At 65.3% G+C, this 115,343-nt stretch carries 74 protein-coding genes (2 of these 74 only partly in view); 34 read left to right on the top strand and 40 right to left on the bottom strand.

The window, feature by feature from the left end:
• Positions 1–17,061 carry the 3' end of an alpha/beta hydrolase gene (locus OG203_RS38050; RefSeq protein ID WP_405162039.1) on the top strand. 36,783 nt of this gene lie to the left of the window's left edge, so 17,061 of the gene's 53,844 nt are visible here — the last part of the coding sequence; the start codon falls outside the window, past its left edge; the stop codon is at positions 17,059–17,061.
• Positions 17,062–17,249: 188 nt separating this feature from the next.
• On the opposite strand, the gene OG203_RS38045 is transcribed toward OG203_RS38050, so the two are convergent.
• The gene (locus OG203_RS38045) at positions 17,250–20,201 is read right to left on the bottom strand and encodes a BTAD domain-containing putative transcriptional regulator (RefSeq protein WP_405162038.1); all 2,952 of its coding nucleotides are present in this window, start codon (positions 20,199–20,201) and stop codon (positions 17,250–17,252) included.
• Between the two features lie 469 nt (positions 20,202–20,670).
• Here OG203_RS38045 and OG203_RS38040 point away from each other — a divergent pair, with 469 nt between their 5' ends.
• Positions 20,671–21,606, top strand: coding sequence for a helix-turn-helix domain-containing protein (locus OG203_RS38040; protein ID WP_405162037.1), 936 nt, complete (start codon positions 20,671–20,673; stop codon positions 21,604–21,606).
• Between the two features lie 9 nt (positions 21,607–21,615).
• Here the strand turns inward: OG203_RS38040 and OG203_RS38035 are convergent, their stop codons facing one another.
• The 10 genes from OG203_RS38035 to OG203_RS37990 form a co-directional block, all read right to left on the bottom strand.
• Entirely contained in the window at positions 21,616–22,425 is an 810-nt protein-coding gene (locus tag OG203_RS38035) for a hypothetical protein (RefSeq protein WP_405162036.1), read from the bottom strand.
• A 785-nt stretch (positions 22,426–23,210) separates the two neighbouring features.
• Positions 23,211–23,579 carry a MerR family transcriptional regulator gene (locus tag OG203_RS38030; protein ID WP_405162035.1) on the bottom strand — a complete coding sequence of 123 codons (369 nt, stop codon included), beginning with the start codon at positions 23,577–23,579 and terminating at the stop codon, positions 23,211–23,213.
• Between the two features lie 11 nt (positions 23,580–23,590).
• Entirely contained in the window at positions 23,591–24,340 is a 750-nt protein-coding gene (locus OG203_RS38025; protein ID WP_405162034.1) for an SDR family NAD(P)-dependent oxidoreductase, read from the bottom strand.
• 116 nt (positions 24,341–24,456) lie between these two features.
• Positions 24,457–27,387 carry an AfsR/SARP family transcriptional regulator gene (locus tag OG203_RS38020; RefSeq protein ID WP_405162033.1) on the bottom strand — a complete coding sequence of 977 codons (2,931 nt, stop codon included), beginning with the start codon at positions 27,385–27,387 and terminating at the stop codon, positions 24,457–24,459.
• A 144-nt stretch (positions 27,388–27,531) separates the two neighbouring features.
• Positions 27,532–28,845 (bottom strand): hypothetical protein, encoded by a 1,314-nt coding sequence (locus OG203_RS38015; protein WP_405162032.1) that lies wholly within the window; start codon positions 28,843–28,845, stop codon positions 27,532–27,534.
• A gap of 77 nt (positions 28,846–28,922) precedes the next feature.
• Positions 28,923–29,231, bottom strand: a complete 309-nt coding sequence (locus tag OG203_RS38010) for a hypothetical protein (RefSeq protein ID WP_405162031.1) — start codon at positions 29,229–29,231, stop codon at positions 28,923–28,925.
• Positions 29,232–29,262: 31 nt separating this feature from the next.
• Complete coding sequence (locus OG203_RS38005; protein WP_405162030.1) at positions 29,263–30,069, bottom strand: ESX secretion-associated protein EspG; 807 nt, start codon at positions 30,067–30,069, stop codon at positions 29,263–29,265.
• Entirely contained in the window at positions 30,066–32,759 is a 2,694-nt protein-coding gene (locus tag OG203_RS38000) for a hypothetical protein (protein WP_405162029.1), read from the bottom strand. Before OG203_RS38000 ends, OG203_RS38005 begins: the two co-directional genes overlap by 4 nt.
• The gene (locus OG203_RS37995; protein ID WP_405162028.1) at positions 32,752–38,877 is read right to left on the bottom strand and encodes a hypothetical protein; all 6,126 of its coding nucleotides are present in this window, start codon (positions 38,875–38,877) and stop codon (positions 32,752–32,754) included. Before OG203_RS37995 ends, OG203_RS38000 begins: the two co-directional genes overlap by 8 nt.
• Before the next feature lie 12 nt (positions 38,878–38,889).
• Positions 38,890–39,387 carry a YbaB/EbfC family nucleoid-associated protein gene (locus tag OG203_RS37990; protein ID WP_405162027.1) on the bottom strand — a complete coding sequence of 166 codons (498 nt, stop codon included), beginning with the start codon at positions 39,385–39,387 and terminating at the stop codon, positions 38,890–38,892.
• A gap of 238 nt (positions 39,388–39,625) precedes the next feature.
• Between OG203_RS37990 and OG203_RS37985 the strand changes: the two genes are divergently transcribed.
• Genes OG203_RS37985 through OG203_RS37975 form a run of 3 tightly spaced genes read left to right on the top strand, consistent with a single transcriptional unit; the run spans position 39,626 to position 56,787 of the window.
• A complete protein-coding gene (locus OG203_RS37985) occupies positions 39,626–40,051 on the top strand; it encodes a YbaB/EbfC family nucleoid-associated protein (RefSeq protein ID WP_405162026.1) in 426 nt (141 codons plus the stop codon).
• Positions 40,052–40,069: 18 nt separating this feature from the next.
• Positions 40,070–55,717 (top strand): hypothetical protein, encoded by a 15,648-nt coding sequence (locus tag OG203_RS37980; RefSeq protein WP_405162025.1) that lies wholly within the window; start codon positions 40,070–40,072, stop codon positions 55,715–55,717.
• A 44-nt stretch (positions 55,718–55,761) separates the two neighbouring features.
• A complete protein-coding gene (locus OG203_RS37975; RefSeq protein ID WP_405162024.1) occupies positions 55,762–56,787 on the top strand; it encodes a WD40 repeat domain-containing protein in 1,026 nt (341 codons plus the stop codon).
• A gap of 20 nt (positions 56,788–56,807) precedes the next feature.
• Here the strand turns inward: OG203_RS37975 and OG203_RS37970 are convergent, their stop codons facing one another.
• Positions 56,808–57,347: a hypothetical protein gene (locus tag OG203_RS37970; protein ID WP_405162023.1), complete on the bottom strand. Its 540-nt coding sequence runs from the start codon at positions 57,345–57,347 to the stop codon at positions 56,808–56,810.
• Between the two features lie 65 nt (positions 57,348–57,412).
• On the opposite strand from OG203_RS37970, the gene OG203_RS37965 reads away from it, so the two are divergent.
• The 5 genes from OG203_RS37965 to OG203_RS37945 all read left to right on the top strand — a co-directional run bounded on the left by OG203_RS37965 (position 57,413) and on the right by OG203_RS37945 (position 63,602).
• Positions 57,413–58,060: a WXG100 family type VII secretion target gene (locus OG203_RS37965; protein WP_405162022.1), complete on the top strand. Its 648-nt coding sequence runs from the start codon at positions 57,413–57,415 to the stop codon at positions 58,058–58,060.
• A gap of 70 nt (positions 58,061–58,130) precedes the next feature.
• Positions 58,131–59,528, top strand: coding sequence for a class I adenylate-forming enzyme family protein (locus OG203_RS37960; protein WP_405162021.1), 1,398 nt, complete (start codon positions 58,131–58,133; stop codon positions 59,526–59,528).
• Positions 59,529–59,551: 23 nt separating this feature from the next.
• Positions 59,552–61,120 carry an NAD(P)-binding domain-containing protein gene (locus OG203_RS37955; protein ID WP_405162020.1) on the top strand — a complete coding sequence of 523 codons (1,569 nt, stop codon included), beginning with the start codon at positions 59,552–59,554 and terminating at the stop codon, positions 61,118–61,120.
• On the top strand, positions 61,117–62,196 hold the full coding sequence (locus OG203_RS37950; protein WP_405162019.1) for an alpha-hydroxy acid oxidase: 1,080 nt from the start codon (positions 61,117–61,119) through the stop codon (positions 62,194–62,196). Before OG203_RS37955 ends, OG203_RS37950 begins: the two co-directional genes overlap by 4 nt.
• Entirely contained in the window at positions 62,190–63,602 is a 1,413-nt protein-coding gene (locus OG203_RS37945; RefSeq protein WP_405162018.1) for a cytochrome P450, read from the top strand. Before OG203_RS37950 ends, OG203_RS37945 begins: the two co-directional genes overlap by 7 nt.
• A gap of 34 nt (positions 63,603–63,636) precedes the next feature.
• Here OG203_RS37945 and OG203_RS37940 read toward each other — a convergent pair whose 3' ends face one another.
• From OG203_RS37940 to OG203_RS37930, 3 genes are read right to left on the bottom strand one after another with little or no spacing between them, the layout of a single operon-like run.
• Positions 63,637–64,020: a type II toxin-antitoxin system VapC family toxin gene (locus tag OG203_RS37940; RefSeq protein WP_405162017.1), complete on the bottom strand. Its 384-nt coding sequence runs from the start codon at positions 64,018–64,020 to the stop codon at positions 63,637–63,639.
• Complete coding sequence (locus tag OG203_RS37935; protein WP_405162016.1) at positions 64,007–64,252, bottom strand: type II toxin-antitoxin system Phd/YefM family antitoxin; 246 nt, start codon at positions 64,250–64,252, stop codon at positions 64,007–64,009. The genes OG203_RS37940 and OG203_RS37935 overlap by 14 nt, the downstream gene beginning before the upstream one ends.
• A gap of 37 nt (positions 64,253–64,289) precedes the next feature.
• Entirely contained in the window at positions 64,290–67,319 is a 3,030-nt protein-coding gene (locus OG203_RS37930) for an alpha-mannosidase (protein ID WP_405162015.1), read from the bottom strand.
• Between the two features lie 190 nt (positions 67,320–67,509).
• On the opposite strand from OG203_RS37930, the gene OG203_RS37925 reads away from it, so the two are divergent.
• From OG203_RS37925 to OG203_RS37910, 4 genes are read left to right on the top strand one after another with little or no spacing between them, the layout of a single operon-like run.
• Positions 67,510–68,892 carry an extracellular solute-binding protein gene (locus OG203_RS37925; protein WP_405162014.1) on the top strand — a complete coding sequence of 461 codons (1,383 nt, stop codon included), beginning with the start codon at positions 67,510–67,512 and terminating at the stop codon, positions 68,890–68,892.
• Positions 68,885–69,796 (top strand): carbohydrate ABC transporter permease, encoded by a 912-nt coding sequence (locus tag OG203_RS37920; protein ID WP_405162013.1) that lies wholly within the window; start codon positions 68,885–68,887, stop codon positions 69,794–69,796. The genes OG203_RS37925 and OG203_RS37920 overlap by 8 nt, the downstream gene beginning before the upstream one ends.
• The gene (locus tag OG203_RS37915) at positions 69,796–70,620 is read left to right on the top strand and encodes a carbohydrate ABC transporter permease (protein WP_405162012.1); all 825 of its coding nucleotides are present in this window, start codon (positions 69,796–69,798) and stop codon (positions 70,618–70,620) included. Before OG203_RS37920 ends, OG203_RS37915 begins: the two co-directional genes overlap by 1 nt.
• Positions 70,621–71,631 carry an ABC transporter ATP-binding protein gene (locus OG203_RS37910; RefSeq protein WP_405162011.1) on the top strand — a complete coding sequence of 337 codons (1,011 nt, stop codon included), beginning with the start codon at positions 70,621–70,623 and terminating at the stop codon, positions 71,629–71,631.
• A gap of 20 nt (positions 71,632–71,651) precedes the next feature.
• Here OG203_RS37910 and OG203_RS37905 read toward each other — a convergent pair whose 3' ends face one another.
• Positions 71,652–72,602, bottom strand: a complete 951-nt coding sequence (locus tag OG203_RS37905) for a hypothetical protein (protein WP_405162010.1) — start codon at positions 72,600–72,602, stop codon at positions 71,652–71,654.
• A gap of 334 nt (positions 72,603–72,936) precedes the next feature.
• Here OG203_RS37905 and OG203_RS37900 point away from each other — a divergent pair, with 334 nt between their 5' ends.
• Positions 72,937–73,557, top strand: a complete 621-nt coding sequence (locus OG203_RS37900; protein WP_405162009.1) for a TetR/AcrR family transcriptional regulator — start codon at positions 72,937–72,939, stop codon at positions 73,555–73,557.
• A 56-nt stretch (positions 73,558–73,613) separates the two neighbouring features.
• On the opposite strand, the gene OG203_RS37895 is transcribed toward OG203_RS37900, so the two are convergent.
• The gene (locus OG203_RS37895; protein ID WP_405162008.1) at positions 73,614–73,994 is read right to left on the bottom strand and encodes a winged helix-turn-helix transcriptional regulator; all 381 of its coding nucleotides are present in this window, start codon (positions 73,992–73,994) and stop codon (positions 73,614–73,616) included.
• A 100-nt stretch (positions 73,995–74,094) separates the two neighbouring features.
• On the opposite strand from OG203_RS37895, the gene OG203_RS37890 reads away from it, so the two are divergent.
• Positions 74,095–74,502 (top strand): RidA family protein, encoded by a 408-nt coding sequence (locus tag OG203_RS37890; protein WP_405162007.1) that lies wholly within the window; start codon positions 74,095–74,097, stop codon positions 74,500–74,502.
• A 54-nt stretch (positions 74,503–74,556) separates the two neighbouring features.
• Positions 74,557–75,066 (top strand): HAD domain-containing protein, encoded by a 510-nt coding sequence (locus tag OG203_RS37885; protein WP_405162006.1) that lies wholly within the window; start codon positions 74,557–74,559, stop codon positions 75,064–75,066.
• On the opposite strand, the gene OG203_RS37880 is transcribed toward OG203_RS37885, so the two are convergent.
• The 4 genes from OG203_RS37880 to OG203_RS37865 form a co-directional block, all read right to left on the bottom strand.
• On the bottom strand, positions 75,063–75,809 hold the full coding sequence (locus tag OG203_RS37880; RefSeq protein WP_405162005.1) for a fumarylacetoacetate hydrolase family protein: 747 nt from the start codon (positions 75,807–75,809) through the stop codon (positions 75,063–75,065). The genes OG203_RS37885 and OG203_RS37880 overlap by 4 nt on opposite strands.
• A gap of 8 nt (positions 75,810–75,817) precedes the next feature.
• A complete protein-coding gene (locus OG203_RS37875) occupies positions 75,818–78,751 on the bottom strand; it encodes an FAD-binding and (Fe-S)-binding domain-containing protein (protein WP_405162004.1) in 2,934 nt (977 codons plus the stop codon).
• Between the two features lie 81 nt (positions 78,752–78,832).
• On the bottom strand, positions 78,833–80,167 hold the full coding sequence (locus OG203_RS37870) for an MFS transporter (RefSeq protein WP_405162003.1): 1,335 nt from the start codon (positions 80,165–80,167) through the stop codon (positions 78,833–78,835).
• A 259-nt stretch (positions 80,168–80,426) separates the two neighbouring features.
• Positions 80,427–81,593 (bottom strand): pyridoxal-phosphate-dependent aminotransferase family protein, encoded by a 1,167-nt coding sequence (locus tag OG203_RS37865; RefSeq protein WP_405162002.1) that lies wholly within the window; start codon positions 81,591–81,593, stop codon positions 80,427–80,429.
• Between the two features lie 91 nt (positions 81,594–81,684).
• Between OG203_RS37865 and OG203_RS37860 the strand changes: the two genes are divergently transcribed.
• Positions 81,685–82,422 carry an IclR family transcriptional regulator gene (locus OG203_RS37860; RefSeq protein WP_405162001.1) on the top strand — a complete coding sequence of 246 codons (738 nt, stop codon included), beginning with the start codon at positions 81,685–81,687 and terminating at the stop codon, positions 82,420–82,422.
• A 391-nt stretch (positions 82,423–82,813) separates the two neighbouring features.
• On the opposite strand, the gene OG203_RS37855 is transcribed toward OG203_RS37860, so the two are convergent.
• From OG203_RS37855 to OG203_RS37840, 4 genes are read right to left on the bottom strand one after another with little or no spacing between them, the layout of a single operon-like run.
• Positions 82,814–83,989, bottom strand: a complete 1,176-nt coding sequence (locus tag OG203_RS37855; protein ID WP_405162000.1) for a glycerate kinase — start codon at positions 83,987–83,989, stop codon at positions 82,814–82,816.
• A 7-nt stretch (positions 83,990–83,996) separates the two neighbouring features.
• Positions 83,997–85,772: a glyoxylate carboligase gene (gene gcl, locus OG203_RS37850; RefSeq protein ID WP_405161999.1), complete on the bottom strand. Its 1,776-nt coding sequence runs from the start codon at positions 85,770–85,772 to the stop codon at positions 83,997–83,999.
• A 2-nt stretch (positions 85,773–85,774) separates the two neighbouring features.
• Positions 85,775–86,665: a 2-hydroxy-3-oxopropionate reductase gene (locus OG203_RS37845; protein ID WP_405161998.1), complete on the bottom strand. Its 891-nt coding sequence runs from the start codon at positions 86,663–86,665 to the stop codon at positions 85,775–85,777.
• Positions 86,666–86,698: 33 nt separating this feature from the next.
• Positions 86,699–87,523: a hydroxypyruvate isomerase family protein gene (locus OG203_RS37840; protein ID WP_405161997.1), complete on the bottom strand. Its 825-nt coding sequence runs from the start codon at positions 87,521–87,523 to the stop codon at positions 86,699–86,701.
• Between the two features lie 159 nt (positions 87,524–87,682).
• Between OG203_RS37840 and OG203_RS37835 the strand changes: the two genes are divergently transcribed.
• From OG203_RS37835 to OG203_RS37820, 4 genes are all read left to right on the top strand, one after another.
• The gene (locus tag OG203_RS37835; protein WP_405161996.1) at positions 87,683–88,447 is read left to right on the top strand and encodes an IclR family transcriptional regulator; all 765 of its coding nucleotides are present in this window, start codon (positions 87,683–87,685) and stop codon (positions 88,445–88,447) included.
• Between the two features lie 417 nt (positions 88,448–88,864).
• Positions 88,865–88,990 carry a DUF6879 family protein gene (locus OG203_RS37830; protein WP_405161995.1) on the top strand — a complete coding sequence of 42 codons (126 nt, stop codon included), beginning with the start codon at positions 88,865–88,867 and terminating at the stop codon, positions 88,988–88,990.
• A complete protein-coding gene (locus OG203_RS37825) occupies positions 88,948–89,454 on the top strand; it encodes a helix-turn-helix domain-containing protein (protein WP_405161994.1) in 507 nt (168 codons plus the stop codon). Before OG203_RS37830 ends, OG203_RS37825 begins: the two co-directional genes overlap by 43 nt.
• 112 nt (positions 89,455–89,566) lie before the next feature.
• Positions 89,567–90,007 carry a hypothetical protein gene (locus OG203_RS37820; RefSeq protein ID WP_405161993.1) on the top strand — a complete coding sequence of 147 codons (441 nt, stop codon included), beginning with the start codon at positions 89,567–89,569 and terminating at the stop codon, positions 90,005–90,007.
• A gap of 3 nt (positions 90,008–90,010) precedes the next feature.
• Here OG203_RS37820 and OG203_RS37815 read toward each other — a convergent pair whose 3' ends face one another.
• Positions 90,011–90,544: a DUF3145 domain-containing protein gene (locus OG203_RS37815; RefSeq protein ID WP_405161992.1), complete on the bottom strand. Its 534-nt coding sequence runs from the start codon at positions 90,542–90,544 to the stop codon at positions 90,011–90,013.
• 95 nt (positions 90,545–90,639) lie between these two features.
• The gene (locus OG203_RS37810; RefSeq protein ID WP_405161991.1) at positions 90,640–91,473 is read right to left on the bottom strand and encodes a serine hydrolase domain-containing protein; all 834 of its coding nucleotides are present in this window, start codon (positions 91,471–91,473) and stop codon (positions 90,640–90,642) included.
• A 42-nt stretch (positions 91,474–91,515) separates the two neighbouring features.
• Between OG203_RS37810 and OG203_RS37805 the strand changes: the two genes are divergently transcribed.
• Positions 91,516–92,709 carry a serine hydrolase domain-containing protein gene (locus OG203_RS37805; RefSeq protein WP_405161990.1) on the top strand — a complete coding sequence of 398 codons (1,194 nt, stop codon included), beginning with the start codon at positions 91,516–91,518 and terminating at the stop codon, positions 92,707–92,709.
• Between the two features lie 7 nt (positions 92,710–92,716).
• Here OG203_RS37805 and OG203_RS37800 read toward each other — a convergent pair whose 3' ends face one another.
• Positions 92,717–93,253: a hypothetical protein gene (locus OG203_RS37800; RefSeq protein ID WP_405161989.1), complete on the bottom strand. Its 537-nt coding sequence runs from the start codon at positions 93,251–93,253 to the stop codon at positions 92,717–92,719.
• A 100-nt stretch (positions 93,254–93,353) separates the two neighbouring features.
• On the opposite strand from OG203_RS37800, the gene OG203_RS37795 reads away from it, so the two are divergent.
• From OG203_RS37795 to OG203_RS37785, 3 genes are all read left to right on the top strand, one after another.
• The gene (locus OG203_RS37795; RefSeq protein ID WP_405161988.1) at positions 93,354–93,854 is read left to right on the top strand and encodes a GNAT family N-acetyltransferase; all 501 of its coding nucleotides are present in this window, start codon (positions 93,354–93,356) and stop codon (positions 93,852–93,854) included.
• A gap of 86 nt (positions 93,855–93,940) precedes the next feature.
• Positions 93,941–94,288 carry an iron chaperone gene (locus tag OG203_RS37790; protein WP_405161987.1) on the top strand — a complete coding sequence of 116 codons (348 nt, stop codon included), beginning with the start codon at positions 93,941–93,943 and terminating at the stop codon, positions 94,286–94,288.
• Positions 94,289–94,421: 133 nt separating this feature from the next.
• On the top strand, positions 94,422–95,027 hold the full coding sequence (locus OG203_RS37785; RefSeq protein WP_405161986.1) for a peroxiredoxin-like family protein: 606 nt from the start codon (positions 94,422–94,424) through the stop codon (positions 95,025–95,027).
• Positions 95,028–95,045: 18 nt separating this feature from the next.
• Here OG203_RS37785 and OG203_RS37780 read toward each other — a convergent pair whose 3' ends face one another.
• From OG203_RS37780 to OG203_RS37770, 3 genes are all read right to left on the bottom strand, one after another.
• Positions 95,046–96,176, bottom strand: coding sequence for an NDMA-dependent alcohol dehydrogenase (locus tag OG203_RS37780; protein WP_405161985.1), 1,131 nt, complete (start codon positions 96,174–96,176; stop codon positions 95,046–95,048).
• A gap of 145 nt (positions 96,177–96,321) precedes the next feature.
• The gene (locus OG203_RS37775) at positions 96,322–96,852 is read right to left on the bottom strand and encodes a DinB family protein (protein ID WP_405161984.1); all 531 of its coding nucleotides are present in this window, start codon (positions 96,850–96,852) and stop codon (positions 96,322–96,324) included.
• A 71-nt stretch (positions 96,853–96,923) separates the two neighbouring features.
• The gene (locus OG203_RS37770; protein WP_405161983.1) at positions 96,924–97,988 is read right to left on the bottom strand and encodes a phosphotransferase family protein; all 1,065 of its coding nucleotides are present in this window, start codon (positions 97,986–97,988) and stop codon (positions 96,924–96,926) included.
• A gap of 80 nt (positions 97,989–98,068) precedes the next feature.
• Here OG203_RS37770 and pabB point away from each other — a divergent pair, with 80 nt between their 5' ends.
• Together pabB and OG203_RS37760 are read left to right on the top strand one after the other, a co-directional pair.
• Positions 98,069–100,336, top strand: coding sequence for an aminodeoxychorismate synthase component I (pabB, locus tag OG203_RS37765; protein WP_405161982.1), 2,268 nt, complete (start codon positions 98,069–98,071; stop codon positions 100,334–100,336).
• Between the two features lie 102 nt (positions 100,337–100,438).
• Positions 100,439–102,238, top strand: a complete 1,800-nt coding sequence (locus tag OG203_RS37760) for a TerD family protein (protein WP_405161981.1) — start codon at positions 100,439–100,441, stop codon at positions 102,236–102,238.
• A gap of 2 nt (positions 102,239–102,240) precedes the next feature.
• Here the strand turns inward: OG203_RS37760 and OG203_RS37755 are convergent, their stop codons facing one another.
• The 4 genes from OG203_RS37755 to OG203_RS37740 all read right to left on the bottom strand — a co-directional run bounded on the left by OG203_RS37755 (position 102,241) and on the right by OG203_RS37740 (position 106,808).
• The gene (locus tag OG203_RS37755) at positions 102,241–102,966 is read right to left on the bottom strand and encodes a TetR/AcrR family transcriptional regulator (RefSeq protein WP_405161980.1); all 726 of its coding nucleotides are present in this window, start codon (positions 102,964–102,966) and stop codon (positions 102,241–102,243) included.
• An 8-nt stretch (positions 102,967–102,974) separates the two neighbouring features.
• On the bottom strand, positions 102,975–104,204 hold the full coding sequence (locus tag OG203_RS37750; RefSeq protein ID WP_405168131.1) for a cytochrome P450: 1,230 nt from the start codon (positions 104,202–104,204) through the stop codon (positions 102,975–102,977).
• A gap of 817 nt (positions 104,205–105,021) precedes the next feature.
• Positions 105,022–106,431: a DUF1254 domain-containing protein gene (locus OG203_RS37745; RefSeq protein WP_405161979.1), complete on the bottom strand. Its 1,410-nt coding sequence runs from the start codon at positions 106,429–106,431 to the stop codon at positions 105,022–105,024.
• Positions 106,432–106,514: 83 nt separating this feature from the next.
• Positions 106,515–106,808: a hypothetical protein gene (locus OG203_RS37740; RefSeq protein WP_405161978.1), complete on the bottom strand. Its 294-nt coding sequence runs from the start codon at positions 106,806–106,808 to the stop codon at positions 106,515–106,517.
• A gap of 432 nt (positions 106,809–107,240) precedes the next feature.
• On the opposite strand from OG203_RS37740, the gene OG203_RS37735 reads away from it, so the two are divergent.
• On the top strand, positions 107,241–107,522 hold the full coding sequence (locus OG203_RS37735; RefSeq protein ID WP_405168130.1) for a hypothetical protein: 282 nt from the start codon (positions 107,241–107,243) through the stop codon (positions 107,520–107,522).
• 130 nt (positions 107,523–107,652) lie between these two features.
• Here the strand turns inward: OG203_RS37735 and OG203_RS37730 are convergent, their stop codons facing one another.
• Positions 107,653–108,957: a carotenoid oxygenase family protein gene (locus OG203_RS37730; protein WP_405161977.1), complete on the bottom strand. Its 1,305-nt coding sequence runs from the start codon at positions 108,955–108,957 to the stop codon at positions 107,653–107,655.
• A gap of 27 nt (positions 108,958–108,984) precedes the next feature.
• Complete coding sequence (locus OG203_RS37725) at positions 108,985–109,539, bottom strand: hypothetical protein (protein WP_405161976.1); 555 nt, start codon at positions 109,537–109,539, stop codon at positions 108,985–108,987.
• A 105-nt stretch (positions 109,540–109,644) separates the two neighbouring features.
• Here OG203_RS37725 and OG203_RS37720 point away from each other — a divergent pair, with 105 nt between their 5' ends.
• A complete protein-coding gene (locus OG203_RS37720) occupies positions 109,645–110,163 on the top strand; it encodes a PadR family transcriptional regulator (protein WP_405161975.1) in 519 nt (172 codons plus the stop codon).
• Between the two features lie 12 nt (positions 110,164–110,175).
• Here the strand turns inward: OG203_RS37720 and OG203_RS37715 are convergent, their stop codons facing one another.
• Positions 110,176–111,462, bottom strand: coding sequence for a vWA domain-containing protein (locus OG203_RS37715; RefSeq protein WP_405161974.1), 1,287 nt, complete (start codon positions 111,460–111,462; stop codon positions 110,176–110,178).
• A 139-nt stretch (positions 111,463–111,601) separates the two neighbouring features.
• Here OG203_RS37715 and OG203_RS37710 point away from each other — a divergent pair, with 139 nt between their 5' ends.
• Positions 111,602–112,978 (top strand): MFS transporter, encoded by a 1,377-nt coding sequence (locus OG203_RS37710; protein ID WP_405161973.1) that lies wholly within the window; start codon positions 111,602–111,604, stop codon positions 112,976–112,978.
• The gene (locus tag OG203_RS37705; RefSeq protein WP_405161972.1) at positions 112,968–113,387 is read left to right on the top strand and encodes a MarR family winged helix-turn-helix transcriptional regulator; all 420 of its coding nucleotides are present in this window, start codon (positions 112,968–112,970) and stop codon (positions 113,385–113,387) included. The genes OG203_RS37710 and OG203_RS37705 overlap by 11 nt, the downstream gene beginning before the upstream one ends.
• A gap of 12 nt (positions 113,388–113,399) precedes the next feature.
• On the opposite strand, the gene OG203_RS37700 is transcribed toward OG203_RS37705, so the two are convergent.
• Positions 113,400–114,083, bottom strand: a complete 684-nt coding sequence (locus tag OG203_RS37700) for a hypothetical protein (RefSeq protein ID WP_405161971.1) — start codon at positions 114,081–114,083, stop codon at positions 113,400–113,402.
• 169 nt (positions 114,084–114,252) lie between these two features.
• A complete protein-coding gene (locus OG203_RS37695) occupies positions 114,253–114,426 on the bottom strand; it encodes a CsbD family protein (protein WP_405161970.1) in 174 nt (57 codons plus the stop codon).
• A gap of 222 nt (positions 114,427–114,648) precedes the next feature.
• On the opposite strand from OG203_RS37695, the gene OG203_RS37690 reads away from it, so the two are divergent.
• Both OG203_RS37690 and OG203_RS37685 read left to right on the top strand, forming a co-directional pair.
• Entirely contained in the window at positions 114,649–114,981 is a 333-nt protein-coding gene (locus tag OG203_RS37690; protein ID WP_405161969.1) for a hypothetical protein, read from the top strand.
• A 99-nt stretch (positions 114,982–115,080) separates the two neighbouring features.
• Positions 115,081–115,343, top strand: partial view of a chemotaxis protein CheB gene (locus OG203_RS37685; RefSeq protein ID WP_405161968.1) — the 5' end (the start) only. The gene runs 325 nt beyond the window's last position; the window shows 263 of its 588 coding nt (coding positions 1–263); the start codon lies at positions 115,081–115,083; its stop codon lies off the right edge, out of view.

Genomic DNA, 115,343 nt, shown 5'->3' with positions numbered 1-115,343 from the left:
GGCACAACAACTCCCGCGATTCCCGGCCACAGTGACGGCACGGCCGCGCACACGGTCGTCACCGTTCGACCCAGTGCCGCCGCGTCCGGTCCCTACGATTGCTTCGACCACGCGGTCACCGACATCCAGCGCGACACCGGCAGCACCGCAATCCGACCGCGGTACCAGTCCCGCACCGAAATGCTGCTCGGCCGCTGGAAGCACAATCTGCCCGGCGTCTCACGGCGAACAGCCGAGAAGCGGGCCGGCGGCAAATTCCGCCCACACGCCGACGAGTACAGCATCGCCGAGCATCTGGAACGTCTCGGCCCCGGAGCGCAGACCTTGATCGTCGGCATACACCCCGACGTGAACACGAACGGAATCGGCGCACACGCCTACCGAATGGTCAACGACCGCGGCGTCATGGTCATCCACGACATCGACACCAGCGACCCCAACACCCCGAAACACACACGCCGAGGTCCCGGGCCCACCAAGTCGGCCGGTCTCTTCGCTATCCACTACACCGCCACCGGCGAAGTGAGCCCGATGCGCCTGCACGGCCGAGGACTCCCGCATTTCCCACGCAACATCCGCATCGGCGCGCCGTCCGGTCCATCGGCCAAGCGCCGGCGGGTGGTTCCCGAAGCGGGCGGTTCGGCGCAGGCGGCTGCCGGTCCATCGGAACGCTCGTCCATGCCGCATGCCACCCGGCACTCGGCCGAATCGTCGTCGGCCACGATCGGCACCACACTCGGTTCGACCGATCCGACTCAGCCGGTGGTGATGCCTGGTCCCGTTTCGGACGGGGATCGGGTCGACGAGTTCGGCTGGCGGGTGTTCACGGACAAATTCTCCGGGGCTGCCTTCCCGGTGGGTACCCGGTTCGAGTTCAGCGCCGGAAAGCGTGTCCTGCTGATGGCAACCGTCGAGCTCGAGGGAATCCGGACGGTTCGAGCCCGCGATAGGGGTGAGGAGACGACGAGTTCGGATGACTTCTGGCAGGATGCGCGGCGCGGGTCCTCGACGCTGAGTGATGGGGGTGTGGTCAGGATCGTGCAGCCCACTGCGGACGGCACGGTCACGAACCGCGTGTGGGAAACGGGCCGGTTCCTTTACCATTCCAGCCACGTCGGATTCGGTCCCGGTACACAGGTGGATTGGATCGATCCCAAAACTCGAACCGGGATGACCGTGGAATTGCGCAGCGCAGGGTGGTTCACTATTTCTCGCGCCGATCCGGCACTTCCGGCAATTCTGGTCGCGGACATGCAGCAACGCTTGCAGCAGGTGACGGCGGTTCAGGTGAACGCCGTCGCACGGACGTTGACTCCCGTCGGTCGGCCGACGGAAAGATTGCAGCAAGTGCTCGAACTTGCCATGCAGGGCAAAACCAATAAAGAAATCGATCAGGAACCCGGCATGCGCGGCAGTGTGGCCACCGACGAGTTGACGGGCGTCTTCGCCAAGATAGGGTTCAAAGGCGATTCGAGTAAGCGACTGCCATGGCTGCCAGTGATCCGGGAGCTGGGCTGGCTGCGACGAGACCCGTTGCCCGGCGACGCGGATTATCAGCATTTCGGTCGGAACCCGGACACGGGCGAGCCGGTGCCGTTCACAACCGCCCAGGTGGATCTGCTGTTCCGGATATCGCGTCGCAAATCCAACAAGGAGGCCAATACGGTTTCTGGAATAGTTAAAGAAGTTAGCATGACGAGCACCGTGACCCGGGACATGATTTCTGCTATATCCGTACAATTGGGATTGAGCGATAAGGTCGACCATCTGACTCTTGTGCGAACGGCTCGCGAGTGGGGGGTTTTGGCTCAAGAATCCGAGCCGGGTGATCTGGATTACGAACTCCACTCCGAATACAAGGGTACTCGGGTGTCGTTCATGGAAGACGAGTGGACGGTGCTCCAACAGTTTCTGAAAGGTGATTCAAACAACAAGATAGGCCAGACTGTCGGAATTGACCCGCTAACTGTCGCTAAGCGGCTGGATCGCATTGCTGCGGAGAAATTCGGGTTGGATGATCGAAAAAATCTGGTAAATGTGCGGGAGTCGCTGATTCCGGTAGCGAGCGCGGATGCCGAGGTGAGTGCAGGTTCGGGCGTGTTCGCCGATATCGACATCAGCGCACCCGACGTTCATGCAACCGGTACTCGAACACTAGATGATCCCTCGGCTGGTCCCAGCCGGGCCGGGTCGACTTTGCTCGGTCCCGTTTCGGAGGGCGATCGGGTCGACGAATTCGGCTGGCGGGTATTCACGGATAAATTCTCGGGGATCACCTTCCCGGTGGGGACTCGGTTCGAGTTCAGCACCGAGAAGCGAGTTGTGCTGACGGCCTCGGTGGTGCCGCAGGGCGTGCAGATGATCAGCGCACGTCGCGAACTGGTCGGCTGGGATGCATTCTGGCGGGCGGCACGGAGCAGATCCACGAAGCTGCGCAACAACGGGGTGGTCAGAATCGTACAGCCCGCCGTGGGTGAGACGGTGCCGGGGCATGTGTGGGAAACGGGCCGGTTCCTCCACCACTCCAGTCGCATTGGATTCGGCCCCGGTACGCGGGTGCGTTGGAAAGATCCCGAATCCGGAACTCCGGTGCTGGCGGAGTTGCGCGACGAAGGCTGGTTCCCTGTTCCGCACGCCGGTGCGGTGCTGCCGGTCGCACCGGTCATGGACATGCAGCAACGCATGGGGCAGGTGCCGACGGTTCAAGTGAAAGCCGTCCCACGGAAGCTGACTCTGACCGATTCAACTCCGGCCGATCCACCGAAGGCGCAGTGGCAGCGAGTGCTCGAACTGGCCATGCAGGGCAAAACCGATGCAGAAATCGGTAGGGCACCTGGTATGTACCGCAATGTGGCCGCCGAAATTTTGCCGCGCATATTAACCAAGGCAGGGTTCCACGGCGATTCGAGTGAACGACTCGCCTGGCTGCCGCTGATCCGGGAGCTGGGCTGGCTGCGGCGGGACCCGTTGCCCGGTGACATGGACTATCTGCATTTCGGTCGAAATCCGGCCACGGGCGCGCCGGTGCCGTTCACGACCACCCACGTCGACCTACTTTTCCAGATATCGCGACGCAAACCCGACCTGGAGATGAAGAACAACACGTACATGTCAAAAGAACTTGGCGTCGATGTAAAGCGCGTCAAGAAGTATCTTTCCGAGATATCCACACAGTTGGGTTTGAAGGGTAATATCGACTATTCGACTCTAGTGCGAACGGCTCGCGAGTGGGGGGTTTCGGCTCAGGAATCCGAGCCGGGGGATGTGGATTACGAGCTCCACTTCGATTATCAACATAATCGAGTATCATTCACGGAAAACGAGTGGAGTATGCTTGAACAGTTCATGGAAGGCACAGCCGTCAGTTCGATAGTTGCCGGAGTTGGCAAACATGTTATCGAAAATCGGTTGAACAGCATTTCCGCCGAGCTGGGGTTGGATGATCGTCAAGCACTGGTAGGTATGCAGCAGCAGCTGGTTCGCGTGACCACTGGTGCGGTTACCGGGGGCGATGTAAGGACGGACGGTTCGAGTACCTTCGCCGGCGGTGACTCGACCAGTGAATTGTCGGGAAATATGTGCGGACCGCATACTGTGGCGAGATTGAGCGCGCGCACGGGTAATCAGAATATCGGCTTGCTGGAACAGATTGTCGGTCTCGCTGGAACACCGGAAGAGGACTTTATAGCAGCGATACCAGGAGAATTCCGACGTTATTCGCAACATCTGAGTATCTGCATCGAACTCACTGCGATGGCAGAGGGCTCGACGGCCTTGGTCGTGGACGAGCACGCGGTGAACAAGGGCGTCGGCGCGCACACGTATCTGATAACGCACGACGCGGACGGAATCTGGGTCGTCGACGAGGTTGTCGGTCCTGACGGCGTTCTGGTGGTGACTCGTGAACAATTCCGGCCAGGGCTGCTGCCAGAGTCGGCGGGTACTTCCGCCGTCCTCTTCTCACCCAGGTCACCGTCGGGCGAGCCGGGCGTGGCGGTCGCACCGCAGTTCGGTTTCGACTCACCGCTGGAAGGGCGCTTGGTCCGCAGCGGCGGAACCATCGGACTCACACCAGGCAGTCACAACGCACCGACACCAATCAGTGCACCGCAGCAGACGGACGACGGACACAGCGCGGCTGATCCGCTGCGACCACCTGCGACTGCCGCGGTGCCGCCCACGCTCACCCACGATCAGCGACCGCAATTCCGGCCGACAAGACTGCCAACTATCCCCGAAACCGAGGAGGAATCCCGCAGTGTTTCCCCGACCGGGGTCACGCCGGATTCCGGGACGCGCGAGCAGCACGGCGAAACATCGCAGGCGGGTCCTCATTTGGGCCCGCTCGAGATGACGCGTCCACCCGGCATACCCCTGGAACCCGGGCAGTTCGAGGACGTCCCCGACCACGTCTACGACACACCCGGCACCGAACCCGCGACCCGCGACGACCACATCAGCGATACCCCGCACGTCGACAGCAGCCACCAAAACACCGACAGCACAACAACTCCCACGATTCCCGGCCACAGTGACGGCACGGCCGCGCACACGGTCGTCACCGTTCGACCCAGTGCCGCCGCGTCCGGTCCCTACGATTGCTTCGACCACGCGGTCACCGACATCCAGCGCGACACCGGCAGCACCGCAATCCGACCGCGGTACCAGTCCCGCACCGAAATGCTGCTCGGCCGCTGGAAGCACAATCTGCCCGGCGTCTCACGGCGAACAGCCGAGAAGCGGGCCGGCGGCAAATTCCGCCCACACGCCGACGAGTACAGCATCGCCGAGCATCTGGAACGTCTCGGCCCCGGAGCGCAGACCTTGATCGTCGGCATACACCCCGACGTGAACACGAACGGAATCGGCGCACACGCCTACCGAATGGTCAACGACCGCGGCGTCATGGTCATCCACGACATCGACACCAGCGACCCCAACACCCCGAAACACACACGCCGAGGTCCCGGGCCCACCAAGTCGGCCGGTCTCTTCGCTATCCACTACACCGCCACCGGCGAAGTGAGCCCGATGCGCCTGAGCGGCGAAAGGTTCTCGAGACTCCCGCGCAACATCCGAATCGGCGCACCTGACGACCGTGCGACCGACGACCGTGCGACCGCCGCTGGCCGCACGCCCACTCGAACGAACAACCGAGCCGATAACGCGATACGCCCGTTCGAGCCCGAAGGTGACGACACTTACGCCGGCAACCACCTCCTCGAGACCATTAGGAAAACGACAAGAAGATTCGAACGAAAGGGCACAAGACACTTCCCACGCACCCAATTCGACCGCACCAATCTCCAACCACCCACACTCGCCGAACATCGCCAACGCTTCAATAGCCCCGCGCAGCTGGCCAAGCTATACCGACCGATCTCACTTCCGGTCGAAACAGTTCACTTCACTTTCTTCGATGGCAGCGAGGCTCTCACCCTCGTCAACGACCGAGGCGAAGTTATCCGACTACCGGTCGGCGGTCTCGCGTACGCGAACTTGGTCACCCCGCAATCCGGTCGTCCCTTCTACGACATCGTGCACCCGGACGGATACCACCTCTACATTCCTGAGCAGATGGTGGAGGATTTCGATTACCAGCCCGCTAAGGGTCACGGCTACGGCACGCTGACCTGGGACGTGGCGAGCGGAATCCGCATCCTCAGCCACAACGTCGCCAACGGCCAGGAAAAAGTCTTCACAACGGCGTACGAAGACATAGTAATCGTCCTGCCTTACGCAGGGCAGTCGCGAATGATCAAAACCCCTGGGGAGCCGGGCTGGTTCGTCGCTACGGTCCCTTACGATGTCCTGCCCGAAATACCCATACTGACCGCCCGACCGCACGCGAAACTGTACGGTTCGACCGGACGAGCACAACCCCAAGACGTGCGACAAACGGAATACGGCAATTGCCCCTTGCTCGCCCCGCTCAAGGCGATGGCTCACCGTGAGCCGCGGCTGATCGAGGAAATGCTGTGCATGCTGCACGACAACGGAGTCGACATCGTCTACGTCCGCCTCTGCATCGACAAAAAAATCGAATGGGTACCCGTCACGACGGCCATCCACGTAACACCCCGGACCGGCGATGGGCACTACATAGGTCACAAGCCCGGAGAACCGCTGTGGCCGGCCATGATCGTCAAGGCCATCGCACAACGCCTCAGCGAGGAAGACGGCTACTACGGCAGCGAAGAGGCAGCTATAGACGCGCTGGACATCTTCCGTTACCTGGATGTGGGCTTCTACCATCCCGACAACGGAGTACTGACCCAACCGTCCCGGGTCCTCCAGGACGTTAGCTACCTGCACCCACTCCACCTCGCCGCCGATCCCCTCCAGCGACTCGTCGGCGGCGACCCCGACTTCAGCCACGCGGTCGCCGACAAGTTCAACGACCCCCGGCAACAAATCTATGACCTGCGCGAGGCCAGGTGGCAGGAGTTACGCGCCGCCCATCCCGACGACCCCGACGCCGCTGACAAGGTTCGCGACGCCGCCTACGACGCCCGTATGGTCGCGTGGGACAAGTTCAAGCAGACCGAGGACCTCCTCTCACCCGCAGGCTTCCGTAAGTACCTCGACAAGCAGTTCCCCGGAAAGTGGCCAGCAGAGAAGGCCGCCCTCGAGAACTATCTCGAAGCGATCTACGGCGGAGAGACCGAGGAGCGAATCTTCCCGTCTCGCTACCTATTCGTCGCCGAGTGGATCGGCGAACGCATCGACTGGGCGCTGCGACGTGGCACCACAGTCACCCTGGGGACGTACCGGTTCCGAACCCGGGTGCGGGGGTTGGTCACCAACCATACGTACGCGGTCCTCGGTGTCGAACGCGACAAGACCGGTAAGCCGGTGAAACTCGTACTCGAAAATCCACACAACGAGAGTGGTGACTATGTCGCGCCTGAGCAGGGTATCGAATACGTCTTCGTTCCCGGCCGCGGCGGCATCATCACCGTACGTCTCGAGCACCTGGCGAAGTTCAACGTCATCGCAATGGGCGGCCCCGCCACGCGTGCCCTGTACGGCCCCGAAACACCCGACCCCGAAGCCTCCGACTCCGAAACCTCCGACCGCGAAACCTCCGACCCTGAAACGCCCGACCCCGCGACCCCAACCACCACGACCACCGGCCACCACGCACCACCGGTCCGACCCGACGGCAACCGGCAGCCCCGTCCCATCCATCGCACCGCGCCCGGCCGCTCCGAAACCGGGCGCAACGTCCACGTCCTGAACCTGGCCCGCACCGCCACCGGGCCTGACGCGCACCTCCTATCTGGCACCGGCGACAGCCTCCACCCCCGCGACGGCACAACAACATCCGCAACCGGACGCCGGAACAACACCACTGCGGGAACCGACGGCAGCACGCCCGTCCACCCCGGCGGCACCACCCATTCGCCCGGTCCCCATCCGCAGACGGACTCGATCGGCGCACCACCATCCGAGTTCTCCTCGGAGCCGCCGGCGTATGACGAGATCGGTTCGCGGATCGAGGAATTCACCCGCGCCGAAGTGCCTTGGGACGCGCCGCCGCCCTTCGATGCCGATACTCCCGCCCTGGACGCGAACCAGGACCAGCCTGCTCCTCCCGCGTTCTATTACCAGGCGTTGCGCCGGTCCGGTCTGCTGGTCGATGAGAACTTCTTCGACCGCGCCTCATACCGCGATGCGGGCAATGACCGTACGGAGTTGCGGCGGCAGCGTGCCGAGCTCGAGCGTCAGTCGAGCCGGGTCGCGGTGCTGCGTAGTGCGTTATTGATGCGAAGGCTTGGCAAACGCGGCAACACCAATATGCTGTCGGATCGCACGCAGGCAGAACTTGTCTCGATGGGTTTGAGCCGGTACGAAAGCGGCCTGGCCGAATGGGGTGTTCAACTGCGCGACAACAGGATCCGGCCGTCGTTGTCGGTCTCGGAACCGGAGCCTGGTGACCTCCTCAGCCAAGGGCTGTTGCTGATCCCGCTGCAGCGCCCGCCGGGGCTGGCGGGAACCGGACCAGATCCACGCGTGGCGGCGGTGTGGTGGCAGCAGCACGGCCGCCAGTGGTGGACCACCCTCGACTTCGCGGCGCGGACCGCGGCGCAACAACGGCAGCTGCTCACCGAGTTGCCCGGTCTGCGTAACGGGGAAGGCATACCGCGCGCGGTGCGAGATGAGCTGAACCGCGCCCATCTCCGACTCGAACTCGACCGGCTGAGTCACGCGCCCGCCGGCGAGACCGTGCCACAGCAGCGCCATCGGGACGCCATGGTCGAGGACTACACCAGGTTCGCGAATCTGCTGGTCGCCGCGGACCTGGAGGCAGGGATCACTACAGCGCGCCAAGGGCGTGCGCTGCCGCCGGTGCACCTGCTGTCCTTCACTCAGGACGACCGTGGTCGCGGGGCAGTGGTCATCAGTATCGGACCCGCGGACACCGCCGACTACGTGACGTGGCGGGTAGCACCGCCGGATGCGTCGCTCGAGGCGCTGACCGGCGAACTGGTCGACGCGGCAGAGGCCTGTGCCGCAAGTTCTGGAGCGATCCACGCGGCGGTGGTTTCCGCGGGCCACGACGACCTACACGGGCGCTCCGGCAGCAGCCATGGCGCACAACCGATCTCACCTGGGGCCGGGTTCTCCAGGTTGCGAAACCTCCGCATGCTGTTCACTGCTGTGAGCAGTCCCGCAGCGTTACGGCCGGGCGCGAGTCGACTCGGCGAGGCGATCATGGCGTACGCGACTGCCCGTCGTGCCGGCGGCGCCCGGTTGCGGGGAGTCGAGGTGTTTGCGTCCAGACCGCAGGCAGCGGCAATGATGCGGCACGTCGATCGGTCGATCGTGACGATTCACATGCCAGGGCAGTCTCTCCAGGCCACACAGCCCAACCACCCGGGCAATTGCGCACCACGTGCACTCCGCAAAGGGAAGAACTTCAACCCCAGCCTTCGCTACCGGACCCCCGAAGACGTTGTCGGACTGCCCGGTTGGAACGCCGCGGAATTGGAAACCGCTGCCAACGCGACGCTGCAGCACATCGACCCGAAGGTCCCCGACGCGCACGCCATCGTTGTCGACGCACTGCGCGACGCGGGGCCGAACTCGGTAGCTTTCGTCATCGACATCCTCCTCGCCCCCGACGAGCGTGGTTTCGGCGCGCACACCCTCATGCTGTACAACGCCGACGGGGAAATTCGGGTTTACGACCCCGCTACCAGAGAAGATCGCCGCATCGACAAATTCCGCTTCGCCCCAAGCAGTGGTACCGCCGTCATCGTCTTCGCCGCCACCGGTGAACAGCATTTCATACCGGACCAGTCCAACGACGGGGCTCGTGTCCTCGCCGATACCCTCATCGGCGCACCACCATCACCGACCCACGATGTCGATATCCATATGCCCGACGCTGCAGCGCACCCACGACGCGACAACCCCCGCGCACCCCCGGCCCGCTCGCCGCTCACGGACTGGTACGAAGCCAGCGAAGAAACGCACCTCTCGATACCGGAATTCGCCGAGAAATACTCCGGCACCGTTTACCCGGTCGGCACCGTGCTGCAGTTCGCGTCCTTCGACCCGGACGTCCTCGGATTCATAGCCACATTCGGACACGACGAATTCGGGCACAACTCGGTGACATTGATCAGCGAGACGGGCAACACCCGGACCTTGCCACCCGCCCACTTCTGGCAGTCACTCAGCCGAGGCAACTCGGTCCGCGACCTATCGGTGGTCACCGTCACCCAACCGCGCTTGCGTGACGGATACATCAGCCGCGTCGAGAGCATCGAAGACATCGGTGTCACACCGGGACTGCGGACGAAGATAGCGAACAATGACGTGCTGTCCGGAACCACAATAAGTTGGTGGGAACTCACCGGCGACGGACCAGAAGCCGTCTCCGCGGAAGTCCGCGCCGATGGCAAAGGCCTGGACATCCGCCGCTCCACAATCATCGGTTCCGTCACGATGTCCCGATCCGAGATCGATACCCACCTGCAGAACAATCAAATCCCCCCCGCCGCCATCACACTCCCCGCACCCGCCCGGTGGCACCGTCCGCAGGATAAACACGAGCTGCTCGAAGCCATCGCCCATGTCGGCGACCTATCCCGTCGGCAGGAACGATTGCCGGTACAGGTGGCCGAGCATATCCGCCGGAACCCTGACCAGTATGCCCCGCACATCACCAACGACGTACTCGACGAAATAACCGACTTCATTTCCCCCGAAGAACGGGCCGACCGGCGCGCCCGGCTATTGGAGGAGGAAATCAACGCCCTCGCTGAAAGACAGTTCACCGGCAACCGAATCATCGGCGACACCCGTCTGGACTTCGCGGTGTGGGCCACCGCGAAATTCAAAGGCCTCAACCTGATCCACTTCGACGATGATCGGATCACTCAACACATCACCAACAGCCCTTACGACACCTACGCCTTCCTCCGCCCTATATCCGACAACCCCGGATACGAAATCGGCCGCAACTCGGACCTGACCACATCCACCACTATCCGACCCAATCCACTGAACCGAATCGAACGCCTCTCACTCGAACACGCCGCCGCGGGCAAAACCCTTCCACAAACTGCCGAATTAATTGGAAAAATACACAGCGCAAAGAATATTACCGCGCGCACAATAGAAAATATGCGGCAACAGGCCATCATAAAACTAGAGACGCCTAACTGGCGGGACGCTGTCCGAGTGGCTCGCGAAAAGGGGAGTTACTTGGATGAATCCAACGTGAGCAAAATTTCCAGAGCGGAGTTGAATAAGCTACTCAGCCCAACGCAAAAGAAGTATTTCAGAGCATTCGAACGAGCGGGCTTCAAAGTAGCGCCGGCCGCGAGACAGTCCGGCGTAAATCAGAAATCAATGCACGAGGCCCTGAAGATTGGTACACGAAAAATTCTGGAGCTCGGTCTCACGTATCCTGTCGAGAGCGCACCAAGGCAATTCACCGTGCTCGGGATCAGAGAATACAAAGAGGCTTACGAAATCGCCCAGGCCTATGAATTACTCCGAGACGATGCCGGTGCCGAGGAATCGAATGAGCCCAGTTCGGGTGGAGCATCGGAACGTCCGCGAGCCGGGGGTTGGTACAGGGCAAGGCAGGACGTGTTCTCCTCCGTAACCGAGTTCGTCGAGAAGCTCGCGGGTGCCGAGTATCCGACCGGCACGGTGATACGTCTCGCATCCTTGGACGAACAGGTCCAATTCACGGCCGAGTACACGAACGGATCGGTGACGCTGACCGACGCCGAGGGCGACATCGAGACAATGGATCCTCGTCAACTGTGGGAACGTCTCGGACGCGACTCGATGGAAAACCTGTCGGTCGCAGTGACCCAACCAGAATTGCGGATCGGATCCGTCGTCCGCGTCGAAAGTGTCGAAGACATAGATCTCACCACACCGGGACTGCGGACGCGCATAACGAACAACGACCTGTTGTCCGGAACCATCATCACCTGGCGAGAAAACGTATACGGCCGAATAGTGACCGCACGCGCGAGAGTACGCGCCGACGCCAAGGGCCTCGACATCCACCGCTTCGACGACGACAACAACACAGTGGGCGACCGCGTGACACTGTCACGATCCGAAATGAGTGCCCATCTCGAGACCGAGCAGATCAACACAGCCACGATCACCCTGCCAACACCCACTCGATGGCACCACCCCCGAACCATTGACGAACTGTTCACGGCCCTGGATCGCGCCGGCGGCGTCTACCACGGCCAAGGCCCTTTGCGGGCGCGGCTGGCCGTGCATCTTTTCAGGAATCGCGACAGCTATGTCTCGCGTATCACCAACGACGCACTCGACGAATTGGCCCATGTGATGGCCCCCGACGAGATGAACACACGACGAGCCGAGCTGTTGGACGAAGAGATCGAAGCACTCCGCGAAGGGCGGCTCACCGGCAATCGGCTCGCCGGGGATGACACGCTGAATTTCGCACTGTGGGCAGCCGCGAAATTCAGCGGCGTGAACCTGCTCGCTGTTCAGTACGACCGGATCAACGAACACATCACAAGCCCATACGACACACACGTATTCCTGCGACGAGCACCCGACAGCGACGGATACGAAATCGGCTATACCTCGGCCAAATCCATACTAACTACCCTCCGACCCACTCCGCTCAAGAGAAGAGAACGGCTCGCACTCGAGCACGCTGCCGCAAACCTCAGCGCCGACGAAAGCGTCGAACTACTCAAACACACGGCCGATAGAAGCTCACGCAACGCGGTATACCATTCGCGCCGGCTGGCGCTCGCGACTCTGCAGGTGTCCGAACTGAAGGACGGCATTCGAGTTGCCCTTGAGGGGAAATATTTGGATGAGGAGGCTATCAGCGAAATCCGCACATCGAAGGTACCAGTCAACCCACTGATCGAAAAGCAACAAGAAGCCCTCAGAGCGTACGGGCAAAATAACTACGACCTCCACAAAGCCGCAGCCGCACTTTCGCTGACCGCAGAGTCTTCGCTGACCGCAAAGACACTGCGCAAAAGGCTGGAGAGCGCGGCCTATCACCTGCTGCCGCTCGAATCCGAGGAGTCCTCGGCAACCGCATCGGGGAAACCGACGCTGAATGCTGAGGTGTTCAAAGCCGCTTACAACGTCGCCAGGGACAAGGGTTTCCTGAGACGAGACGACCCAGCCGCAGGATCGGATCCCGGCCCGGTCACCGCGGGCCCCTCCGGAACACGCCAGGGTCGACCGACCGCACCCCCCGCCGACGGCAGTGCGCCACACGCACACTCCACCCGCATCGGTGCCGATAACGACCGCAACAACTGCGGCCAAGCCCTTTTCCGCTACCTGAACTCCCACTACCCCAACACCCGCCGCGACCGCCTCCCCACCGGACCCGCGGGCGTCACTCATGCCGACATAGAACAAGCCCTTCCCCCAGGCGCCCACTTCCACACCGTCGCCAGCAACGACATCATCACCGCCACCCTCCGCCGAGAGGGCCCGGCCTCCCGCGCCATCGTCGTCGTCAACTTCCCCGACGACTACGCCCTCGCCGACGAACACGGCATCAGCGCCCACACCTACCTCATCACCAACAATCACAAACTCCCCGGCAACACCACCACCCACGACCTCACCATCACCGACCCCAGCCCGCACCACACCGCGCAAACCATCACCAGAATCGACGTCATCTACCTCGACCACACCAACCACCCCGTCCCACCACCCACCGAACACCACACCCGCACAAAGCACCCACAACACCGCATCGGACTCGACGACAACCCCACCCACGGCCCAACCACCACGACCCACACAACCATCGACCCCAGCCACACGTGGGTCTTCCACGACCCCAAAACACTGCTGACGCACCCCACCCTCCTGCGTACCCTCGACCCGGACCGCGAGGGCGGCTACCCGCCCAGCACCCGCATCTACATCCGTGACCACCGGGGAACGCTGGAGCTGACCGTCACCGGCAACCGCGGCCTACACGCCCGGTATCGCTTCCTCACCAACCCAAACCGCAACGACGACAACGACTTCGTCGTCACCGGCAACGACGCCGAACAACGTATTCGCGATCACCTCGACAACCCCGACCGCACTGTCATCGGCGCACATATCGAAACGCCGAGCACCCATACCGCCGGTCCGACCATCGACGACCTGACCCACCACATCCGGCACAACACCCTGCCCACCGACACCCGGATCAACCTCCCCGACCACGCCACCGCCACCATTCTCCGCAACGGCAAAATCGAACTCGAGACCCAGACCGGGTCGAAATCCCTTCGCCGCACCAAATTCCTCGAGTACCTCGGCACCCACCCCGCCCCCGACACCACCAGCGTCACCATTCACACAGCGACACCACCAAACTGGAGCCGTGGTCAGCTGCCCGTCGCGACTCTCGCCGCCGCGCTCGAAATACGCGATCTTCAGCAGTTCCGTGACTCGCTCGCCGATGCCCTGAGCACTCACCGCGACGAATACCGCGACTACATCACCAACGACAAGATCGACACCGAACTGGCCAGTGGAAACACAGACCAGGACCGCATCACGCGAGCACGTGACCTAGCACTCGACCAAGAAATCGCCGCACTCCGCGAAGGTCACATCACCGACAACCGCTCCACCAAGTACCCCGGTCTCCCCTTCGCGCTCCACTTCGCCGCCGCCAACACCGTCGGCAATTTCGTCATCTACCACCGTCGCACCACTTACACCCTGACCAATAAAGCAACCATCGGCGCCCCCATCCACCACATCCGAGAAACCCCGGGTACCAACGGCATCTACCAATTCGGACAAAGGTCGAACAGGCGCTACAGCTACACCACAACAATCCCGGGGCCGGACCTGTCACGCCTGCAGACATCTATCCTCGAACACACCTACGCCGGTCATAAAACATACGGAGACATCGAGTATCACATAGTAAAAAGCGGAAAAATTTCTGGTATCGGCAGCCGCACGATCCCAAGCACGATAGCCGGGAAACAGACGAGCATATACAGAAAGCTCGAAGTCGCCAACCTGAACGAAGCGGCGCTCGAAGCCGACTGGTGGCAACTCCTCGACAAGACCGAGGTGGACAATATCCGCCAGCGGCGGCTGCGCGACGAAGCGGCAACACCGTCGACATCGACATCCCGGAAATTCGTAAAGATGGGAATTCGCCAGCGGGAAATACTCCTGTGTTTTCAGCAAGATATCACCGGCACCAGCGATATTGCCCACCACCTTTATGGCGGAATTACCACCGACCTCGAGCCGGTCAAGAACTCCATCAGTAGATCCAAGACCTCACTATTCGGGAAACTCGACATCGAACGACTTCCCAACGAGTCTTACGAGGCCATGTGCAGACGAGCGCTGCGCGAGACCCTCCGGCTGGCCGGCGAGAATCTGCTCGACGACGACACCAAAACCGCACTGACACAACCCCTACCCGGCGGCGGACCGACCGACGGCAGCAGCACGCACCCCACCAGTGATCAAGCACCCACCAGCCCCGCCACCACGGGTACCGCCGCTGTCGGCGAGACGCGGACCGGCGCGTCCCGCTTCGCCGCGCAGACCGACACCGTCGGCCTGCGCGAATTCCAGGCATTCTCCGGCGTCGACTATCCGGTCGGCACGAGGATCGTTATCCAGGCTCCCGGCCTCGAGCGGCACGTCGCGTTCACCGACGAGGGAGTTCGCGTCAGCGGCCCTGGGCTCGATGTGCCGTTCGACATGAGCATCGACGATTTCTGGGATGGCCTCGACAGTGTCGAGTTCCCAGAGGGTGCGGGCGGTGTCACGGTGGTGCAACCGCCGCTCGTCGGCTCGTTCGCCGACCGGGTGTGGAAAACCGGCGCTCTGCTGACCGAACTGGGCAAGTACACGTTCGGCGCGGGAACCACCCTGTCGTTGTCCGACGGATCGACCGTGGTCGTCCGCCACGACGGAAATTTCGAATACCGCACCACCGACGGCGACCTCGAAACCGACGACGCGATTCCGTCGACTCGTCTTCTCGGTATCTCGGAATTGGGCCGTCTGCTCGACCACCTGTCCGAGCGAGCGGTAAAGGTCACCCTCCCGGTACCGACGGCGTGGTATCAGATCCACGCCGGACCGGACTCCCTGTCCCACACCCTCGCCTATGTCCTCGACAACAGCGATCCAGTGCGATGGCGGCAGGACCTCGCCGGCCACCTCTTCGACAACAGGAACCACTACGCGAATTTCATTACCGATGATGCTCTCGATGCCGACCTGCGCGCCCCGGCCAACATCACAAGACCCGATAGGGCACAGTGGTTGGCGTCTCGGCGTATGGCATTGCTGCAACGCGAGATATCCGTACTCCTCGACGGTTCGGGAAGCACCGGCAGCCGGGTGGCAGGATCGCCGCACCTGGAATTCTTGCTGATGGCGGCATTGCGGTATAAGCGTATGAACGGCATCGTGCTCGATCCAGGACAGCTGCGAGCCGAATTCACCACCGTTGCCGGGCAGCCCTATCTCATGCTGCGGCGAACCGGTGACGGCTACGAGGTCGGTGTCAACGCGCAGGGCAGTCTGTTCTCGGCCGCGCGCCCCGCGGATCTGCCCGCACGGGAATCCGATGCGGTGGTAGCCGGTTACCTCGAGAACTTCCCAGAGCTGTCCCACCGGCCATACACACTGGAAGAAGTGCACAACCTGGTGCCACCGGGTACGTCCTTCGACGACCTGATGGCATTGCGGAAATTCTCCTATCGGCGCAACGGAATGCACCCTCCGACGCTGTCGCGGGAAAGCCTGGATACTTTCCTGGCGTCCCTGTGGGCCGCTCGCCGCACTGTGCGCGTGTGGCAGCAGGTGTACGGCGCATACCAGGGTTACGGCACGATAGCGGCGGCCCAGAATCCACGTGCCTATGTCGACGCCATGGCACGGATACTCACGAACCGCGCGCCCGGCCCCGCGCGAGTGTGCCACCTACAGGTGACAGCCGACGGGAGCGAGTGGCGGCGGGTCACCGCACGCGATCTCGGGACCTTGACGCCGGGAGATGTCAAATTCGCGAGGTTCGATCGGGTGAACTCGGCCCGCGACCCCGAGCGGCGCCGCGAGGACACGTTCAAGGTGTACATCAATGCCTTCGCCGAGGCGAGACCTCAGGTAGCCGCCGCGATCGTGCGCCATATCCTCGATGACCCGGACAACTTTCCGGGGGTGTTCTCGATGAAGGTGGCCGGACCAGAGTCGCAGCAGCTCGACAATATCGTGGTCCGCGTCAACGACATGGACGCCGTAGCTCGACTGACCGCATGGTTGCGCGCATACCAGGCCGCACACCCCGGGTCACTCGGCTGGGGCGTGCCTGAATGGTCCGAGCGCGCACTGTCCGGTAGCAGTTACGGCGCCGAAGCACCGAGCGCCGGGATCAGCTACGGCGGCTTCCGGTCCAATCTGGTTTTCCGAGCGCTCGAGCTCAGCCGTGACGGCGAATTCGACGACTTCTATGCCGAGGTACTCAACCAGTTCCGCAGCGGTGGCATCGATCCCGTCCGCATCTATCTGAACCTGCGGTGACGCCCACACCGCCGGGTGTCAACGTCTTGTCGAGGCCGCCGTGCTGCCCCAAGGCGCGTGCTTCGGCACGCGGGCATTCTTGATCGCTGCCGCGATAAGCCACGATCAAGCAAGGCCGATACGTCTGCTCGATCCCACTGAGGGGGACGATCCCCGTCAGCTGGCGATCGGCGCGGCGGCGTCCTCCGTCAGCTGGCGATCGGCGCGTCGGAGTCCGAGACGGTCAGCCCGATGCGGCTGCTCCATTGCGCGACCTTGGTCAGAATCGGTTCCGCCTCTTCACCCCGGCCGGCAGCGGCCAGCGCATGGCTGTATACCTGCATCGCCCGCACACGTCGCACTGCGGCCGAGACCTCGGTGAGGGCACGCACCGCCTCACCGGCAACCGGCACCGCCTCACCGGCAACCGACCCGTCGGCATCCCCGCTGTCCAGCATGACCTCGGCCAGCCGGGCCAGCGCCCACCCTTCCTGATGCCGGCGCCCATCGCGGCGAGCCGCGGCGAGCGCCCGCTCGCACAGCTCCCGAGCGGCCTCGGGATCGCCACCTTGCAGCTTCGCGAATCCCAACTCGTGCAACGCCATCGACTCGACCCGCAGGCTGCCGACCTGGCGTGCGTATGAAAGCGCGTGTTCGGCAGCCTCGATGGCCTCCGCCCAGCGCTCGGCCTCACCGTAGACGCGGGCGATCGTCGCCCACACGATCCCTTGACTCGTCGGCCAGTCCTGGCTGATCAGCTCGATAGCGCGCCGGAAATGTGCCAGCGCCGTATCGGTGTCGCTCTGGTACGCCATGGCCGTGCCGAGCATTATCTCGGTGATGCTCGCACCAGCCCGATCGCCCAGGTCGAGCAGGGCCGCACCCGCGTGACGCAGCGCGCTCACGGTGCTCAGATCTCCCATACCGACCAGCCGGGCCATCGCGGCGGCCAGCTGCGCCCTGGCCACGGTCTGACGTTCGCCGTCGGCTTCGGCCGCCAGGCTCAGCGCCTGCAGCGCCTGCGCCACCTGTGGCTGTTGCTGACCCACATCCCCGCCGACCGCCAGCGACAATGCGAGATCGACTGCGAGCGTACGGCTTCGGGCATCGCCATCCTCGGCAACCTGCCGATAGAGCGCCACCACCGCGGCATGCTCGGCCACAACCCATGCGGCGCACTGCCGCCCCGTGCTGAACCGCTGTCCGGCCGCGCTGGTAGCAGCGTATTGGTTGGTACCGAAACCCGGATCACGCAGTTCCACCATGTTTTTCGCGCTGGCGAGATAGAAATCCACCAGTCGGCCAAGGGCCTGCGGCCACTCCCGCCGTCGTTCGGTATCGGCCATCTTGCGCCCGAACAGCCGCAACAGATCGTGATACCGATAGCGACCCAGCTCCGGTGACTGCAACATGCCGAGGTCGACGAGGGCTTCGCAAAGCCGCTCGGCCTCGGCCGGATCTCGGTCGAGCAGGGCGGCAATCGCGGCGACGGACAACGCGGGTGCGTCGGAGAACGCGATGAGCACGAACGCGTGCGCCAAATCCGGGGCGAGCGTGCGGTAGCTGGCCATAAACGCGAGCTCAACGCTGGTGTTGCCGACGGTGAGTTCGGCAAGCCTGCCGCGCTCGTCGGCCAGCCGCTCGGCAACCCCGGCGAGCGGCCAGGTGGGTCGGCTCGCCAACCGCGCCCCGATGATGCGCAGCGACAGCGGCAAATGACCGCATTCGCGCAGGATCTCGTGTGCCGCATCGGGTTCGGCCGACAGCCTCGGCGTCGGCACCATGTGCTCCAGCAAGGCCAACGCCTCGTCCTTGGTCAGGACATCCAGCGGAATCAGTCGCGCACCGAACAATTCCGCGAGACTGGAACGGCTGGTGACCAGCACCCCCGCCGGACCCGTGCCCGGCAGCAACGGGGTGAGATGCTCGACGTCGCGCGCGTTGTCGAGCACAAGCAGTACGCGCTTGCGCGCGACCATGTTGCGCCACACGTCCGTTCGCTCCGACTGGTCGAGCGGCAGCTCGCTCGGCTCGAAACCGAACGAACGCAGTGCGGCCTCGAGCAGCATGCCGGTCGATCGAGGGTGCTCGTCCATGCCACCGAGATCGAGATACAACACTCCGTCCGGATAGTACTGACGCACGCAATGCGCGAGATGTATTGCGAGCGTGGACTTTCCGACGCCACCCATGCCGGTGATCGCGACAACGAGGCGGCGGTCGGAGTCCGTACTCAGCGTCGCCGTCAGCTGTTCGACGAGATGGTCGCGTCCGACGAAATCGGCGATGTCCGACGGCAGTTGCGCCGGGATACGCGGTGCGTGCAAATCTCGGTCGGGAGAAGGCGATTCACTCGCACCGGCCGGCGGTTTGGCCGACAGGATCTCCTGATGCAGTCGGGTCATCCGCGGACTCGGCTCCAGACCGAGTTCGTCGGCGAGCAGCCGACGCGCGTTCCGATATACCTCTAGCGCCTCGACCCGCCGACCGGCCCGGTACAGCGCGACCATCAGCAGTTCGTGCCACCGCTCGCCCTGCGGTTCGGCCGCGACGAGCGCTTCCAACTCCGCGACAGCCGCCGAATATCGGCCGAGGTCGAGCGTGACGGCTATCGCGGCCTCGTCCAGGGCGGCACGCAGGCCGCCGAGGCGCGCCCGCTCCTTGTCCGCCCACGGCCCCGGCACACCCACCAGCGGATCGCCGCGCCACAGTTGTTTGGCCGCAACCAGTTTCTCGTTCGCCAGGTCGGCCGCGCCCGAAGCCCGGTCGGATTCGGCGGCGATGAGCAGATCCTCGACGGTGGCGACATCGAACTCCACCGGCAGGCCGAGTCGATAGCCACCGATCGTCGAGCCGAGCCACTCCGCTCCGGCACCCGCATGGCCATGGGCATCGAACTGCCGACGCACGTCGTGCACGTGATTACGCAGGACATTGACCGCCGAGGTCGGTGGCCGATCCGCCCACAGGCGCGCGGCCAACTGCGTCGTCGACAGGGTGCGCCCGGACTCGGCCGCGAGAATGGTCAGCATGGCCAGAGTCTGCGGCGCCGAGATCTCCAGGCGGCGCTCCGCCAGTCGCACCTCGACCGGACCCAATACGTTCAGCCGAAGTACCCCGGACGGCGCTACCTTGGTATCTGAGAACTCTCGCGTCGTCAAAGCAATCCTTACACTCAACCCAACCGAGGTCGGGGTCACCCGTGGAAGCGGTGATCTATCGCGTCACCTGGTCGCTGTCTCCGACACGCGGAGAGGTCACGGTCACCAGCTCATCGTTACTGCCATCTGATCGAACGGTTATGTCGAAGCGTAAGTAATGCGTCACCACCCGCGTGTGAACCACAGCGACAGCTGTCGAGGACATTCGCGTCGCGCGACACCGCATCGTGCACGCATGCTCAGCATCGAGCGGACCCGACTGTCCTGTCATTGACTGCCAGCGCAGGGCTTTTGGCATCGCGTGCACACCGGCGGCCGCTGGCGCCCGTGATCATCTCGTCGACCCGTTGGTCTGTCCTTCACAGGACTGTTAGCGTTTTCGCGTTCCACTTATCCATTCATGAGGCGATCCCGGGGTTTGATCATGGTTACGCGGTTACGGTCCGAGGACGAGCCTCCGCGAACGCGCGTGGACTACTGGCAGGATGTGCTGTCCAACAACGTTGCGCCGCACCAGATCCGCGTCCCCGGCAGCAATGTTCGCGGCCGGATCGACCATGCCGACATCGGCCCGGTCTCCGTGATGAACCTGCGGACCTCGGCCATACAGGCAAGGCGGACACCCGATCTCATCGAGAAATCCGATCAGGGCATGTTCAAGATCGACCTCGCGATCGGCGGGGAAGGACTCTTCGAACAGGAGGGCCGGGAGTCCCAGCTGGCGCCGGGTGAGTTCATTCTCATGGATCTGGCCCGACCGAGCAATCTGGTCACCGAGAAATGGCAGGAACTCTCGGTCGTCATGTTCCCCCGGCATCTCCTCCCGGTCGGCCAGAATCAGTTCCGGGAGCTCACCGCGGTCCGCTTCGCCGCCGCAGACCCGTACGCCGCGCTTGTCGCCGCACTGACCAGGGAACTGGTCAAGCACCTCGACTCATACGAAAGCGCAAGGGACGCACGGATCGGCACGGCGTTCCTCGATCTGCTGTCGCTCGCCGTCGCGAACCGGATCGACCGCGTATCCGCCGTGCCCCTCGAGAGCCGCGAGAATGCCATGAAGATCAAGGTTCAGGCGTTCATCCAGGATCATCTCGGCGACCCCCAACTCTCCCCCGCCACGATCGCCGCCGCCCATCACATCTCCACCCGCACACTGCACAAACTCTTCGAGGGACAACAGCACACCGTCGCCGCCTCGATCCGGCGTCAGCGACTGGAGCGCTGCCACCAGGACCTACTCGACCCGCGCCTGCGCGACCACCCGGTCAGCGCCATCGGCGCCCGCTGGGGATTCCACGACGCCGCCGGGTTCAGCCGCACGTTCCGCGCGGTCTACGGCGTACCACCCAGCGAATACCGCACAATTCAAACCACCATCAGCACCCCGACCGACCCGCACCCCTGACGGGCATCGTCAACACGGCCGCACGTACCTGCCATGGCCGTGGTCCGCGAACCACAGGTTCGGCATGCGACCCAGCAGTTTGCCTTCGCCGAGAAGGTCTGTGCAGGCGGCGGTCTGGATCGCGGGGTCCGTAGTGTCGAGATAGACGGCGAAGCCATCTGCACTGTGATTCGTGTTCGCGGCCACCACATGCGAGTACCACACCGTGTGGCCATAGTCAGCGGCGAGCCGTTCATGCAGCGATCGCTCGTCGAATATCGAATGCCGGTCGCTGGCGATATAAACCACCAGCCCAACGGCCACAACCACAACCACCGCAATCCTGGGCAACCACAACCACTTTCGCGCAGGCACAGGCGGAAGCCGTGTACCACGTCGCTCCCGCGCCTTCGCCGCATACAGCAGCGCCGCGGCACACGCGGACAAAGCAACCCCGATACCCGCAAAAGCACGCTCGAACCCAATATCAGAAGCAACACCACGACCGAAAATCGACAACCCCACCTGAGCCATCGCACCGGAGTACACCACCACAAACCCGGTCCGCACCCCGACCGACAACTCCCCCCACAACTCCCGCACCTGATCGCCCGACGCCCGCCCAAACCATCGACCGATAACGGCACGAAGCGCCAACATCCCACTCACAAAGGCAATCGCAAAAGGCACCCAGAAAACCCGCTCGGCGTAGGGAGCCCGCAGCGACACGACCCCACCCGGCAGATAAAGCCCACCCAAAACCCCCACATTCACCACCACCCCAACGCCAGCCAGCCAGACCCACCGCCCCACCGAACCAACGCCGACCATCTTCCCCACCGTTCCCGTCCTAATACGCAAACAAAAGATCCGCGACTCCAAATCCACTGCACGCCAACGGAACAGGGCCGAGTCACCACCACCCAGCCCAACACCACAACCTAACAACCCGAACACCCAACCAACAGCCAACAAGACCAGCGCCCCCACTACTGTGGGTTTGGCACCTGGAGACGCGGGACGATTACGGCGCCGCCGAGGGCGCGAGCTACGACCCGTGGATTCCACTGGTGCAAGCCACCGTGACGCGCGGGGTGCAGATTCAGCGGCAAGTCCAGCTCTGCCGGGATATCTATCTTCGGACGTGGAATCAAGCGATCAGGCACGAGGACTACCTACGAGCTGAACACGCCGGGCGGCAGTAACGTGATTCCGTTCATCGAACCCACCCCTTCGGCCGTCCAATTGATGGCACCCACCGTCGGGGCTATCGATTAGGAGCATCAACCCGGCGGGGGCTGAAAAACACGCTAGGCGTGTGTAGTTCGGATCGATCGGGATACGGTGTTGACAACGTGTTTGCTGGTCAGCCGATGCCGGAGGGCGGATGGAATCGGGCTCGCTGCTACGGACCGCCCGCGAGGCGGCGGGGGTGGGGCTGCGCCCGACGGGAAGTTCGCCGCAGCCGCTGAACTGTCGCGGGCAGCACAGACCATTGCCCCGGCGGGTAGTTCGGTGCACATCCAGGCAACAGCTCAGGAGGGTCGCGCACTGGCTCGCCTCGGGGACAGCATGGGCACGTACGGGGCACTACGCAGCCCGCCCTCACCGACATCGTCATGCAGTCAGCCCACTGCACGCAGTGGGCCCACCGACTCCTCCAGGAGAGCGGCGAGACGATCTCGAGTCTCGGTTAGTTCGTCGAGGGTGGATTGGACGGCGGACAGTTTGCGGGTAAAGGCTTCGATGCTGGCCGGGCAGACCGAGTCGAGGGGCGTCACTGTGTCGAGGCAGGGGACGAAGTGGAGGATTTCTTCGGCGGTGAAACCTATCGAGAGCAGGCGGCGGATGTTTTGGACTCGTTGTACGGCCCACTCGTCGTATTCTCGGTACCCGTTGGGTGTGCGCTTGTCGGGCAGCAGGCCGTGTTCCTCGTAGTAGCGGAGGGCGCGGCGGGTTGCCCCGGTCCGCGCCGCCAAATCACCGATTCGCACGCCGCTTCACCTCATCCTGCGCTCAGACCACCGTCCACCCGGATCACCTGGCCGGTCAGGTAATTGGCTTCGGCGCGGGCCACGGTCACGATCCACCAGGCTATCTCGGCCGGGTCGGCGATTCGAGCGAGCGGGATGCGGCTCACGTATTGCTGAGCCGACTCGAGTTGTTCCGGCGTCAGGCCCGCGTTCGACAGGATCGGCGTTCCGGTGATACCGGGTGCCACCGAAACGACACGGATGCCTCGTTCGGCCAACTCCAGCGCCCAGGTCTTGGTCAGAAAATCCATCGCCACCTTGGTCGCGCCGTACACCGAGGCACCCGGCCAACCCTGGTGCGGCGAGTTCGAGGTGACGTTGACAACGACCCCGCCGGGCCCGACATGTGGCATCGCGGATTGCGTCAGGAAAAGGGGCCCAACGAGATTGGTGGCGAATTGCTGTTCGGCGATGTCCGGATCGATCGCGCCGAGGGGTGCTGGCCGAGTGATCCCCGCATTGTTCACCAGCACATCGATCCGGCCGAACTCGCGGACCGCGGACTCGACAATCGCGTCTCGCCCGTCGGTGGTGGCGACATCGGCAACCTCGATTCGCATGGCGGTGCCCGCAGCGGTCTCCTCGAGCGTCTCCTTGGTCCGCCCGACAACCAACACATCCGCCCCCGCCGCGGCGAACTGACGCGCCACCGCCCGCCCGATTCCACTTCCACCACCGGTAACAACCACCGCGCGCCCCGCGAACAACGTCGACTCACTCATGACGCGACGCTAAACCCTGCCCCCGGGGTGAAGGTCAAGTCTCAACGACCCCATGTCATGAACCCCACAACCGACTTCCACTGCCCGACAACACCTTTGGCAGGAACAGCTACGAATCACTCACACGGCGAGGAAGCGAGGGCGGCCGATGGCGAGACGACGATCGAACGCCGAGACGACGGACTTTCGGGACCGGCGAGTCCGATACGACGACTCAATTGCGCGATTTTGCACTGCATCACTTCGGCCTCCTCGGCACGACCAGCAGCGGTCAACGCACTGTGATACACCCGCATCGCCCGCAGCCGACGCACCGTAGCCGAGACCTCAGTGAGCGCCCGCACCGCTTCCGCGGCGACCGGCACCGCCCCCTCGGCGTCGCCGCTGTAGAGGACCACCTCGGCCAACCGCGCCAGCGCCCACCCCTCCTGATGCCGACGACCATCGCGACGAGCCACATCGACCGCCCGCTCACACAACTCCCTGGCACGCACCGGATCACCACGGTGCAGCGTCGCGAATCCCAACTCGTGCAACGCCATCGACTCCAGCCGCAGACTGCCGACCAGTCGCGCGATGAACAGCGCCTGCTCGGCGGCGGCGACGGCCTCCGACCAGCGCCGCGCGTCACAATAAGCGCGAGCGAGCGTCCCCCAGCCCATCCCCTCGCTCCACTGGTTACCGTGCTGACGTCCCAGCTCGATGGCCCGCCGAAAGTGTTCCACGGCAACGTCCACCTTCTCCTGGTAGGCCATGGCCGTGCCGAGCATCTGCTCGGCGATGATGGCGGCGGGCCGATCGCCCAACTCCCGCAGCACCGCACCGGCGTGCCGCAGGGTGCGCCCCGCGCCGAGATCTGCCATGCCGACCAGCCGGGCAACGGCGGCGGCCAGCTGAGCCCTGGCCATCGTCCGCTGATCGCCGTCGTCCTCGGCGGCGCGGCTCAACGCCTCCAGCACCTGCGCCACTTGAGGCAGGTGCTCGCCCGCGTCACCACCCACCGCGAGGGACAGCGCGAGATCGACTGCGAGCGTTCGGGTTCTGGCATCGGGGAGATCGGCGACCTGCCGATACAGTGCGACGATCCCGAACCGCTCCGTCATCGCCCATACGGCACACTGCCGTTCATCGGTGAACTGCTGCCCTGGCATGCTGGTCGCGGCGTAATAACCGGTGCCGACGCCCGGATCACGCAGCTCCACCATGTTTTTCGCGCTGGCGAGATAGAAATCGATCAGCCTGCGCAGCGCCCTCGGCCATTCCCGCTGTTGCGCCGGATCGGCCACCTCGCGGGCGAACAGCCGCAACAGATCGTGATAGCGGTAGCGACCCCGTTCCGGTGTCAGCAACATGCTCAGGTCGACGAGGGTTTCGCAGAGCCGCTCGGCGTCGGCCGTATCCCGGTCGAGCAGGGCGGCGATGGCGGCGACAGGCAGATCGGGTGCGTCGGAAAACGCGATGAGGACGAACGCGCGCGCCAGCTCGGGGGCGAGTTGACGGTAACTGTGCCGGAATACGAGTTCGACACTGGTGTTGCCGACCGCGAGTTCGGCAAGCCTGCCGCGCTCATCGGCCAGCCGCTCGGCAACCGCGGTGAGCCGCCAGGTGGGTCGGCTCGACAGCCGCGCCCCGACAATGCGCAGCGAGACGGGCAGGTGCCCGCAGGCACGCAGGATCTCGTGTGCCGCATCGGGTTCGGCCGACAGCCGCCGCGCGGGCACCATCCGCTCCAACAACGTCCACGCCTCATCCTGGGTCAGGACATCCAGCGGAACCAGCCGCGCACCGAACAATTCCGCCAAACTCGAACGACTGGTGACAAGCACCCCCGCCGGACCCGTACCGGGCAGCAACGGAGTGAGCTGCTCGACGTCACGCGCGTTGTCGAGCACCAGCAGTACGTGCTTGCTCGCTATGGTGTTGCACCACAGCGCTGTTCGCTCCGCCAGGTCCGCCGGTTGCTCGCCGGGCTCGATACCGAACGCGCGCAACGCGACCGCGAGCAACATATCGGCCGATCGCGGATGCTCGTCCATGCCACCGAGATCGAGATACAACACCCCATCCGGATAGCGCTTCCGCACGCGATGCGCGAGATGCACTGCGAGCGTGGTCTTTCCGACACCGCCGAGCCCGGTGATCGCGATCACCGGGCGCAGCTCGGAGTCCACGTCCAACATCTCGGCCAGCTCGAAGGTCAGGTCTTCTCGTCCGACGAAGTCGGCGATGTCGGGAGGCAGCTGCATCGGAACCCGCGCGGGGCCGAAATCTGTTTCGGCAGGCGGCATTTCGTTCGTGGCACCGGTGACCGGCGACTCGGCCGAGAGGATCTGCTGATGCAATCGAACCAGCTGCGGACCGGGATCGAGACCGAGGTCGTCGGCGAGCACCCGGCGCGCGTTGCGATACACCTCGAGCGCCTCGCCCCGCCGCCCACTGCGATGCAGCGCGACCATCAGGAGTTCGTGCCACCGCTCGGAGTGCGGCTCGGCCGCGACCAGCGCCTCCAACTCCGCGACGGCGGCCGAATGCCGACCGAGATCGAGCGCGACGGCCATCGCGACTTCGTGCAGGGCATAGCGCAACCTGCTAAGGCGCGCCCGCTCCCGTTCCGCCCACGGTCCGGACAGACCGATCAGCGGCTCGCCGCGCCATAGTTGCTGCGCCGCAGCGAGTTTCGCGCTCGCCTCGTCGATCGCACCCGACCGTCGATCGGATTCTGCGCCCGCGATCAGCCCCTCGACGTCGACGACATCGAACTCCACCGGCAAGCCGAGCCGATATCCACCTCGGGTCGAATCGAGCCATTCGGTCCCGGCACCGGCATGGCCGTGCGCCTCGAACTGCCGACGCAGCGCGAGCACATGATTGCGCAGCACACTTGGCGCCGATTTCGGCGGGTGGTCGGCCCACAGACCGGTGGCCAACTGCGTCGTCGACAGGGTGCGCCCCGGCTCCGCGGCCAGCATCGCGAGCATCGCAAGCAACTGTGGCGCGGCGATGTCGAGCTGTTGGCTACCCAGCCACACCTCGACTGTCCCCAACATACGTAATCGAAGAGCTCCAGGCCCCGCCCCATCACCCGAGCACTGTTGCGGTGCCAAACAAATCCCTCACATTCGACCCGGCCAACCCAACGGCGCGCACCGAGCAGCTTACTTCCGATCGGGAACTTTGCGCGAGTCGATCATTCAGACCGAGGAATCCGCGGCAGCTCCCGTCCGCCGCGGCTGTTCCGGGACCGTTGTCGCCAAACCCGCCAGCGACAACTGGTACAGCGCACTGTCGATATCGTCGTTCGGGTCGCTGAACAGGGCGACGAGGGTATCGCGGGTGACCACGCCGGCCTCGGCAGCGGCCACCAGAGTTGCCGCGGCGGTGCGCAGTTCGTCACTCGGATCGTTGCTGAGCACGCCGCACAGCACCTCGATCACGGTCTCGGCGGTCCAGATGCCGGGCACCGCCTGGCTGATCCGGTCCGCGGTCGGTGAGTCACCGCGATACCAGCTATCACCCTCCCACCAATAGCAGAACGACATCAGCCCGCGCTCGGCACGCGGATTGAGAACCTGGTTGGCCACCCACTCCGGCGCACCCGCGTACAGCTCGGGGAACTCGGCGCCGTCGTTGTAGGCCGCGTCCAATTCCGGTGCGTTCCACACACCGCCCGAGAGTGCCGCCCGGCCGCCGGGCAACACATAGAGCGTGGAACCGCTGCGCGAGGATCCCTCGAAGACGCCGAGCGCGGGCAGAATACGCGGACCCCACTCCGAGCCGACGGCAACGAAGGCCGCCGCGATCGTCGCCCAGCGGGCCCACAGCACGGGCAGTGCCGGGAAGTCGTCCATCGACCGCACCGCCGCGATACCGGCCTCCCGGTCGGCACGGGTCCGCACCGCGGCCTGCTCGGGTGAGCGCCACTGCCGATTGTCGTGACCGAGGTAGGCGGCCAGCCACGTCGGCAACCGTTGGCGCGGAAACGTTTCGAGATCGGCCCGATACGCCTCCGGCACCAGCAGGTGCTCGTCGGGGAACGGCTCGTCGCCGTAGTCGTAGTCGATTTCCAGCTGGCCGATGACATCGAACCGGATCAACATCCGCCACCAGGGACCGTCGCCGAGCCGCGCCGAGACCTCGCGCTGCCACCGAACCAGTTCCAGGATCGCCTCCGTCGGCTCGACGTGGGCCGCCCGGTCGGCCTCGTCGTAGTAGCGGGCGGTGCGCACACCGCCCGCGACGGTGAGCACGAAAACCGCCTCCAGCCGACGCCAGCCCTCCGGACCGGCGACCGCCAACTCTTGGGCGATCCGGCGGGCCAGATCGGCGGCCTGATCTTCGATCGTCGGCTCGGCCGCGGCCGAATCCGGTTCCGGCGCAGGCGGATCCGCCACTTCCACCGGCGGTGGCGGCGGGACCGAAGGCGATGGCCCGATGCCACCGAGCCGGAAGGCCACGTCCGGCGCGGGACCGGCTTGCACCGCGGTGTTCTGTTGTGGATCGGTCATCTGGTCAGGTCCTCCTCATCGCTACTGCGACATCCCTTCCAACGCAAGGGTTTTCGAATTGCCCGGCGGGGGCGAGATCACGGTGCCGTTGAATCCATGCCATCGATCTTGTTCGCGGCGTCGTACATGCCGGTGCTGAACTTGATCGCCGAATCCGACATGTTGTCGCCGCCGGTCAGCAGGTTCTCCTTGGACTTGGTGTAGCCCTTGTCTCCCTTGGTGAACTTGTTGCCGTAGTCGTCGTCACCCCACGGATTTCCCTTGTTCTGCAGGTTGTCCCGCAGTGTCGTCATGATGTCCTTCGTTTTGTGGCCGATCTCCTCCATCTTGGCCGCGGCGCCGCGCAATCGCGTGCTGTCCACCTGGACCTTGCGTTCTCCTGACATGTCCACACCTCGTGTTCTCGTGCTCGAACGATCAGTACCGGTCCTCGGGACGCCCTGTCTCCCAGTGCGTTTCGAGGCGTTCGAGCAGGTTGTCGATATCGGCCTGGATCCGCTCGGTCAGCTGCCTGCGACCGATGGCGACGGCCACCGGCGCCCCGTCCAGCGCCATCACGTACCGCCCGTCGTCGGTCACGTCGCGCCACATCAGCTTCGTCTCGTGGATCCCGCGCGGGCCGTACTTCGACCGGCCCTGCACCACGATGATCGATCCGGTGCAATCGGCACGCCGCTGGAAGAACTGCTGCGTGTGATAGACCGGCGTGTCTTCGCGGTAGTCCCGGACGTAGCTGCCCGTGACCGGCGCGGTGTGCTCGGCAGGGTCGATCACCACCGAAACATCCGGCAGTCGACCGGCGTCCACCGGCGGCAGCGAGGCGACCACGGCAGCGGCGAGCCTGCGCGGATCGCATTCGGTGACGGTGTACGCCGGAGCGTCGTAGGTGAGGATGCCCGGCGCCTGCTCGAAGAGGTAGGCCAGCGCGCCGGAGCGCGCGGCGTGCAGGTGGTACATCTTCGCCATGTTGTTCGTGTCCTGCTCGTCCCAACTGCGCACGCGCACAAACAGTTCGGGTGCGCGCAGCACCTCGATCGCGCCGTCGAACGAGCCGCCGAGCCGACGCCGCAGCTGCTCCCACACCACGCGCTTGCGCCGCTCCAGCTCGTCGGCCATCACCACCTCCTCGGTGACGAACAGGAACGGCGTCGGCAGCGAACCTTCGCGATACTGCTCGCACAGGACGATGAATTCCAGTGCGGTGAACTTCCATTGCTGAGTCACGGCTCGATCACCGGCTTCGACCGCTCGACGTCGGGACCGAGGGCACTATCCAGATTGTTCGCCGAGTCCAGATATTTGGGTCGCTTGTACTCCCCGCCTGCGCTCTGCGCGGCCCCACCGGGCCCGGGGCCCGGCCCCATCGGCGCACCCGAAGAACCGGTCACCGCCTGCATCTGGTGACCGTCGAGAGGGGACTGAATTGCCGCCCGCGGGAACAGCTTCGAGGACTCCGCCTGCGAGGTGAGGGTGGTGAGCGGCGGATGTATGTCGCCACCGCCGGGACCGGGGCCCGGACCACCGCCACCATGGGCGAGCCCCGCACCGCTCTTGAGGGCCGCCGCGAAATCGTTCGGGATCGCGCCGTCGCCCGGTATCTGCGTCATGTGCTGCAGCTCGCCGACGCCGGGGATGCCGAGCAGCCCGTTGTTCGCCAGACCGGCCAGCGTCTCGGTGCCGGTCTTGACCACGTCGCTGATGGTCGAGGTGATGCCGCTCAGTCCGTCGGTCAGCGTCTTGAGCAGATCCGAACCGCCCGGCGCCTGCGTCAGGGTCCGCCCTATGTCGCGCAGCGTCTCCGGACTCAGGTTCTTCAGCGTTTCCGGGTCGATGTTCTTCAACCCGTCTGGGCCGAGGCCGGCCATGATGTCGGACCCGAACTTCTTCAGATCCTCCGGGCTCAGATGCTGCAGCAAATCGGCGCCGAGCTTCTGCAAATCCTCCGGGCGCATATTCTTCAGCAGATCCGGACTGAGGCCGCCGAGCAGGTCGGCACCGACCTTCTGCAGCGCCTCCGGGCTCAGATCCTTCAGCGGATTCTCGCCGTGCAGCAGCTTGTTCAGCAGATCCTGTGGCGATCCCGGGGGCGGCGGGGAGCCATTGGGGCCGCCGGTGGGAATCTGCGCTGACGGCTGGGGAATCTTCGGCTGGCTCGGGTTGGTGGCGCCTGGTCCGGGACCGATGGGAATGTTGCCGGGTCCACTGCCGGAACTGCCGCTGCCGGGGCCGCTGGAACCGCTGTTGCCGGGGCCACTGCCGCTCGGGACCGTAGTCTTGCGACTTCCGTCAGCGCCGGGGACGTAGCCGGAGAGGTCGGGTATTTGGGCGTTCGGGCCGGGGCCGGAACCCGATCCGTCGCCGCCACCGCTGCCACTGCCACTGCCGCTGCCGCTGCCGCTGCCGCTGCCGTTGGAACCACCGCCGCCGTTCGAACCACCGCCCTTCGAACCACCGCCGCTCGCCCCGGATTTGCTGTCGCCGAGGCCCTTGTCGTGGCCGTCTTGGTAGCCGCCCTTGTAGTTGGGGTTGTTCTTGTCGATACCGCCGCCGCTACCGCTACCGCCGCTGTTGCCACTGCCCCCGCTGTCGCCACTGCCACTGCCGCCGCCGTTACCGCTGCCTTTGCCGTCACCGCCATTGCCGTCACCGCCATTGCCATTGCCGCCGTTGCCGCTGCCGTCGCCTTTACCGCCGCCGTCTTTCAGGCCCTGGTCGTAACCGTCCTTGTAACCAGCCTTGTACTCAGGGCTGTTCTTATCGATATTGCTGTCGCCGTTGCCATTTCCGTCGCCGTTGCCGTTGCCGTTGCCATTTCCGTTGCCGTTCCCGTTTCCGTTGCCGTTCCCATTGCCATTCCCACCGCCTTTGCCATCCCCGCCGCCTTTGCCATCCCCTGGCGGCGGCGGTGGCGCCACCTTCCCGGTCACGGTCACCGCGGGCATCGCCGCTACCGCGCCCGCGATACCGGGCATATAGGTGTCCTTGTACCGGCCGCGGTAATCGCCGAGCCAACCCCGCTTCTGGCAGGCCGATCCGATCGTGTCGTCCCACGTGTCTTCAGGGGTCTTCGCGAAGGTGTAATTCAGCCACTGCGAGCAGTACAGGAGATCATTGCCGAGATCGGTCAGGCTGGTGCTGAAGGCGAGCGAGCCATCGGTGAAGCGTTGCATCGCCTTGCCCGCCTCGTCCGCGCCTGTGCCGCTCCACATTTCGGACGTCACCCGATTCAACGCGCCATTGAGATCCGTGAGGTCTCCGCTGAGCTGTCCGGCTATCCAGTTGTATCGGGTACCGGCCTCATAGGTCCGCCAGTCGTGCCCGATCAACGAGCGACCGAAGGTGTGGAATCGATCCCAACCCCACCCGCTACCGTCTTCGACGCTGATCACCTGGCCGCTATCCGCGCTGGGCGGCGCCTTCGGCTTATCCGGATTGCTGCTGGTGTTCGACAGATGCGGGTCTTGCGGCGGGTCGTTCTTCGGCGCCTTGGCCTCCACATTCTGCAGGCTGCCGACCTTGTCGAATTCCTCGGTCGACTTGCCCTCGGCCCGAAGGTAGTTCGCACCCGCGCTGAGGAACGTGTCCCCCATGTCCTCCATGATCGTCTTCAGGGTGTCCATCGCGTAAAGGACGTCCTGACCCTTTTGGTTGAAGCGGTGCGTGAGCTGTATGCCGCCCGTCTCGTCCGACCAGTTGTCCATGTCGGCCATTTTGTTGCTGTTGATGAAGTTCTGATACCAGTTCAGTTTTGCGATCATGTCGTGACACAGCTGCGCGGCCTGCACGACGGCCTTAGGATCGAATTTCAGCGGATTGACCGTCAACGAATGGTTATCCGCCTTCGAACGCAGATCCTTCCAGTCGCTGGCCTCACTCTTGGTCGTGTCATCGATCTTCTGCGGTTCGTCAGCCATCTGCGTCACTCCTCGTGGTCTTCGTGGTCGATCGCGCCTTGCTGTCCGGTTCGGATTCCTGGTTCAGCGGTCCCAGCGCGAAGGGGACATCGACGGTGTCGTCGGGTCCGGCTCGCTCGGGTGCTTCTAGTGGCGAAGGCATCAGCATCGGTTTAGGTGTCTTTCGTGGCTTGTCGTTCTTCTTGCGATCCCGGCGTGCCGGTTTCTGTTTCGCTTTGGCGGCGGGCGGCGCCGCGGGCGCCGAGGCCCCGGGCGAGGGCGCCCCACCGGGTGGGGACGACCCGGGCGACTGCTGGCCGTCCTGCATCGGCGACCCGGGCGGACGCCCCGGCATGGACGGATGTTGGGCCCCGGCCGCACCCGGCTGCGCCGAGTTGCCGTGCTGCTCCGGGATTTTCGAGTGGTCGGACCTGGACGGATCGTCCTGGCTTCCCGGCGCACCGTGGCGATCGCCAGCGCCCTGACCACCTGGATGATCTCCGGAGCCCGCAGCACCCGCGTGATCGCCGGAGCCCGACGCGTTCGAGTGGTCGCCGGATCCGGGCGCGCCCGCGTGGTCGCCGGATCCCGGTGTGCCCGACTGATCTCCAGCTCCCGGTGCGCCCGAGTGGTCGCCGGTTTCCGAGGCGCGCGCGTGATCTCCAGCGCCAAGACCATCCGAGCGATCCTCGGAACCTGAACCATCCGAGCGGTTCTCAGAACCCTGACCATCCACGCGCCCCTCGGAACCTGGACCACCCGCGTGACCGTCGGAACCCGGATCACCCACGTGGCCGTCGGCACCAGGACCACCCAAACGGTTCTCGGAACCCGGACCGCCCACGCGACCTTCAGAACCGGGACCATCCACGCGACGTTCGGAACCCGAGCCACCCGAGCGGTTCTCAGAGCCGTGAGCACCCGGATGGCGGCTGTTCTCTGGTGCCCCCGAGTTGTTGTCGGCGCCTGGCAATTGGGGGACGCCCAGCTGATTCGGCGCGCCCGAGCCACCCTGCGAGTACCGATCGTTCGGCGCGACCGGGTTGCCCCCGACGCCGGACTGATCCCCCTGCGCTCCCGAATCACCGGAGCCAGGATCGCCCAATTGATTCAGGATCCCCTGCAGCGCGGACAGATCCGGCGGTGGCGGAAGCTGCGCCGAACGTTCGCCGGAGCCGGACAGACTCGAGAAGTCCGGCGACTGCTCGCCCTGCCCATTCGTTCCGTCGGCCCCGCCGCCCTCGCTCGACGGCACGAACGCCCCGCCCTCACCCAGCGGCGGCACCATCCCATCGGCGGCATGCAGGTTCTGCAGCATATTCGCCAGCACCGCGGGGTCCGGCTGCTGAGGAGTCGGAGACTGCTGGTCTTCCGAAGGAGGCGTCCGGTCGTTCCCCGCCGACCCGCCACCATCACCGGAATCGCCGGAGTGACCACCGGTACTGCCGTTCCACCCACCGACGTCAGCGCTGGAATCGCCATAGTCGTTGCCGCCGAAGCCATCCGGCCCGTCACCATGACTCGAGCCGCCACCACCCTGGCCGCCGGAATCGTTACCCTGCCCGGATCCATCACCATCGCCCGAATAGCGGTGATCGTCACCGTAATGATCGGTGTCGTCGTAGTAGTCCGGTCCGTCCGGGCCCGGGTAGTCCGGATCGTCGTCGAACAGATCGGGAATTGGTGGCTCCCAATGATTCCCGTTGCCATTGCCGCCGTACCCAGGCGGAATCCAGTCCTCGGCCTCCGGCGCCTGCGGCGCGTGGTACTCGCCGGGCATCGGACCGATCTCCGGCACCCGACGCGGCCGCGTCTTCGATGTCTCGTCACTGCCCTCGACCCACGGAACCTTGGGGTCGGCGGGCGGCGGCGGCGCGTCGGCCCCGTCCGGATGGTTGACATGTATCTTGCCGCGGCCGTCGACGGTCCAGGTGGTGCCGTCCGGCCTACTCCCCCAGGCGGTCCCGTCCGGCGCGGTGACCCGCACGGCGCCGTCGGGCCGGATCTCGCGGACGGTCCCGTCCGGGTCGGTGACGATAGCCGTTCCGTCCGAACGTGTCTGGCGGGTCGTCCCGTCCGCATCGGTGAACGTGGCTCCGCGCCGGCTGATTTCGGAGGTCGAGCCGTCCGGGTGGACGACGCGGAAGCCGCCGGAGGTCCGCTCCAGGTGCGCGCCGTTGGACAGCTCGATCGGCTCGGTCACGCGCAGGGATTCGGTGTTGCCGTTCGGCGCGGTGACGCGCACCGAGCCCCGCGAGCCCGACTCGTACGTGGTGCCGTCGGGATCGAGCACCTTGATGCCCTTCGGCGACGACTCGAAGCCGGTCCCGTCGGGGCGGTCCATCTGGATGATGCCGTCCTTGCGCGGACCGTCCTGGCTGAAGCCACCGAGCCGATCGCGCACCCCGAAATCCAAGGTGCCCTTCAGATCACTGTGCACGACGGTGCCGTCGGGATGGCTGGTTCGCCCGCCGCCCTGGTTGTCCGAGGAGTCGAACACCACGTGCCTGCTGCCGTCCGGGTTCTCGACCGTGACGGCGCCGTTGCGCTCGGCGGTCTGCCTGGTCTCATCGACGTGGGTGATGACGATGGGCTTGTTCGGCCCGGACTCGACCACGGTGCCGTTCGGCTTCGAGACCGTCTTCTCGCCGCCTGGCGAGGTGAATTCCGTTGCCCCGTTGGGCTTTACCGTCGTCGTCCAGTCATCCGGGGACTTGGTCCGCACGGAGCCGTCCGGCAGCACCGTGTGCGAGACGCGATCCGGCCGGTTGAAGGTCGGCGATTGCACACCGGTGCCCTTGCCTGCGCCGCCCTCGGAACGCGGTGCCGCGCCGGTCCCGTCGGGACCGACGAACCCGATCGAATGATCGGCATCGATCCGGATGGACTGCGGATCACCGGGACGGCCGACCACCATGGACCCGTCGGAGCCGATCACATGCCTGGTGCCATCCGGCGAGGTGATGACGAAGGTGCCATCGGCATTGCGCTCCCAGCCCGCGCGGTCGTTCGGCACGACATGGGTGGTGCCGTCGGGCGTGGTGACCGTGGTCTGGCCGTTGGCCGGGGTGTGGATGACGGTGCCGTCCGGCTCGTGCTGCGTCCGATCGCCGGACGGCGTGCGGAAATCCGTCGCGCCGTTTCGCTGAATGGTCGTCGTCGACCCGTCCGGGGACCTGGTCTGCACCGAGCCGTCGGGCAGCACCGTGTGCTGGGTGCCGTCGGGCCTGCCGAAACCGAACTCCCGCTCCTGCCCCGGCCCGCTGCTTCGCGAACCAGGTTGTGCTGCAGGGTGATTGGCGGAGTTCGGCACGAATTCGACCGATCCATCGGAACGGATGCGGACGGCCGTCGGATCGCCGGGACGCCCGACAGTGATATTGCCGTCCCGATCCACCAGATGCCGAGTGCCATCGGGTGAGGTGACCAGGACCTCGCCCCGCTCGTTGCGAATCCAATTCGGGTTCCCCCGACGGTCGCCCTCATACGTCCAACCGCCGCGACCGCTCTGCACAGCGTTGTCGTGCCCGTGCTGCCCATTCGGATCCGAATGCTGTTCCTGCGGAACAGAAGCACGCGGCGGCGGCTGATGCCCCTCGGGCGGCGGTAGCAGCCGTTGCCCGGGCCGCGGCCCAGACGCTTCGTGATCTCCTGCGGGCGGCCGCGAACTCGACGCCGGGCCACCGGAATTCGACTCCGACACCGGCGGACGCTGCTGCGACGGCGCCGCGCTCGAACCCGACTCCGGCGGACGCTGCGAAGACGGCTGACCACCAGAATTCGACTCCGACACCGGCGGCCGCTGCGAAGACGGCTGCGCACCCGAGTTCGACTCCGAACCCGGCGGACGCTGCTGCGGCGGCGCCGCGCTCGAACTCGACTCCGGCGGACGCTGTGACGACGGCTGCCCACCCGAGTTCGACTCCGAACCCGGCGGACGCTGCTGCGGCGGCGCCGCGCTCGAACCCGACTCCGGCGACCGCTGCGACGACGACTGCCCACCAGAATTCGACTCCGACACCGGCGGCCGCTGCGAAGACGGCTGCCCACCGGTGTTCGACGCGGTGACTCGCTGCGGCGGCTGCCCCGAGTTCGAACTCGACTCCGGCACCGACGTGCGCGACGGTCGACCTGAGGGGTTCGAACTCGACTCGGTCACCGGCGGACGCTGCGACTGCGACCCGTCAGCCGTGCTCGAACTCGACGCCGACGGCCGGGGCTGCGACTGCGACTGCGACCCAACGGAATTCGACTCCGACCCCGGCACACGCTGCTGCGGCGGCGCCGCGCTCGAACTCGACTCCGGCGGACGCTGCGACGACTGGCCTGCGGCGATATTCGGTTCGGGCGTGGTCGAGCGCGCGGGCGTCTGCACACCGGCTGCGGGCGGTTGCGATGATGGCGAGCGTTGGAACTGCGCCGAACCATCGGCCCCGGGAGCCGGACGCGTATCCCTGCCCCCGGCCGTACTCACGGACCGTTCGTCCGACCCACCAGCCGACGACGAATTGCCGCCTCCGGCAGCCGAATTGGTGGGCGCCGACGATCGCGACGGCCCCCCGGACTGGGTCGTTCCCGAATTCTGCGCCTGTTGCCCACCATTGTTCCCGGCGGGCCCGTCGTTCGTCACTGCCTTGGACTGCGGCGGCGGCGCATTGTCCTGCGAATTACTGCCTCCACCAGCGGTATTCACCGGTGGCGACTTGACGTCTCGGCCTCCCCCACCGCCGGACGACGAACCGTCCTGACTGTTCGTCGTGACCTGGTCGGACTCCTTGCTCCCACCCCCCTTGTTCCCACCGGAACTGTTCCCACCGGACTGTCCGCCGGAGTTGTTCTCGCCAGAGTTTCCCTCGACGTTGTGCGAGGTCCCACGAGGAGGCGGATCGACCGGCATATTCGATCCGGTGGACCGAGCCGGAACAATCGCCTTATCCTGCTCGCCCCCAAACGATCCCGAGCGATCGCGCGACCCATTCTCGTCGAAGGTTATCTCGCGGTTACCGCCCCGCGATCCGTTCGATCCGGCACCTTCGGGCCTGGTCGAACTGTAATCGCCGTCGAATCCGTTTCGGGGACCGTTGGATCCGTTGGACCCATCCCTGCCGGGTTCGAACGAAAACCCGCCCTTCGGTGGGCTTTTCGCCGATCCGTCGCTGCCCGACCCCCAGGAAACCTCGAAGCTCTTCCTGTTGTTGAACCCGTGAATGCCGACGTATCCCTTGGCACCGCCGGCCAACCCGCCGCGCGCCCCACCGCCGACCCAGGTGACCGGGTTGAGGAACGTCCCCTCCCAGTCCCCGGTGACCGCGGCAGCCCCGAGACCGCCGAAGGCGGCGCCGACCGGACTGGAGACGATGCCGACGAACACGCCGTTCCCGGTCCGCACCCACGGGTTGGCGACCTTGTCACCGAGGATCTTCCCGGTGAATTTGCCGACCCCATCGGCGGCTATGCGGCCGAACGGCGAACCGATGGCGGAGGCGAGTACCGAGACCCCGAACTCTTTCCCGTCGAAATGCTTCCGATGCCCGGCGGCCATCTGCCCGAGCTGCACGCTCGCGTCCAGCCCACCGGAGATGAACATCGCCTCGATGATCTTCAGCACGTAACTCTTGGCGAGGTTGGCGAACTTCTCGCCGAATATCGACAGCGCCCGCGCCAGAATCCGTTCCTGGAACTGCAATTCCAGCACGCGCAGAAACGATCGCGTCGCCGCGGTCTCGGCCGCCTCGACGGCCGGTGCGGTCGGCGGAAACGCCCAGGCCCAGGCGATTTCGATAGCCAGCGCGATGAGCGAGACGATCGTCATCAGCTTCGCGGCCTCGATCTGCGTGCCGAAATCAAACGCGGCGTCGGAGATCTGCTCCATGAACTTCGCCAGCGAATCCATCGATTGGTCGCCGGTGATCATCTGATCGAACAGCGCGCCCATCTTCTCGCCGCCGAGCCCGTCGGGATAGGCGGACATCGCCATGCGTTTGACGTCTTCGATCTCCGGGGTCAGTTTGTTCAGCGCCGCGCTGGTGTCCTTGTAGGCGTCCGAGACATGCCAGACGTCGGTCTCGTCACCGGCAGGCCACGCACCACCCGCGACCCAGCCAAGCCAGCGGAGCTCCGGCGGAAGATACAGTCCCATCTCGGCGCGACCTCAGTCGTCACGGTCGCTGACCATCGACCGTCGGCCCTCGAATCTCTCCGCATCGCCGAAGCCCGTGTCCTCGTCGTCGTAACGCCGCTGCGGCGAGTTCGGCGGCGCGACCGACGCGGGCGGTGCCACCGGCATGACCGAACCGAAGTCCGGCGCGTCCTCGATCAGCGCGGACAACTTCGGCAACCGGGACTTACGCTCCCGCAACGGTTCCATGAGCAGCCTGGTCTGCTCGGTCACCTGCCGGGCGGCGGCCTGCACGGCCTCGGTCATCGCCGCGGCGATGACCTGGTAGCTCAGATCGCCGATATCGTCGGCGAACCTGGTGTCGATGAGAATCCCATCGGCGTTGACGGTCACACTGATTCGCTTGTCGCAGGCGGTGGCGGTAGCGGTGAGCCGGGAACGGTCGCGTTGGATTTTCGCGATGCCGAGCATCTGCTCGTTCAGCGCTTCCATCATCATCGCGGCGTCGGCCTTGAGCCGTTCGTTCACCACCAGAGGCCTCCGCATCGTAGGTCGGGCTCGCTTCGCAGCGCCGCGCTGAGCCCAGTTGTCACCCAAGAGGATTCAACACGGCCCAGGTAAGCCCCACATAACCGAAGACGTAAGTACGGCATAACTGTTAGATAATCGAGGATCATTACCGGCGATGAGGTGCGGTAGCGTTCGTCGGGGAATCGATGCGCCAGGCATCGCGGGTTCCGAATGTCGTCGGGCAGCAGGAGAATTCGACGTGGACAACGACCGGACCAAAGGCGATTTGGCAGATCTGCTCGACACCGTCAATCTGCATATTCGCTCGATCGCCGACGCACAGCGGCAGCGGGTCGAGCTCACCGCCACCGCTACCGCGGGCAAGGGCCGGGTGCGCATCACCGTCAACGCCGACGGCGTCGTGATCGAGACCGAGTTCGCCGATGACATCGACGAATTGGACTACGACGAGATCGCCGACGCCGTCACCGAGGCCACCCAGGAGGCCGCATCCGAGGTCGCCCGCCGCGCCAACGAGTTGATCGCGCCCATTCAGCGCTCCCGATCGCGGCTGCCGAGCCTGTCCGAAATCGTCGGGGGCCTACCGGATCTACAGGCCCGGGTGCCGGAACCCCAACGCGCCTCGTTCGATTCGCCATCGGCACGTGACAACGCTGACCGCTGAACCAGCACTGGCTGATCGATGAGCATCGAGATGCCCGAGGGCCTGCAGTGGCTCAGCTACCTCGCAGGCGCGTCCTGGCCGAAGGGCCAGGAAGACCCGCTGTTCGCGCTCGGCGACGATTTCCACACCGCCTCCAGCGCCCTGCACGACATCATCGACGCACTGCACGTCGCGTGCAACACCGCGCTGGTGAGCTATTCCGGCGACGGCGAAGACAAGATGAAAGCCCAGTTCGACCAGTTCTTCACCGGCGATCAGTCCGTCGAGAAGATGGCCGAACAGCTCAAGCAGCTCGGTGATTCGGTGCGCCAGTGCGGCACCCAGATCGAGTACTCCAAGCTGCAGATCATCATCACCCTGGCGATCCTGGCCGCGGAGATCGCCTACGCGCTGGCCACGATGTGGGGTGCGTGGGCGGTGCCTGCGATGGAGGCCGAGGCGGCGGGCGTCTGTCAGCTCATCGGCCAACGGCTGGCTACCTTCCTGGCGAACCGGGCCACTCGCCTGGCGGCGATGCCGCTGTGGAAACTGGCCGCGATCACCGGGCTCGAGCAGGCTGCCATCGGCTTCGGCACCGACTTCCTGGTGCAGGCCATTCAGCAGGGCAAGGGTCATCGCGACGGATTCGATGTCAAACAGCTGTTCATCTCGGGTGCCGTCGGCGGCATCTCGGGCGCGGTGGCCGCGCCGGTCGGCAGTCTCATCGGTAAGGGCCTTGGCAATTGGGTCGGCCGCGACTCGATGACGTGGTGGAAGGCGGGCGGCATCGCGATCGGCGCCGGTATCCCCGCCGGTGTGGTCGGCGCGGGCGCCGGGCTGGTCGCCAACGGTGTCTTCACGGGTCAGTGGGAGTTCGATCCGGCGGCGATTCTCGGCGGCGTCGGCGGTGGTCTGGTCGGTGGCGTGCACGGCGTCGCGGGTCACGCGCAGTCGTCGTCGCTCGCCAAGGGCGGTTATATGGGCGTTTCCGCCCCGCCGCCGATCGGCGCCGACGGCACCCACGAGCGCCCGGAGCCGAAGATCGTCGAGCTCAACGAGGGCGATGGCGGATCCTCGCGCGCCTCTTCGCTGTATGACGGTGAAGGCCTGAATTCCCGTGCGCCGTCGGTGCATTCGACGAGTGACCGTTCCGATACCGGCGCAAATTCCGCTGCCACGCACAATGGTTCGACGACCGAACACAGTCGGCAGACAACTCCGGAGACGAACGTCCGGACCAAAAACGGCTCGCAGGGCACGAGGAACGGACAGACCACACGCAACGACAACCAGACCACCCGGAACGACAACTCGGCGACCCGGAACGACAACTCGACGAACTCCACCACGCGGTCGCAGTCCTCGCCCGAGTCGAGGCCTTCGAGCAGCAACGCGCCCGCGCAGCAGCCTGCCGCGTCGTCGCGTACCGAAGGCCAGTCGACACAGACCTCATCGCGCACCGGGATCGATCCCAATTCGGGTTCGTCGCAGACGCCGACGCACTCGGTGAACGCGACATCCACGAATTCGCCTGTCTCCCAGTCGCACGTCGAGCCGACGTCGAATGTCGAGGGCAGCTCGAATCATTCGACGACGCAGCCCGCACAGACACACGCGCCCGTGGAGCAGCCGCGGTTCGACTCGCCCGTCGAGCAACAGCAGCAGTCGCACGTCGAGAACATCGCGAATTCGGCTACGCCACAGTCGAACGCGGGCTTCCGGCCGGATGCGCCGCCAGCTCAGTCGTCCACCGGAAACACCAACGTGCTGCCGGGCAGTACACCGCCAGCGGTGACATCATCGCGAGCCGACGTACCGCCCCCGCCCGCCTCGGTCACCGACAAGGCATCGGTCTCCCCGTCACCGACCCCGCCGCCGTCGCCACGCCCGAGCCTCTCGTCGGTGGGCGACGGCTCCCGCACACCCATCACCGCTGGCGTCCGAACCGACCCGATCACGACCAACCAGCGCGCGGTGACCTCGTCGCCGACCGGGTCGCAGAATCACCCTGTCGAATCGGTGCGGGCGGTCCAGGACCACCCGTCGACCCAGAAGCAACCCGGTGCGGTCGAAACTCCAAGGGAGCCCGTCACTTCCAACGAAACACCCCGTGACTCGGACACGTCCCGAGATCCAAACGCTTCGCTCGGACCGGCCAAGAACTCGGGAGATTTCCCGAAAGGTCCACCGGAGGAACCGGTCTCGCATCCGCCGGCGTCGATCTCACACGAGCAGAATCAGCACGAGCACAACCCCGACACGATCAACGAAAGGCCAAGCACCGGACTGGAATTCGTACCGGAGGAGCGCTTCAACCCCACCCAGGAGCAGGTGGCCGCGCTGCCCGGCTATCGCCTGCAGCGCATTACCGCGGACGGCGACTGCCTGTTCCGGGCGGTGGATCACGTCACCGGCGGAAAGCTCGGCCCCGGCCACGAGGCCGTCCGCGAGAAGTTCAGCCGGGTGTTGCAGGACCGCAAGGACCGTCTGATCGACAAGTTCGTCCCCGATACCGCGGACTTCCGGGAGGCGGCGCGGGAAATCACCAGGCTCGACGCGAATCTTCGCGACTACCCCGACCATCCGGCTCGCCCGGCCTGGGTGCGCGAACGAGAGTTCCGCCAGTGGGACTACGAGTGGGAGCGCTCGGAGGAGTTCGATCGACAGCTCGAAGATCTGTCCAAGCCCGGTCGCTACAACAACGAACTCGGCGATTTCCTCATCCCCGAGGGCGCCGACGCCCACAGCCTGAACATCGTGGTGGTGAACCGCGACGGCACGATGATGCGTTTCGGCCCGCAGGACGGTCCCGAGCACGTCCTGGTTCGGGTCGACGAGAGCGGCGGCCACTATCACGTCGCCGAACCGATCAGGGAACAGCCGTCCAACGACCGCCCGGACGTAATACCTGACGGCAGCACATCATCGGCCGCACACGCCGGAACGGTCACTGCCGAAGATCGGCCGTTCGGCCACAACGCTTTCGAGTCACCGGACCCTCAACCCCGGCACAGCACAACAACTCTCGCGATCATCCGCCCCGACGGCACCGTCATCGAAACATCCGACGGCAGCAGCCATCACAGCGCGACCGACGAAGCGTCACTTCAGGATTCGAGTGTTCATGCGGGTTCAGGTGATCGAATCAACCCGATTACCGCTGCGGCCGTGCCAGGTTCGGATTTCCACGGTCACGTCGAAGCCCCGACGACCAGTCACATCGACGAGGTCCGTACTCAGGTCGACGGAGCACTGCGCGATGTGATCGCTGGCCACGGTGGTTTGCAGGTTGCCCCGATCGACGCGGCCAAAGGCCAGTACCGCGTCACCGACACCACCGGCGTCTACGGCCCCGATAAACACAGCTTCGAAGTGCGCGTCGAAACCCAACGCATCGGCGACGACACCGTAGCCCGCTCAATCCTCAACCACGACAAAGCAAAACACGTCATCCAAATCTCAGACCGCATCTCCACCAAACACATACCCCGCGCACTCGCCCACGAAATCGGCGAAATCGTCGCCGACCGCAAGCGCTACCTCATCGACCGACTCGACGCCTTCGGACCCGACGAAGGCGTCCTGCGCCCTGGTGCGATGACTGGCACCCCCCACCTCACACCTCACGACACCGGTCGAATCCAGGAACTACGAGTGCTCGGGGAGAAACTCGACGAGCTGCCCGCTGCCGGCAACCGGACACCTGAGGAACGAAACCAGTACAACGACCTGCATCACGAAGCCATGGCGTTGGTCGAGCACGTCGGCCTGCGCGAAGGCACACCGGGAGCCGAACAACGCCGAAACCTGATACTCGACCACCTCGAATCATCGCCAACCGCAGGTGATCAGGTCCGTCGCGTACTCGACGACGCGGCCACCCGCTCCGACCAACTCACCTCCGATGACCGCCGACTCCTGCGACAGATCAATCGCCAAGCCGGGACAGACCGAGCCACCTTCGAAACCCACCGAGCCGACCTTCAGCCCGCCTTCAAGCCGCCCATCGCAGACGACGGGGCAAGGATCACCCCCGATCGAGCGCGGGAACTCGCCGACGAAAGCACGCAACAACGTGCGCAACGCAGCGAAGAAACCCTCGCCGACCTGCGCGAAAAGGCCGCGGGCGGCCAATATCCCAAACTATCGGTCATCGAGGCAGGCGGCGGCGCCGCACTGGCTGCTCGTGATCCAGCAGCGTTGCTCGTCGATGACCGCGGCCGCTGGCAATCCGATAATGGCGACCGGATAGCTCAGACCGCAGACCAACTCCGTAACCTCCGGCAGACCGGGCTCGGCGACCCGTATCAATTCGTCGGCGCCGGTCGACCCGATGCTCGCGTACCGCTCGACGCGGTACGCTACTGGGAAGACTCGATCGCGGCCCAAGGGCCAGTCGTCGACGGCAAAGCAACCTTCCGCATGGACAACGGAAAACTGCTTGCCGATATCACTCCGATCGATGGCACCCCGCGGGTCACCGTGGAAGTCGACGGAATCCCGGTCATCGCAACAGGTTTCCCACCCGAGATCATCCCTGGCATCGCACGAGGTATCGGTGGGATGCACGGCACCTTCGACACCGCCACACGGGAGTTGGGCAAGCTCAACACGCCCGAGGCCGATACCGCGAAAGCCCAGATCGAAGCACTCTCCTGGCGGGAAACGAAATCCGCTGGCGATGCACTGAAGATATTGTCCGACAACAACATCGACCACTCCACACTGCCCAAGAACGTCACCGACTCACTCAACGCGATCGACAACTGGAAAACGCTGCGGGAAGACTACCCCGGCCGCGTGCTCTCCGGCGACGACGCGAACTTGGCCGGGGTCAAACCCGAACTTGCTAAAGACTGGATCGTCGCTGGCACCGGCGGCACTGGTATCAGCGGCGTCGAAAACATGCTCAAACTCAGCACCGACGCCAAATTCACCATGATCGGCCGCAACGCACCCGACGGCCTTGGCGAAAACCCCCAATGGAAAGAAGTCCGCAGCACACACGACCTCGGCTACGACCCCAAAAACCCCACAGCAGCCAGCGACAAAATCGGTAATGCCTGGCCCAACCCCACCGCCACCGGCCGACTGACCATGGCCTTCAACCCAACCATGAACATCGGCGCCATCACCGAACTCCCCGGCGACCGCTTCTCCGTCGCCGGATTCGAAGGCGACGGCATCATCGCCTCACTCGGCACCCGCAACGCAGTACCACCCGCTGTCGCCGACCTGGTGGACACCGCGATCAAACGCGACCCAGACTCGGTCTCGGCAAAAATGCTGTTCGACAACGACGGCCAGTACCTCGGCTACCGAATCACAGCCGACGACAAGCACATTGACGTGACCGGCGCAGCCTCTCGTTTCTTCCCCGGCGGACAACTGTTCAAGCCCGGAACAGGAACCGCCCCACCGCTACCGGTGTCGAAACCCGGGACCATCTGGACTACCAACGACTCTCGATACGCACTATCGGGTCGCACCACCGGCTTCGCCGCACAAACCGCCTCCAACAGAGACGCCCCACCAGAAGGCGGCAACTTCGACGGCGGCTACGTCTCCTCCGCCACCCAAGCCACCCACTACGCGGCCTGGCGACGCGGCGACACCACGGACGCATCGCACGACGGCTCACAACGACATTCCCAAAATGCCTCCGCCCCTGCGGGTTCGGGTAATCGAACCAACCCGATCACCGCCGCTGCCGTGCCAGGTTCCGATTTCCACGGTCACGTCGAAGCCCCGACGACCAGTCACATCGACGAGGTGCACGCTCAGGTCGACGGAGCACTGCGCAGTGCGGTCGATGGCCACGGTGGGTTGCAGGTCGACCCGATCGATGCGGCCAGGGGCAGGTATCGCATCACCGACAACACCGGCGTCTATGGCCCCGATCAGAAGACCTTCGAAGTGCGCGTGGAAACACAGCGCATCGGCGACGACACTGTGGCGCGCTCGATCCTCAACCACGACAAGGGTCAGCACGTCATCCAGATCTCTGACCGGATCTCGACCAAACACATACCCCGCGCCCTCGCCCACGAGATCGGCGAAATCGTCGCCGACCGCCAGCGTTATGTCATCGACCGACTCGACTCCTTCGGTCCCGACGAAGGTGTCCTGCGGCCCGGTGCGGTGACCGGCACCCCCCGGCTCACACCGCACGACGCCGGGCGAATCCAAGAACTACGAGCGCTCGGCGAGCAACTCGACGGACTGCCCGCTCCCGGCAACCGGACACCTGAAGAACGAAACCAATACAACGACCTGCATCGCGAGGCGATGGCACTGGTCGAACACGTCGGTCTGCGAGACGGCACACCCGGGGCCGAACAACGCCGAAACCTGGTACTCGACCACCTCGACCCCACCCCGGCCAGTCGTGATCAGGTCCGTCATCTACTCGACGACGCCGCTACCCGCCCAGACCAGCTGACCTCTGATGACCGCCGACTCCTGCGAAACATCAATCGCCAAGCCGGGACAGACCGAGCCGCATTCGAAGCCCACCGTGCTGACCTTCAGCCCGCCTTCAAACCGCCCATCGCGGACGACGGGGCAAGGATCACCCCCGATCGAGCGCGGGAACTCGCCGACGAAAGCACCGCGTTGCGTGCGCAACGCAGCGAGCAGACCCTCGCCGACCTGCGCGAGAAGGCGGCAGACGGTGAGTACCCGAAGCTGTCGGTCATCGAAGCGGGTGGCGGTGCCGCGCTAGCGGCTCGCGATCCAGCAGCGTTGCTCGTCGATGACCGCGGCCGCTGGCAGTCCGATAATGGCGACCGCATCGCTCAGACCGCAGACCAACTCCGCAACCTCCGCCAAACCGGACTCGGCGACCCGTATCAATTCGTCGGCACCGGTCGACCCGACGCCCGCGTGCCACTCGACGCGGTCCGCTACTGGGAAGACTCCATCGCCGCCCAAGGACCAGTCGTCAACGGCAAAGCAACCTTCCGCATGGAAAACGGGAAGCTGCTCGCCGACATCACACCGATCGACGGCACCCCACGAGTCACCGTCGAAGTCGACGGAACCCCGGTCATCGCAACAGGATTCCCACCCGAGATCATCCCTGGCATCGCACGAGGCATCGGCGGAATGCACGGCACCTTCGACACCACCGCACGAGAGTTGGGCAAGCTCAACACATCTGGAGCAGACACCGCGAAAACCCAGATCGAGGCCCTCTCCTGGCGAGACACCTCTTCCGCTGGCGAAGCGTTGAAGATCCTGACGGACAACAACATCGACCACTCCACGCTACCCAAGAACGTCACCGACTCACTGCACGCGATCGACAACTGGAAAACGTTGCGGGAGAACTACCCCGGCCGTGTGCTCTCCGGCGACGATGCGAACCTGCGCGGGGTAAAACCCGAACTTGCTAAAGACTGGATCGTCGCCGGTACCGGAGGCACCGGCATCAGCGGCGTCGAAAACATGCTCAAACTCAGCACCGACGCCAAATTCACCATGATCGGCCGCAACGCACCTGACGGACTCGCCGAAAACCCCCAATGGAAAGAAGTCCGCAGCACACACGACCTCGGCTACGACCCCAAAAACCCCACAGCAGCCAGCCAGAAAAACCCCGACGGCACCTGGCCCAACCCCACCGCCACCGGCCGACTGACCATGGCCTTCAACCGAACCATGAACATCGGCGGCATCACCGAACTCCCCGGCGGTCGTTTCTCCGTCGCCGGATTCGAAGGCGACGGCGTCATCGCCTCACTAGGTACCCGCAACGCAGTACCACCCGCCGTTGCCGACCTGGTGGACACGGCGATCAAACGCGATCCGGACTCGGTCTCGGCAAAGATGTTGTTCGACAACGATGGCCAATACCTCGGCTACCGAATCACCGCCGACGGCCGCCACATCGACGTCACCGGAGCGGCTTCCCGTTTCTTCCCCGGCGGACAACTGTTCAAGCCCGGAACAGGAAGCGTCCCACCACTACCCGTGTCAAGACCCGGGACCGTCTGGAGCACCAACGACTCTCGATACGCACTATCGGGCCCCGCCACCGGCTTCGCCGCACAAACCGCCTCGAACAGGGATGCCCCACCCGAGGGCGGAAACTTCGACGGCGGCTACGTCTCCTCCGCCACCCAGGCCACGCACTACGCGGCCTGGCGACGTGGCGATGCGACAGACGCACCGCACGACGGCTCACAACCACATCCCCAAAACGCCTCCGACCCTGCGGGTTCGGGTAATCGAACCAACCCGATCACCGCCGCGGCCGTGCCGGGCTCGGATTTCCGCGGTCACGTCGAAGCACCGACGACCAGTCACATCGATCAGGTCCACACCCAGGTCGACGGAGCACTGCGCGATGTGATCGCTGGCCACGGTGGTTTGCAGGTCGACCCGATCGATGCGGCCAAAGGCCAGTATCGCGTCACCGACACCAGCGGTGTCTACGGCCCCGACCAACACAGCTTCGAAGTCCGCGTCGAAACCCAACGCATCGGCGACGACACCGTCGCACGCTCAATCCTCAACCACGACAAAGCAAAACACGTCATCCAAATCTCCGACCGAATCTCCACCAAACACATACCACGCGCCCTCGCCCACGAAATCGGCGAAATCGTCGCCGACCGCAAGCGCTACATCATCGACCGACTCGACGCTTTCGGTCCTGACGAAGGCGTCCTACACCCTGGCGCGGTAACCGGCGAACTCAAACTCACACCCCACGACACCGGCCGAATCCAGGAACTGCGAGTGCTCGGCGAGCGACTCGACCGGCTGCCCTCCCCCGACGACCGAACCCCCGAACAACGAAACCAATACGACAACCTGCACCACGAAGCAATGGCACTCGTTGAACACGTCGGCCTGCGAGACGGCACACCGGGAGCCGAACAACGCCGAAACCTGGTACTCGACCACCTCGAATCTTCGCCAACCGCTCGTGATCAGGTCCGTCACCTGCTCGATGACGCAGGCACCCGCCCGGACCAGCTGACCTCCGATGACCGGCGACTCCTGCGACAGATCAATCGCCAAGCCGGGGTGGACCGAGCCACCTTCGAGACCCATCGTGCTGACCTTCAGCCTGCCTTCAAGCCGCCCATCGCAGACGACGGAGCAAGGATCACCCCCGATCGAGCGCGGGAACTCGCCGACGAAAGCACGCAACAACGTGCGCAACGCAGCGAAGAAACCCTCGCCGACCTGCGCGAAAAAGCCGCGGGCGGCCAATATCCCAAACTATCGGTCATCGAGGCAGGCGGCGGCGCCGCACTCGCAGCTCGTGATCCAGCAGCCTTGCTCGTCGATGACCGCGGCCGCTGGCAATCCGACAACGGCGACCGCATCGCCCAAACCGCAGACCAACTGCGTAATCTCCGGCAGACGGGCCTCGGTGACCCGTATCAGTTCGTCGGCGAGGGCCGACCCGATGCCCGCGTGCCGCTCGACGCTGTCCGCTACTGGGAAGACTCCATCGCGGCACAGGGACCGGTCGTCGACGGCAAAGCAACCTTCCGCATGGAAAATGGGAAGTTGCTCGCCGACATCACACCGATCGACGACACACCACGAGTCACCGTAGAAGTCGACGGAATCCCCGTTATCGCAACAGGATTCCCACCCGAGATCATCCCCGGTATCGCCCGCGGGATCGGTGGGATGCACGGCACCTTCGACACGACCGCACGGGAGTTGGGCAAGCTCAACGTATCTGGAGCAGATACGGCGAAGGCGCAGATCGAAGCCCTGTCTTGGCGGGACACCGCATCCGCCGGGGAAGCCTTGAAGATCCTGTCGGACAACAACATCAACCACTCGACACTGCCCAAAAACGTCACCGACTCACTCAACGCGATCAACAACTGGAAAACACTCCGGAAGAACTACCCCGGCCGCGTCCTCTCCGGCGACGACGCAAACCTGCGCGGAGTCAAACCCGAACTTGCCAAAGACTGGATCGTGGCAGGCACCGGCGGCACCGGCATCAGCGGCGTCGAAAACATGCTCAAACTCAGCACCGACGCCAAATTCACCATGATCGGCCGCAACGCACCCGACGGCCTTGGCGAAAACCCCCAATGGAAAGAAGTACGAAGCACACACGACCTCGGCTACGACCCCAAAAACCCCACGGCAGCCAGCGACAAGAACCTCGACGGCACCTGGCCCAACCCGAACGCCACCGGCCGACTGACCATGGCCTTCGACCGAACCATGACCATCGGCGGCATCACTGAACTCCGCGGCGGCCGTTTCTCCGTGGCCGGATTCGAAGGCGACGGAGTCATCGCCTCACTCGGCACCCGAAACGCAGTACCACCCGCCGTCGCCGACCTAGTGGATACCGCGATCAAACGCGATCCGAATTCGGTCTCGGCAAAGATGTTGTTCGACAACGACGGCCAGTACCTCGGCTACCGAATCACCGTCGACGACAAACATATTGATGTCACCGGCGCAGCCTCCCGCTTCTTCCCAGGCGGACAACTCTTCAAGCCCGGAACCGGCGACTTCGCCCCACTGCCCGCCTCGAAACCCGGAACCGTCTGGAGCACCGGCGACTCCCGATACGCCCTATCGGGCCGCACCACCGGCTTCGCCGCACAAACCGCCTCCAACAGAGACGCCCCACCCGAAGGCGGAAACTTCGACGGCGGCTACGTCGCCAGCGCCACCCAGGCCACCCACTACGCGGCATGGCGACGCGGCGACACGACAGACGCACCGCAATCACATCCCCAAAATGATTCTGTCCCTGCGGGTTCCGGCGATCCGGTCAATCGCATCACTGCCGCGGCAGTGCCCGGTTCGGACTTCCACGGTCATGTCGAAGACCCGACAACCAGTCACATCGACCAGATCCACACCCAGGTCGACGGAGCACTCCGCACTGTGATCGACGGCCACGGCGGTCTCCACGTCGACCCGATCGACGCGGCCAAAGGCCAGTACCGCGTCACCGACACCACCGGCGTCTACAGCCACGACCAGAAGACCTTCGAAGTCCGCGTCGAAACCCAACGCATCGGCGACGACACCGTCGCACGCTCAATCCTCAACCACGACAAAGCAAAACACGTCATCCAAATCTCCGACCGCATCTCCACCAAACACATACCCCGAGCCCTCGCCCACGAAATCGGCGAAATCGTCGCCGACCGCAAGCGCTACCTCATCGACCGACTCGACGCCTTCGGCCCCGACGAAGGCATCCTGCACCCCGACGGGCCGACCAACCGACAACTCACACCCCACGACGCAGGCCGGATACAGGAACTCCGTGTCCTCGGCGAGCAACTCGACGACCTGCCAGCTCCCCACGAACGCACACCCGAGGAACAAACCCGCTACAACAACCTGCACCGCGAAGCAATGGCACTGGTCGACCACATGGGTCTGCGCGAAGGCACGCCGGGTGCCGACCAACGCAGAGCGTTGGCCCTCGACCAGGGCGGTGTGCAGGTAAGCAATCTGCTCAATGACGCAGGCGGCCATCCGAACAGGCTTACACCGGACGATCGCCAACTCCTGCAAGACATTCGGGACCAAGCCCGGGAAGACCGCGCCGCACTCGACGCGCACCGTAAGGCGCTGCGCCCCACCTTCGAGCGCCCCATCGCGTTCAACGGAAAACGAGCCACCCCCGACCAAACACGGGCGCTCGCCGACGAGAGCACCCGGCAACGTGCGGAACGAAGCGAAGAAACCCTCGCCGACCTACGCGAGAAAGCCGCGGGCGGCCAATATCCGAAGCTATCGCTCATCGAGGCAGGCGGCGGCGCCGCACTCGCAGCCCGCGACCCAGCAGCCTTGCTCGTGGACGACCGTGGGCGCTGGCAGTCCGACAACGGCGACCGGATAGCCCAAACAGCGGACCAACTACGCAATCTTCGACAGACCGGACTGGGTGACCCCTACCAGTTCGTCGGCGCCGGTCGACCGGACGCCCGCGTGCCGCTTGACGCGGTCCGTTACTGGGAAGACTCGATCGCGGCCCAGGGACCGGTCGTCGACGGCAAAGCAACCTTCCGCATGGACAACGGGAAGCTACTCGCCGACATCACCCCGATCGACGGCACCCCACGAGTAACCGTCGAGGTCGACGGAATCCCGGTCATCGCAACAGGTTTCCCACCCGAGATCATCCCCGGCATCGCCCGAGGCATCGGCGGAATGCACGGGACATTCGACACGACCGCACGAGAGTTGGGCAAGCTCAACACACCCGAGGCCGATACCGCGAAGACCCAGATCGAAGCGTTGTCATGGCGAGAGACCGCATCCGCCGGCGAAGCCTTGAAGATCTTGTCGGACAACAACATCGAGCACTCGGCACTGCCCAAGAACGTCACCGACTCGCTCAACGCGATCAACAACTGGAAAACGTTGCGGAAGAACTACCCTGACCGCGTCCTCTCCGGTGACGACGCGAACCTAGCCGGGGTAAATCCCGATACGGCCAAAGACTGGATCGTCGCAGGCACCGGCGGCACCGGCATCAGCGGTGTCGAAAACATGCTGAAACTCAGCACCGACGCCACATTCACCATGATCGGCCGCAACGCACCCGACGGACTCGCCGAAAACCCCCAATGGAAAGAAGTCCGCAGCAAACACGACTTCGGCTACGACCCCAAAAACCCGACAGCCGCCAGCGAGAAAATCAATAACGCCTGGCCCAACCCCACCGCCACGGGCCGACTGACCATGGCCTTCGACCGAACCATGACCATCGGCGGCATCACCGAACACGGTGGCCGCTTCTCCGTCGCCGGATTCGAAGGCGACGGCGTCATCGCTTCACTCGGCACACGAAACTCGGTTCCACCTGCCGTCGCCGACCTCGTCGACACCGCCATCAAACGCGACCCCAACTCGGTCTCAGCAAAGATGTTGTTCGACAACGACGGCCAATACCTCGGCTACCGAATCACCGTCGACAACAAACACATTGATGTCACCGGCGCAGCCTCCCGTTTCTTCCCTGGCGGACAACTCTTCAAGCCCGGAACCGGCGATTTCGGTCCGCTACCGGCGTCGAAGCCCGGAACTGTCTGGAGCACCGGCGACTCCCGATACGCACTATCAGGTCCCACCCGCGGCTTCGCCGCACAAACGGCCTCCACCAGGGACGCCCCACCGGAAGGCGGCAACTTCGACGGCGGCTACGTCGCCTCCGCGGTCCAGGCCACCCATTACGCAGCATGGCGACGCGGCGGCGTCACTGACCCGACCAATCTCATCACTGCCGCTGCCGTGCCAGGCTCAGACTTCCACGGTCACGTCGAGGCACCGGCAACCAGCCACATCGACCAGGTCCGCACTCAGGTCGACGGAGCACTACACAGCGCCGTCGAAGGCCACGGCGGCCTGCAGGTCGCCCCGATCGATGCGGCCAAAGGCCAGTACCGCATCACCGACACCACCGGCGTCTACAGCCACGACCAGAAGACCTTCGAAGTCCGCGTCGAAACCCAACGCATCGGCGACGACACCGTCGCACGCTCAATCCTCAACCACGACAAAGCAAAACACGTCATCCAAATCTCCGACCGCATCTCCACCAAACACATACCCCGAGCCCTCGCCCACGAAATCGGCGAAATCGTCGCCGACCGCAAGCGCTACCTCATCGACCGACTCGATGCTTTCGGCCCCGATGAAGGCATCCTGCGTCCCGGCACGATGACCGGCGAACCCAAGCTCACGCCCCACGACACGGGACGAATCCAAGAACTGCGCACCCTCGGCGAACAACTCGACCGGCTTCCCGCCCCCGGCAACCGGACGCCTGAGGAACAAACCCGCTACGACGACCTGCATCGCGAAGCGATGGCGTTGGTCGAACACGGCGGCCTACGCGAAGGCACGCCCGGCGCTGAGCAACGCCGAAACCTGATACTCGACCACCTCGAATCGTCGCCAACCGCAGGTGATCAGGTCCGTCACCTACTCGACGACGCAGGCACCCGCCCGGACCAGCTGACCTCGGATGACCGGCGACTCCTGCAAAACATCAACCGTCAAGCCGGAACAGACCGAGCCGCCTTCGAAGCCCACCGTGACGCGCTGCGCCCCACCTTCGAGCGCCCGATCGCCTTCAACGGAGAACGAGCCACCCCCGACCAAACACGGGCACTCGCCGATCAGAGCACCCGACAACGCGCGCAACGCAGCCAGCAAACCCTCGCCAACCTGCGCCAACAAGCAGCGACCTCGCCTGACGAATACCCGAAGCTGTCGGTCATCGAGGCAGGCGGCGGCGCCGCACTCGCAGCTCGTGATCCAGCAGCCTTGCTCGTCGATGACCGCGGCCGCTGGCAATCCGACAACGGCGACCGCATCGCCCAAACCGCAGACCAACTGCGCAACCTCCGCCAGACCGGACTCGGTGACCCGTATCAGTTCGTCGGCACGGGCCGACCCGATGCCCGCGTGCCGCTCGACGCGGTACGCTACTGGGAAGACTCCATCGCCGCCCAAGGACCAGTCGTCGACGGCAAAGCAACCTTCCGCATGGAAAACGGCAAGCTACTTGCCGACATCACACCGATCGACGACACACCACGAGTCACCGTAGAAGTCGACGGAATCCCGGTCATCGCAACAGGATTCCCACCCGAGATCATCCCCGGTATCGCCCGCGGCATCGGTGGGATGCACGGAACATTCGACACCACCGCACGAGAACTCGGCAAACTCAACACACCCGAAGCCTCAACAGCGAAAAACCAAATCGAGGCGCTGTCCTGGCGAGACACCGCATCCGCCGGCGAAGCCTTGAAGATCCTGTCGGACAACAACATCAACCACTCGACACTGCCCAAAAACGTCACCGACTCACTCAACGCGATCAACAACTGGAAAACACTCCGGAAGAACTACCCCGGCCGCGTCCTCTCCGGCGACGACGCAAACCTGCGCGGAGTCAAACCCGAACTTGCCAAAGACTGGATCGTGGCAGGCACCGGCGGCACCGGCATCAGCGGCGTCGAAAACATGCTCAAACTCAGCACCGACGCCAAATTCACCATGATCGGCCGCAACGCACCCGACGGCCTTGGCGAAAACCCCCAATGGAAAGAAGTCCGCAGCACACACGACCTCGGCTACGACCCCAAAAACCCCACAGCAGCCAGCGACAAAATCGGTAATGCCTGGCCCAACCCCACCGCCACCGGCCGACTGACCATGGCCTTCAACCCAACCATGAACATCGGCGCCATCACCGAACTCCCCGGCGACCGCTTCTCCGTCGCCGGATTCGAAGGCGACGGCATCATCGCCTCACTCGGCACCCGCAACGCAGTACCACCCGCAGTTGCCGACCTGGTGGACACGGCGATCAAACGCGACCCCAACTCGGTCTCGGCAGAAATGCTGTTCGACAACGACGGCCAATACCTCGGCTACCGAATCACAGTCGACGGCCGCGATATCGATGTCACCGGCGCAGCCTCCCGCTTCTTCCCCGGCGGACAACTCTTCAATCCAGGAACAGGAACGTTCGCCCCGCTGCCCGCCTCGAACCCCGGGAGCGTCTGGACTACCAACGACTCCCGATACGCACGAACCGCCTCCGGCAGAGACGCCCCACCGGAAGGCGGAAACTTCGACGGCGGCTACGTCGCCTCCGCCACCCAGGCCACACACTATGCGGCATGGCGCCGCGGCGACGGTTCCCTCCCGTGAACAACACAACCAATGGCGTAGGAGGACAAAATGGGACAGCGATCATGACCGCGACCTTCACGGAGGTATGGCGGACACCACCGACCGACGCACCGAACGAGACGGTACGAGCAGTCGCCTACGCCGAGATAAACGCGCGACCGGCCGCGATCTCCATCGCGGGGACAACACTCGCGGCCTGCGATCTGGCGTCAGGTGAGCAGTTCGGCCGCACACACATTCCCGACACCCAAGACACCCTTGTGCTTCTGACGATCGCCGATCTCGACGGAACCCCGATCGCGGTAACCAGCGATATCGGCGGCCGTGTCCAGGCGTTGGACTTGACAAGCGGTAAACCACTCGAACAGCCCGTCGCCGAATTGTACGGTCGCACAAAGGCACTCGTTGCCGCGAAGGACCTGCTGCTGATCGGCCGAGGGGCGGGTGCGACCTCGTCGGTGTACGAGGTTCCCGTCGCCTCCGGCTCGGTCGAGGTGTGGGACATCGCGACCCGGCAATGCGAACGCTGGTTGCGGCACGGCGGTTACACCGATTCGATCGCCGTCACCGAACACCGCGGCCGCACGGTGGTAGTCACCGGATCGACCTATGCCGAACGGCCATTGCTGGACCCGGACGACTCCGAATCACATCTCACGGCATGGGATATCCAGACTGGTGAAAGTCTCGGTACCCCAATCATCCTGCCCTACAACGCATCAGCCGCATCGATGGCGACGGGCGTCCTCGATGAACGCCTTCTCGCGGTCGTCGTTGGCGACGAGGGGTTGAGCGTCTGGGATCTCACCGAACAACGCGAGACGACGACGGTCACCTGCCCCGGTCGAATCGAAACGATCACCTGGGCCCAGACCACCACCGGACCGATCGTGCTGGCCGGTGGCGGTGAGCTGCGAGCCGACGGCCAGAACTGGCTGCGCATGTGGGACCCACGCGACTGGCGCCTGATCGCCGAAACAAGCACCGGCTCCGGCAGCATCAGAAACTGCGCCGCCGCCCCCGACGGCAGCGTGATCGTTCCGTGGGGCGACCACGTCCAACTCCTGCGTCCACAGGAAACCCGTTGACGCACAACATAGTCCAGGAACTAGAGGCGGGCAGCCAGCGCATCCCGGTAGGCGGTCGCGGTCGCTTCGAGCCGCGCCCGAGTGAACCGTCCTGGTTCGCGGGCGTAGGCGGCGCGACCGACCGACGAGATGAACGCTTCGGCGGGCACGGCGTCCATAGCGTCCGGGATGAACTTCAAGACTTCTTCCACAGCCGCGACGGCGGTAGCCACGGCGAGCCGGTCGGGATCCAGCTGTTGCGGCGCGGCGTCGGCCGCCGGTACCAGGGCGACCGATGCGGCAGCCTGCTCGGCGACCAGCAGGAATTCACCGGGACAGATGATCCGCGATGCGACGGAACCACCGAATGCGGGCGGCGAGGGCGGAATCGCCTCATCCAGCTCGAACGTGAATTGCCGCGGCAGCCCGCAGCGCGCACAACTACCCCCGTACACGGCGAGCAGACGACCCTCGTCGTCCTCACGCAAAACGTGGTCTGCCTCGAAACTCGTCTCGCCGCAAGAGCAGGCGTGCAGGTCCATGTAGAGCTGGCATTCAACCGACGACCGAGCGATAAGCACGTCGAAATACTACACCGATCACCCGTTCACCTCCCTGGCCGAGGACACCACAACAGAGGATCACAATGAGTAAACCCGTAGAGATCAAGCCGGACGGACTGCGTCGCGCGGCAACCGGATTCGACGAGGTCGCCGACCGCGCCAAGAAGGTGCTCGACAATCTGAAGAGCTCCTCTGAAAGCAAGGGCGAGCCGTGGGGCGACGACCACGCCGGTGAACGTTTCGCCAACGGGGACAAGGGATACAAGAAGAACCGCGACAACACCTTCACCTCGCTATCCACCCTCGTCGACGTCTTCCACTCGAACGCCAAGAACCTCAGGGACTCGGCGACCACGTTCGAGGAGAACGAGAAGGAGATGGCGAATGCTAAAGAACCACTCCACCCCACCAGGCGTGACGCCATCGCGCGCCCCTACAACTACGCCGATCGCAAGTCCACGGACTGGGCACCGACAAGCAGATTCTTGCGCGACGCCACGGTGACAGAGCGGGGTACCGCCCCATTCGACGCGATGCGGCCGACCGAAAGCACGCCACACGAGGCCTTCCGAACCGACGCGATGCGCCCGACCGAAATCACGCCACGCGAAGCCTTGCGAGCCGACATGTACACGCCGGAGGGCACGGTGACGGACACCGAAATCACGCCACGCGAAGCCTTCCGGGCTGACATGTACACGCCGGAGGGCACGGTCACGGACGGCGAATAAGCTTTGGCGGAGCGGCCAAACTTGTTGAATCTCAAAGTATCTCGACGCCGGAATCACTATCATTCCTCCGGTGAGCTTTCCTGGGTCGATCGTGCGGGCATTGCATGCCGCTCCGGAGCAGGTGATGGTCGAGCACGGGAAGCGCTCGACCACCCGGGGACAGCTGCTCACGATGACGAGCACGATCGCCGGTGGATTGCGCAGGTCAGGGCTCGGCCCGGGGTGCGGTGTCGCCATGACCTTGGACGTCAGCGCCGAGTCGTTGGCCGCCTACCTCGCGGCGTACACCCTCGGCTGCCGTGTCATCGGGGTACGACCCGGCCTGAGCCAGCGACAGCAGGCCCATGTGCTGAGCAACGGAGTGGACGCCGTCTTGGACGACCACCAGGTCGCGGCATTGCTGCGTGGCCCAGCGGAGTCGTTGACAATCGAGGCGCGACCGGGTGACATCGCCCGAGTGGCCTACACCAGCGGCACCACCGGCCTGCCCAAGGGCTGCGCGCAGACGTACCGGGCGTTGTCCGCGCATTGGTCCTGGGGCAGGCAGACGTGGAGCCAGGACACCGCGGAGTTGGCCGCCTGCTTCGACCGCTATCTGCTGTTCGGCACGCTGGCCAGCGCGGTGGTGCAGGACTACCTCGCGCTGTGCCTGCTCGGCGGCGGTACCGCAGTGATCCCGGAACCCGATGGCACGCCACTTTTTCCCGGGGTCATCGAGCGGCTACGGATCACCGCCACGATCATGAACGTGCCCCGGCTCTACCAGATGCTGGACGCCTTGCGCGCCACGCCGACGGACACCGGCAGCCTGCTGGCCATGCTGGTCGCCGGATCGCCGCTGCCCGCGCACCGGCTGGCAGCCGCGGTCCACGCGCTGGGGCCGGTGGTGCATCAGGCGTACGGGCAGACCGAGACCGGCGGCCTGGCCGCGCTGACACCCCGCGATATCGGCGCGGGCGTACTCACCTCGGTCGGCCGTCCGCTGCCCGGCGTGCGCGTCGACATCCGGGACGGCGAGATCTACGTGCGCAGCGACTACATGATGTCGGAGTACTTCGGCGACCAGGCAGAGACCGCCGAAGTGCTGATCGACGGCTGGATACGCACCCGCGATCTGGGCTACCTCGCCAACGGGTATCTCCACCTGACCGGCCGCGCACGGGACGTGATCATCGTGGACGCGCTGCCGGTCTACGCGGGCCCGATCGAACGCGTGCTGGCCAGCCACCCGGATGTAGACCAGGCTTATGTCGTCGGCGCGCCTGATGACCGCACCGGCGAGGCGATACACGCCTTCGTAGTCCCCCGAGCCGGACACCCGCCGGACTCGACCGCGTTATCCGCGCTGGTGCGCGCCGAGCTCGGCCAGTCGAGCGTGCCGCAGACCTACACGGTGGTGCTCGACGCCCCGATCGCGGCAAGCGGCAAGCCGGACAAACAGGCCTTACTGGAGCTATATCCGCGGTAAAGCACGACATTTTGGAGGAGACCTTGACCGAGCTCGACTACCTGGTGATCGGCGCGGGGCCCGCCGGCCTCCAAATGGGCCACCACCTACAGCAGGCCGACCGCAGCTACCTGATCGTGGAGGCCGGCGCGGCCCCGGGCACGTTCTTCAGCAGGTTCCCCCGGCACCGCAAGCTGATCTCCATCAACAAGGTGTACACGGGCTGGGACGACGCTGAACTGAACCTGCGGATGGACTGGAACTCGCTGCTGGCGGGTCCACTGTTCAAGGAGTACTCGCAGCGCTACTTCCCCTCCGCCGACGACATGGTCCGCTACCTCGGCGATTTCGCTGCGGGACAAGGATTGTCGGTCCAATACGACACGCGGATCGAGCAGATCACCCGGCCCGACCTGTTCGAGGCCGTCGACCAGCACGGCAATGTGCTGCGCGCACGACGGCTGATCCTGGCCACCGGCGTCTCGAAGCCCTACGTCCCGGAGATTCCCGGTATCGAGACCGCGGAACTGTATGCCGACATGTCGGTAGACCCGGCGGAGTTCATCAACCAGCGGGTGCTGATCATCGGAAAAGGCAACTCGGCCTTCGAAACCGCCGACAACCTGGTCGAGACCGCCGCCGTCATCCACGTCGCCGGACCCCATTCCATCCGGATGTCCTGGCAGTCGCATTTCGTGGGACATCTGCGCGCGGTCAACAACAACTTCCTCGATACCTACCAGCTCAAATCGCAGAACGCGATCCTGGACGGCAACATCCTCGACATCGCCCGGCAGCCCGACTCGTCGTACCTGGTGACGGTGAGTTTCTCCCGGGCCGACGAGGTCACCAAGGACATCCGCTACGACCGGGTGATCGCCGCCACCGGGTTCCGGTTCGACGCCTCGATCTTCGCGCCGGAATGCAGACCGGAGCTGGTGATCAACAACCGATTCCCGGCGCAGACCCCCGCATGGGAATCGACCAACGTGCCCGACGTGTACTTCGCGGGCACCATCACTCAACAACGCGATTTCAAGAAGTCAACCAGTGGCTTCATCCACGGATTCCGTTATGGGACAAGGTCATTGCACCGAATCCTGGAGCAGCGCCACCATGGGCAGGACTGGCCGCACCGTGCGCTGGCGGGAACCTCCGCAGAGGTAGGCGAGGCGATACTCGAGCGGGTGAACCGGACCTCCGCGCTGTGGCAGATGTTCGGCTTCCTCGGCGACGTCGTCACGCTGACCGCGCAGGGGCAAGCGCGGTACTGGGAGGAAGTTCCGGTCGATTTCGTGGCGGAAGCCGTCGCGGCGGGCTTCTTCGGCGAGGTGGACACCTACCTGGTGGTCACGCTGGAGTACGGCAAGGATCACGACCGGCTCGACCCGTTCGACATCAATGCCCGACGCTTCACCCAATCCGACGCCGAACACGCCTTGGACGGCCGCTACCTGCACCCCGTGCTGCGGCAGTATCGCGGCGACCGGCAGATCGCCGAACACCACATCTCGGAGAACCTCGAGAACGAGTGGACGCACGAAACAGTGCACCGCAAGCCACTTTTCGACTTCCTCGAGACCTCGTTGCGCGCGCCGGAGCCGACGCGATGACCAGCCTGGACGAGCTAGAGCAGCGGGCGAAGAAGCTGCTCGATCCGGTGCACTACGACTACTTCGCTGGCGGGGCAGGCGACGAGATCGCCTTGGCCGACAACGAACAGGCTTTCCGTCGGCTCGCGCTGCTACCCAGGGTGTTACGGAATACCAGCGCCCGGTCCATCGCGACGCCGCTGCTCGGCGACCCTGGCTCCATGCCGATGTTCGTGTCCCCCACCGCGTTTCACCGGCTGGCCCACCCGGAGGGCGAGCTGGCCACCGCACGGGGTGTGGCTGCGGCCGGGCTGATCCTGACCGCGAGCATGGCCGCAACGGTGGCCATCGTCGAGGTCACCGCCGCCGCACGGGAAATCGACCGAGACGCGCGCGTGTGGTTCCAGCTGTACCTGCAGCCCCAGCCGGAGGTGACCGAGGAGATCGTCCGGCGAGCCGAGCGAGCAGGGTGCACCGCACTGATGGTGACCGTCGACTCCCCGGCACACGGCCGCCGGACCAGGGACGACCGCCATGCCTTCACCGACCTGCCCGCGGGCCTGTACGCGGAAAACATGCGGGGCCTGCCCGGGGTGACCGAAAGCGAAGTACGGCAGATCGGGATGTCGTCCGATTTCACGTGGGACCACCTCGACCGGCTTCGCGAGGTGACGCGGCTTCCCCTGGTACTCAAAGGAATCCTGCACCCCGAGGACGCGCGGCTGGCCATCGACCACGGTGCCGACGCGATCCTGGTGTCCAATCATGGTGGGCGGCAACTGGATATCGCGCCCGCGGCCCTGGACGCGCTGCCCGCGGTCGTCGCCGCGGTGGCCGGTCGGATCCCGGTATTCGTCGACGGCGGTGTCCGTCGCGGCTCGGATGTCGCGCTGGCGCTCGCGCTCGGCGCCACGGCGGTCGGCGTGGGACGGCCGGTGCTGTGGGGCCTGACCGTCGGCGGCGATAAGGGAGTCACCGGGGTGCTGGACACCCTGCGCAGCGACTTCGAACACACACTGACCCTCTGCGGGATAGCCGAACTGTCCGAACTGAACGCCGGCCTGGTCGTCGCGCGCGGGGCGGCGGCGCGATGCTGAGGAGATCGACACCGGCACTGGCGATCGTGGCCGCGCTATGGGCGGTGTCGCGCTGGCTGCCGCGGGCGGTGGTTGCCCTTCGGGTGTGGATCTTCGCGAAAGTCAACGGCAGCAACGAGATAACCCTGCCCGGCGAGCGCGGCGGACCGGAGCTGTTCCTGCGGCTGTACGCGAACGCGTCGGCCAAGGGGCGCAGCAAAGGAGCGGCGCTGTCGGACCTGTTCTGGTACTGGCTCGCGCCCGGACCCGAAGTGCACCAGGAACATCTGGAGGACGGTCCACGCTACGACGAGGCGGCACGCACCACCCGTGCCGTGCTGTCGCTGCCGACCACCGCGATCGAGCAGCTCGCCGACCGCTGCGCCCGCCGGGTACTCGACGAGCTGCCGACCGGGCCGATGACCCTGGTTCGACTGCGCGACCTGATGATGCCGATCTGGGCAGAGTTCTTCTACGAGTTGGTCTTTCGCGAGCCATGCCCGCGCACCGCGCGGGATCTCATCGTCGGCAACGCCGACGACGTGGTGTCCTCACTGAAATGCACCGGCCTGCGACACATGCGCCGACGCGACCGCCTCACTCGATACCTGCTCGCCAGGATCGACGCCGGTGATGTGCCGCACCAGCTACCCAGCCTGCTCAGCCGACGCGAACGCGCCTACTACCTCCAGGGCGCGTTCTTCAACACCGCCGTCGTGCAGATGTCCGAGGGGATGGCACACCTACTGCTGGCCATCGCCAAGCACCAGGACGTGCAGGCCCGCATCCTCGCCGAGCCCAACACCCACTATCTGGACCACGTGCTCGACGAAACACTGCGCCAATTCCCACTATTCGGTATCGCGCACCGAATCACCACCGGCGACATCGACATAGACGACGGCAGCACGATCCCCGCGGGAACCGTCCTGTGCTTCAACTACCAGGAATTCGAACGCACCGGACACACCGACCCGGACCGCTTCGACCCCGACCGCTGGTCCACCCAGCACCCCAGGGAAACTCACATCCCCTTCGGCGTAGCCGCCAACCGCCCCTGCCCCGCCTGGCGGGTATCGCCGATCGCGATGCGCGTAGTCACCCGAACCGTACTGGACCGATACCGCCTACAGTCCTCCGTCTCGCACACCCGCTCCATCCCCCACCGCGCCCCCTGCCTCCTACTATCCACCGACAACCCACCACCCCCAATCCTGTTGCGCACCAGCCTGACCGCCCTGCGAGCACGAGACCGATTCGAGGACGTCTGGCGCGGCATCACCCAACTAGTCCTCGGCACCTGGATGGTCCTCGACGCCCGCCATCAAAGCCTTTGCGCAACATACTTCGCCGCGCAGGACTCTCAGGAGCCATCGGCCTGCCCGGTAACAGGCTCGCGCCAGCCTACTTCCGCTCCACCGCACTGACTCAGGCGCATCGGCGGCTCACCCGCCGAACGATCTACTGCGTAGAATCGACGATGAAATCCCGTCCCAGTGCTAGCAGGACGTGGTCCGCGGTCAGTAACTGGAGCCGTTCGCACAACGCCTGAGAAGTGATCAACCGATCGAACGGGTCGTGCCGCACCAACTCGGGGAACTCACGCAAGCCCTCCGCATGTTGTCCCGTCACGTCGAGAATCCCGAGGCCTTGATCACCCATGATGTCGGTGAGGTTCGTCGGCACTGTCAATTTGCCCAGCATGGACTTGATGGTCAGCTCCCAGATTGTCGCCGCCGAAACATAGACCTCCGACGTGGACGTGATCGCTTTGCGAGCCGTCACGCCCAGTCGAGGATTGTCATCGAGCAGCCACAGCGCGGTCTGGCTGTCAAGCAGAAGCATCGGCGTCGTCCCCGTAAAACATCCGCTGGATATCGGGATCGATGTCGAAGGCGCTGTCGCTGTATTGCAGTTGCCCCTTCAACCCGCCGATCGTCACCGGAGCCGCGCGGTGGGGCACCAGGTCAGCGATCGGCTTACCTGCCTTGGAGATCACGATGCGCTCCCCCTTCGAGACACGTTCGAGCAATCTGGACAGGTGCGTCTTGGCCTCATGGATGTTTACTGCCGTCATAGGCCTAAACTACCAAATCTAGTCTAGTTTAGTCTAGTCACATGGCCCGAGGAGGCAATCGTGACTTGGAGGAACGGGCGAAACGGAGGGTCACCAGCTGGAAAGGCCGCAGCCGCAGCCGAACTCCCGCGTCCTCCGAGGTCGCGGGGGCGTCTCCTCGCAGCGGTCGTTCCAGCAGGTCACAGACCTCGAATCCGGTGATGTCGAAACCGGGGGTCACCAGTGCTGAGGCTCGGCCACCGTGTGCCTCGTAGACGCGGAGGACGACATCGCCGGTGCCGTCGTCGGCGAGTTTGACGGCGCTGGTGACTACCGCGTCGTTGTCGATGGTGAACAGTGGCTCGACGGGGTCGGCGACGCCTGGGCGTAGCGGGGTGAGGTTGACGCGGTAGCCCGCGCGTACCGCGTCGCCGATCGAGGCTCCCGGGACCAGTGCGTGCCGGAAGTGGTGGGCGCCGTGGTCGGTTTCCGGATCGGGAAAGCGCGGGGCCCGCAACAGCGATGCCCGAACCGTGGTCGTCGTGCCGCCGTCGGACCGGACCGTGCGGGTGACGTCGTGGCCGTAGGTGGAGTCGTTGACGAGCGCCACGCCCCAGCCCGGCTCGGCGACGTGGACGAAGCGGTGGTTGCAGGCTTCGAACTTCGCGTACTCCCAGCTGGTGTTGGTGTGGGTGGGGCGGAACATGTGGCCGAATTGGGTTTCGGCGGCATAGCGATCGGCGTGAATATCAAGGGGGAAGGCAAGTTTGAGAAACTTCTCGGTCTCGTGCCAGTCGACGCTGGTGTCGATGTCCAGGCCGTGGGCGCCTGCCCGCAGCGTCAGGGTCTGCTCGACCTTGGAGGACCCGAACGAGCGGCCGACCCGAACGCAGTCCTGTTCTGCCACAACGAAGTCCGCGTCGGTGAGGTCGACGACGCGGTTGCGGTAGAAGATATCGACATCCCAGGCGTCCCAGGAGTTCGGCAGATCCTGGTGCAACTGCAGCAGATTCGCGGCCGAACCCGGCGGCAGCGTTTCACGCTGATGTTCGAGGTCGAACGCCGAAACGATCAGTCCGCGCGCATCCACCTCGACCCGCAAAAGTCCGTTGTCGAGAACGAATCCGCCACCCGCGCGCTCGGTCACCGAGCATGGATGACCCGACTGCTCCGGACCCGCCGCACCGGCCGGAATCGACCGCCAGGCGTGCGGGGCCGGGTTGAACACGTTCGGCCCCACCCGTTCACCGCCGAGCGCCCACTGAGCCTGCTCGATGAGCGTCGTAAGCTCCTGCGCCACCACCGCGTACGTCTGCTCCGCCTCCCGATGCACCCACGCGATCGACGAACCGGGCAGAATGTCATGAAACTGGTTCAGCAGCACCGTCTTCCAGATCCGGTCCAGTTCCGCGTACGGATACTCGACGTTCTTGCGCACCGCCGCCGTCGCGGCCCACAGTTCGGCTTCCCGCAACAGATGCTCGCTGCGCCGGTTCCCCTGCTTGGTCTTCGCCTGACTGGTCAGCGTGGCGCGATGCAACTCCAGGTACAGCTCCCCCACCCACACCGGCGGGTCCTGATACTCGGCCTCGGCCTTGGCGAAGAACTCCGCGGGCTTGTCCCACACCACTTTCGGCGAACCCTCGAGATTCTTCATCCGAGCGGCCTTCGCGACCATCTCCCGCGTCGTCCCACCACCGCCGTCACCGTATCCGGTCGGCGCCAAGGACATCGACGCCCGCCCCTTCTCCTTGAAATTCCGTGCGGCGTGCGCGATCTCGCGCCCCTGCATCGAGCAGTTGTAGGTGTCGACCGGCGGAAAGTGGGTGAAGATCCGCGTTCCGTCGATGCCCTCCCACAGGAACGTGTGATGCGGAAACTGATTGATCTGACTCCAGGAAATCTTTTGCGTCAGTAGCCATTTCCCCCCGGCGGCCTTGATGATCTGCGGCAGCCCGGCCGCGAACCCGAACGTATCGGGCAGCCACACCTCCTGATCCTCGACACCGAACTCCTCCAGGAAGAACCGCTTACCGTGCACGAACTGCCGCGCCATCGCCTCGGAGCCCGGCATATTCGTGTCCGCCTCGACCCACATGCCGCCGGTCGGCACGAACCGTCCCGCCGCCACCGCCTCCTTGACCTTCTCGTAGACCTCCGGCCGGTGCCGCTTGATGAAGTCGTACTGCGCGGCCTGCGACATCGCGTAGACGAACTCCGGCTCATCGGCCAGCAACGCGGTCATGTTCGCGGTGGTGCGCGCGACCTTGCGCACCGTCTCACGCAACGGCCACAACCACGCCGAGTCGATGTGCGCGTGCCCGACGGCGAAGACCGTGTGCGCCGACGGTATCGCCGGTGTGGCAAGCACATCAACCACACATGCGCGCGCCGCCGCCGCGGTGCCGTTGACGTCGCGCAGATCGATGGCGTCGAGCGCGCGCTCGATCGCACGCACGATGTCGTAGCGGCGCGCCGGATCCTCCGGCATCTCGTGCATCAGCTCGCCGAGCACCTCCAGATCCAGCACCAGCTGCCAGACCTCGTCATCGAAGACCACGAGATCCATTCGGCCGAGCCGATATTGCGGCTCAGTACCGGCAGTGGTCTTGTCGCCGAGCGGCATCGGCGCGAAGAAGGGAATGACCGGGTTCGACGCCGCCTCGACATGCAACAGCACCTGCTCGCCGCCGACCGCCGGTGCCGCCACCCGCACCCACTGACTACGCGGGTGCAGACCCTTGACCGGCGATCCGTCCGGCCGATAGACCAGGCCCTCGCACTGAAAACCGGTCATGTTCGGATCGAAGCCGAGATCGATGATCGCCTCGACGGTCTTGCCCGCCCACGCATCCGGCACCGTTCCCTCGACCGTGAGCCAGCTTGTCCCCCACGGCGCGCCCCACGGTGCACCGGAATGGGTAGGTGTGCGCGGCGCGGCCAAGCCTTCGGCTACCGGCACGGGCTCATCGGGCGCGACCCAGATGGACACCGTCAGCGGCACCGACTCCGGATAGATCGCGGGAACGATCCGCTCGGTGAGAACCCGTCCGAGACGGTCCTCGATCAACCGACGGTCATCGTGCATGGCGGTGGCTCCGATCGGTCGAGGACGTGATCAACCCATTCTGCGACAGGGTGGTGAATTCTCCGGTACACCGCCCACTTTGGGCCTGGCGTGTGCGAACCTTCGGCCTTATTCCGGGGAATGGGCGTCGGCGGACGACGTGTTGTGACAACGTCAGGGGCAGGATGGATTTGCCTTTCAGGAGGACCCCATGGCATCGAACTGGCGGATGTTCGCGGCGGTGGTGAGCGTCAGCTCGCTCTTGGTCGGTGCGGCGGCCTGCGGGTCGGGCGGTGGGGATTCGTTGACGATCACCGCGAACGCGATCAACTCGGCGGGCGGGAAGAACGCGGCCGAGGCGAAGTGGATCGAAGACTGGGTAATCCCGAAATTCGTGGCCGACCAGCAGGCCAAGGGCGTCACCGTAAAGGTGAAGTTCCAGGCGACCGGGGTCGCGGACGAGGACTACAAGAGCCGCATTGCCAAGGACCTGAAGACCGGCACCGGCGCCGATGTGGTGTCGCTCGACGGGATCTGGGTCGGCGAGTTCGCCGAGGGCGAGCAGATCAAACCGCTGGCCGACCTGGTCGGCGCGGACAAGGTCAAGGCGTGGGAGGGCTGGCAGCACATCCCGGCAACGGTGCAGCAGTTGACGTCCTACAACGGCGCCCAATACGGCATACCGCAGAATACCGATGGCCGCGTGCTGTTCTTCAACCGCAAGCTGTTCCAGCAGGCCGGCCTGCCCGCGGACTGGCAACCGACCAGCTGGGACCAGGTGCTGGACGCAGGCCGCAAGTTGAAGGCGGTGCCGGGCGTGCTTCCGGTGCAGCTGAACGCGGGCACCAGCTTCGGCGAAGCGACGACAACGCAGGGCATACTGCCGTTGCTCGCTGGCACCGGCAGCACGTTGTACGAGGGCGGCAAGTGGGTCGGGAACACCGCGAAACTCCGTACGGTGCTTGACTTCTACCGCACGTTGTACGGCGAGAAGCTTGGCGACGCGGAATTGCAGCAGGACGTCAAGGGCCGGGAGAAGAGCTTCGAGAAGTTCGCCGCCGGACAGGTCGGCATCCTGCTGGAGAGCGACTACTTCTGGCACGACGTGCTGAACCCGACCGGGGGCAGCTTCCCGATGGCCGATCGAGACACCCAGGTCGGCTGGGCGAAGATCCCCGCGGCGACACCGGGGGCCGGGGTGAATCACCAGGACTTCGTGAGCGTATCCGGCGGCGGCGGGCGGGTGATAAGCCCGAAGAGCAAACACGTCGAATTGGCTTGGGAACTACTGCAATTCATGAATTCACCGGAGGCGTACCAGGCGCTGATCGCCGGCGGCGGGCCGCGGATCACCGCGCGACAGGATGTGAACGCCGACGCGCTGCGCGGCGACCCGCTGCTGACCTTCGTGTCCGACCAGATCCTGCCGATCACGTCATTACGCCCCGCGCTGCCGGAGTACGACAAGGTCTCCCAAGCCTTGCAGCAGGCGACGCTGGATGTGGTCACCGGTACCAGCACGGCGGATGCCGCCGCGAACTACGGCAAAGCGGTGGCGGCGGCGGTCGGCAAGGACAACGTAGCCAGTGACTGACCCGGCCGCTGCCGCCGTCAAGCGGGACGCACCCGATACCGACGTCGCCGGATTGGGGCGCTGGAAGGCGAGCGCGTTCGTCACCCCGGCGCTGCTGCTTGTCGCGGCGTTCCTGGTGTTTCCGGCACTCTGGCTGCTGTGGATCGGACTGACCGACCTCACCGTGTCCGGGCGCACCTCGGTGGACGTTTCCTTTGTGGGACTTGGCAACTACACCAAGGCGCTCACCGACCCCCTGTTCGGGAACAGCGTGTGGATCACGCTGCTGTTCGTGTTCGGCTCGGCCATCGTCGGGCAGAACTTCCTCGGTTTCACCCTCGCCTGGTCGATGCGCGATGCCGTCCGCTGGGTGCGCGCCGTGGTGGAGAGCCTGGTGCTGCTGGCCTGGATCCTGCCGGCCAGTGTGGTCGCCGTGCTGTGGATCGCCATGCTCGACCGCGATGACGGCTCCGCCAACCGCCTGTTGCACACTCCCGGCTATGCCTGGATGATCCAGCAGCCGCTGGCCGTCATCATCGTGTTCAACATCTGGCGCGGCACCGCCTTTTCCATGCTGCTGTACTCGGCGGCGCTGTCCACCGTGCCGCCGTCGCACCTGGAGACCGCGCGGCTGGCCGGGGCGTCCGGGCCGCAAATGCTGCGCGACGCGGTGTTTCCGCACGTGCGCGGGCACGTCCTGACCAACACCTTGCTGATCAGTCTGTGGACGTTCAACGACTTCACACCGTATCTGCTGACGCGGGGTGAGCCGAACCATCGCAGCGAAACCCTGCCGATCTTCCTGTACCGGCAGGGAATCGATGACGGCGAATTGGGGTACGGCGCCGCCGCGTCGGTACTGATGCTGCTGATCAATCTGGTGCTCGCGCTGTTCTATCTGCGATTGCTGCGGCGGAGGACGTGATGAATGCTCGGCAGATCGTTTCCCGGATCGTTTTCTATACCTTCGTCGCGGTGGTAACCGGATTCTTCGCGCTGCCGATGCTGTGGCTCGCCTCGGCGCCGTTCGACGCCAATCCCGGGTATGCGCCACGAATACCGAAAAAGCCTACTTTGCAGCACTTCTCGGCACTGTTCGACAACGACCTGACGATGGGTTCGCTGTGGAACTCCGTAGTTCTGTCCGTCTCCTGCATGGTGCTGGTGGTCGCCAGCGCGGCACTGGCGGCATACGCGCTGTCGAGGGTGCGGATTCCCGGCCGTGACGCGCTGCTCTACTTGCTGCTGTTGCTGTCCAGCGTGGTCACCGGCACTGCGGCGATGGTGCCGATCTTCCTGATGATCTGGAAGATCGGGCTGTTGGACAAGCAGTTCGGCGTGGTGCTCGTGCTGTCCGGCGGATTGTTGCCCGCGGCGATCTTCATCCTGAAGGACTTCATGGACGGGGTGCCCCGGTCCTATGAGGAATCGGCGCGGGTGTTCGGGGCCGGACCGCTGCGCATCCTGCGCGACATCGTGGTGCCGTTGGCCCGACCGGGGCTGGCCACGATCGCCGTGTGGACCGTGGTGAATGTGTGGGGCAGCTACCTCGTGCCGTTTCTGCTGCTGCGCGACCAGGACAAGCAGCCCGCCGCGGTGGTGGTGCGCACCTTCTACGACGAGGGCGGCGGGGCACAGCTCGGCCCGATCTCGGCGTTCTCGCTGCTGTACTCGATTCCGGTCGTGCTGATGTACCTGTTCGTCAACCGGCGCTACGGGTTTCGGTTCCACGGAGGGATCAAGTCCTAGATGGCTCGGATCGATCTGGTTGACCTGACCAAGGTCTTCCCCGGCGACGTGAAAGCCCTTGACGCCCTGGCCTTCACGATTCACGACGGTGAGTTCTTCGCGCTGCTCGGGCCGTCCGGCTGCGGCAAGACCACGCTGCTGCGCACCATCGCCGGGCTGGAAACCCCGACCAGCGGCCAGATTCGGATCGGTGCGAAGGACGTCACCCGGCTGTCCCCCGGCCGGCGCGACGTGGCGATGGTGTTCCAGGACTACGCGCTCTTCCCGCACATGACGGTGCTCGACAACATCGCCTACCCGCTGAAGGTCCGCGGCACCGATCGCCGTACCCGGGCGGCGAAGGCGACCGAAACCGGAAATCAGTTGTCCCTACAGGGATTAATGGAGCGCCGACCCGCCGAACTCTCCGGCGGGCAGCAGCAGCGGGTAGCGCTGGCACGCGCAATGGCCTGCCACCCCAAGGTTTTTCTGTTCGACGAACCACTGTCCAACCTCGACGCACGCATGCGTTTGGAAGCCCGCACCTTCTTGAAGAAGCTGCAACACGATCTCGGCGTCACCACCGTCTTCGTCACCCACGACCAAGCCGAGGCGCTGGCTCTGGCCGATCGCATCGCGGTGATGTCGAACGGCCGGATCCGCCAACTCGGCACCGCCCGTGCGGTATTCCGCCGCCCCGCCGACACCTTCGTAGCCAACTTCATCGGATCAACGCCGATGAACCTGATCCCAGGCGAGCTGGTCGGGTTGGACCCCTCCGTCATCTGGGGTGCCCGCCCGGAGTACCTCGGCTATTCCGCCACGCCAGTACCGGATGCCTTGCACGGCAAGGTATCCACGGTCGAACACCTAGGCGCAACCTCCTTGGTCACCGTGGCGGCGGACGGGTTCAGCGTAGGTGTGACGGTGCCAGAGGCGGACGAGCCCGCCCTTGGCACCGACGCTTGGGTGATCCCCCAACCCGACAGAGTCCTGCTATACGACGCCGAATCAGGTCTGCTACGCGCGTAACCATCGTTGTCGAATTTCTTTTACCTCCCGTGACTTCGGGTCCATGGGAAGAAGTCACGTTCGGCAGCGGTGATCAGGTCGCGATAGCCCATGCCGTAGGTCCACGCCGCATACCGGAATGCGTCGAGAGCCGCCTCCAGCGGGTCTTCGTTGTCGACAGAGAAGTAGGCGCCCACCGGTGGATATTGCTGAATGTGCGCACTAGAGCCCGGTACACCGGAGACGATCGTCTTCGATATGCGTGTGTCACTGTCGAGGCGGCGGCGCAACCGTGAACTGCTCTGGAAATGCGGCGGGCGTGGCTGATCGTCGTCCATGGCGAGCAGACCTTCGCGGATCCAATCGACGTCGGCGAGACCCGCGTGTTCGAAGGCACGGTGCACACACCACCGCGCGAAGGCCCGCTGCCACTCCGGGGTGAGTGCTTCGACATCCTCGAGCAGGCCGGGGCCGAGCGCCGACAGATAGTACGCGGAGACGATCCCGGCGAGCGCGGGACTCGGCGGGCGGATACCCCATTGCCGAGTGCGTTCGTAGACGGCCTGTGCCAGTGGATGTTCGGGCGTGACACGCCGCACGTCACCGTTGTCGTCGACGACGTAGACAAGGCCGTAGTCGATTCGGACCTGATCGGTCGGCAAGGGGAGCGGCGCGTTATCGGTTCTGCGCGGCTGCCGGACCCGGGTCACCCCACAGGCGGGCGCCGAGTGTCGCGGCTCGTGGTATTCGGCGAATTCCCCGGTGCGGTAATCGGGGAACTCCCCGGTGTGGAAACCGGGGAACTCCCCGGTATCAGTGGCATCGTTGCCACCGGCATAGGCGGGCAGCAAGAAGCGGCCCGACGGGATCGGATCCTCCGGCGGGTACGGGATCGCGTCGTCGGCGACGGACTCCGCCGCATGGTCGGCATTGCTGTCAGTCCCCCGGAACTGGCTGTGGTGGGACTGGACTCGGTGGCGTGGCGTTCGCATAGTCAATTCCTCTGGCGTAGAAGCAATCGTCTTCCAGCAGATAGTGGGGTCATGCCACCCTCGAGTGTCGAAAGCAACCGCTCCGAGAAGCCGCTACTGGTCGGCCGCCCATGAGGAATAATCAGTAAAAACAGGCATGTGTTATCGGATATGCCACACCTCACACCGGGCGCATAAATTACATAAAGCCACGCTAAACACCCTGTCTATCCAGCTAATTAACCGTTCAGCGCACGGTTAACTCTTTCGGAACTGGGGCCACCCGAAGGACACGTAAATGGTATGCGCGTATCATCACACCTCTGCGTATCGGCGGCAACGAAAGGTGGTGCGCGTGCCGAAATTGGTCGACCATGAGGTGCGGCGGCGCGAGATCACCACCGCGGTACGCACCGTGATGGCGCGCGGCGGACTCGAAGCCGCGACGTTCCAGTCGGTGGCGGCGGAAGCCGGTATCTCAGTGCGCCTGGTGCAGTACTACTTCGGCACCAAACGCGAGTTCCTCCTGGCCACCCACCGCGCCGTCCTCGAAGACGCCGCGATCCGATTCGGGCAGCGAGTGGCCGCCCTCGGCGCGGATGCCGCACCACGGGACGCCCTGCGCGTCATCCTGACCGAGCTACTCCCCCTTGACGACGGCCGCCGCCAAGACACCATCGTGCTCGACGCTTTCCACGCCGCGGCCCTCACCGGCGGCGAATCGTTCCGCATGGCCGATGCCACCGGCGGCTTTCGCCCTCTCGTCGACGTCATCGCCCACTATCTCCGCCAAACCCGCGGCCCCACCGCACCCGCCGTCGACCTCGACGCCGAACTGATCGCCTTCGCCACCGTAGGCCTAGTCCAAGCCACCCTCGAACCCGCCACCGCGGCACTAGCTCCCGCCCTCCTCGAGCGCCTCTTCGACCGCATGCTCGCCCCAGCCCCCGAAGACGCCGCCCCACCCAAGAATTGACGCCCTCGTCACCGACAATGCCCGACCGCACCGACTCGTGGCGTTCGACTTACCCGTCAAGCGTCGAAGCTGCGGCGTGATGTCTCTATGTGGCGGAGGTACCGCTGCGTCCAGTCGCACATGACGTGGACTGTTTCGCGGAGGGCTTGGCCGGACTCGAGCAGGGTGTATTCGACTCGGGGCGGGACGGTGGGATAGACCGTTCGCTCGACCAGACCGTTGCGCTCCAACATGCGCAGGTTCTGGGTGAGCATCTTGTGGCTGATCCCCTCGACCTCCACCCGCAATTCGCCGAAACGCAAGGTGCTTTCGCCTAGCGCCTCGATGATCAGCAGCGCCCACTTGTTGGCGACGTCCGAGAAGATCTCGCGCGCCAGCGAGTCCGCGCGCGTCAGGTCCGCGTCCTCGGGCAGTCCGCTGAGCTGCTTAGTAACCATCAGGTTCCCCAGTCACTAGAAAGTGCGTTCTTCCACGTAAACGGCCACTCTCCTACAGTTCATCAGTAACCACAAGAGAGCACACATGGAGGAAAACAGCATGCCCATCACCCTGGTAAATCCCACCGGCCTACCGGAAGTCGGTGCCTATCACCAGATTTCGATCGCCACCGGCACAAAACTGATCTTCCTCGCCGGTCAGGTCTCTTGGGACGCCGAGGGGAACACGATCGGCGAAGGCGACCTCGCAGCACAGGTCGAACAGTGCTACCTCAACATCGCCACCGCCCTCGCCGCCATCGGCGGCTCCTTCACCGACATCGTGAAACTGACCGTCTACGTAGTAGATTGGACCCCCGACAAGATGCCCCTATTCATGGAGGGCGTAACCCGAGCCGCCACAAAGCTCGGCATCACCCCAGCGGCCCCAGGCACCCTGATCGGCGTTGCCGCACTGGACATCCCAGCCCACCTGGTCGAAGTCGAAGCCACCGCAATCCTCGACTGATCAAACTGGTTCGCGCACTCGGTCATTCACCGCACCCCCGCTATCGTGTGGCCGATGACCGCACACGAAGGGCTCCCGCTGCTCTTCCTCGACGTCGACGGGCCACTGCTCCCGTTCGGCGCCGGTCCGCGGCCCGAACCGCCCAGCCTGACCTCGATCGGGCACTTGGCACGGCTACGGCCAGAAGTCGGCCTTTTGTTGGCGGCCCTGCCATGCGAGTTGGTCTGGGCCACCACGTGGGAGAAAGAGGCGAACACAGAGATAGCACCGCGGCTCGGGCTACCTCGACTACCGGTGATTGCCTGGCCGGATCCGTCCGACGAACATCAGCACGAGGACCAGTGGTTCGGACTGTGCTGGAAGACCCGAACCCTGGTGGACTGGGCGGCCGGACGCCCGTTCGCCTGGGTCGACGACGAGATCACCGACTCCGACCGAGACTGGGTAGCCACCCACCATCAGGGCCGAGCCCTCTTGCACCACGTCGAGGCATCCCGGGGCCTTGACGATGCGGACTTCACCGTTCTCGGGGAATGGTTGCGAACAAACCGGACTCGTTACTAACGGCTCCCTCCGACGGTGTTGCGGAGGGTGCCGATGCCGGAGATCTCGACCTCGACTATGTCGCCGGGCACCATTGGGCCGACGCCGGCGGGGCTGCCGGTGAGTAGGACGTCGCCGGGTTCGAGGGTGATCCAGCGGGTGACGTAGGCGAGGAGGTCTGCTATTTCGAACACCATGTCGGAGGTGGGGGCTGATTGGACTACTTTGCCGCCAATGCGGGTGGTGATCTGGAGGGACGAGGGGTCGGGGATGTCGGTTTCGATCCAGGGGCCCAAGGGGCAGAAGGTGTCCGCGCTTTTGGCGCGGGCCCATTGACCGTCGGCTCGCCAGTCGTCCGCGGTGACGTCGTTCGCGCAGGTGTAGCCGAGGATGTAGTCCGTGGCGCGGGCGGCGGGAACGTCGCGGGCGGTGCGGCCGATGACGACGGCCAGTTCGCCCTCGTATTCCAGGCGCCGCACCTCGGCGGGCCGACGGATCGTCGCGTCCGGTCCGGTAATCGCGTTGGGGGACTTGAGGAATAGCGAGGGCTGTTGCGGCCAGGGTCTGGCCTTCTCGATGATCTGCCCGGCGTAGTTGCTGCCCGCGCAGACGATGGTGCGTGGGTCGCACGGCGCGAGCAATGTCAGCTCCGACAGCCTCCCCACCACCGCGCCGAGCTCGACATCGAGAAGGTCGTGCACGACATCCCCGACCAAGGCACCACACCCGGTCCGTCCGTCGATCGAGTAGCGGACGATCTGCATGATGTCTCCTATTCGATTCCGGCCAGCGCCGCGCGCACCAGCTCGACCGGATGCCACGCGGTGCGGCCCGCGCCGTGAAAGATCTGCTGCCTGCACGACACACCAGTCGCGGCGACGATGGTGTCTTCCGGTTCCGCGGCGAGGGCAGGGAAAAGCCGGTCGCCGCCGACGGCCATGGACGTCTCGTAGTGTTCGGACTCGAACCCGAACGAGCCAGCCATCCCGCAGCAACCGGAATCGATCTCCACGACTTCCACGCCCGGAATCCGGCGCAGCAAGGCCATTGTGGCGGCGGTGCCGACTTCGGCCTTCTGATGGCAGTGGCCGTGGAACACGATCCGTCTGCCCGCGAGCGGGGAATCCGCGCGCAGAGCCAACCGGCCCGCGTCGATCGCGTCGACGAGCAGTTCCTCCACCTGTTTGACCCGACCGGCCACCGCGCGCACAGCGTCCGAATCCGGAAGCAGCGCAACATGTTCGTCGCGCAACATGAACAGGCACGACGGCTCGCAACCGACGATCGGCGAGCCCGGTTCGGTGCGCTCGGTCAGCGACTGGACGAGCGTCGAGGCTTTCTTCTTCGCGTCATCGAGCAGCCCCTTCGACATACTCGACCGCCCACAGCAGCCCCCACTCGCGAGCTCGACCCGCCACCCCGCACGCTCCAGCAGTTCGATCGCCGCCGCACCGATGTGCGGCTCGGTGAACGTGGTGAACGAGTCGGCGAGCCAGTTGACGGTGCCGAGCGGGCCCACCGTCACGTCCCTACGCCGGAACCAGCGGAGCAAATTGACCCGCTGGAACACCGGCAACGGCCGGGCAGCCGTGATGCCGAGCGTGCGGTCCATGATCCGGCGCGCGAATCCGTTGCGCCCCGGCAGGTTCGACAGCGGAGCCGTCGCCGAACCAAGCCGGTTGAGGAACCGGATGGACCCGAAAACCCTCGAGCGCAACGGAGTTCCGTGAATCTCGTGGTGATGCGCGAGCGTCTCGGCCTTGAGCGAGGCCATATCCACGCTCATCGGGCACTCGCTCTTGCACGCCTTGCACATCAGGCACAGATCGAGAATCTCGTGCAGCCGCTCGCCACCGAGCGCGGCATGCGGATCCGGTTCGGACAGCGCCTTCACCAGCGCGTTGGCCCGCCCACGGGTGGCATGCTCCTCGTTCTTGGTCGCGATGTAGGACGGGCACATCACCCCCGAGGTGGACTTGCGGCACAGCCCGATATTCATGCAGCGATCCGCCGCACCACGCATACCGCCGACAACCTCGAAGTGCAGCTTCGTCGTCAAGGGCGGCGCGGGCGGCAGCGCGTCGCGATCGCGCAGGTTGTCGGTCATCGGCGGCGCGTCGACGATCTTGCCAGGGTTCATGATGTTGCCAGGATCGAAGAGCCGCTTGACCTTTCGCATCGCCTCATACAGTTCGTCGCCGAAGATCTCCCGATTGAACTCGCTGCGCGCGAGACCGTCGCCGTGTTCGCTGGAGTTCACCCCGCCGTACTCGGCGACGAGATCCTTGACCGCCTCGGCGACCGTGCGCATCTTGATCACCTGGTCCGGATCGGTCAGATCGACGAACGGGCGGATATGCAGGCAGCCGACCGAGCAATGACCGTAGAACCCCGCCGCCATGTGGTGTTCGTCGAGAATCTCCTTGAACCGCTTGGTGTATTCGGCGAGATGCGCCGGATCGACGGCGGTGTCCTCCACGAAGGCGAGCGGGCGGCGGGTGCCCTCGCCCGCGGCCATCAGCAGGCCGAGGCTGGACTTGCGGACCTTGAGCAACGCGGTCTGATCGGCGGCGGTGATCGCCCGCAGCGTGTGGTAGCCGTGCCCGTTCTGCCGCCATAGCCGGTCGAGCCGGTCAAGCTCGGCGATCAGTTGGGCTTCGTCGTCACCGCTGAAGGAGACGAAAAGCAGTGCGCCAGGATCACCGACGAGGATGTTCCCGAGCTCGGCGTACTCGATCTTCTGCCTGGACAGTTCCAGAATGGTGCGGTCCATCAGCTCGACCTGATGGGGTTCGCAGCTGAGCGCGTCCGTGGTGGCCGCGATGGCGCTGACGGTATCGGTGAAATGCCCAACGGCGTACACCGTGCGCGCGGGCTTGGGCACCAGGTCGACCACCGCGTGCGTGGCGACCACCAGCGTGCCCTCCGCGCCGACCACGAACTTGGCCAGATCGAATGGCTTGTCCGCCCCGAAACCCACCAGCCGGTCGAGCCGGTAGCCACACGCGCGCCGCCAGAACGTCGGCATCCCGGCCTTGATGGTCGCCTCCTCGGCAATGACCAGCTCCGGAAGTTCCTGGTAGATACGACCTTCCAGCGTCTGCGCCGCTGCCCGACGTTTCCGTTCGGCCTCGTCGACCGATTCCAATCGGGCGCGCGAACCATCGGAGAGCACCACGTCCAACGCTCGGACGTGATCGATCGTCATGCCGTAGGTCCTGGAACCGCTTCCCGCGGAATTGTTTCCGATCATCCCGCCGATCGTGGCGCGATTGCTCGTCGAGGTGTCCGGGCCGAACATCAGCCCGTGTGCCGCCGCGGCTTGGTTCAGCTGGTCCTGTACCACCCCGACCTCCACCAGCGCGGTGCGCGCTATCGGGTCGATCTCCAGGATCCGGTTCATGTATCGCGACAGGTCGAGTACCAGGCCGGGACCGACGGTCTGTCCGGCCAAACTCGTTCCCGCGCCACGCGGCACGATCGGTACACCGAGCTCACTCGCTGCCCGCACTGCCGCGGCGACATCGTCGGCATGACGCGGAAACACCACGCCCAGTGGAGTTATCGAGTACATGCTCGCGTCGCGGGAGAAGATGTGGCGGCTGTAGTCGTCGAAGGCGACCTCGCCGTCCATCGTCGCGCGGAGCGTGTCCGCCAGACGCGAAGCGACAGCCGATCGATCGGCCGTTGCGGTAGGTAGGTTCATGAGAGTCCTTCTGATCCTTGGTAATTCACAACAGGGACCATGCGGCGGCCGACCCGGCTGCGGATCGGCCGCCGCGTGCGGTTAGCCGAGCGGTGCCGGATCCCCCTGCACTCGAACTGCTTTCGAGATATCCACTGGCCGCGCGTCCACGAGCACGGGCTCCGGCGCCGGCTGGACCGCGTTCGTCGCCTCGCGCATCTTCTTCCGCAACGTCAGGACGAGCAGCGCCGCGACCGCGAAAACCCCGCCGAAGAACGCCTGCGTAAGCGCGTATCCACCACCGCTGAGGTCGCTGAGCCAGCCACCGATGTAGGGCCCGAAGAAGCTGCCGAGATTGCCGACACCATTGATGAGGCCCAACCCCGCCCCGGCGGCCGCGACCGGAACGAGTTTGGTGACCGTCGCCCAGAACGGTCCGTACCAGGCGATCGACGCCGCCGTGCCCAGGATCATCGCCCCGAGTACCAGCCACTTCTGATTCGGCGAGATCAAGCTCGCGCCGCCGAGAATGATTGCCGCGGCACCGAGTACGAAGAACATGTGCGCGATGTGCCCGCCCCGTTTGTCCGCCGACCTGCCGATGAGAATGATCGCGATGCCAGCGGCGATCTGCGGAAGTATCGCCACGAAACCCACCTTCAAGTCGGTGTGGAAGGCCTTCTTCAACACACTGGGCAACCACAATGTGAGGCCGAGCAAACCCATCTGCGTCAATGTGTAGATGAGCGCGAAATGCCACACGATCTTGCTGGTGAAGGCCGCCTTGAAGGTGCCTCGGTGCTGGAGTGGTTCGCCCTCCGCGACCCGCGACTGCTCGATGAAGTCACGTTCGGCCGTCGACAGCCAGCTGGCCTTCGCGGGCGTATCGCGAACGACCGCAAGCCATGCGGCGAGCCCGACGACCAGCGGCGCACCGCCCTGGATGATGAACATCCAGCGCCAGTCCGTATAGGTCAGCAGAATGCCGGAGAACGGTGCGGCCACGATGGCCGCGATCGGGGTGTACAGCTTGAAAATCGCATAGGCCCTTCCCCTTTCGGCGAAGGGGAACCATGACCGGATGGTGGCCATCAGCGCCGGTTGCACGCCGCCCTCGGCCACGCCGAGCAGGAAACGCGCGATCAGCAGTTGGCCGACGGAATTGGTGAAGCCCTGCGATATCGCCGCCAGACTCCACAAAACCATCAGAATCGCGATCCACTGTCTGGCACTCCATCTTTCGGCCATGTACCCGCCGGGAATCTGCAATATCAGATAACCCCAGAAGAAGATGCCGCTTGCCAAACCCTGCTGCGCTTTGCTGAGCCCCATATCGGCTTCGAGATGCGGCAGCGCGAAACTGATATTCGTTCGGTCGATATAACAGATGACGTAGATGAAGACGACGATCGGCAGAATATAAGTCCACCGCTTCATCTCGGAAAGACGCCGGACTGGCGAAGTTCGCTCGGACAACGACCTACCTCCTCGTAGGTGGCCGACGCGAAAAGCGTCGGCGTATAGCGGATCCCGGCTCATGACGGAGCATCGGGAGAGTCACTCGTGGCGGAGCATCGAGGGTCGAGATCAGGAGGTCGGTATCGCGGTGAAGCACCGATCTGGCTTACGACTTGCCCAGCGGGGAGCGATTGAATTCAGTTGAGATGGGCTGTTTCCGGCTGTGCCGGAGCAGATTTCAGTCGGCTCGTAACACCGCGAGTGCGGCTTGCAATCCGGCGGGATCGACGGCCACACCGGCCAATTCGAGACCCATCTGGACACCGGAGAGTGTTCCGGCGAGCGTCAGGTCGTTGAGGTCACCGAGGTGCCCGATCCGGAACACCCGCCCGGACAGCTTGCCGAGACCCGTGCCGAGTGACATATCGAAGCGGTCCAAGATGATTCGGCGCACCTTGTCCGCATCATGTTCCGCGCCAAGCAATATCGCGGTCAGCGAACTGGAGTACTCGCGCTCGTTGACGCACAGGACCTCGAGGCCCCAGCCGCGCACGGCCGCCCTGGTCGCCGCGGCATGCCGGTTGTGCCTGGCGAAAACGTTGCGCAGCCCCTCTTCTTCCAGCATCAGCAGCGCTTCCCGAAGGCCGTAGAGCAGGTTGGTGGCCGGGGTGTACGGGGAGAAACCGTGCTCGTTGGCGTCGAGGATGGGCGCCCAATCCCAGTAGGACTTCGGCAGCCGCGCGTTCGGCGCGGCCGCGAGCGCTTTATCGCTGATCGCGTTGAAGCCGAGGCCCGGTGGCAGCATCAGCCCCTTCTGTGAGCAGCCGACCGTCACGTCGACGCCCCAATCGTCGTGCCGATAGTCGATGGATCCCAGCGAGGAGATCGTGTCGACCAGCAGCAGCGCGGGATGATCGGCCTCATCGATGGCCGCCCTGATCTCCGGTATCCGGCTGGTGACCCCGGTCGAGGTCTCGTTGTGCACGACCATCACCGCGGCGATGCTGTGTCCGGTGTCGGCGGCCAAGCGTTCGGCAACCGCCGAAGCATCGACACCGTGCCGCCAGTCGCCCGGCACGAAGTCGACGACCAGCCCGAGACGCTGCGCCATCTCGCGCCACAGGCTGGCGAAGTGCCCGGTCTCGAAGGCCAGCACGCGATCGCCGGGCGAGAGCGTGTTGACCAGCGCCGCCTCCCACGCACCGGTGCCGGACGAGGGGTAGATGACGACCGGACCAGCGGTGCCGAAGACGGGTTTCACCCGCTGCCGAAGGTCGAGGCCGAGTTCGGCGAAGTCGGGACCGCGGTGGTCGATGGTCGGTTGCGCGATGGCGCGCAGTACCCGGTCCGGGACGTTCGTCGGTCCGGGGATCTGCAGGAAATGCCGTCCACTATGAGCGGTCATCACATCGGTTCCATTCCGTGCCGTGATATGGCACACTGTGCCGTGAAAAGGTGCAGCAAGGGTAGGGATGTGTGATGAAGGAGTCAATACCTTGCGAAACGTTCTGAATACGCTCCGCGTGCTCGAGGAAGTCGCGGCACGCCAGCCGATCGGCGTCGGCGAATTGGCGCGGGTACTGGAGATGCCGAAGAGTTCGGTGCAGCGGGCGCTGGTCACCCTGGACACGGCAGAGTGGATTCGACCCGCGTCGGGCGAGGTGACCCGATGGGTGCTGACCACGAAGGCACTCGCGGTCGGCAGTCGCGCGGGCGGGGATCTCGGCCTGCGCGGCGCCGCCCTGCCGATCATGGAGAACCTGCGGCGGCACACCGAGGAAACCATCCACCTGACCGTGCCGGAGGGCGGCAAAATGGTGCTGATCGAGCGGCTGGAGACCGATAAGCCCGTGCGCACCAATATGGCGCTTGGCCACTCGCTGCCTTTTCACGCGTCCGCGAATGGCAAAGCGGTGCTCGCGCACAGCGATCCGGAGGTCGTCCGGCAACTGCTCAGCGACGAGTTGCCGCGCTACACCGACACGACCGTGGTCGACCCGGAAGAATTACGCGCCGAACTGGCCGTGATCCGGGAACGGGGGTACGCGGTCAACCGTGGCGAGTGGCGTTCCGATGTCGGCGCGGTCGCCGCAGTTGTCCTGGGAGACAACGGAAAACCGGTCGCCAGCCTCAGCGTGAACGTTCCGTTCAGTCGCCTCACGGAGGACACAGAGCCCGGGTGGGGGGCAGCGGTGAGCGCGGCAGCGACCAGCCTCAGCGCCCGGCTCGGCTAGCCTGACGCCTCGGCCACAGCCGCACGCCTTCTGACATCCACGCGCGTGTTATGGCGGCGAGTCGGTGTGCGGGACATCAGAACTCGTGCGGCTGTCGCTACAGCAGGACGCCGACTGGTGCGGTAGCCCGGCGACTCGGCCAGATCCGCTGCCAACGCAGCCGCACAGCTTTTGATACACGCACGCGGGTCAAGGCGGCGAGTCTGCTTGCAGGACATCAGAAGTGGTGCGGCTTTTACTGCCGGATGCCGCCTGGTCTGCTAGCCCGGCGACTCGACCAGATCCGCTGCCAACGCAGCCGCACGCCTCTCGACACACGCACGCCTTTTGGCACACGCACGCGTGTCAGGGCGGCGAGTCGGTGTGCGGGACATCAGGACTGGTGCGGCTATTACTGCGGCACGATGCCCACGTGGTTCACCGCTGGTCCAGTCGCCATAGTTGTCCGGGGCAGGTGGCGCTCGGCGATGTGGGTGCCGAGGCGTTTCAGCAGCTCCTCTCCTTCGGTGAAGCAGCGATGGACGTCGGGCTCGATCGCCACTAGTGAATAGGCAGCCGTGAATCCGGCGGCGTGTAATCGGTCTTCGGACAATGTGTTTCGCCCGCAAACCGCTACCACCGGGACGTCCGCCGCCAGTGCCGCGGCGGCGACGCCCGCGGGTGCTTTGCCGTGCAAGGTCTGCTCGTCGAGGGTGCCCTCGCCGGTGACGACCAGATCCGCATCAGCCAGGTGAACGCCGAAATCAGCCAAGTCCAAGACCAATTCGATGCCCGGTGCCAGCAGGCTGTCGAGAACCGCTACGGCGGCGAAGCCCACTCCCCCGGCGGCGCCCGCTCCGGGGACGTCTCGGCGATCGGCTCCGGTGGTCGCGGCGACGATGTCGGCCCAGTGGGTGAGGGCGGCATCGAGCGCGGTCACCTGGCGGTCGTCCGCACCCTTCTGCGGGCCGTAGACGGCTGCCGCACCGTGTGGGCCGGTAAGTGGGTTGTCCACGTCGCAGGCGACGGTGATCTCGACATCGGCCATTCGTTCGCGCAGCGCGGTCAGGTCCATTGTCGCGACCTGCGCCAAAGCTGCACCGCCACCGCCGATTTCGGTACCTTCGGCATCGAGTAGCCGGGCGCCGAGTGCTTGCAGCAGTCCGGCGCCGCCGTCGGTTCCCGCACTGCCGCCGATGCCGAGTACGACTCGGCGGCAGCCCGCCGCGACGGCCGCGGCGATCACCTCGCCGGTGCCCCGGCTGGTGGCCGACATCGGGGCGAGTTTCCCGTCGGGCAGTCGGAGCAGGCCTGATACGTCCGCCAGTTCCACGACGGCGAGATCATCGCGTCGCGCATACGTGGTGTCGACCGGTTCGCCGGTCGGCCCGGTGGCGACGACCGGAATCGCCGTGAACCCGGCGGCTAGGGCGGCAGCGACGGTTCCGTCGCCGCCGTCGGCGACGGGCACGACCGTCACCGACGCGTCCGGCAGCACCTGCCGGATACCGGCCGCGACGGCGGCACCGACCTGTGCGGCGGTCATCGAACCCTTGAACTTGTCGGGTGCGATGAGAACTCGGGCCATCGAGTCCTCAGTCCAGCAGCGCGGTCGCGGTGGGTGCGTCCGCAGTGGTTGCGGCCAGTTCCTCGAATTCGACGATATTGTCGATTTCCAAGCCCATGGACACGTTGGTGACGCGTTCGAGGATGCATTCGACGACCACCGGCACCCGATGCTCGACGATCAGCTTCTTCGCATCTTCCAAGGCCTGGCCGATGTCTTGGGGATCGAACACGCGGATTGCTTTGCAGCCCAGCCCTTCCACCACCTTGACGTGGTCGACGCCGTAGCCACCGACCTCGGGGCTGTTGATGTTGTCGAAGTCGAGCTGCACGTAGTAGTCCATGCTGAACGCCCGCTGTGCTTGCCGGATCAGACCCAGGTACGAGTTGTTCACCAGCACATGGATATACGGAATGCCGAACTGCGCGCCGACAGCCAATTCCTCGATCAGGAACTGGAAGTCGTAATCGCCCGAGAGTGCCACCACTGTCGCGTCTGGATCGGCCGTTGCGACACCGAGTGCCGCGGGCAGGGTCCAACCGAGCGGTCCGGCCTGGCCCGCGTTGATCCAGTGTCGCGGTTTGTAGACGTGCAGCATCTGTGCCGCCTGGATCTGAGAAAGACCGATAGTGCTGACGTAACGGGTTTCGGGTCCGAACGCCTTGTTCATCTCCTCGTAGACCCGCTGAGGTTTGATCGGCACGTTGTCGAAGTGAGTTTTGCGTTGGCCCAGCTGCTTTCGTGCCCGCACCTGCCCAGCCCAATCACCGCGATCGGGCAACTGTCCCGCCGCGGCGAGTTCGCGAGCGACCTCGATGAACACCTTCAGCGCCGCACCGGCGTCAGAGGTGATGCCGAAGTCGGGGGCGAAGACTCGGCCGATCTGAGTCGGCTCGATGTCGACGTGCACGAAAGTGCGGTCCTTGGTGTAGGTTTCGATGCCACCGGTATGCCGGTTGGCCCACCGATTACCGATACCGAGCACGAAATCCGATTCGAGCATCGTGGCATTGCCATAGGGATGTGAGGTCTGCAGCCCAACCATCCCCGCATACAGCGCGTGATCGTCGGGGATCGTGCCCCAGCCCATCAAAGTCGGCACCACGGGAACACCCGCCAACTCAGCGAATTCGACGAGCAGCTCCGCGGCATCGGCGTTCACGATGCCACCACCCGCGACGATCAGTGGACGCACCGACGCGTTGAGCATCGCGATGGCCTTCTCAGCCTGAGCCCGCGTTGCTGCGGGGCGAAGCACTTGCAACGGCTCGTAGGTCTCGATGTCGAACTCGATTTCAGCGAGCTGCACATCGATCGGCAGATCGATCAACACCGGTCCCGGCCTACCCTCACGCATCAACCAGAACGCCTTCTGAAAAGTACCCGGCACCTGCGCAGGCTCCAGCACAGTGACCGCCCACTTAGCGACCGGCCCAGCGATGGAGGCGATATCGACAGCCTGGAAATCCTCCTTGTGCAGTTTGGCCACCGGCGCCTGACCAGTGATACACAAGATCGGAATCGAATCCGCACTCGCCGAATACAACCCGGTGATCATATCCGTGCCCGCAGGACCCGAGGTGCCGATGCACACACCGATATTGCCTGCGGTAGCACGGGTATAACCCTCGGCCATATGCGAAGCGGCCTCGACATGACGAGCCAGCACATGCTTGATCCCGCCATGCGCGCGCATCGCGCTATAGAACGGGTTGATCGCCGCACCAGGCAGACCGAACGCCTGTGTCGCGCCTTCCTTTTCGAGAATCAACACCGCAGCGTCAACGGTACGCATCCGTGCCATCGTCAGTTCTCCTTGTCCGCACGCCCACTCAGGCGCTCCACCCCGCGCAGCAGGGCACTGTGGTCGAGTCCGCCGTCACCGCTCGCTTTGGCGGAGGCCATCAACTGCTCCACCAGGGAGCCGAGCGGTACCACCACTCCGGCCTCGCGTGCCGCGACCGTCACGATGCCCATATCCTTGTGGTGCAGGTCGATTCGGAAGCCCGGCGCGAAGGATCGGGACAGCATGTTGCCCTGTTTCTGGTCGAGCACCTTCGAACCGGCCAGCCCGCCGCCGAGCACGCGCAGGGCGGCCTCGGTGTCGACGCCGTACGCCTCGAGGAAGATCACGGCCTCGGCGAGCGCCTGGATATTGGCCGCGACGATCAGCTGATTGGCCGCCTTGACGGTCTGGCCCGAGCCGCTGGGGCCAACGTGCACAACGGTTTTGCCGACCACGTCGAAGATCGGCTTCGCCGCGTCGAAGTCCGCGACCTCGCCGCCGACCATGATTGACAAGGTGGCGTCGACCGCGCCCTTCTCACCACCGGAGACCGGGGCGTCCAGCAGCCGGAAGCCGCGTGCGGCAGCCTGTTTCGCGAGCTCGACGGTGACATCGGGCCTGATGCTGGAGAAGTCGATGATCAGCGTGCCTGGTGCGGCGCTGTCGAAGACACCTTTCTCGCCGGTCAGCACGTCCTTGACGTCGGGCGAATCGGGCACCATCAGGCAGATCACGTCGGCGCCTTGTACGGCGTCGGCGATCGAGCCAGCGGCGATACCGCCCGCCGCGACGAGTGGTGCGGCTTTGGCCGCGGTGCGATTGTATGCGGTCACGGTGTGACCGGCGGTGGCCAGATGGACGGCCATGGGGCTGCCCATGATGCCAAGCCCTATGAATGCGATGTTGGTCATCGGTGATCCCTGAAGTCGTTACTCGACAATGGTTTACGCGGTTGTCCCGCGACGCTCGCGCGGCAGCCAATCGAAGCTGTCGGCGGAGCTTCCGGACGGCTTGTACTCGAGTCCGACCCAGCCGAGGTAGCCGCGGGTCTCGAGTTCGGCGAGTTGCCGCGGCAACGGCAGTTCGCCGCTACCGGGTTGGTGCCTGCCCGGACTGTCGGCGATCTGTACGTGCGCGATCCGGGCGGTGTGCTCCGCGATGACCTTGTCGACGTCGTCGCCGTTGACCGCCAGGTGGTATAGATCCGCGAGCAGCCCGATATTCGTTGCGCCCGTTGATGTTTGCACCCGGTCGATGACAGCCAGCGCGTCGGCCGCGGTGCGAAGCGGATAGCGATCCGCGCCGCTCACCGGCTCGACCAGCACCGTGCCACCGATGCGGGCGGCGGCTCCCGCTGCGAGAGCGAGGTTTTCGGTCGCCAACTCGTCCTGCGCCGCGGCGGCGGCCCCGTCGATCCGATTGCCGTAGAGCGCGTTGAACGCTCGGCAGCCGAGGCGTTCGCCGATCTCGATGGTGACGTCGATGTTGTCGCGGAACTCCGCGGACCGCGCGGGCCAGGAAAGCAGGCCGCGGTCACCGGCCGGCATGTCACCGGCGGCGAAGTTCAGGCCGACCAGGGACACTCCGGCGTTTTCGACAGCGGCGACGAAGGCGTCGACCTCCTTGTCACCGGGCACCGCGCGGTCGAAGGGCCACCAGAACTCGACCGCATCGAATCCGGCCCTGCGCACCGCCGCCGGTCGTTCGAGCAGGGGCAGCTCGGTGAACAGGATCGAGCAGTTGACCTCGTAGCGAAGTGAATGACCCATGAACCCTTCAATTCCACAATGCGGAAAAACTATTCTGATATACGGAATAGCTTAAGAGTCGGACCTGACCTGGTCAAGGAACGTCGAAGGGGCTGGACAGTTCTCGGCCGCCGCCTGACCGCCGGTAGGCTTCCACCATCCGGAAACGTGGAGGCAGCAGTGACCGCAGCGAGTGAAGCCAAGGGACGCACCGGCGGCGTCCAGTCGATCGAGCGCGCGTTCGGCCTGCTCGAAACCATGGCCGACGAGGGCGGCATGATGGGCCTTTCGCAGCTCGCCACCGCCTCCGGCCTGCCGCTACCGACCATCCACCGGCTGGTCCGCACGCTCGTCGACCTCGGCTACCTCCGCCAGGAACCCTCCCGCCAATACGTCCTCGGCCCGAAGCTGATCAAGCTCGGCGAAAGCTCCGCGCACATGCTCGGCCTGCGCGCCCGCCCGCACCTGGCCCGGCTCGTCGACGAACTCGGCGAATCCGCCAACATGGCCATGCTCGACGGTGATCAGATCGTCTACGTCGCCCAGGTCCCGTCCCGCCATTCGATGCGCATGTTCACCGAGGTCGGCCGCCGGGTCCTGCCGCACTGCACCGCGGTCGGCAAAGCCCTGCTGGCGGGCATGCCCCCCGAGCGCACCCGAGAACTATTGCAGCGCAACGGAATGCCCCGCTACACCGAACACACCATCACCGACCCCGAAGAGTTCACCCGCCAACTCGCCACCGCGGCAACCAACGGCTACGCCATCGACGACGGCGAACAAGAACTCGGCGTCCGCTGCGTAGCCGTAGCCGTCCCCCAAGCCCCCGCCCACCTAGCCATCTCCATCTCCGGCCCCGTAGGCCGAATGTCCGAACAACTAGTAGACCGAGCCGTCCCCCTACTCACCGAAGTAAGCCAAGCCCTCTCCACCGACCTCCGCTGAACCCACCCCCAGCGGTCTACCTACAGGTCGGCGGCAAAGCCCAACGCGCGTAAGTGTTTTCCGGCGACACGGTGATCACGTCACATACTCGAACCAACGACTCCGGGATCTCACCGCCGAAATGCGCTGCGCCGGGCGTGACCACAGCTTCCGCCGTCGTCCGCCGGACGACGGCAAGCAACTCGCTGACCGGGTGTTCGGTCCGCGGCCCGAACACCACAGTCTTGCGGAGTTCGTAGCCGAGCCGCTTTGCGACACTGCGGATCTGGGTTTCATCCTGAGCGCCACTATCGACGCTAAGAGCCGGGCGGCGACCAACCTACAAAGGTGCCAAACGGTGCCGAATCCATTGACCTAGCACATTCAATAGCCCGACCATGGGCTCCTATCCGCTCCAACTAATACTGGGGGCTAATCATGTATGTGCGATTGCTCGGCGGCGTCGCAGCCACCGCCGATCCGGTTATCGTCGAGTACGCCTGTTCGATCCGAGATCGGGTGTGGGCCAAAGCGATTCCGCACCAGCAGTACCGGTGGCAGTAAGCGGAGCCGATCGGGCCCGGCAAGCTTTGGGAGCCCGACTACGGGAGCTCCGCAAAGACGCCGGGCTCAGCGGCCGGGAACTGTCCGCCTCCGCAGGCTGGCACTGGACCAAAACCAGCCGCATCGAACTCGGCAAGCGCCCGCCTTCCGAGGCGGACATCGAGGCATGGTGCCGCGTCTGCGGCGCCGAGCTTGCGCTACCCGATCTACTGGCGGCCCGGCGCAACGTGGAAGCCCAATGGGCCGAATGGAAACGGGTCGTTGCCGCCGGGCGCACCGGGCGGCAACGACGCGGCGTCGAATCAAAGTGTTTCTCGGTCAGCCGTGTACCGATCGCGCTCCGCGCTCCGCGGCAATCGTGGCTGCCGCTACCTGAGTCGTCCGTGACACCACTTATAGGGGGATTCCGGGTTTCGCTCTTGCTCCGAAGATGTTGGTGCAGAAGAATTTTGATGGAACCATGACTGGGTGGTTGGTTGCGGCGGAATCTGGCGCGGCCGCCTTACGGAGGGGATCTCGATGAGGTTCGAGGCACTAGGACCGCGGGCTGGGGCACGGGCGATTCGGTTCGGAATCGTGGTGGCGGTGCTGGGGTTGGCTGCCGGGTGTGGAGCCGAGACACCCGCCGCACCGGCGACGAGCGCGTCGGTCGCGCCCGCCGATTACCAGAGCGGTTACGGCACCGCCTTCAAGTCCCCGAGCGGACAGTTTTGGTGCAGCATCGTCGACGGCCATGCGGGCTGCAATGGACAATTTCCGCCGGATGTCCCGCTGGTCCACGATTGCGCGGGCAAGATGAGCGAGCCCAACACGATCTCCGTGTCGCGTGGAAACGAGGGCGGGTTCGTCCGCGCCTGTTCGCCCACGGCCGCTGTCGACTCAAAGATCCTGCCCTACAACGTTGTTCTGCGTATCGCCAAGACGCAGTGCGTGATTCACGAACAAACCGGCGTCAGCTGCGAGACCGGCGATGGGCACGGATTCACCGTGTCCGATAACGCATACATGCTGAAGTAAGGACTAACCCACGTCTCGCCGCAGCCAGGTCACCTCGGCGCCGGATTCGGTGCCGTAGCGATAGATCTCCAAGTCTTCATCCCATGGCGTCCCGAGTGCGCGATCGATTTCGGCGGCCAGGTCGTAGGTGTTGTATTTGCCGAGTTCGCCAGCGGCTTGGAGCATTGCGCGCAGTCGCATTTCACCGAGCGTGACATCACCGTTGGCGCTGGTGGAACCGTGCCAGAGCCCGAGGCCCGGCACGAAACAGTAGCGCTCACCGTCCACCCCCTCACTGGGGTCCTCGGTGACCTCGAAACGCAGCACCGGCCAGGACCGCAATGACTGGGCAATGCGGGCGGCGGTGCCTACCGGTCCCATCCATTCGCTGGTTGCGCGCAGTTGGCCGTCGGCGGGTTGTGCGGTCCAGCGCAATTTGGCTGGCGAGCCGAGTGCGGAGGTGAGCGCCCATTCGACGTGCGGGCACACCGCAGCGGGCGACGAGTGGATGTACACCACACCCGCCGTCACGTCCGCGAACTGACTCGATGCGCGCACTACTAACACCTCCAGCGTCGACGGGGGACGTCTTCCCCAACGAGCCCGTCTGCTGGTGTTGCCTGAGTGTACTGGAGTGTCCGATGTTACGTGTGTTACTTCACCGCCGTGTTGCGTGGGAGTGTCGCCTCCGCAATAACCGCATCACTGAGGGGCGGCCAGGCTGCTCTCGCCCAGTCGCCGAAATTCTGGTCGGTCAATACGAGACACGCCAACGACGACGCGGGGTCCACCCACAGAAACGTGCCGGACTGCCCGAAATGACCATAGGTTCCCCCCGAATTGGCGCTGCCTGTCCAATGCGGAGTCTTCCCGTCACGAATCTCGAAACCCAGACCCCAGTCATTGGGGCGCTGCGAACCGTAGCCGGGCAGCACGCCATTGAGTCCGGGGAATTGGACCGAGGTCGCCTCGGCGTGCGTCTGCGCGGAGAGCAATCGGGGGTTCAGCAATTCCGCGGCGAAACGGGCCAGATCGGCGGCGCTCGACCGGCCAGCGTGTCCGGCGGGCCCGGCCAGTGCCGAGTCGGTCATGCCGAGTGGCTCGAATACCGCGTCGTGCAGGTATTCCTCGAACGCGATCCCGGTCTGCTCGGTGACGAATCGCGCGAGCACCTCGAATCCGATGCTCGAGTAGATGCGGCGGGTGCCTGGCGCGGCCTGGATATCGCTGGTGTCGAAGGCGAGTCCCGACGCATGCGCCAGCAGGTGCCGCACCGTCGACCCCGGCGGCCCGGCGGGCTGATCGAGTTCGATCGCCCCCTCCTCCACCGCGACGAGTACCGCATAGGCCACCAACGGCTTGGTCACCGAGGCGAGCGGGAACACCCGATCCACCTCGCCCTGGCTCGTCGTCGCGCCGTCACGGGTGACGACCGCGGCCGCCGCGTGCCGGACCGGCCAATCGCTGATCTGCTCGAGTGAACGCACTCAGCGAGCGTACGAGAAGAACGCCGTTACGATCGAATAACCATGAGTGAGCAGCTAACGATCCACGGCGAGGTCGAGTCCGGCTTCGGGCCCGTCGCCGACGCTTTCCGGCGCAACTTCGCACAGCACGGCGAAATCGGGGCAGCGGTCGCGGTGTACGCGGGCGACCGGGCGGTGGTGGATCTGTGGGCTGGCCATCGTGATCGGCACCGCACCTTGCCGTGGGAGCGGGACACGATCGTTCCGGTGTTCTCCTCGACGAAGGGGCTTGCCGCGTTCACGCTCGCGGCGGCGGTGTCGAAGGGGCTGCTCGACTATGAACAGCCGGTCGCGAAGTACTGGCCCGAGTTCGCCGCGCACGGTAAGGACAAGATCACCGTGCGTCAGCTGATCGATCATCAGGCCGGGCTGTCCGGCCTGGATTCGGTGGTGCGGCTGAGTCAGATCGCCGACCTGGACGGGCTCGCAGCGATCCTCGCCGCGCAGAAGCCCGCGTGGCGGCCGGGTACCAGGCATGGCTATCACGCGATCACCCTCGGGCTCTATCAAGGCGAACTGCTGCGCCGGGTCGACCCGAAGCACCGCACGCTCGGGCGAATCTTCGCGGAGGACTTCGCGAAACCGCTCGGCCTGGATTTCTTCATCGGACTGCCCGCCGACCAAGGGTTGGAGCGCATCGCCACCATGGCCGCCACCCGCGGCATGGACGCGCTGCGCTACGAACGTGACGTTCCGCTGCGCATCGGCGCCGAGTTCGTCGCCAAGCGCGGCCACGCCTACGCCGCTCTGAGCAATCCGCGCACGGGCAGTCCCGCGCGGGCGACGCGCCGCGAGTTCCTCGAGGTCGAACTGCCCGGCTCCAACGGTGTCGGCAATGCCCGTGCGTTGGCCCGTGTCTACGGTGCAGCGGCAGGGCGCACCGGCGCGCTCCCCATCGGCGACGCCCTGCTCGGCCAGCTGGCCGCCGCGGACACCGCCGACGATGTCCCCGCCGGAGATCTGGTGCTGCACATCAAGACTCGCTACCACCTCGGCTTCCGCAAGTCCGGCGGCGAGTTCCGCTTCGGTTCCGACAAGCGCGCCTACGGCACCACCGGACTCGGCGGCTCCTTCGGATTCGCCGACCCCGCAACGGGTCTCGGCTTCGGCTACTCGATGAACCGGCTCGGCCTCGCCGTCCTCGACGACGTCCGCAGCCGCAACCTCCGCGAGGCCCTGCGCCGCTGCACCAGCTGAGCGCGAGTCAATTGCTCAGTGCCGCACAAAGATCCTCGTACGGGCCGACCAGTGCGAGGAGTTGCCGAGTGGTCTGGCCGCCCTTCGATGTCACACGGACGGACATGAATCCTCGTGAGATGTACCAGTGGTGCTGAGCCGAGGCCGGACTGTCCGTCCCGTGCATGCCCGCGGACCAATCCCCGCCGCTCAGGACGAAGTCACCGGGATCGCGCGTCGGATAGACCAGTGTGCCGTCACCGGATATGTCACGGTCCACCGTCCGGCCCGTGGCCAGATTCGTCGCACGCAACACCAATGCGCCTGTCTCCGTGGCGAATAGCGGGCGGCCCTGATCGTCATACCAGGTGCGCTGCGTCAGATCGCTCACCGGGAATTCGACATGCGCCGGGAAGGCACACACCTCACCCGCTCGATACTCGAACGGCACCTCCTGCGGGTGAGTGACGACCGGGACACCCGGCTCCGCATTCGCCGGTCCACTCCCGACCGTGCACAGCGCGGCGACAATTGCCGCCGAGGACAAGATAATTCGGTTACGCATCACGCGCCCCTTTCTCCGGTGCGCCCATTGTTCTCAGGAACCGCACTGCGCGAGCACAATTGACGTGACCGGGTGAAGTTCCTTCCCTGACAATGACGGGATGAGTGCTCCGGCCGCATGGACTGTCGCCCCCGAAGACTTCGGCTCCCCCGTCGCCGCCGCGCTGTGGCGCGCCTACTACACCGAGGTCAGCGACCGGTGGTATCAGCTGCACGAAAGGCGGGTGACCGATCCGGCGGAACTCGAGCGCGGGATCGCGGCGACGAGCGGGGCCGAGTTCGTGCCGCCTCGTGGCGTGTTGCTGGTCGCCCGGTATGGGGGTGAGCCCGTCGGGTCGGCCGGGGTGCGTCTGCTCGATGACTCGACCGCGGAGCTGAAGCGGATGTTCCTGCGCGCGGATATGCGAGGTCAGGGTGGGGCCGCATTTCTCGGGGAGGCCGCGGAACGACAGGCGCGGGCGCTCGGCGCTGAGCGGATCGTGCTCGATACCCGGCGCGATCTAGTGGAGGCGAGGGCGCTGTATGCCCGGCTCGGGTACGTGGAGTCGACGGCGCACAACGACGAGATGTATGCGGAGTGCTGGTATCAGAAGACCCTTTAACCGGGCGTCCGAGCTGCTTACACTGATGAGGCTGCACCCATTCTTCACCGATTCGATCGATACCAAGCACGGAATCGAGGGACCTCGTGGCAGAGCAGCCCGCAACCATCGACACATACATCGCCGCGTTTCCCGAAGACGTCCGCGGCATCCTCGAGGAAATCCGGCACACCATCCAGCGCGCCCTACCGGAGGCGACGGAGGCGATCAGCTACGACATCCCCGCCTTCAAAGTGAACGGTCACAACACCGTCCACTTCGCCGGATGGAAGAAACACATCAGCCTCTATCCGATCCCGGACGGCGACAAAGCCTTCAACCGCGCCGTCGAACCATATCGGGCCGGCAAGGGAACAGTGAAGTTCCCGTTGACCAAACCCATCCCCTACGACCTCATCGCACAGATCGCGACCACGCTCGCCACCCGCTCCTGAAGCCCATAGGAAAAGGGTCTTCGCCCGCCGCTCGGCGGGCGGCATGATGATCGAGGTCTCGATGTCGATCGGCTGTGCCGGGGAAAAGGTTCTAATGCCAAGCGGTCCCGATAGATTCGGCAAACTTCGCAACGTGTCGCAGATCCGCGCGCAATTGGACGAGGTCGAAACCAAGCTCAGCCAGCTCCACGTTCGCGGTGCGGTTATCAGGACCAAGGACTCGGCATCGCCCGGTGACACCGTGCCCGATCTGACGCTGCTCGACGAGGCAGGCCAGCCGATCACGCTCGGCGAGATCGTCGCGAACCACCGTGCCGTTTTCATCTTTTATCACGGCACCTGGTCCACGCGCTGCGCCGAGACTTTGCGCCGATATCAGCGGGAACTACTGCCCGAGCTGGCCCGCCGCCGCGTCCAACTGGTCGGGATCAGTCCGCAAACTCCCGACGGATCGCAATACACCAGGGACCTGAACAGCTTGATCTTCCCGTTGCTTTCCGACATCGGCAACGAGTTCGCCAGTGCCCTCGGTATCAGAGACCTCGTGGACCCTGACCCGATCGACGCCATCGAAATGGCTCGTTACGCGGCCAAAACCCGCAACTCCGAAGGCGATTGGGAACTCCCGCACCCGACCACGCTCATCCTCGATCAGACCCGAACCGTGCACTTCATCGACGTCCGCCTCAACGACCTGCCGCCAACCCACCCCAAGGACATCCTCCTCGAACTGGGCTAGCAACTGGCCGCACGCTGTTTACCAGTCGGCTTCGGTGTACTTGATGATGCCGCGAATGTTCTTGCCGTCCAGCATGTCCTGGTAGCCCTGGTTGATCTCCTCCAGGGCGTAGGTGCGGGTGACCATGTCGTCGAGGTTGAGCTGGCCCGCCTTGTAGAGGCGGAGCAGGTTCGGGGCGTCCTGGCGGGCGTTGCCGCCGCCGAAGATGGTGCCCTTCACGGTCTTCTGCAGCATGGACAGCAGGAAGCTGTTCATCTTGACGTCGCCGGCGTCCATCCGGCCCATCGAGGTGACGACAAGGGTGCCTGCCTTGGCGGTGAGGATCAGGCCCTCTTCGACGTAGTCGCCGTGCATTTCGCCCATGGTGAGAATGACCTTCTCGGCCATCCGTCCCTCGGTGGCGTCCATCAGCGGCATGATCGCGGCGGCCATGCTCTCGTAGGTGTGCGTGGCGCCGAACTTCTGCGCCTGCTCGCGCTTCCACGGATTCGGGTCGATCGCAACGACTTTCGACGCGCCGGAGAGCACCGCGCCCTGCAGCGCGCTCATGCCGACCCCGCCGATGCCGGCGATCACCACGGTCTCGCCTGGCTCGACCTGCGCGACATGGGTTGCCGAGCCGAAGCCGGTCGGCACGCCGCAGCCGACCAGGCAGGCCACCTCGAACGGGATGCTCGGATCGATCTTCACGACCGAGGTGTGGTGCACCGTCATGTACGGCGCGAACGTGCCGAGCAGGCACATCGGGATGACGTTCTCGCCGCGCGCCTGGATCCGGTAGGTGCCGTCGCTGATCGACTGACCCATCAGCAGGCCGGCGCCCAGATCGCACAGCGCCATATTGCCGCTCACGCAGGACGGACAGCGCCCGCACGCGGGGATGAACGACAGGATGACATGATCGCCCACCGCCAGATCGGTGGGACAGTTCGGCCCGAGCTTGGTGATCACGCCGGCGCCCTCGTGCCCGCCCATGACCGGGAAGGCAGGCATCGGCGTCGCACCGGTGACGATGTGATGATCCGAATGGCACATGCCCGCTGTCTCCAGTCGGATCTGCACCTCACCGGAGACCGGATCGCCGACCTCGATCTCTTCTACCGACCATGGTTGGTCGATCCCCCACAGGATCGCGCCCTTCGTCTTCATTCCTGTCGACCCTCTCGCATGCACGTGCTTATATGTGACTGCACCCACACTAAGCCAAAAGTGGAACGCGTTCTAGTACCGAGTTGGAAATTCAGCGGTATCGGCGATCGACGGTCCGGAACACGTTCTAGTCTTGGGTCGAAAATCAGCCGCGCACGTCGTGCACGTGATGGACGAGATCGTGGAGGAAGTAGCGCGCGAACGAATCGACCGTGAAGGCCGCACCGTCGCTGCGCTCGCCGCGGCGGTCGCGCTGATCGGGCAGCACGGACTCGAAGGCGTGCGCGACCGCGTCGGCCGCCACGGCGAGTTCGGTGGCGACCCACGCCGGGTCCTGCTGGTCGTAGCGGTCGGTCACGGCGGTCTCGTCCTGGTCCCAGTTCGCGAAGCGCGGGACGGTGCCGTCGACCGCACCGCGCAGCATTTGAGCGAGGCGGATATCGAAGAGGCGGCACACGTCACGGACGTGCGCGGCGTACTCCAGCGGCGACCAGGTCGAGTCGTCCGGGCGAACCCTGGCGTCAGGGCGGGCGAGCACCTCGGCGATTCGAGACGCGCTCTGCCGCGTCAGCGACGGCACGTCCTCGTAGCCGATCGCGGCGGGGTCGAATCCACAATCGGGACAAGCACGTTCGACCACCCAGGTCCAGTTCTTCGCATCAGGAACGATCGGCATGCGCCCAACGTAACCTGGCCGAATATCGGCAACCACCGATATTCAGCCGACTGTCGGCAACATCCCGACAATTACTCCATCAGACGATGCGCGCGCTCGAACAACTCCAGCGTGATGGCGTGCAGGAAGTCACCGACCTGCTTGGGCGCCTTGCCGGCGAACGCGCGTGCGTGCGTGCCCTCGAGCACGATGCCGAGCTTGAAGCAGGCGAGCACGGTGTACCAGGGGACGGCGCTGAGGTCGCGGTCGGAGAACTGTCCGTAGTGGGCCACCATCTCGTCCGAGGTCGGCAGTCCGCCCGCGGCACCGATCTTGCCGATCAGCGCGGCGCCGACGGTGCCCGGTTCCGGCCGGGTCGCGATCTGCCAGCCGAGATCGAGCAGCGGATCGCCGATGGTGGACATCTCCCAGTCGACCATCGCCGCGACCTGCGGGCCGTCGAAGGCGAACATCATGTTCGCGAGATGGCAGTCGCCGTGCAGGATGCCCGGCGACCACTGCGCGGGCCGATTGCGGTCAAGCCACTCACCGGTCCGCTCGACGCCGGGGATCTCCGGGCCCGGATAACCCTCGTTGGCCGAGTACGACGCCAATTCGCCGAGCCAGCGCGGCACCTGACGTTCCAGGAAGCCGTCGGGCTTGCCGTAGTCGGCCAATCCGAGGGCTTGATAATCGAGCGCGCCGAGCCGGGCGATGGCCTCGACCGCGGACAGACCCATCTCCTTGCGGATCGCCGCATCGCCCGCATGCAACTCCGGCAGCTCGTTGGCGGGATTGAAGCCGTCGATCGGTTCCATCAGGTAGAAGACCGCGCCGATCACCGAGTCGTCGGGGCAGGCCGCGATCACCCGGGGCGCGCGCACGTCGGTGCCGTTGATGGCGGCGAGCAGCCTGGCCTCGCGCCGGATCACATCGTTGCTCTTGGCGCGCAAATGCTTCGGGCCGCGGCGCAGTACGTAGTCCGTGCCGCCGCGACCGAACCGGAGCATGACGTTCTGCGTCCCGCCGCCGAGCGAGGTCACCTCCTCGAATTCCCCTGCGGGCAAGCCCTGCTCATCCATCCACTTGCCGACGAGGGCGAAGTCAACGAGTGCTTGGTCCACACCGGCCGGTTGCGCAACAGACATGCCCAACATTGTGCACCACCCGTCGAACCCAACTGACGGCACTGGACAACAGTTGGACCCAGTCGGTGCGGCGTAGGGTTTCTTGCACCATGCGCACGTTGTTGATCGACAATTACGACTCGTTCACCTACAACCTGTATCAGCTGATCAGCGAGGTGAACGGCATCGAGCCGACTGTCGTGCGCAATGACGAGGCCGGGGACCTCGAATTGGCCCGTTTCGACAACATCGTCATCTCGCCGGGACCAGGCCGACCGGACGTCGCGCGCGATGTCGGAATCTCGGCCGCGGTAATCGCCGAAACGGACCTGCCGCTGCTCGGCGTGTGCCTCGGCCATCAGGGCATCGTGGTCGCCGCGGGCGGCACCGTCGCCGCCGCACCGGCCGCGCTACACGGCTATCTGGACCGGATCGAGCACGACGACCGCGACCTGTTCGCCGGCATCCCCCAGGGTTTCACCGCCGTCCGATACCACTCGCTGTGCGCCGAGCCGCCGCTGCCGGACAGCCTGGAGATCACCGCGACGGCCGCCGACGGCGTGATCATGGGGGTACGGCATCGCAGTCGGCCGCAGTGGGGTGTGCAGTTCCATCCCGAGTCGATCGCCAGCGAATTCGGCGCCGCGCTGCTGCGCAACTTCGCGAAACTGACTGCGGCACATCGGGAGCAGGCGAACCGAGCCGCCGGGCCGATCGCCGGACGGCCGGAGCCGGTGACGATGCGGCTGCGGCCGGTGACCATCCCGCAGCCGGGCGTCTCGCAATCTCGTTCGGCGACAACGCAATCCAGCACGCCCGCGCTGGCTCCCGAGCAATTCCCCGCCCTGGTCGAGCAATTCGGCGCGATGGGAAGCGGTCCGCTGAGCAGTACCCCCGGTGCGGCGCGTGCCGACGTCCTTGATCGCTACGGCGGGCCGCCTCGGCATTGGCAGTTGCAGCATGCCGTGCTCGAGCGGGCGATCGATACCGAGAGCGCGTTCGTCCGGCTGTACGGCAACTCCCCCACCGCGTTCTGGCTCGACAGCGAGCATGTCGAGCCGGGGCTCGATCGGTTCTCGTTCCTGGGTGATGCGAGCGGACCGCTAGCGGAGGTGGTGCGCTACCGGGTGGGCACGGGCGAGGTGACCGTCGAATCGTCGGACGGGAACCGGCGCGTCGTCGCGGGCGGGATCCTCGACTATCTGGCCGCCGAGTTGCGGCTGCGGCAGCTCGAACTGCCCGATCTGCCTTTCGATTTCGCGGGCGGCTACGTCGGGTACCTGGGTTATGAGGTGAAGGCCGATTGCGGCGGGCAGGCGGCCCATCGCGCCCCGACACCGGACGCGCAATGGATCTTCGCCGACCGGATCGTGGTGGTCGATCATGTCGGCGGCCGCACCCATCTGCTGTCCCTGACGGATTCAACGGCCGACTCGCTGCGCGCGGGCGCCGACTGGCTGCGCGACACCGGGGAAACCCTGGAAAGCCTTCCCACCTGGGCGAATCCACCGACCCTCGACGTGCCGTCCGACGGTGACGCCGTCGAACCGCTGCTCACCCGCGGCCGGGACCGCTACCTCGCCGATATCGCGGTCTGCCGGGAGCGGCTGCTCGCGGGCGAATCCTACGAGATCTGCCTCACCGACAGCGCGACCGTGCCCGCCGTCGAGGACGGCGGCCTCGACTTCTACCGCACCCTTCGCCGCTGCAATCCGGCGCCGTACGCGGCGTACCTGCGCTTCGACGACCTCGAAATCGCCTGCTCCTCACCGGAACGCTTCCTGAAGATCGACCGAAGCCGCACGGTGGAGAGCAAGCCGATCAAGGGCACCGCCCCGCGCGGCGCGACCCCCGCCGAGGACGAGCGGCTGGCCCGCGAACTGGCCGACAGCCCGAAGACCAGGGCAGAGAATCTGATGATCGTCGACCTGTTACGCAACGATCTCGGCCGGGTGTGCGAGATCGGCAGCGTGCACGTGCCCAAGCTGATGGCCACCGAGCCGTATATGACCATGCACCAACTGGTTTCCACGGTGCGCGGCACGCTGCGCCCCGGCGTCGGCGTGATCGACTGCCTGCGTGCGTGTTTCCCCGGCGGCTCGATGACCGGCGCGCCGAAGCTGCGCACCATGGAGATCATCGACGAGCTGGAAACCGAAGCGCGCGGCATCTACTCGGGCACCATCGGCTTCCTCGGGCTCGGCGGCACCGCCGACCTCAATATCGTCATCCGCACCGCCGTGCGCTTCGACGGCCGCTGGCGGATCGGCGCTGGCGGCGCGATCGTGCTCGATTCCGACGCCGAGGACGAGTACCACGAGATGGTGCTCAAGGCCGCGGCCACGCTGCGCGCGGCGACGGATCGCGCCGCAACCTGAACCGGACGGCACCGCGAAAACGCCGCTGACGGCGTGCGGCCCGCCGAATGGAGGGGTCGGCGGAGTCGGCGTGTCGGAGGGTCGTGGCATAGTTCGAACACGATGAAACTCAGCAAAGGCGCCAATGCGGCGGTACCGACATCCCTTCTTGCCGTGGTTGTTTCGTGGCGGTCGGCACACACGGTAGACGCGCATGCCCTCTTGCTCGGCGAGTCGGGCACGGTGCGCACGGATCGCGATCTGGTGTTCTACAACGCGCCGCGGCATGTTTCGCAGGCGGTGACGCTCGATCAGGAGCCCGCGCCACGCACCGCACGGCTGAGTGTTTCGCTGCCGCGCACCGAGGCGGACGTGGATCGGATCGTGATCACCGGATCGGTCGACGAAGGCACCTTCGGCGACATCACGGGCCTGTCGCTCACCATCCACGACGCGCACGGGCCGATGGCCGGGTTCGCGATCGAGGACGCCGACCCGGTCACCGCGCTGATGTTCGGCGAGTTCTATCGCAGGGACGGCCAGTGGCGGTTCCGCGCCATCGCCCAGGGGTGGGAAACCGGATTGTCCGGGCTGGTCACCGAATTCGGGGTCAGCGTCGATGACCGGCCGCGAACATCGCACCCGGCGAACCCCTTCGGTAGCGGACGGTCGCCACATCAGCCGACGCTGGAGCGTATTCCGGTGGTCGACGCCACGCTCGAGCAGAGCGAGGCACCGACGAATCCACGGATACGTCACACGGATCTGCTCGACCAGCCCGCCGTCCGCGCGCACCAGCAACGGCCGGTCGATCTCGCGCGCCGCCTGGCCGACCCGGTACCCGCCCCCGCCGCACCGCCGAATCCCGAGCTGGCCGACTGGCATTCGGATCCCGAGAACCCGGCACGCCTGCGCTGGTGGGACGGAACCGAGTGGACCAGCGCCACCCACCAGCAGCACCAGCCGAGCGACCGGCACTGCGCTCGATGCGGAAACCTGCGGCGCCGCAAGCTGTTCGGCGGCCTCGCACCATGCCAGTCCTGCGCGACCGAGATCGAGGAATTCCTGACGCACTGGCACACCCAGGCGTGGCGGGTGCTCACCGCGCACGGCCCGCGCGGCCCCGAGTGGGCGTCGCTGTGGGCGTCGTTGCGCTATCAGCGCATCGAGGAGAACGCGGGCCGCGAGGCATTGCGCGACGCGGCACTCAGCTATGTGGAGCGGCTGGTCACCTTCATCTTCGCCGACGGTGAGGTCGAGCACGACGAGCTGGCGGCGTTCGAGCACGCCGTCACCGAACTGGCCCTGACCGGTCCGCTGATCGAGGACCTGCGGCGCCGAATGCATCGCGGCCGCACCCTGTCCCGGCTGCGAGCGGGCGATCTGCCGGTGATGCGGACCCCGGGCCTGCACCTCGATCCCGAGGAGAAGGTGCATCTGGATCTGCCCGCGGTGCACGTCCGTCAGCTGGCGCGCGGCCCGCGACTCACCGAGGGCAGGCTGATCGTCAGCAACAAGAAGCTGCGCTTCGTCGGCGACGGTACGGGCACCGAATTGCTGTGGTCTCGCATCGTTTCCGTGCACACCGAGCAGAACGCGGTGGTACTCGCGGCGACCTCGTCGCGCGGCGGTGCCACCTTCACCGTCAGCGACCCGGACTACGTCGCCGCCGCGCTCGAGGGCGCGCTACGGGTGGCCAAGCGCCTGATCCTCACCCCAGGTCAGCTCGACACCCGCAGCATCCCGCAGGAGGTGAAAGCCGAAGTGTGGCAACGCGACGGCGGCAAATGCGTCGAGTGCGGCGACAGCCACTACCTCGAGTTCGACCACATCATCCCGCTCAGCCGCGGCGGCGCCACCAGCGCGACCAACCTGCAGATCCTGTGCCGCTCTTGCAACCGCGCGAAGGGCGCCCGCATCTGAACTCAGTCGGTGAGCAGGCCTACGGCGTGGCCGAGGTCGACCAGCATGGCGTCGAAGAGGATCTCGGGGTTGGACAGCGGGATCGGGTAGTTGCCGAAGACTTCCAGGGTGACGTGCCCGTACAGGCGCGCCCACATCTGGATCATCAGATACATCACGCCGAGGTCGAGCTTCTCCGCCGGGAACTTCTGCCCCGACTCCGACAGCGCCGCGAGCAGCTCGGTCTGGAAGTGCACCAGATCCTCGCGCAGCTCCGGCGGGATGACGTCGGTCGGCGGCGTCACGATGTCGTAGCTGGCGAGCAGCCGACCCGCCGCCGCGAGGAAGATCCGCCCGAACGGCTCGTCGAAGCGGCGCAGCGCGCGGGCCTCGCCGCCGCCGGGCGAGGCGAACACCAGGGTGAACTCCCTGGTGTGCGCCAACGCCCAGCGTCGAAATCCCTTGCAGATGGCGAAGAACTGCACAACGCCGTCGTCGGGCAGCGTCGCGATCTCGGCGGATAACTCCTCGCCGAGATCGGCACAGAACTCGAGACGCAGCCGTTCCAGCAGATCGTCCAGCGAGCCGTAATAGCGGTACAGGGCGGGCGCGGTGATGCCGAGCGCACGCGCGATCGCGCGCAGGCTCACCGCCGCCTGTCCGTGTTCCACCAGCAGCGTCCTGGCCACCCGCCGGATCTCAGCGTCGGTCACGACCGGCGAGCGGCCCCGGGGTTTGGGGTTACTCATGGTCTGATTCAAGCGTATTCGACATCCCAGCGCTTGATGCCGTTCAACCAGCCCGAACGCAGCCGCACGGGTTCTGCCACCTGACGCAGGTTCGGCATCGCGTCGGCGATGGCGTTGAACATCAGATCGATCTGCAGCCGAGCCAGATTCGCGCCGACGCAGTAGTGCGTGCCGGTGCCGCCGAAGCCGACGTGCGGGTTGGGGTTGCGCAGCACGTCGAAGCTGAACGGATCCTGGAATGCTTCCTCGTCGTAGTTGGCCGAGCCGTAGAACAGTCCGAGCCGCTGGCCCTTCTTGATCTGCTGACCGCCGAGCTCGAGGTCCTGGGTCGCGGTGCGCTGGAAGGCGTTGACCGGGGTGGCCCAGCGGACGATCTCGTCGGGCGCGGTGCGCGGCCGCTGCGCCTTGTAGAGCTCCCACTGGTCCGGGTTGTCCACAAAGGCCTTCATGCCGTGCGTGATCGAGTTGCGGGTGGTCTCGTTGCCGGCGACCGAGAGCAGGATGACGAAGAAGGCGAACTCGTCGGAGGCCAGGCCCTCGCCGTCGATATCGGCATTGACCAGCTGGGTGACGATATCGTCGGCCGGGCACTTGCGGCGGTCCTCGGCCATGTTCCACGCGTAGCCCATCACCTCGGCCGTCGCGACCTGGTGATCGCCCTCGAATTCGGGATCGTCGTAGGAGATCATCTGGTTGGACCAGTCGAAGATCTTCTTGCGATCCTCCTGCGGGATGCCGATGAGCTCGGCGATCGCCTGCAGCGGCAGCTCACAGGCGATCTGCTCGACGAAGTCACCGCCACCGGATTTCTTCGCCTCGTGCACGATCTTGGCCGCCCGCTCGGTGAGCGCAGCACGCAGGTTCTCGATCGCGCGCGGGGTGAAGCCCTTGGAGATGATGCGGCGCACCTTGGTGTGCTTGGGCGGATCGAGGTTGATCAGCAGCATGTCGTTGAGCATGCCGATCTGCTCCGCGGACACTTCCTCGTTGAACCGGATGATGGAGCCGTTCTCGTGCGAGGAGAACAGTTCCGGGTGCTTCGAGATCTCTTTGATGTGGTCGAGCTTGGAGACCACCCAGTAGCCGCCGTCATCGAAGCCGCTGGCCCGGCCGGACTGCGCGCACCACCACACGGGGGCGGTGCGGCGCAGCTCGGCGAACTCCTGCACGGGCAGTCGGCTGGCGAGCATGTCGGGGTCGGTGAAATCGAATCCCGCGGGAATCGCAGGCGTGGTCACGGTCACGGCTATCTCCTACCGGTCTGGACTGCAGACCTCACAACGTTGTGTGGAACACGTTCCAGAAAAGATAGAACCACAGAACCGGATCGAGTGAACACCGTTTAGTAAAACCCGTTTACTCGATCCTCAACCGCCACCAAAGCCCGCACCGTTCACGCACACCCAGCCCACGTCGTCCACCGCCCCAATCGAGGCGAGTCACATGGTCGCTACTTGATCTTGAATCACAACCATTCGACTCGCCTCGATCCCGGAAGCTCAGTCAACGGGACCACAGCCGGTCCGCACGCTGGAACTTAGGCGTTGCCCATCCCAGGTTGCGGCAGAGAAAGCCGGGTACGGCACCCGACGCGCTCAGCACTACTCGGTCATTCCCTGGGACAGGTACACCCACCGGATGAGTACAGCTAAGAACTCCCGACGCAACCAGCCCAGTGAGCTGAAGACCCACCCAGGTATTCCTGTGAGTAGTGTGGGCGCGTCGCCTGCCGTACCCGGCTTTAGGCGCACGTCAGGTGCGCGACGTCCAGTTCCCGAGGTGGTCATCTGGCTGTGGTGACGTCACGTACGCCGTGCACAACAGCGAGGTCCGTCAGCACCAGTTCCAGGTGGTCCCGCCAAAATCCGCACCCTGACTCGGGATCCGCACCCGGAATAGGGCCCCCAAAGTCGGTGCGGATCCCGAGTCCGGGTGCGGATTTTGCCGTCGCCTTGGGCGGGTGTGCGGGGGCAGGTTCCCGAGGTGGTCATTTGGCTGTGGTGGCGTTTTTGGTGTGCGAAGGCGTGCCTATCTGTCGCTTGGTTGCGACTGGGGTCAGGGGATCGGGGTCAGGGGTGGTGGCTGCCAATGGCCCTGGATTGCTTCGTCTTTTGGCGCGTACAGCCTCAAGGTTAGGGAGAATTGGCCTGACTCCGGGATCGGCAGCCAGTTGCCTGGTGGCACGTTTGGGCCCGGGTCGGCATGCTGGACCGTGAGATCGACGGAGCCGTCGGGGTTGGGCACCGCCGGGATCTGGTGGCCGATCGCGTAGATTCCGGCCGGGTTGGCCATCAGGTAGCTGTCGGCGTCGTAGGCGGTGAGCGACCAGAAGGCGTCGACCGGTGGCGTCTGGCCCGGCGGGAAGTGCAGTAGGAATCGGCCGGTGCTGCCGTTGGCGCCTGCCGTGGCGAACAGCGTCGGATAGATGGCATCCTTGGGCAGGTTGGCGCCCAACCCTTTCCACGCGACGGCGGCGCGTTGCAGGTAGTTGGTTCCGTAGGCGCCGATGGCGGGGTCGAAGGTCCAGCCGTTCTCGTTCACCGACTTCGGGTCGAGGTAGACCGGGATCTGTTGTCGCGCAGTGCCGACCGCCGCGGTCAGGTCACCGTCGGAAATGCCGTTGACGCGGCCGCCCGGTGTGATGCCGATGGTGGCGAAGCGTTTCATGGCGGGTGCGTCATCGGGGGCCGGCGGGTTGGTCGCCAGCACCGTGCACATCCGATCGAAGAAGGTCCGCGCGTCCATGTCGGCTACCTGTTTGGCCGGTGGTGTCGAATCCGCTTGCGGCGCAGGCGCAACGGGGGCCTGCGGCCGCCCCGCGGTCCAGTCGCTCAGCGACACCAGTCGCAGCTGTTGCTGGAGGGCGCGCACCGCTGGCAGGTCGTCCGCACCGTTGACCTGGATCCGGCCGATCAGCCACACGGTCGGCGTCGGCACGGGCAGCGGGGTGACATCGTCCGGCAGCGTGCCGGACCAGCCGGGTCCGACGACGGCATAAGTGCAGGGCGGTCCCGACTTCGCTTGCGGCCGAAGGCTGCTCGGGCTGTGCGCGGTGTTCGTCCACGCGTCGAGCAGCTGCATCAGCCAGTACCGTCCGCCGTCCATGGCGGGCACTTGCAACACCATCGGCTCGGTCCGCAGGTCGAGCCAGGCGACCGAATACAGCGTGTCCAGGTTGAGCCGCACCACATCCCGGCGCTCGGGCGTCGGCAGCGCCGCGGCGTGCTGGAACCGATTGGCCGGAGTGCTCGCCTCGGCGGCCGCCCTGGTGACGTCCATCAGCACCAGCGGGAAGCCGAAGAGATAGGCGTCCTTGGCGATCGACTGGGCGGCATCGAGCGAGGCGGTGGCGGGACCGGACGACGCGTCATCGGAGCTGCCACACGCCGACAACCCGGCCGCCGCCACGGTTGCCGCCAAGCCGAACATGGTCCGGCGCGACAGTCCGCCGTCGGTCTCGCCCATAGGTTCTTCTCCTGCTTTCCGATCCGATCGGACATTGCGAGAGATCCGCGCAGAAGTATAGCTAAATGTTTGCCGTCAAAGGCTCATGTGCCGAGCACGGCGTTCATGATGGTGCCGGCGCTGGTCGCGATGACACCGCCGATCATGGCGCCCGCGATCATCTTCGGCGATTGCAGCGCACCACCCTGCCACTTCTCCCAGGCGAACTTGCCGCCCGCGTAGACGATGGCGAGGATTCCCGACAGCAGCGCGAACCAGGTGAGGTACCGGACCATCTGTAACAGCTTGTCCGACAGGGGCGGGGCTTCCGGGGTCGGGTTACTGACCTGGGCCAGTGTGTTGAAGGTATCCCCGATCGACGTCAGAATGATGCTCACCGTCTACTCCCTACGCTCCGCTACAACTTTGCCGCCGCCGAGCTGCCACGCGAAAGTTGTTAAACCACCGATGAATTCGATCTTGGTTGAGGATACGGGCCCGCCGGTACTCCCGTGGCCGCCGCGTGCGAAAGCGCACGGCACCGGCCACGATGGCCGAGCTTGCGAGCCCATGCTCCGCGAAGTCACCTGCGGAATCGCCCCCAAGCGGTAGTGAGCGGCAGCCCGCCGACGGATCCGGCGGTGCGCGGCGACCGGGTCTTCGAGCACCCCGCCCCACCCATCATCCCGACCTTCAGCAACCCCGGCAAGGGCCCAGCGACACCGAACTTCACTGCGCTGCACCGACCCGACTACATGGCAGCGAACAAACCGATACCATCGCAGTCAGCGAATCCTGCCCTGTCCCGAATCCAGAATGAGCTGACCACGATGATCCTGCTCGCCGTGCACGACACGCTGCTTGCTCAGATCGGCAACCCCAGCCCCCAGGCTCCGCCGGTCTCCGACAAGTTCCTCCAACTGGTCCGCTACTTCACCTGGTTCGTGCTGCTGGCGGGCATCACCGCCATCATCTACGCGGGCGGCAAGTTCGCGTGGGAGAAGTGGACCGGCGGCGGACTCGACTCCCCGAAGATGGTGGCGGGCGCCATGATCGGTGGTGTCGTCGCCACCAGCGCTGGCACCATCATGAACGCCGTCATCGGAACCTGACCGCGCCCTGGCGCGAGAAGCACACTCCCCCAACATCTCCGGTTGACCCACCGACGACCGAACAGTCGTCAGGGTTCGCTGGGCACGGGAAGACCGCGGCGGTACCGAACCGCTGCGGCCTCGACCAGGATTACTGATCCGCGAGCCAGCTTCCGTGGAACCCGAACGGGACCCGGCGCGGCAGGTGAATGGTGGCGACTGGCGCGGCGGCCAAGTCGGTGGCATCCAGGATGGCCAGATCGCTGCGGTCGGTCTCGGCGTTGTAGACGTAGGTCATGAGATAACCGTTGCCGCCCGGATTCTGGTCTGCGGGCGCGAACGCGGCCTCGCCGGGAATCCGGCCTGGACCGAACTCGTGCGAGGTCTGCGCGCCGGTGTGCAGGTCGTAGCGGACCAGGGCGCCGGAATCGCCGGACACCGAGGCATGACCGAAGCGCGCGTCCAGGCCGACCAGGCGATCGTCCACGCGCGGGAACTCGGCGTCACGATCATCGAGCTGTTCCTCGGCGACGGTGCCGGTGTTGAGATCAATCGTCCAGCGCCACAGGGTCGCCTTGTCGAAGACATGCGATTCGGCGCGCCACAACTCGGAATAGCGCATCACGTGCAGCACGATCTTGCCCGGCTCGTCATGGGCGTTGAGCGTGTGGAAGACGTAGCAGGGGTCGATCGGGAACCAGCGGACCTCGCCGTGCGGGTCGTCGCGCCGCAGCACCCCGAGCCGCGCCTGGTAGCTATCGCTCCAGCGGAACGGCATCCCGTCACCGGAGGCCGCGGTCGCCAGGTCGAAAACAACCGGAAGATCCATGAATACGACATGCTCGGCGGTGAGGTTGAAGTCGTGCTGCATCGTCGGGGCTGGCACGTCGATGGGACGGCTGAGCTGCAGGTTGCCGTCGGCGTCGGCGCGGTGATAGGTCAGGAACGGCTCGCCGACCACCTCGTAGCCGAAGAAGTGCAGCTCGCCGGTGACCGGACAGGTCTTGGGGTGCGCGGTCATCGCGGTGTGCAGCTTGCCGTCGAAATCGTAGGGGCCGACGGTATCCAGTTCGCAGGTCAATTCGTACGGATAGGACGATTCGACCAGCGCGAGCGTGCGGCCCGCGTGCCGGATGACGTGGGTGTTGGCGACACCGGCGGCCAGGTTCCGGTTGCCCATCTCGTCATATCCGCGGGCACCTTCGGTGAAGGTGGTGGTGCGAACCCAGCGATTGCGGTAGGAGACCGCGCGGCCGTTCTCGATCCGCACACCGTGCACCATGCCGTCGCCGACGAACCAGTGCCGGGAAGCGGCGGCGTGCGGATTGGGGCCGTTGCGCAGGTACCAGCCGGTGAGCTCGGCCGGGATCTGCCCGGTGATCGGGAGGTCGTAGGCGGTCAGTTCTTCGGTGACGGGTGCGTAGTTGCCGGTGAGGTGGGGAGCGGGAGTAGTCATGGGAGACAACCGATCTGGTCGAAAAGGTCAGGCTTCGACGCCGTTGGGCGCCTTGGACTGGATGTAGGAGACGTAGCGGATCGTGAAGACCACCGGGATCACGAACGCGAGCACCTGCGCGATGGTCCGCGGTGTCGAGCCGGCATGTGCCAGCATCGCGAGGACCACACAGCCGATGGTAAAGCTCGCGGCCCAGACCGAGGTGAGTATGTAATTGGTGCGCAGGAACACCGGGTTGTGCCAAAGCTCTTGCGGGGTGGTTTGTTTCGCGATGCCGAGGGTGAACGGCTTGCGCAACGCCAGCGAGAGGAGCGCGATCAGCGCGAGCACGCCAGAGGACAGCGCGGGACTGTAGGGATGCAGTGCGGTGTCCGGGTTGGCGAAGGCGAGCACCGTCAGCGCCGCGAAGAAGACCAGCGTGCCGAGGTCGATGATCAAGGCGTCCACGGTGCGGCCGGCTCGGAGCTGGCGGGTCACCTCCACCGCCGAGATGAGTAGTGCGATCAGTGCGGCCCACTGCCAATGTGCGGAGGGGATCACGGCGTAGACGATCCAGGGGGCGAAGGTGCGCAAGTAGGACATGTCCGAAACTCCTCGACTCGCGTTGCCGCGATATTCCAGTTGTGACACGTCAAAACTAGAGACTCCATGTTCGACCTGTCAAGAGTGGAATGTAGAGTGAGGGACATGAGTCTCCGCTACGCCATGCTCGGACTGCTGGCCGACCGTCCCGCCAGCGGGTACGACCTGCTGCAGCGGTTCAAGGTCTCGCTGGCCAACGTCTGGTCCGCGACGCAGAGCCAGATCTACACCGAGCTCGCCAAGCTCGCCGACGCCGAGCTGATCGCCGTGTCGGACGAGGGCCCACGCGGCCGCAAGGAATACACGATCACCGAGGCGGGGCTGGCCGAGCTGCGGCACTGGCTGACCGAAACCAGACCGAAACGGGTGATCCGCAACGAGACATTGCTGCGCGTCTTCTTCCTCGGCGCGGTCTCCCAGGCCGAAGCCGTCGACTACCTGGACGGCATCGCGACCAGATCCGGCAAAAGCCAGCAAGAGCTGCTCGCGCTCAAGGAATCCGTCGACTGGGAGAACAACGACTTCTCCAGGTACGGCCGCATCGCGATGGAGTGGGGGGAACGCTTCTTCGCCATGAACGAGGAGTGGGCCAAGTGGGCGCGAGACCAGGTACCCGAGGACTGAACACCATCCGGCTCAGCGCAGGATGCCCGCCGCCTTGGCCGCCCGCAGCCAGTCGGGGAACTCGCCGAGCAGGCGCGTGTACAACTCGCCGTCGTCGACCCGATCGATGTCGTCGAGCGCGAAAAAGCCAGCGTTGTCGACGATTCGGCCGGTCATCTCGTCGAGCGAGCGCAGCAGGCCGTAGTTGGCGCGGCCGAGGCCGATGAACTGCCAGAAGGCGGGCAGCCCCGAGGCCTCCCGCATTAGAGCGCTGATCTCGCGCCTGTTCGCGAAACCGCCGTCGGTGAAGAACAGGATCAGGGTCGGTCCGTCGCCGGGGTGCAGCGAGGCCATGATGTCGCGCATGATCGGCAATTCGTCGTTGCGGCCGCCGATTCGGCTGTAGTCGATGCCCGCATGCGTGCCGCTGAGGTGCAAATAGGTGGCTGCCCATTCGTCGCCGTGCGCGACGGTGATGTCGGGCAGCTTGGCGAAGGAATGGGCGTAGAGGTAGGCCTCCAGTGCGCCGCTGTCAGCCAGTTGGGTCGCCACCGGAATCATCCGCTGCACCACGCGATGCACGACCTCGGTGCGGTACTGCTTGATCATGCTGCCGGTCTTGTCGATCACCAGCACCACGCGTGCGCGAATTCCCCAGGCGTCCTTGTCGATCAGCACCTTGGCGACCGCTCGCTTGCGCATGTCGAGCTTTCCGCGCTTCTCGAAGGAGAGCGCGGCCTCGCCGGGCACAGTGCGGACCGGTAGTTCCGCTGCGGGTTGCGCGAACTGGGGCGCGGCGGCCGGAGTAGGCTGCGGCTCGGGCGTATCGTCCACGCGCACACCATGATCGGTGACGAGCGCCGCGAATCCGCCTGCGTATCCTTGGCCTACCGCCCGAACCTTCCACTCGGCACCGCGCCGATACAGCTCGAGCGCGATAACCACGGACTCGCTACCGAGCCCCTCGATCCGGTACTCGTACAACACCTTTCCTGCCGGATCGGCCACCGTCGCCACCGGCGCCGCGAACTGCCCGAACTCAGCATTCGGATCGTCCAACGTGATCACCGCCCGCAGCTGCGCGATCTCCGCCGGTACCTCCGCGAGCGAAACCTCCAGCGCCGCAGCAACACCGGTCCGCAACACGACGCCGGGCGCACCGGGCTGATTGAAGAACACGAAGTCGGCATCCGAACGCACCTTGCCCGCCGCGGTCACCAGCAACGCGGACACATCAACGGCCGCCTCGGTCCGCACCGAAACCACCACCCTCGGCTGCGCCAGCGACCCGTTCTGCCCCTTGACAAGTGCAGCACCCACCGAGACTCCCTAGAACGGACTGACGAACTGTAGTCAGCGTAGGACAGTCGCTACCCGACCACCGAGCATGCCGACCGCGGCTGTGCGAGCCGGGTCACAGCCCTTGCGTTCGGAACAGTTGTGAAGTCACAATAGTTGTGTGATTACAACTGTCCAGGAGATGACCGCGCGGCGTAAGACGCTTGTGCTGGCCACCTGTTGTCTGAGCTTGCTGATCGTTTCCATGGACTCGACCATCGTGAATGTCGCGATACCGACCATCCAGGGCGATCTGCACGCGCCGCTGTCCCGGCTGCAGTGGATTGTCGACGTCTACACGCTCACCCTGGCCAGCCTGCTGATGCTGGCGGGTGCGACGGCGGACCGTTTCGGGCGGCGCAGGGTGTTCCGGATCGGGCTGATCACCTTCGCGCTCGGTTCGCTGCTGTGCAGCCTCGCGCCGTCCATCGAGGTCTTGATCGGCGCCAGGTTCTTGCAGGCGATCGGCGGCTCGATGCTCAATCCGGTGGCGATGTCGATCATCACCACGGTGTTCGTCGGACGGGTGGAACGTGCTCGTGCGATCGGGGTTTGGGGCGCGGTGGTCGGTATCTCGATGGCACTCGGGCCGACCGTCGGCGGCGTGCTGATCGACGCGCTCGGCTGGGCATCGGTGTTCTGGATCAATCTGCCGATCTGCCTGCTCGCGCTGGTGATGACGGTGCTGTTCGTGCCGGAATCGAAGTCGGCGACGGTGCGCGGCATCGACCCGATCGGCCAGGTGCTCGCGGTGGTGTTCCTGTTCAGCACGGTGTTCGGGCTGATCGAGCGCAGGCCGGTGATCTTCCTTGTCTCGGCGATCGCGCTCGCGGCGTTCGTGTTCTACGAGTCACGCCGCGTCGACCCGTTCATCGATCTGCGGTTCTTCCGCAGCGTGCCGTTCGCCTCGGCGACGGTGATCGCCATCTTCTCCTTCGCCGCGCTCGGCGCGTTCCTGTTCAGCTGCTCGCTCTATCTGCAGCAGGTCAGGCACTATTCGGCGGTGCACACCGGCCTGCTGTACCTGGCGATGGCCATCGCGATGGTGATCGTCTCGCCACTGTCCGGCCGACTGGTCGGCCGGGTCGGCACCAAACCGTCACTGATCGTGGCGGGTGTGATGATGACCGTTGCCGCCATCATGCTCACCACGCTCGATCCGAATACTCCGGTGTGGCAACTGGTGATCATGTTCGCGGTCTTCGGCATCGGCTTCGGCACGGTGAACGCGCCGATCACCACCACGGCGGTCAGCGGGATGCCGCTCGATCGGGCGGGCGCCGCGTCGGCGGTGGCCTCGACCAGCCGCCAGGTTGGCGTGAGCATCGGTGTCGCACTGTGCGGCGCGCTGGCCGGTGCGGGTCTGTGGTGGCTGATCGCGGTGCTGACCGCCGGGGTCGCCATACTCGGCATAGTCGCGAATACCCCGTGGGCCAAGCGGTCGAGTGATCGCGTCGCCCCGCTGCTGGAACAGAAGGTGCCCGTCCATGCCGGATAACAACCCGACACCCGACGAGGTCTGGGCCCTGCTCACCCGAGTCGTGATGTACTCCCGCGACCCGTGGCGGCGCGCCGCGGTCGAGCGAACGGGCTTGCCGTTCAGTCGTATTCGCGTGCTGCGCCGACTGCGGGCCGCGCCGCTGACCGTGAAGGAGCTGGCGCACGCCGCGGCGATCGACGCACCGGCCGCCACGGTCGCGGTCAACGATCTCGAGCAGCTGGGTTACGTCGTCCGGGAGGTAGATCCGACCAACCGGCGCAAGAAGCTGGTGTCCATCACCACGGCCGGTCGCGCCGTACTCGCCAAGGCACTGGCCACGCCGGATCCCGCGCCGGACTCGGTCACCGCCCTGCCCGCCGACGACCTGCGCGCGCTACGCGACATCCTGAGCCGGATCGAGCACTGAGCCGGAAACCCTTCAGGCGCCGACGAACTCGCGATCGCCGTACTGAACGCTGCCCGCATCCCAGGTGCCGCCCATACCAGCGGCGAATCGTTGCGCCAATTCCATATCGGCGACATCGACAACGAGAATCAGGCTGTCGGCCTCGGTGACCGACCCGCCGACGAGCCGTTCGCGGGCCACCGGATCGGCGACGAGTCCGTCCCGGAACCGCCGCACGTCGACCCCGCGGATGGTGACCGTAAACGCGTCGACCCCGGGCGAATTCGACGCGAGCCGCCGGAAGGTCAGCACCGATTCCTGCTGGAACCTGGTGCGCACCTGATCGGCGATCTGCCGCAGCTCGGCACCGTCGACACAGGCCAGATGGAACTCGCGGGACCGTTCGTAGGTCGCCTGCTGCCGCTCATCGGACCAGAACACGCCGCTGACCAAGGTCGAACCGACGGGTAATCCGATGTGCTGCACCGCGATTCCATCGACCGCCAACTCGAACCCGTCCAGCCGGGTGCGCAGGCGCTGATCGTCGGGGTCGGTGATGGTCGCGGTGTTGTCGGTCGCGAACAGTTCCGCAGTGGGCTGCAACGGATTTCCCGCCGCACACGCCGCCGGGCCGGCCGCGGCGGGCCCCACTCCCCCTACTAGCCCCGCACTGATGAATACCGACGCGACAACAGCAACCATCCGTGCCGCGATCATCCCGAGCCTCCCGAGCCGTTGATCTACGCGATAGACCACTGCACCCTATCGCCAGATCCGCGGCGCGCGAGAGGTTTTGCGTACGGACGCGGACGAGCGGGCGGCGCCCGATGGGGCGCGCACCCGCTCGACGGCAGTGACCGGATTATCGGTCAGTTGCGATCATCGGTCACTTGCGGAAGGCGTCCTTGACCTTCTCGCCTGCGTCCTTGAGGTTGGACTTGATCTGGTCGGCCTTGCCCTCGTTCTTCAGGTCCTGGTCGTCGGTGGCATTACCGAACTTCTCCTTCGCCTGACCGGCGAGGTCCTCAGCCTTGTTCTTGGCCTTGTCAGCTGTGCTCATTGTCTAACCCCTTTCGTCGGGTTCGACCGACCTGCCTTTTTCGGGCCAGTCGTATGGCGGATAACCGGCCTGAGCCGACGCAAACACGCGCGGGCCGTCGCCGGTACCGCCGGTAACCGCCACTTAGGCCCCCGAGCTGGGGCTCAAGCGTAGAGTTTCAGTTGAAAATCCCCGAGTCCCGAAGTGTGGCTCTCCGTGCCCGCGACCGAACCCGGAGGAATCATGACCCTCGTATCCCATGACGCGCTCGTCCAGCCCGCGCCCTCGCGCCCGCCGCCGCAGCAGGCCACTCCCGAGCTGTACGACGCCGCCGAGTTCACCGAATTGGGCGACCGACTGGTCCGGAAACTGTTCGATACCGGCCTACGGCTGGACACCATCCGCATGGCGTTCGATCGCGACGGGCTGACCACCGCCGAACTCGACGAACACCGCGGCGCCATCGTCGACATCCTCGCCAATCTGGACTCGATGATCCGCACCACCGGCCTGGCGATGCTGACCCTGACCGCCGCCGCGCCGATGGGCGAGCTGCGCAGCAGAAGACGGCGATGAGACCCTGGTCGCGCCGCGCCGGGCCGCACCTATCGCTGGGCGGGTATCTGCCGCCGCGTTACGCTGATCCCGTGCACCTCACGGCTGGTCGGCGCGACCATGTCCACGGATGATCAGTACGCCGTCGTCGCCATAGCCTCGTCGGCGGGCGGTATCACCGCGCTCTTCAAGGTCCTCGGCGCCCTCCCGGCCACACTGCCGGTTCCCGTGCTCGTCGTGCAGCATCTCGACCCGCGCCACAAGACAGTGCTCGCCGAATTGCTTTCGCGCCGAACCGAATTGCGGGTGAAACTGGCCGAGGCCGGCGAAACCGTGGGGGCCGGAACCGTGTACATCGCGCCGCCGAACTACCACCTACTCGT

This window comes from Nocardia sp. NBC_01499, assembly GCF_045040275.1.
Classification (GTDB): Bacteria; Actinomycetota; Actinomycetes; order Mycobacteriales; family Mycobacteriaceae; genus Nocardia.
The sequence above is the reverse complement of the archived record's forward strand: the minus strand, read 5'-3'. Positions and strand labels throughout refer to the sequence as shown.

Excerpts from the sequence above, each read along its gene's own strand:
- OG203_RS38025 (WP_405162034.1), bottom strand. The coding sequence starts at position 24,340 with ATGAGTGAGTCGACGTTGTTCGCGGGGCGCGCGGTGGTTGTTACCGGT.
- OG203_RS38020 (WP_405162033.1), bottom strand. The coding sequence starts at position 27,387 with ATGTTGGGGACAGTCGAGGTGTGGCTGGGTAGCCAACAGCTCGACATC.
- OG203_RS38015 (WP_405162032.1), bottom strand. The coding sequence starts at position 28,845 with ATGACCGATCCACAACAGAACACCGCGGTGCAAGCCGGTCCCGCGCCG.
- OG203_RS38010 (WP_405162031.1), bottom strand. The coding sequence starts at position 29,231 with ATGTCAGGAGAACGCAAGGTCCAGGTGGACAGCACGCGATTGCGCGGC.
- OG203_RS38000 (WP_405162029.1), bottom strand. The coding sequence starts at position 32,759 with ATGGCTGACGAACCGCAGAAGATCGATGACACGACCAAGAGTGAGGCC.
- OG203_RS37995 (WP_405162028.1), bottom strand. The coding sequence starts at position 38,877 with ATGGGACTGTATCTTCCGCCGGAGCTCCGCTGGCTTGGCTGGGTCGCG.
- OG203_RS37980 (WP_405162025.1), top strand. The coding sequence starts at position 40,070 with ATGAGCATCGAGATGCCCGAGGGCCTGCAGTGGCTCAGCTACCTCGCA.
- OG203_RS37975 (WP_405162024.1), top strand. The coding sequence starts at position 55,762 with ATGACCGCGACCTTCACGGAGGTATGGCGGACACCACCGACCGACGCA.
- OG203_RS37965 (WP_405162022.1), top strand. The coding sequence starts at position 57,413 with ATGAGTAAACCCGTAGAGATCAAGCCGGACGGACTGCGTCGCGCGGCA.
- OG203_RS37950 (WP_405162019.1), top strand. The coding sequence starts at position 61,117 with ATGACCAGCCTGGACGAGCTAGAGCAGCGGGCGAAGAAGCTGCTCGAT.
- OG203_RS37945 (WP_405162018.1), top strand. The coding sequence starts at position 62,190 with ATGCTGAGGAGATCGACACCGGCACTGGCGATCGTGGCCGCGCTATGG.
- OG203_RS37940 (WP_405162017.1), bottom strand. The coding sequence starts at position 64,020 with ATGCTTCTGCTTGACAGCCAGACCGCGCTGTGGCTGCTCGATGACAAT.
- OG203_RS37935 (WP_405162016.1), bottom strand. The coding sequence starts at position 64,252 with ATGACGGCAGTAAACATCCATGAGGCCAAGACGCACCTGTCCAGATTG.
- OG203_RS37930 (WP_405162015.1), bottom strand. The coding sequence starts at position 67,319 with ATGCACGATGACCGTCGGTTGATCGAGGACCGTCTCGGACGGGTTCTC.
- OG203_RS37925 (WP_405162014.1), top strand. The coding sequence starts at position 67,510 with ATGGCATCGAACTGGCGGATGTTCGCGGCGGTGGTGAGCGTCAGCTCG.
- OG203_RS37915 (WP_405162012.1), top strand. The coding sequence starts at position 69,796 with ATGAATGCTCGGCAGATCGTTTCCCGGATCGTTTTCTATACCTTCGTC.
- OG203_RS37910 (WP_405162011.1), top strand. The coding sequence starts at position 70,621 with ATGGCTCGGATCGATCTGGTTGACCTGACCAAGGTCTTCCCCGGCGAC.
- OG203_RS37905 (WP_405162010.1), bottom strand. The coding sequence starts at position 72,602 with ATGCGAACGCCACGCCACCGAGTCCAGTCCCACCACAGCCAGTTCCGG.
- OG203_RS37895 (WP_405162008.1), bottom strand. The coding sequence starts at position 73,994 with ATGGTTACTAAGCAGCTCAGCGGACTGCCCGAGGACGCGGACCTGACG.
- OG203_RS37890 (WP_405162007.1), top strand. The coding sequence starts at position 74,095 with ATGCCCATCACCCTGGTAAATCCCACCGGCCTACCGGAAGTCGGTGCC.
- OG203_RS37885 (WP_405162006.1), top strand. The coding sequence starts at position 74,557 with ATGACCGCACACGAAGGGCTCCCGCTGCTCTTCCTCGACGTCGACGGG.
- OG203_RS37880 (WP_405162005.1), bottom strand. The coding sequence starts at position 75,809 with ATGCAGATCGTCCGCTACTCGATCGACGGACGGACCGGGTGTGGTGCC.
- OG203_RS37875 (WP_405162004.1), bottom strand. The coding sequence starts at position 78,751 with ATGAACCTACCTACCGCAACGGCCGATCGATCGGCTGTCGCTTCGCGT.
- OG203_RS37870 (WP_405162003.1), bottom strand. The coding sequence starts at position 80,167 with ATGAAGCGGTGGACTTATATTCTGCCGATCGTCGTCTTCATCTACGTC.
- OG203_RS37865 (WP_405162002.1), bottom strand. The coding sequence starts at position 81,593 with ATGACCGCTCATAGTGGACGGCATTTCCTGCAGATCCCCGGACCGACG.
- OG203_RS37855 (WP_405162000.1), bottom strand. The coding sequence starts at position 83,989 with ATGGCCCGAGTTCTCATCGCACCCGACAAGTTCAAGGGTTCGATGACC.
- gcl (WP_405161999.1), bottom strand. The coding sequence starts at position 85,772 with ATGGCACGGATGCGTACCGTTGACGCTGCGGTGTTGATTCTCGAAAAG.
- OG203_RS37845 (WP_405161998.1), bottom strand. The coding sequence starts at position 86,665 with ATGACCAACATCGCATTCATAGGGCTTGGCATCATGGGCAGCCCCATG.
- OG203_RS37840 (WP_405161997.1), bottom strand. The coding sequence starts at position 87,523 with ATGGGTCATTCACTTCGCTACGAGGTCAACTGCTCGATCCTGTTCACC.
- OG203_RS37830 (WP_405161995.1), top strand. The coding sequence starts at position 88,865 with ATGTATGTGCGATTGCTCGGCGGCGTCGCAGCCACCGCCGATCCGGTT.
- OG203_RS37805 (WP_405161990.1), top strand. The coding sequence starts at position 91,516 with ATGAGTGAGCAGCTAACGATCCACGGCGAGGTCGAGTCCGGCTTCGGG.
- OG203_RS37800 (WP_405161989.1), bottom strand. The coding sequence starts at position 93,253 with ATGCGTAACCGAATTATCTTGTCCTCGGCGGCAATTGTCGCCGCGCTG.
- OG203_RS37795 (WP_405161988.1), top strand. The coding sequence starts at position 93,354 with ATGAGTGCTCCGGCCGCATGGACTGTCGCCCCCGAAGACTTCGGCTCC.
- OG203_RS37780 (WP_405161985.1), bottom strand. The coding sequence starts at position 96,176 with ATGAAGACGAAGGGCGCGATCCTGTGGGGGATCGACCAACCATGGTCG.
- OG203_RS37775 (WP_405161984.1), bottom strand. The coding sequence starts at position 96,852 with ATGCCGATCGTTCCTGATGCGAAGAACTGGACCTGGGTGGTCGAACGT.
- OG203_RS37770 (WP_405161983.1), bottom strand. The coding sequence starts at position 97,988 with ATGTTGGGCATGTCTGTTGCGCAACCGGCCGGTGTGGACCAAGCACTC.
- pabB (WP_405161982.1), top strand. The coding sequence starts at position 98,069 with ATGCGCACGTTGTTGATCGACAATTACGACTCGTTCACCTACAACCTG.
- OG203_RS37760 (WP_405161981.1), top strand. The coding sequence starts at position 100,439 with ATGAAACTCAGCAAAGGCGCCAATGCGGCGGTACCGACATCCCTTCTT.
- OG203_RS37755 (WP_405161980.1), bottom strand. The coding sequence starts at position 102,966 with ATGAGTAACCCCAAACCCCGGGGCCGCTCGCCGGTCGTGACCGACGCT.
- OG203_RS37745 (WP_405161979.1), bottom strand. The coding sequence starts at position 106,431 with ATGGGCGAGACCGACGGCGGACTGTCGCGCCGGACCATGTTCGGCTTG.
- OG203_RS37735 (WP_405168130.1), top strand. The coding sequence starts at position 107,241 with ATGATCCTGCTCGCCGTGCACGACACGCTGCTTGCTCAGATCGGCAAC.
- OG203_RS37730 (WP_405161977.1), bottom strand. The coding sequence starts at position 108,957 with ATGACTACTCCCGCTCCCCACCTCACCGGCAACTACGCACCCGTCACC.
- OG203_RS37725 (WP_405161976.1), bottom strand. The coding sequence starts at position 109,539 with ATGTCCTACTTGCGCACCTTCGCCCCCTGGATCGTCTACGCCGTGATC.
- OG203_RS37720 (WP_405161975.1), top strand. The coding sequence starts at position 109,645 with ATGAGTCTCCGCTACGCCATGCTCGGACTGCTGGCCGACCGTCCCGCC.
- OG203_RS37705 (WP_405161972.1), top strand. The coding sequence starts at position 112,968 with ATGCCGGATAACAACCCGACACCCGACGAGGTCTGGGCCCTGCTCACC.
- OG203_RS37700 (WP_405161971.1), bottom strand. The coding sequence starts at position 114,083 with ATGATCGCGGCACGGATGGTTGCTGTTGTCGCGTCGGTATTCATCAGT.
- OG203_RS37695 (WP_405161970.1), bottom strand. The coding sequence starts at position 114,426 with ATGAGCACAGCTGACAAGGCCAAGAACAAGGCTGAGGACCTCGCCGGT.
- OG203_RS37690 (WP_405161969.1), top strand. The coding sequence starts at position 114,649 with ATGACCCTCGTATCCCATGACGCGCTCGTCCAGCCCGCGCCCTCGCGC.